Source organism: Paenibacillus sp. AD87 (genome assembly GCF_001659845.1).
GTDB classification, from domain to species: Bacteria; Bacillota; Bacilli; order Paenibacillales; family Paenibacillaceae; genus Paenibacillus; species Paenibacillus marchantiae.
This window is the reverse complement of the sequence record NZ_LXQN01000022.1, coordinates 1-115,343: the sequence shown is the minus strand read 5'-3', so window position 1 is coordinate 115,343 and position 115,343 is coordinate 1. Positions and strand designations below refer to the sequence as shown.

Sequence of the window (115,343 nt, the reverse complement as noted above, 5' to 3'; positions counted from 1 at the left end):
AGTTGTCGGTCTGGCATCTGGAGGCAAGCTTAATCTGTTTGTGCAGATTGGGAAGGCCGTGTTAACGGGAAAAGGGACAGAGACACAGGCGGTGGAGCTGCAACGCTTCAACAATGTTCTGGCCGTATTGTTTCTCACGCTGGCACTTGTCTCATTCGGCCTTGGTTGGCAGGTAGCAGGTTATATTTTCTCGTCGATGCTTCTCTTGGCTGCAAGTGCCGCATTGCTCGGTTACTGTGTGGGCTGCACCGTATATTTTTGGTATAAACAGCTCCGTGCTGGCAGAAAGATTGGCTTATAAACTACATGTAGTGGCAAAACAATCCCCTCCAAGTTCTGTGGTCTACTTGAAGGGGATTTTTATTTTTTTTATCTAAACCAGGCCTTGTTTAAATTGTTCGTAAAATTACTATCGTTCAACGGAACATTGGCACTGCCGAAATCGGTTGTATTCAGCGCATCGCGTGCCGCAGACGTCAGATCATCCCAGCCGATCAAAGGCTGCATTCCACCTACGGTTCCCGTAACACCAAGCTCATGGTTTAGAGGCCAGGTACTGTTGTAACTAATCAAAGGATTAGTACCGTTCAGGTTCGTGTTACTTGGTGCAACATTCGTGAACTGCCCATGTCCTGAATAGGCGATGGAGAGGATTTGAGGATTTTGTGCTGCGGGATTGTCTACCCATACAACGATGCCTTCCCAGTCATGACGATGGCCGAGGCCGGAGGAAGGGGAGTCTTTCGGGAAGTACCATGCGTACATAATAGCCCATACGCCATTATGCCATGCCGAACGGGAGTAGACTTGGCCTGTACTTGAGCTGCAATTTCCATTAGGTGAACCGGAGGTTTGCAAGCCTGCATTAGTATTGCCTTGTTGATCCACGGCGGGGAATGGAACACATCCATGGTAGACTTTTAAGTAGGGTTGGAAACGCTTGGCTGTTATTTGCGTGACTGTGACGGGACTTACTTCCTGAAATCCGACAACCTGATCATGGTTAATGACTGCGGCTTCAACGGCTGTGACAAAGGGAATACAGGCCAAAAGCGAAACCATAAGCAATAATACGAGTTTTTTCATTCGGTGATCTCCTTCATAGGTATGATTTTTGGAATGAGTTGAGGATGCACTAAGACTATATTGGAAAAGGTTTCATTTTATTTGTCATCTCATTCGAGTTTTTGTTAATTTTTTGCAGGATATGGTTGTCCTTATGATTTGAGAGGGGATAAGACTATTTCCGGCCCAAGCGGGCAGAATGGTTATGGATGGTTATAAATGACAGCAAATTGTTAGGATTAGATTCAAGAGGAGTGCCAGAGGTTTATTTTGTAAAGGATAGACAAGTTCGGAAGTGAACAGAGAGCATAAACTCCAATGTATGGCCATTGCTGGAACGAGGTAATTCTCTAGGATTTATCGTTATTGTTATCCAAATGTAAATTTCGCTATAATCGATATGAAAATAATTACTTATGTATCATAGGCTAGGACATCTTCACATTTGATGATATGATAGTACATAAAGGCTTTGGAATGAGACGGAATTCCTTATGCATATATATAAGTAGAGAAAAGTGTTGGGGCAGGATTAACGGACGTGAGTCATTGTGTAAAATGATGCCCGACTAAGGTCACTCTCAAATAGTAAGAATATGAGGTCGTTCAGACTCATGGATAATGTGGAATAGGTGGCGTATGAGATGAAAAAAGCTCGCTTGATATATAATCCGACCTCAGGCCGGGAAGAAATGAAGAAACGTCTGGCAGATATTTTGCAGCGTTTGGATCAAGGTGGTATTGAAGCCTCGTGTCACGCAACAACGGGTGAGGGAGATGCAACCCGGGAAGCGGAGTTAGCGATTGAACGCGGCTATGACATGATTATTGCCGCTGGCGGCGACGGTACATTGTATGAAGTCATTAACGGTATGGCCGAGCGGGAGAATCGCCCTCCGCTAGGTGTATTTCCTTTGGGAACAACGAATGATTTTGCGCGTGCGCTGGGTATTCCGAGACAGTGGGAAGATTACGTGGATCTGGTCATTAACCAGCAGCTTCGTCCGCTCGATCTGGGCAAGGCGAATGATAAATATTTTATCAATATTGCAGGCGGGGGTTCGTTAACCGAACTGACCTATGAGGTGCCAAGCCGACTGAAAACGATGATTGGGCAACTGGCCTACTATATGAAGGGTATTGAGAAAATGGCGAGCCTGTCTCCGCAGGAATTGGTTATCCGTGCCTCGGGTCAGGAAGAAATTCATGATGAATTCATGCTGTTCCTCATTGCCAATACAAACTCTGTCGGGGGCTTCGAGAAGTTGGCTCCAGGTGCCACCATTGATGATGGTCTGTTCGATGTAATCGGTGTGCGCAAATGTAATCTGGCTGATATGATTCGCCTCGTAACTCTTGCGCTGCGTGGTGAACATCTGAATGATAAGAAAGTCGTTCATTTCCAAACGGATTATATGGAAGTAACATCGCCGGGCTATGTTCAGTTGAATTTGGATGGCGAGTTGGGCGGCACATTGCCTGCAACATTCAAGAACCTGCGTCATCACCTGATGTTGTATCGTTAAGCGTAGTATTCTCGGGGAGAAAATGTGATTTCCTGTTGCTGTGTGCAGTGGGATCACGTATAATCTCATGGTGCCTGAAAATGAATGGAATCTCCCTTGAACAAGGGATGAACATATATGAAGAAAGAAGTGAATGTACGTTGTCTAATACGAACCGCAGCGGTCGTGGAAAAAACCGCCGGAATTCGGCTGCCTCTCAGGGGCAAGGGAATGCGTCAGCATCCCGTCAGCCGAGTAAATCATCTCGTCCATCTACACGTCAGCAAGGGAAAGAGGTGCGGCCACAAGGCGCATCTCTTTCTGCCGTTCGTCCGAAGGGACGGGAACGTGAATCTGCACCAATTGAAGGACTTCCTGTCAGCAAAAATGAAGAGACCGTCATCGACATCATTGGCATGAACCATGACGGTGAAGGTGTCGGCCGTGCGAATGGATACACGCTCTTCGTGCAAGGTGCGCTTCCAGGCGAAACCGTACGCGTAAGAGTGATGAAAACCAAAAAGCAGTACGGCTACGCCAAACTGCTGGAGATCGTGAAGGCCAGCCCGGATCGTGTATCCGCGCCCTGCCCGATCTACGATCAATGTGGCGGCTGCCAGATCCAGCACATGAGTTACGCTGGACAGCTAGCATGGAAACGCCAGCTGGTGGTGGATAATTTGCAGCGGATCGGCAAGTTAAATGTGTTGGTGGAGGATGCGGAAGGTGCCGAGCAACAAGGCATTCGTGTACTACCGACAATGGGCATGGACGAGCCATGGCGCTATCGCAACAAGGCACAGGTGCCTATCGGTGCAGCAGAGGGCGGCTTGGTGGGTGGTTTTTACGCTAAAGGAAGTCATCGGATCATCGACATGGACACCTGCCTCATTCAGCATGAGCACAACGATGAAGTGGTCGCCAAGGTCAAGGAGCTAGGCAGCCATCTCGGCATTAGTGCGTACAACGAAGAGACAGGCCGCGGTCTGCTGCGTCATGTGGTTGTGAAGAAGGCGTTCCGTACAGGTGAGATGATGCTCGTACTGGTCACCAATGGCCGAGACATCCCGTACAAGGACGAATGGATTGGCAGTATTCGTGAAGCGATCCCGCATGTGGCGAGCATCTGCCAGAACGTGAACAAAAAGCAGACCAACGTCATCTTCGGCGATGAAAACCGCGTCCTGTGGGGCCGTGATGTAATCTACGATTATATCGGAGATGTGCAGTTTGCCATCTCAGCGCGTTCGTTCTATCAGGTGAATCCGGTGCAGACAGAAGTGCTGTACGGGAAGACGGTTGAGTACGCAGGACTGACTGGCAAAGAGACTGTCATCGATGCCTATTGCGGAATCGGTACGATCTCTCTTTTCCTCGCTCAGCATGCGGATCAGGTATACGGGGTAGAGATTGTACCCGAAGCGATTGAAGATGCTCGCAGCAATGCCATGTTGAACGAGATGAAGAACGTGAAGTTCGAAGTTGGTGCATCTGAGGATGTTATTCCACGCTGGAAAGAACAAGGCATTGAAGCTGATGTCATCGTCGTCGATCCACCGCGTAAGGGATGCGATCCACGTTTGCTGGAAACGATCCTGGAGATGAAGCCGGAGCGCGTGGTGTATGTGAGCTGTAATCCGAGTACGCTGGCACGTGATCTTCGTGTGCTGGAGGATGGCGGGTATCGGACGGTTGAGATAACACCAGTGGATATGTTCCCACACACAGTGCATGTGGAGAGTGTGGCGACGTTGGTGAGAAGCTAAACAAAAACAGAAGGGGTTCGAGAATTTATACATAATTCTCGAACCCCTTTTTGTCTTTGTTTTAATACCCTCCCTTCATTTGTGAGTAATTCTGGAGTGCCGACAAACAGATCATACAGTAGTCTAAAACTCCCCATCATGCCAGCCGGTAATTAATATACGTGCACACCCTTACCAAGCACGGATTTGTTTTGTACGGTATTACCGGATAGATATACCTTTTGCAGATCAGGCAGCTGGCTTAGGGTCTCGATATTGGAAATGGCATTGTTCTCGAGATGAAGCTCTTCTATGGCCTGCCAGTTACTCATAAATTCGAGAGAAGCCAAATTGCTGTCTTGCAGAGTGAAGGAACGTAGAGCGGTCATTTTGGCAAAGTAAGGCATCATCTGGTCAACTTCATTAACAGAGGTATTGTTTATGCTGAAATATGGCTGCTCTAAGGTCAAATGTTCAAACACGCTATTCTCCGCGGCCGCTTTTTGTTCAAAATTCAGCCTACACTCGGAGCACACCAAAGATTTCACCTGCTTCAAACGAAATAAGGCATCGCTTTCCTTGAACAGTGACGAGTCGTAAATGTTTAGGGTCTCTAGGCGGGACAAGCCGTCCAGGGCGCCAAGATGGGTTATTTCACTGATCTCCCAAAGGGAGAGTTGCTCCAGTTTCGGGAATTTCCCCAGCGTAGCCAAGTTTAATTCCCCGCTTCCGCCCCGGAGCGTCAGGCTGGTTGCGGCGGGCGCCTTTAGCCCCGGGAGAAAGGAGCCTGGGATTTCCACCCGCATAACATTTGGCAATGTCAGCGCTTCTGCTTTCTCGTAGTAACCGGACAACGTTAATTCCCGCAGTGAAGACAGACTGTTTATGGCCTTTACAGAGCCAAGCTGACTTAGAGAAGCCAGGCGTAGTGTAGTAATGGAGGCCTTGCCGGCCAAGCGCTCCAAGCTGGAAAAGTTTACATTTTCGATATCTAACGTTTGTAGAGCAGGCATATTTTGCACAAAGTCGATGGACTTTACATTCGATAAATAGGACAACTGAAGCTCCTGAAGCTGGGTCAAGGCGTATAGCGGCTGCAGGTCTGTGGCTTCACTGTGCTGTATGGACAAGGATGACAGCCCGGTCATGGACGACAACCATCCCAGTTCATCGACAAAGGTGAGCGACAGGGACTTGAGCGGCAGTTTATTCAACAGAAAGAAATCCGTCACGGACTCATCCACATAGGTAATGGATAAAGAGCTCAGATTAGGAAATTCCAGCAGTAGGGCCAATTCCTGATTGCTGCGAAGCTGAGTGGAAAGCTCCGTAATTTTAGACTTGTCGCCAAAGTAGCCCGAAAATTTGCTCAAGGATTCGTTAAAAGCGCCTCCATAACTTTTTAATCCGGGCATATGGGCCAAAGTGGTTTGGTCCGTCTGGGAGATTTCATAGGTATTCGTCAGGTCCAATGCCGTCAGTCCTTTAAAAGCTTCAAAATCTCGCTGATCAATTCGCTGGCTATTCAGTTTCTTGTCCTGAGTAATATAAGTGATCTTCTCGGCCTGTTCATCGCTGAAGGGATCGGAGAGGCTATATGTAAACTTCCACTGATCATTCTCCGAATGCGCTACGGTTAAATAGCGAAGACGAGCCAATTCCTCCTCTGTCGGCAAGGCAGACCCTTTATCGAAGATATCTCGCAAAAATGAGAGCAGAACCTCGCTTTCGGGCATCTTTCGCACAGGCAGATTAGCCTCTGTTTTTGAATAGGTGGAGCTGTTGCTATAATAAAAATACGTACCGATGGCGCCAGTTAGGACGAACATTAGTATCAGCAGTAGCTTTAGGGAGACAGCCTGCTTCCGCGGTGCTTTAGGGGGCGTTCCGTGGTAATGATTAATGGTCTGGTCTACGTAATAGACATGATTTTGCTTCAATAAAAGCTCTGTTTCACAATAGGGACACTTTAAAATCTCACCCTCTTTGTATTCAATTCTTCCGTTGCAATTGGGACAGTTTAACGGGATAAACGCCACGAATGTCCCCTCCTTCATTATGATGGTCATAAGATCATGCTGAACGGTCATCTGACTTCATTATACCTTGTGAATTTACGTTTGATGAGAGAAAGAAGTTTCACATAGCGAAGGAGCAGGGAAATCCTGTTCCTTTTGATCTTTTTTAAGTATGGCTGGTGGTAGGCATTATTAAGAGGCGATCTGTTGTGAGTGCTGCGACGAATTTATCTGCCGCGGCCTGGTCAGCGGAACGAAGAGCATGTCCGTACAATTATCAGTCTTGGTATAGTGCTGTAAAAAACTAAGATTCACCTTTAATTTGGGGTAAGATTTCTCTTTTATGAAGTGGTATTATTTGGGGTGAAAGGAGGCTCGCTACAGCAAGTTATGTAAGCGCTTTATAAATTTAATAAAAAATTTGGTGTGGAGGGAATGCTTCGAATGAGGAAATCATTTAAGCAGGTCGTTTCCGGGTTACTCGCAGCGGCTCTGCTTCTTCCGGGCGGCTTGATAGCTCCGGCAGTTAGCGCTGCAGATCTAGTGGCAACTAATTCACAAATTGTGTATCAGGAAACATTCCAGAATGGTCAAGGCAAGGCAAGTCAATCAGGCGGTGCCCAGCTGGACGCTGTAACAGGCAAGCCGTTTGAAGGCAATGATGATGGAGCGGCTCTACAAGTTAGTAACCGTTCTAATAACTGGGATGGCGTGGACCTCGCTTTTGATGACCTTGGTTTGTCAGTTGGCAAAGAGTATTCTGTAACCGCTTCCGTATATGTCGATACTGATGATAACCCACCTGCAGACGGGAAAGCCGTTCTGGAAATTGTAAGCAATAAGGGCGTTGCTGGATCTGAGGCATACACTGGAATTAGCTCTGCTGACTTTAAAGCAGGACAAGACATTACGCTATCCGCCGATCTCTCCGTTAACAGTGTGGAGAATACAGCTCTGCGAATCAAGTCTGATGAAGCAGGTAAGGGTGTCTCTTTCTATATCGGGAATATCACGATCACCCAGACAGTAACACCTGTCGAACCCACGGTAGTCCTTAACCAAAGCTTTGAAGACGGCAGTACCGATGGATGGGGCAAGCTGGGTTGGGGATCGAGCGGGGATACTGCGGTCGTTGATAACTTAGCCTCCGAAGGTACGAAATCTCTGAAGTTCTTCAACCGGGCCGATGAGAAGGCCGTTCCTGCCCTCGTACTTACGGGCAAGATGAAATCCGACCGTAAGTACGATATTTCTCTCAAGGTTAGACTCGGTTCGGGTGAAGGCCAGTTCCATCTGGCTTCCAAAATAAATTCTGAAATATTAGCCGATGATCAGAAGTATCCTTGGATTATAGGCAACAAGCTTGTAACCGCTTCTGACTGGACACTCTTAGAAACCAAAGGCTACGAAATCCCTTCCAAAACGAATGAGGTCATCATCTATGTTGAACCATCAGACAATACGTTAACCTCGGATATTTACATTGATGAAGTCATTATCACCGATGTAACCCCTGATCAAACCGCGCCGGAAAATGTAGATAAAACGGGCATCTCTGCAGACTTTGAGAATGGTCTGGATGGATTCAAAGCACGAAATGGCCGTGAAACGGTAGTCCTTTCCGAAGACGATAATCATACATCTGGCGGCAAGCAAAGCTTGCTTGTGACGACTACGACACAATATGATGCAGCCTTGGTTGATGCTACTGGAAAAATGGCAAAGAATCATGAATACGAGCTCTCCGCTTGGGTGAAAATGGCACCTGGCCAGGCACCTACAACCCTTCGAATTAGTGTTCAATATGCTGACAGCGGCTTTGCGAACGTTTCATCAAATGCAACCGTTACCGATCAGGAGTGGGTTCACTTAACGGGTAAGTATACGCTCATCACTACTCCAAGCGTACTTAATGCTTACATTGAAACAGCAAACAATGACGGCGGCAACCGTACCTTCTTCTTGGATGACTTTACTCTAAAATATGTGGGACCCATAGCTGCTGCACCTCCGATCCAAGAAAATCTACCTAATCTCAAGGATATTTACGAGGATGATTTCCTGATCGGGAACATAGTTAATCCGTCTACCTTTGACGAGACTCGGCTCAAGCTTCTGAAGAAACATCACAATGTCGTTACGTTTGAGAATGACATGAAGCCAGATTATGCATATGACACGAACAGACAATTTGATTTCACCGCAGAAGATGCTCTAGTCCAAAGAGTAAAGGATGCGGGCCTAGATTTGCACGGTCACGTGCTCGTATGGCATGCGCAATCACCTACTTGGCTTTATACGGCAGCAAACGGCGAACCTTTAAGTCGTGAAGAAGCTCTGACGAACCTAAGAACACATGTTAAAACGGTCGTTGAGCATTTTGGTGACCAAGTCATTTCCTGGGATGTTGTCAACGAAGCCATGAACGATAACCCGGCTAATCCGGAAGACTGGAAAAATGCATTGCGTAATTCAGGCTGGCTACAGGCCATCGGCCCTGACTTTCTTGAGGAGGCATTCGTTGCAGCCAAAGAAGTCATTGATGAAAACGGCTGGGATATCAAGCTTTACTACAATGATTACAACGATGACAACCAAAATAAAGCTACAGCCATCTACAGCATGGTGAAAGAGCTCAATGAGAATTACGCCGCAAATCACCCTGGCGAGAAACTGATTGATGGCATCGGCATGCAAGCCCACTACAATTTGGGCACGAGATTGGACAATGTCAAGATGTCGCTCGAACGTTTCATTTCTTTGGGAGTAGAAGTCAGTGTCACCGAGTTGGACATTATGGCAGGTACCAATTCTACAATTACTGAAAAAGAAGCAAAGCAGCAGGCCTATCTGTATGCCCAATTTATGGATCTCTATAAGAAGAACAGCGAGCATATTCCACGTGTCACCTTCTGGGGATTAAATGACAGCACCAGCTGGAGAGCCGAGCAGAATCCTACCTTGTTTGATAAGAATTTTCAAGCAAAAGAGGCGTTCTACGCGGTGGTTGATCCGCAAAAGTACATGACGGAAAATCCGCCTGAAGAGCTTGAATACAAGCGCTCAAGCGCTTATTATGGGACACCAGCTATTGATGGCTCCGTAGACAGCATATGGAGCAAAGCTCCTGAATTGAAACTGGATACAAAGCAAATGGCATGGTCAGGTGCAACAGGAACAGCAAAAGCACTCTGGGATGACGACAATCTCTATGTATTGGTTCAAGTCAGAGATGATCAACTGAACAAGTCCAACCCGAATGTATGGGAGCAGGATTCCGTTGAAGTATTCGTCGATGAAAACAACGGGAAAACAGCTAACTTCCAAGACGATGATGGACAATACAGAGTGAACTTCGAGAACGCAGCTTCCTTTAATCCGGCGGAAATCGCTGCAGGCTTCGAATCCAAAGTCTCTGTTTCCGGTACCAACTACATCGTTGAAATGAAGATTCCGTTCAAAAAGGTTAAGCCTGCGAACAATGCCAAAATTGGCTTTGATGCGCAGATCAATGATGCCAAAGACGGCAACAGAATCAGCGTGAACGCATGGAACGATCCATCCGGTCAAGGTTACCAAGATACGTCCGTATTCGGTGAATTGACGCTCACGGGCAAACCTTCTTCTGGCGGAAACAATGGCGGGGGCAACAACGGTGGCGGCAATAACAGCGAGGGGAACAATGGCGGCAGTGGCGGATCGAACTCCGGGACTACTTCGCAGCCCCAGCCTCAACCACAGCTTCCAAGCGACGACTCGGTAATTGTGCCGGTAATTAAAGTCGAAAATGGAACAGCCACAGCAACCATTTCAAGCGACAGCCTGAATAAAGCGATTGAAAAAGCTTCTCCAGGTGCAAATGGCAAGAAGCAGGTTACCATCGACGTGCCGAAGCAAGCAAATGCACAATCCTATGTTGTGCAACTGCCGACTTCCAGCCTGCAAAGCAACAATAATGTTGAGTTTGTGCTTAAGACGGAGAATGCAACACTTCGAATTCCGTCCAATATGTTTTCTAATATTACGGAGCAAGCCGATCAAGTCTCTATTCAGATTAACAAAGTCTCAGCAGATCTTCTGGGCGCAGATGTTCGCGCTATTGTGGGCAGCCGTCCGGTGATCGATCTAAGCGTAAAAGCTGGTGACCGACTAATTGCCTGGAACAATCCTGCGGCGCCTGTAACGGTATCTGTTCCGTACACGCCTGCTGCACAGGAGCTTGTTAATGCACATCAAATCGTGATTCTTTACATTGACAATCAAGGCAATGCAACAGCCGTGCCAAGCGGACGCTATGATGCTAAAACCGGTTCGATGGTGTTCAAAACAACTCATTTCAGCACTTATGCAGTAGCCTACGTAACCAAGACTTTTGCCGATGTGCAAAATGTCCTGTGGGCAAAACAAGCAGTCGAAGCGATGGCTGCACGCGATATTATTAAAGGAATCTCTGATGACGGCTTCGCTCCTGCAACTTCCATCACGAGGGCCGACTTTATCACCTTGCTTGTCAGAGCACTTGAGTTGAAGGGGTCGGGCACGAACACAGCAGCCTTCAGCGATGTACAGCCAACTGCTCACTATGCACAGGCTGTGGCCATTGCCAAAGAACTTGGAATTGCTTCTGGATTCGAAGACAACACATTCAGACCAGATAGCAGCATTTCCCGTCAAGATATGATGGTTCTTACGGCGAAAGCATTAAAGGCAGCAGGTAAGCAATCTGCCGGCAACGGAAATCTGGCTCCTTATTCCGATGCTGCAAGCATTTCCACGTACGCGATGGATAGTGTAACTTCCCTCGTAGGAAACGGAATCGTCAACGGCAAAGATGGCAAAATTGCGCCAGGCGAACCATTGACCCGTGCTGAAGCAGCGGTGATTCTGTACCGCATCTGGAACACGTAAAGTGTAATTAAACCAGCTAAAAAAAAAGACTACCCCCGTATAATCCACACGGGGGTAGTTCTACTATTTCATATCGAAGTAAAAAAACTCGTACATCACTCTGCAGAAAAATGAACAACTGCACTATATAACATCTTATTGCGAAGCGGGTCGAACGTCACTTGATGCTGAATCTGCTTCACCCGAAGCAGCAATGCCTTGTTCATTCCGATTCGGTCTTCGATTGCCCGTTCCAGTTCATTGAAGTCATAAGCCTGCAAGCATTCGACTTTGTCTTTGATAATATCCAGCGTAATTTCCATGTTTGATTCAGGCCTCCTCCATGTCACGATTTGCAGGTACAAAAGCCTGCCGAACTTTTATTGTAGAGGAGCTTGTCCGGTTCGGCAAGAGCGAACAAAGCGAATCATTAGAACGATGGAGACGGTCTGATCTCTATACTGGGGGCCAAAACGAGAAGATAAAGTTATGCTTCAAATAATCACTAATAAACCCGTGCTGAAAATCAACTAAAGACGTGGTAAAATTGGTGGAGTGATAAATGGAGAAAAGGAAAACTCGAACCCATACGGCCATTAGCAAAGGGGGGCATCGCCCCTCTTTTTTATGCGAGTCTATTGAAGAGTACGCTTCTCTTCGGGGTAGGATCTATTCACCTTGATGTCATTAACAGATACTGATATTTGAACGAAGTTACATTTGCATGGTATAAGTGAAGAAGAAAGCAAGGACATCAAAGTGTATATTGCAACGAATCTGCTAATGTAAATGATACGATTGCAGATGTATGGCTTACGATTTTTACTATTAATGAGGACAAAGGCTGTCCTGGTATATATAGAGGAGTTTCTAATATGAAAGAAAATTTTTGGCATGATTTGCCACGACCTTTTTTTATACTGGCACCGATGGAAGATGTGACAGATGTTGTGTTTCGGCATGTCGTTAGTGAGGCGGGCAGACCGGATGTGTTTTTTACGGAGTTTGCGAATACAGAGAGTTACTGTCACCCGGAGGGGAACAAAAGTGTCCGCGGGCGGTTGACGTTTACCGAAGATGAACAGCCGATTGTGGCACATATTTGGGGAGACAAGCCGGAGTTCTTCCGCGAGATGAGCATCGGGATGGCGAAAGAAGGTTTCAAAGGCATCGATATTAATATGGGCTGTCCTGTCGCCAATGTGGCGGAGAATGGAAAAGGAAGTGGTCTGATCTGCCGTCCTGCACTTGCCGCGGATATCATTCAGGCGGCCAAAGCCGGTGGCTTGCCCGTCAGTGTCAAAACTCGCCTCGGGTTCACCGAGGTGGAAGAATGGCGCGACTGGTTAACTCATATTTTGCAGCAAGATATTGTGAACCTGTCCATTCATCTGCGTACAAGAGAGGAAATGAGTAAGGTCGATGCTCACTGGGAACTGATTCCGGAAATTAAGAAACTTCGGGATGAGATTGCACCTAATACGCTGCTAACCATTAATGGAGATATCCCTGACCGTGCGACCGGACTCAAACTCGCCGAGCAGTACGGTGTGGATGGCATTATGATTGGACGAGGCATTTTCCATAATCCGTTTGCTTTTGAAAAGGAGTCAAGGGAGCATACCACAGAGGAGTTCCTTCATTTGCTGCGGCTGCACCTGGACCTGCATGATCAATATTCAGAGCTCGATTCGCGTTCGTTCAGCCCGCTGGCCCGCTTTTTCAAAATCTACGTCCGTGGATTCCGCGGGGCAAGTGAACTCAGAAACAGCTTGATGAACGCCAAAACAACGACTAGAGTACGGGAATTGCTCGATGAATTCGACAGCATGGAGCATGGTGGGGCAGAGGAAAATGAATAGAATACAGGAGGTCACATGTCCTGGAGTAAATTGAAGCAGCAACTGGAGAGTTTCCTTAGTCCCGCGTTGGTTGGTCGGGTCGAATACCGGGCGACGAGCTACCGCTATTCACCTGATAAATCAGGGAATTGTTACATTACCGTAGATAAAAAGAACGTACTCAATATGAATGACATCACTGGCTTAATCCGATGGTATCAGACGGAGCAGGAGATCAAGAACGACCCGGATGTCCTGATTCCTGTAAGTCATGAAGAGATTGAAGCCGTCAGAAAAGATACCAAAGGGACCGTTCCAGAGGATCGTCTTCAAGTCATAGCAAGAAGCAGAAAAAGTTCAGGACATGCCAAAGAGCTCCTTTCAGCGCAGGCCGTATTAAGTAAATCTAATTTTACCGTTGTAGCTACGACGTTTCTATCTACTTCGATAGAGGATAATCTGGAGAGCAACGATATCTTGTTGAATGTTCTGGCTTTGATAGACAGACGAGTTGGTAAAAAGCGAATCCTAAATATGTCCGAGCAGATAAAGTTAAAGCATCCAGCTGTGCAGTATTTTTATGAATTAAGGCGTAGTACGTTGTAAAAATTTAATGAATCTCAATGACGGAGTACCCTGTGTCAAGGGTGGTCCTACTGAACATTAGCTTAACAAGAGAAGATATGATCAAGTAGACTTCAACCTTCGAAATGTTGGAAAGTCTACTTTTTTTTGTTCGATTTTTTTCTGCTATAGCTTTTAACTATAACTAGTTATGGCATTTAAGTATCTCAGCCAACCTCGTTCTGCATGATATGATAATAGTATACAACGAGGGGGTTTTTGACATGACTGATAAGTTCCAGATCGTAGGTAGTTTGTTGCGTCCTGATGAGCTGCTGACATATAAAACGCAAATTGAACATCGTGATGATATCAAATATCCATTCTATGAGAGTTTTGAAGGTTATGAAAAATGCGAGACTGAGGCTATCAAACAAGTGGTGAAAAAGGAAATCGAGCATGACCTGTCAATCATTACAGATGGAGAGTTCTCCAAATCGATGTGGCATCTGGATTTTGTGTGGGGCTTTGGTGGAGTTGAGCGTTATATTGCAGACCATGGCTATTTTTTCCGTGATGTGGATGGCTCTTCAAAATATGAAACACGTAAAGATATTGGCCTGCGCATAACGGGCGAATTGAGCGGTAAAAATCATCATTTCATTCAACTGTTTAAACAACTGCAAGACACGGCGGGTGACCAGCAAACGAAACTTTGCGTTCCATCGCCATCCCATATTTTTGGTGAACTCTCCTGGTCCGATAATATCGGCGGTACGGACGCTGTTTATCAGAATATTCAGGAGCTCAAAGCGGGTCTTGTGAAGGCGTATAAGGAATTTGTGGAAGAATTCGCTGCGGTGGGCGGCAAAATCCTGCAAATGGATGACTGTTTGTGGGAGCTGTTTGCAGACGACAACCCGAACTCTCCGTTTACAGGGGAGCATATTAATCAAGAGGAAGTACAGGGTCTCGCTACCGAATTTATTGATATTAACAATACAGTGATTGACTTCGGTCATAGCCTGGGCTTGAAAATGTGGACACATAATTGCCGCGGCAACTATGATTCTCGCAACATGGGTGGTGGATCTTACGCGAAAATCGCTAACCTGTTCCTGAAGCAATTGAAATATGATCGTTTCTTCCTGGAGTGGGATGATGATCGTGCGGGTTCTATCGAAGCCCTGGAGGTTTTCAAGGACAGACCTGAAACGGAAATCGTATTAGGGTTGTTGTCATCTAAGACCAATACACTTGATGATGAAGAGCGCGTAATCCGTCTGCTTGATGAAGCTTCCAAGATTATCGATAAGGATCGTCTGTTGCTTTCGCACCAATGCGGCTTTGCATCCTGCGATGGCGGTAACGAGCTAAGCGAAGCCGAACAATGGGCCAAAATCGTTCAAGGACAGAAGATTGCCAAGCAATACTGGGGCAATTAATTCAATATGCAACTCATTTAGATAAAAGGGATGATTCGTAGGGCTACAAATGGTATCAGCCCCTCATGGTAGACAGTGAAAAAGAGTACATTTTACAATGAACTCAAAAACTGGATACCGGAGGGGATTTTTGTTATGTCAGCGAGGACAGAAGCCGTTTGTCTGAGGGTGGAAGAAGGTAGGGCGTACAGTCGGATCATGTAGAAGTTTGGATTAAGAGCTAAAGCCAGATTATCACATGGGTTTGTAAAAGCCAAAACGGAGAGAGTTTTGAGGATTACCGGGGACGCTGGAAGAAGAAACATTTTAGGTATCAACCGACTCCGTCCTTATTTCGGCTACAAACGTATGAGAGCCGCTTTAGCAAAGAAGGCCTTGTAGTGAATCACAGGAAGGAACACCACTTAATGAGAGAACTTCAGATCTGTCTTGTGATTCGCAAGAATATGAAGCCAATTAGAGGAATTTACCTTAATGAATGAAAAGTGATGTTCAAACACTATGATATTTTATAAATTTTTCATATGGGGTGGGCGATAATGTTTGTGCGGGCATCTATTGAGAATTTTTTTATTATAATGTCAGTCTTTTTTGATAGTTTATTACTTCGGTTTAATCAACAACGAAATTTACAACACGTTATAAGATTCTGTGTTCATTTTTTATTTAACGCTATTATTTCATCGGTACTTGGAGTTACAGGTTCGTTTCTTGGATTATGTGTCCTCTCATTATTTATAAAAACAGAGTACTTATTTACTGGAATTACTCTTCTCACACCTTCAATTTTTTTATTTGTCTGTTTTACAGGAGTCGTTTTACTAAACTTCCGAAATGAATCTTTTAGTTTACCTGGAGTTTTATATGTGATGTATGTATCAATTGTTATTTCAAGACCGAGAAGAGAGCTCATTCGTGGGGCCATTTACTTTTTAACTATTTGTATTTCTCTATGCATTATCCTATTTATAGCAATAGCATATATTTTTGCAAAAGGTGGATATGAACTTACCAATCATTCAATTAACAAGCTTAGTATTTATTCGATTTCTGCTTCATTTATTATAACTTCGTTTTTGTTTAGTTACGGAACAGCTAATGAATTAATAAGAACATATCGTCAGTTTGTATTATGGCTTATGATACTTGGGGGAGTTACCGTTTTCAGTGCGTATCAAATAAACCTCACACTGTCCACAGCGTCAACCCCAAACGCTGTGACAGTCGCATCAATTGTTTTTGGTCTTATTTTGACTATGCCGACAGTTGCTGATAAAGGTTTCAGGCTGTTTGAATTATTTTCTCAATATTTTGCTGAACCAATAATGGAACATTGGAATGAGTGTTTTCGAAGATATTCTATTGATTCCTTGTTGAATGCTCTACATAGGAAAAAGAGGGAATTTCTCCTCGAACTAAGTATTATCATATTAGACTGGAGAATAGGAGGGAGATGGCATTACATTAGGGCCATCTGTGGTGGGATCATTTCCTCATTATTCATGTGGTGGTATTTACAAAATATCCATAATAGCAATCAGTTTTTCAAGACCTATATTGATCTTCTTTGGCGGGGATTGGTTGATTTTGTTAACGGCGATAAAAAGGTTGCAGAAGATTTAATAGCGATTGGACTAACTTTTCTCTTGCTTATATATACATTTGTTTCTTTAATAAGGACTTACTCACAATCTACATGGAAACGAAGGTATTATTCAGCCGGTGCTGTGATTATTTTCTTTACAGTTTTTTTGGTTTTATTATCTTCCCATACTCCAATACTTGAAAATGTAATAATGAAATGGGTAGTCTTATTTTTACTACCTAGTTGGATTTTAATTGGTTCTATAGTGGAAAATGTATTTAGAATATATAGATGGATGAGAAACTAGTGATCTTAAATGCCGAATTAATGCAATAGATCATTTCCCGTTTCAGGATGCTGTGAAGCACTTCAACAATATACAGGCATTGTCATAACAGTTTCCACGCCTGCTCATACTGGCTTTTATCCCATACTCGTTGAGTTTGTTGAAGGTATTCCTTGGAAGCGTACTGTGCTCCACGATCCGTGTGGTGAATGTGTCCGATTTCGGGCTTTTTTGCAGCATATGCCTGGTTTAATGCATCCATCACCAGATCCGTAGTCATCCGATCACTAAGTTTCCAGCCCACAATTTGTTTGGTGTACAAATCCAAAATACTGGCCAAGTTACAGTATGCCCTTTATTGACCTTGCCGAAGTGAATAGGCTGTTAGAGCAACACCGGAAAGAAATTGCCGAGCTTGAAGCTAAGATTAATGAGCAGTTGAAATTATTGGGGATTCAAATGTGAGAAAAGACGAAAAAGAGTCAAGAATAATCTTTCTTGATTCTTTTTGTCTTTCTCTCTTCTCAAACGAAAGTTTAATTTTTTCCTGGTCGGATAATATCGGCGGTACTGACGCTGTTTATCAGAATATTCAGGAGCTCAAAGCGGGTCTTGTGAAAGCTTATAAGGAATTTGTGGAAGAATTCGCTGCGGTGGGCGGCAAAATCCTGCAAATGGATGACTGTTTGTGGGAGCTGTTTGCAGACGACAACCCGAACTCTCCGTTTACAGGGGAGCATATTAATCAAGAGGAAGTACAGGGTCTCGCTACCGAATTTATTGATATTAACAATACAGTGATTGACTTCGGTCATAGCCTGGGCTTGAAAATGTGGACACATAATTGCCGCGGCAACTATGATTCTCGCAACATGGGTGGTGGATCTTACGCGAAAATCGCTAACCTGTTCCTGAAGCAATTGAAATATGATCGTTTCTTCCTGGAGTGGGATGATGATCGTGCGGGTTCTATCGAAGCCCTGGAGGTTTTCAAGGACAGACCTGAAACGGAAATCGTATTAGGGTTGTTGTCATCTAAGACCAATACACTTGATGATGAAGAGCGCGTAATTCGTCTGCTTGACGAAGCTTCCAAGATTATCGATAAGGATCGTCTGTTGCTTTCGCACCAATGCGGCTTTGCATCCTGCGATGGCGGTAACGAGCTAAGCGAAGCCGAACAATGGGCCAAAATCGTTCAAGGTCAAAAGATTGCCAAGCAATACTGGGAAAACTAATTTCGAATAGCAACATCTTGAGCTAAAAGGGATGCCTCGTAGGGCCAGAAATGGACCTGCGAGGCATCTCTATTTTTTATATATCTTTTCTCTCCCAAATAACGTAGTTTCTTGCTTAAGGTTGCAGGACTATACTCGAATAGCATAACTAAGTGCAGCCTCACAGGATGTATCTGGACCGCCATTGTATTGCGCGATAAGTGGCTCTTTCTCAGATCGGTGATTAAGACACTGTAGGAGAGAAACGGAGTAGATTACGTTTTATAGAGTAACTCATGTTAGTCGTTCCAAATTTTGATATCATAGGGGTGGACGCTAATCACTCGACATATGTGGAGTTGTTAGCATTATTGGTGAGGTGAGAGGATGGGAAAGATCGAGCTTGTATTAATCAAACCTGGAAAGACGTTTACGAATTATCGACATTTGATCATTACGGAAGCAACAGAAGTATGCATTCTTAATATCATTAAAGGCCGATTATATCCTGATAAGAAGACGATGAATCCGACGTACGAACCCTATCCTACCAAGCAGGAAACCGTTGATCGGCTGAATGAATTGGCTAGTGAACTGAGAACTAAAGGTTTTGTGGAAGCGCAGAGAGAGGTCTTGTTTCAGATCCCGGGAAAAGAAATATATGTGTATGACAAAGCGAAGTGGCATTATGAGGGAGACTTTCCGAAAGAGCTGGACATCGCTCAAGCCTATGTTCCAACAGGGATGTTCATCACTTGGTTAATCAAAAACGATATGATCGGCAAACAAAGCTGTAAAAACGACGCATCGGATATCGAGCTTGTGAAACGAAATGAAATGACGGGTGCTCAGTTCTATCGCAAGAACTGGGATGGTGTGTTGAGCTCAAAGGAAATGTCGGAGGAAGCGGATGTCTTTGCTCGCGAATATCTGGATATCCATAACGACCTATACACGGCTGTTGATTTCACTAACACATTGGCAGCTGGATTGCCAACGGTCTACCATGTGCAAGACTCCAATGAGAACTATCATATCATTGAGCCAATTATTACTGAACGTTATTGGGAATGGAAAAGTCGTCAAAGACTGTAAACCAAGGATAGTAACAAGGAAAATAAATTATCAGTAATGGGCCAATGCTCTTCAGAGTAGTGGTTATTTGTGTACATACCCTATGTTGGAATGGGAGTAAATATAGTGGAATCTGGATGTATAGCGTGACAACAGGCTGTGATACAATGAAAATGAAATTGTTGTACGGATCATCTCGCAAGTGGTATTCCCTCTAAACGATAAATTAGAAATATATATGTCCTATAAAAAAGGAGTTATGCACAATGAATTTGGAAGAGGTTATGCAGGAGCTAGAAGCGCTCGGGAAAGAACGAACAAAGAAAATATATATGTCCAATGGCGCACACGAGCCGCTTTTTGGAGTAGCAACCGGGGCGATGAAACCCATTGCGAAGAAAATAAAAAAGGATCAACCTTTGGCTGAGCTGCTTTACGCTACGGGGAACTATGATGCCATGTACTTTGCTGGCGTGATTGCCAATCCCCAAGCAATGACCGAAGCTGATTTTGACCGTTGGATCGATGCCGCTTATTTTTACATGATCTCTGACTTCATCGTTGCCGTCACGTTGGCGGAGACGGATATTGCTCAAGCGGTTTCGGACAAGTGGATTGCGAGCGGGGATGATTTGAAAATGTCTGCAGGCTGGAGCTGTTATTGCTGGTTACTCGGTAGCCGGAAAGATAGCGAATTCTCCGAAAACAAGCTGAGAGATATGCTTCAACAGGTTGAACAGACCATTCACGAATCTCCGGAACGAACGAAATATTCGATGAACAACTTCCTGTACACCGTCGCGACATCCTATCAACCGCTGCACGATCAGGCAGTGGAGACAGCCCAGGCCGTAGGACCTGTTGAAGTCAACAAGGACAAACCTAAGAGCAATTTCCTGCAAGCTTCCGAAAATATTCAAAAGGCAGTTGAAAAAGGGCGAACTGGATTCAAGCGTAAATATGTAAGGTGCTGATGCTTTCGCCTTATCGTCAGTTTTGGCATAGAGAACGTCCGAATCTGCGAATTGAAATCCACAATCACCATGTTATAATAAGGACAGAAACAGCTTATAATGCAAAGAGAGCCGTGCGCTAACACGACTCTCTGATGCAATAGCCGCTTTTAAGGGCGGTGGGCTTAACAAGCAGGGTACCGACTAAATAGACCGCATCCCTTAGCCAGAGGGCGGTCTATTTGTCTTTATTGGACAGCAGCGCTACAATCAGCAAACCGTTGGCATGATAATTCCCCAGTACAGTGTATCGAAAAGAGCGTTACGGCGGCTAGTATGAAGCATTATTTAGTTGAAAACAAATAAGAGAAAACACGCCATTTATAGGCGTGTTTTTTGTGCTTACTGCTGAATAACAAAAATTAAACAGCATCAAAGTTACGCATTTTATAAGGGCCCGGAGCGTTTACTTTTTAATTACTTCTAACCATTTCTTTGGCTTGCTGCCTGCCCGCCGCGAGAAAGCTGTCGCTTAGTTCAGGATCATTAACAGAGCGTGCAAGAACAAGTGAGCCGACTAATGTACTAAACAGTGCACGACTTGTTGATACATCCATATCTGCCAGGTCGGAGATAAAAGTAACCATCCTGTCCAGTTCATGAGTGAATACCTGCCGAACTTCTTCGGAGGAGCGAGATATTTCGCCGGAAAGGGCAGGGAATATACAGCTCATTTCCGTTTTGTCGCGGTGGTAGGGACTGAGATAATAATCAATGACTGTATTGATTTTTGGATTTTGCTCTTCCTGATCCGCGACTTTCTGAAGAAGTGCGATGGTATCGCTGATGGCATATTCGCAGGCTTCGGCGACCAACTGTTCCTTGTTGTCAAAGTGCGAATAGAACCCTCCATGAGTCAATCCGGCACCCTTCATAATGAACGGTACACTGACGTCCTGGATACCGTTGGTGCGAAAAGCCCGAGCAGCACTCTCAACAATTTTACCTCGTACTTTTATTTTATGGCCTTTGGGATAGGGCATTATCATTCACTCCATAACTTCATCATTCTATAGCAATTGAACTAAAGAATATTTACACCTTGCACTCCGATGACAGAACAACCTTCTGATCGCTGTTATCCCCAGATTTTTTGAATCCCTTTCTCAAAAGGGGGAATCCGGTGATAAAGGCGAACGCTTCGCTTCCTCAGGTAATTTCTGTCCTCTCCGTTCTCGTGTAAATTTGTAGTTCAATTTTTATACTTTTAAAATATTATAGTCATCATAATAAAGCCTGTCAATTTGGCGACTGGATGTCTGTTGATTTACAAAAGGGCCAAATACGGTTGTTGACTGTCTCAAAATATGATGGTTATAATATATTACGATCATCATATTTTAAATCGGCTTCAAATCGGGAGGTATCAGGATATGAGTAAACTTGAATTTGTAGATACGTTAGTTATTGGATCAGGTCCGGGAGGATACGTGGCGGCGCTTCGTTCTTCGCAACTGGGGATGAAGACGGCAATTGTTGAACGTAAACAGCTCGGCGGGGTCTGCACGCATGTGGGTTGCATACCATCCAAAGCATTAATTGCGGAATCACATCGCTATGAATTGTTTAGACCGTTCAATCAAGTTGATGCGGCAGAGACATTTAAGATTACTCAGGATTTTAAACAGAGGGTTGTGAATAAACAGGCAGGTGGCGTCCACTATTTATTGAAGACTGCGGGTGTGACCATTCTCGAAGGAGAGGCCAGTCTGGTGGATGAGCACACAGCGATGATTCAGCAAGCTGGACAGGAGCAAAGCATTTCTTTTAAAAACCTCATACTGGCAACGGGATCTCGTCCAATTGAGCTGCCAGCATTTCCAGTTGGAGGTCGTATCTTATCTTCCACAGAAGCACTGTCTCTGCAGGAGGTTCCGAGTAGTCTGGTTGTGATCGGCGGAGGGTATATTGGTGTGGAACTTGGACAGATGTATGCCAAATTCGGAACAAAGGTAACGATTCTGGAGGGTGGAGCACAAGTATTGCCCGGATTCGAGGCGGAACTTGCAGCACCTGTAGTCAAACAATTGAAGGCGGATGGCATCCACATCGTAACCGGAGCGATTGCTGAAAAGGTGGAGCAGAAGGCTGATTCCATTACACTGCATTATTCGAAAAATCAAGAGCAGCACCAAGTCACGGCGGAATATGTATTGGTCACAATCGGCAGGAAACCCAATACAGACGGCCAGTTAGGACTGGAACGCATAGGTGTGTCCGTAACGAACAAGGGACTGATTGAGACGGATGAACAGTGCAGGACGGTTATTCCGCACATTTATGCCATTGGAGATATTACGGCTGGTCCGGCACTCGCTCACAAGGCCTCCTATGAAGCAAAAGTAGCAGCAGAGGCCATTGCGGGTCTTACCTCCAAAGTGGATTACAAGGTGATCCCGCTTGTTGTCTTTTCGGAACCGGAGCTATCCAGTGTTGGAGTAAGTGAGACGGAAGCCAAAGCACAGGCTATTCCGGTGGTTATCGGAAAATCTTCTTTTGGGATCAACGGAAGAGCATTGGCATTAAGGGAAACCGAAGGATTTGTAAAAATTGTGGCTGACCCAACCTCGGGAATTGTCATTGGTGCGCAAATCGTTGGCGTGGAGGCGTCCACACTGATATCGGAGCTCGCACTTGCAATTGAGATGGGTGCAACCGTAGAGGATCTGGCCATGACGATTCACCCTCATCCCACGTTGGGAGAAGTGATTATGGAGGCTTCCGAGAACACGGTCACCAAAATGAAAAAGCAAAAATAGTCAGCAAATTTAACCATACACGAGGATTGGGAATGGGAGAGATAAAAGAATGAAGATAAAAGCAGGTCTGTATATAGGAATTGCGATGGTGTTTATTGTTGGAGGTTCACTTCTGGCTGTTAAAGGGAAGGATGCTGTAAGTCAGGCCGAGAGCAGGAAACAAGGCATGCTTGAGGCAGAGCAAACGACATTGTTTTATCAGAATAGTCCTGGGGCCATTGTAGAGGCGGGTGCGTCTGCAGGTGGCTCCGTGAAGAAGGGAGAGGTGCTATTCAAAGTGAAGTCAGCTGGGGAAGGAGATGTGGATGTACTCGCACCGTATGATGGTTTGGTTGACCGAGTTGCTGTAAAGCAGGGAGATCAAGTACAAGCAGGAGTGCCGCTGGCGGTTCTGCAAAAGAATAATTACTATACGGACCTCTACATCCAGGAAAGTGAAGTTCAAAAGCTTGAAGTGAATCAAGCCATTGATGTTCATTTTCCGTATTTGGATCAGCCAATACAGGTCAGCGGGGTTGTTAAGTCCATCTCATCTGCCCCGCAATTCGCGAGCTTGCGCATGTCACGGGAAAAGGGGCAAGCCGATCTAAGTATGTTTCTGGTCCGAATATCGATGGATTCGAATGCTGATTTGCTTCCGGGGATGACAGCAGAGGTGAAACTTGATGAAATCACTGATTGACGAATGGAAGTACGTATCGGGAAGCAAGTATGTTCGATTGATTTTTATCGGCCCGCTTATTGCAGCCTTATTCTTTGGTTTAATGTTCTCGCAGAATCAAATTAGCAAATCGCCAGTTGTGGTCATTGATGAGGATCATAGCGAATATTCACGGCAGTTGATCTCCAAAATAAATGCCTCGCAATATATGAGCGTCAAAAGCGTATATGCGAGCCGAATGAGTCCGGAAACATTGCTTGCCAATGAGCAGGCTGTAGCGGTCATTATGCTTCCCAATCAATTGGGCTTACGTCAACAACAAGGGAAATCGACGAATATCGGCATCTTGATGGATAACACAATGCCCTCGGGGCTAACCGGAATCCGGACCGCGATTCAGGAGATCATCCAGACGGAAAATATGACCCTTTCCATGACACGTCTGATCCAGAAAGGGATGGATGCCGAAACAGCTAAAGGAATCGTGTCACCGTTATCCCTTCAGCAACGGATGCTGTTTAATCCAACCTCCAGTTATGTCGGTTTTATGGTGCTAGGATTTGTGAATATCGTAGTATTGATGATTACGACAAGTGCAGCGGGCTCGATTGCACCTCGGCTTCGTCAGGAAGGAAAGCTGTTTGCAAACGGAAGGTCACCTTTCCAGCTATGGGTTAGGAGTGTGCCGTACGCTGTGTTGAGCTCCCTATCGCTGCTTCTATCCTATGGATTATTAAAGCAGGTGGGGGGAATGCGTTTTGAAGCGGAGCCTTATCTTTTTATCATCCCATTGGTTATTTATGCCTTCGCCTTGTCACTTCTGGGTATGTTGATTGGATACACAGCCAAAGACATATCCAAAGTCAACCTACGAACCAGCTTTGTATTGTATCCGTCCTTTCTAGCTACGGGAATTCAACTAACGCCGCTGGCATTTCCAGAACCGTTCCAAATTTTCGCATGGGCACTACCAATGAACTGGCTTAACCGCCTGATTCGTGGAATGGCTTTTCGGGACGGAGCACTTACAGCCTACAGTCAGGAGTTGGGGGCATTGCTAATTATTATTGGCGTTTTGTCCTTGTTCATGGGGTTACTGTTTTTGCGTGAAGGGAGCAAAGTGTCTCCCAGCCGTGAACCACTTTTGAATGCAGCTATGTTGCCGAGCAGCAGTTAATTTAAAAGATAAGCAGTGAATCGAAAAACAGACGCACGGGAATCATTCCTGATGCGTCTTTCTTTTTTATTACTGTAGATGACATATAACGATAAAGGTCCTTCTAGCGAAGGTTTTTTATATCGTTTATACTTGTAAGGCCAATTTACTTGAGGAGTTGTCTAACGAATCATGAATAAAAAAGAAGTCGCGCATATACGTAAACAGTTTAAGATGGATCATGATTTACTGAATATTTACGATATACTCAACGTGTATATTACGAAAGAAACGAACGAGATTTATCATTGGGAGCGCCATCCGTTTGAGCTGGTGGATAGAGAAAAACAGGAACTGTACATGGGCAATTTCAAAAAATTGCTGACGGGTGAGCTGGATCAGAAATTGTTTGAGCTGAAGTTCCAGGAGCAAGCGGAGGAGCCGGCTCAGGTGATGCTTCACCAAGCACTGGTAACAGGAGATCCGGAGGAATGGCAGGACCTGATGCTCCTGTTGGTGGAAAGAATGTTGGCGGATGCCAAGTATGAACGGGATATGGTGATCACGTTCGTTCGTGGACAGTATTACTTGCCTACCAAGGCTCGTAATGATGAAGCGGAAGAAAGCGAGAAAAACGAAGTGTTCGCACATCCATTCATTCTGTGCAGTGTGAATTCCACGGAGAAGCAGCGGAAAACGCTCTTGTTTGATTACGTGGAGAGAGAATTTAAATACAATGTCATTGTAGATCCGGTTGTCAAATTAAGCACACCGGAGCAGGGTTTCCTATACCCGAGCGTGACGGACAATTATTCCGATGTTAATCGCATTCTATACTGCACAGGGAAATCGAATTTCCCGGATTCGCATTTTGTTGAAAATGTATTGAATGGAGAAAGGTCTGTGACAGCGCTGGAAGAACGGGCGATCTTCGAAGATATCGTGAAGGAAGTGGCTGGTGAACAGCTCGACTCAGCCACAATTGCACATGTGTACGAGGAGATCAACCGGGTCATCGAAATTAACGAAGAGTCACATGAGGAAGAACCTCCGAAGCTGGATTATAAAGATCTGGAGCGTGTACTGACTGCAAGCGGTGTAGAGGACCTGACGTCGGAGAAGGTGGAACGTGCATTTGAAACCATCGTCGACAACAAGAATTATGAAATGAAAGCGACGAGTGTTATGCCGAAGTTTACGTCCAAGTCCATTAAGATTGAAACCAAAGTTGCTACGATTTCGGTTAGCCCACAAGACTTGAGATATGTGAAACAAGTGAATTTTCAAGGCAGACGGTGTATCATGATTGAAGTGGACGAAGATGTCGTGATTGAAGGGTTCACGCTTACGACGGAGGTACTGTAGAATTGCCTCACAGTTTTGTTTTTTGAGATAAATAGATGGAAATTAATATGGGCTATTCTTAAAATCTTTTATCAGGATTTTGGATAGCCCATGTTGTAGTTGTAACTTATTTTTCTCTTTTTGGCATGAATGATTTGGTATAGTACATCTTAAGTCTGTATCGTAAAGGTGGGAACGCTATATTATGGAACTGAAAAAATTAAATGAATCTATTTATTATTCTGAAAGTGTCAGAGCAACAGATAGACCTGTTCTAGGGTATGTTTTAGGAGAAAACTTCTCCATTATGATTGATTGTGGCAATTCTAAATCGCATTTCGATGCATTTATCAAGTGCCTGGATGATCAAGATCTGCCACGTCCCCAATATGCTTTGATCACCCACTGGCATTGGGATCATACTTTTGGCATGCATGCGTTTGATGGAGAAACCATAGTCTCATCGGCAACGAATGAAATACTCCAGAGACTAAAAGGATGGGAATGGGATGAAGAATCTGTCTTAAAACGCTTGGAGACAAAAGAAGAAATAGATTTTGCCTATAACTGTATGAAAAAAGAATATGATAACTTTGATGATATTGCGGTTAGCACGGGTTCGATTATGTTCAAGGATTCTTTGACGCTAGATTTGGGTGATACTACTTGCCAGATACTAAAGGTAGGCGGACCTCATGAAGAAGATTCTTGTGTTGTATATTTAAAAGAAGCCGGAATTTTATTTGCAGGTGATGCACATAGTGGAGATTACTATCATGGGGAAGGCAAGATTGATCCTAATAAAATGCTAGCATATGTTGAGTTTTTGAAGGACCTTTCATTTACTACGTATGTTCCAGGACATGATGCACCAATGAGCAAAGACCAAATCATTCAAGTGTTAAGTCGTTTTTGTAATGTGTAGTACAGTGAGTGGTACATTTAGCATGGCAATTAAACTAAACATTTCAGTTCAAAGAAGACGCTCGAGACTCGCTCCCGAAGCGTCTTTAATTTGCCTATAAATTCTATCGCAGATATCCCTTCCCTACACCCATCCCGTAAACTCCAATATGGAGGCTTTCGCAGATTGCACTTCGGACTGTGCGCCTTTGCGCCATTCTTTCGGTGATTTCCCCATAAGTCTGGAGAAGCAGCGATTGAAGCTGGAAATGGACTGAAAACCGACTTGTTCGGAGATCGAAAGAATGGAAGCGTCTGTGCTTTTTAATTGCTTGCAGGCTTCTTCAATTCGGGTGCTGTTCAGGAAATCCAGAGGTGCCGTTCCCATAATGTCATGAAATTTCCTGCGAAAATGGGTGGTGCTTAGGTGGCACAGATCAGCGAGAAAATCGATGGTAATGGGCGACATATAGTTTTTGGTGATATACTCCAGAACCGGAGAAATAACAAAATCACCTTTTAGATTATGCTGCGTTTCTTGGTCTGCAAAGGGTTCATTCCGGGAATGGATTCGCAGGAGTTCGATATAAAGGGATAATAATAAGCCGTAGGCACTTTCCTGATAAAAAGGACTTTTCTGCTTTAATTCCTCTACCACAGATGTCGCAAGGGTATAGATCCTTGGATGTTCCTCTCTATTTAAAATGCAGTTCAATCCCTTAATGGCCCTCAAATTGGGTTCAAAGTTACTGCAGGCACTGTTCTTAAACGACTGTTGAAAGAGGTCCTCGGGCGAGAAAAAGAGATAAGACCATAAGCTAGCTTCATTGGGTGAACTATACGTTGTATGAGGAAGATATCTGGGGATAAAGGTTACATCACCGGCTTTAAAAGGTACCGATTCACCTTTGATCTCCATAATGCCGCTATCCGAATGACAAATACCAATCTCCAGATGGTTGTGGAAATGAAGATGTTCACTTTTGATATCAGAGATTTTCCAACGTTCACCGCTTAACAGCAGAATAGGAAAGTGGATTGGCAAGCTATAGTGGCGGTATTCAATAATAGGCTGCTTTTTTCTGGGCACATTCGATAACTCCCATTCATAAATGATTGAAATTGCGCAGTTTTGTTGCGAATATGCTTAGATTGACACTATTTTACTGCGTACAATGGAATAAGTAAAGCGTTTTCAAACCAAGGACGGACAGCTCTCAAGCGCATTTGGGGGCATGTGCGCCACGAGAGGGGAATCTCCGATGCTTCAAGTGAAATATGACAGGGAAGAAATTTTAAACGTTATTGATAACGTTACGAAAAAAACACTGGCGATGGATTTGACGTGGGATTGGCCTTGCGGTGTGGCGTATTATGGTGTATCCAGAGCTTATCAAACGACAGGCAATCAAGAGTACTTGGACAGGCTTGTCCAATGGGCGGATGAATACATCGAGCTGGGCTTGCCGGACTGGACCGTAAATACATGTGCGATGGGCCATATGCTGATTACTTTATATGAAGAAACAGGGAACCAGAAATACTGGGATATTGTAATGAGCAAGGTGGATTATCTTCAAAATCATGCGCTCAGATTTGGAGATAACGTGCTGCAGCATACTGTATCCATTTCCAATGATTTTCCCGAGCAGGCATGGGCGGATACTTTATTTATGGCGGCATTTTTCCTGCTCCGTGTGGGAAGCAAATTAAAGGATCAGGAAATGATCCAGGATGCTCTGAATCAATATTACTGGCATATCAAATACCTGCAAGATCCGAGCAGCGGTTTCTGGTACCATGGCTACAATAACGTCAACAAGGACCACATGTCCGGATTATATTGGGGTAGAGCGAACGCCTGGGGCGCTTACACCATGTCGCAAGTAAAACCACAGTTGAAGGACTGGTATCTATATCCACAGTGCATGGACGTGGAGTGCTCGCTGCGGGATCAACTGGCAGCTCTGAAGCTCGTGCAGACAGAGAATGGCTTGTGGCGGACAGTTCTGGATGACGAGGATTCGTATGAAGAGGTGTCGGCTTCCGCTGGTATTGCAGCAGCCATGATCAATAACGGTAATCCGCTACATACCAAATACGTGCAAAAAGCATTGGAAGGCATTCTGAACAACATTAGTGAAGATGGACGTGTACTTGGAGTATCTGGTGGTACGGCGGTGATGAAGGATCGGGATGGATATCGCAATATTCCAAAAGACTGGATTCAGGGCTGGGGTCAGGGCCTGGCGCTTGCTTTCCTGTCCGACATGTTGAAATAGGGAGGGAACCAAGTTGTCCAAACCAATCAAAGGCTCCTTTACACTACCCGGCGAATCCGGTTATGAGGCACTGACTTTGGAACTTGCCGAACGGTGGAGTGCCGATGTCATTCGTGACAGTGACGGTACACAATTATCCGCTGAGATTATTAATGCGGGATATGGTATTTATTCGACCATCTGCATCATCCGGGATCATAACGAGTGGGCATCCCGAAATCAAGATAAGCTCCAGCAATGTTTTTTAATTACGAATCCGAAGGTAGCTGTACAAGATTATGTATCGTTCTATCTGATGGAGGATTTTTTTGCTGAACAATTCAAGGTGAATGATTCGAAAGAGGCCTTTAAGTATTGGCAGGTCTTTGACCGGACAACCGGGGAGGAAGTGCCAAGAGGACAGTGGAATTATGAGAGGGAATCCGGCCATGTAGTCATTACCGGCATCGTTCCTTGGCATAAATACACGGTAAGCTTCATGGCCTATCGGATCTGGGAAGAGATCTCGATGTACAATCACACCACAAACCATTGGGACAAGGAGCACTTGATGCAAATTGATCCGATCTATTCGGAAACGCAGACATATCTGCTGGACTGGATGGAGGATTGGTGTCAGCAGCATCAGGAAACAACGGTGGTTCGTTTCACCTCATTGTTTTATAATTTCGCCTGGATCTGGGGCAGCGACGAGCGTAATCGCCATCTCTTCTCGGATTGGGGCTCATATGATTTTACGGTAAGTTCGAGAGCACTTGATCTGTTTGCCAAAAAAGTTGGATATTCGCTCTCTGCTGAGGATTTTGTGAATGGCGGCAAATATCGCGTAAGTCATATCCCGGCGCAGCAGCGCAAGCTGGACTGGATGGCATTTATCAATGGTTTTGTCATCGAATTCGGTAAGAAGTTAATTGATATCGTGCATAACCACGGCAAGCTGGCGTATGTCTTCTATGATGATAGCTGGGTTGGCATGGAGCCTTATAATGACCGCTTTCAGGAGTTTGGATTCGATGGGATGATTAAATGTGTGTTCTCCGGTTATGAGGCAAGAATGTGTTCAGGTGTCAAGGTGGATACCCATGAGATTCGTCTGCATCCCTACTTGTTTCCGGTGGGCTTAGGCGGACTTCCTACCTTTAAGGAGGGCGGAGACCCTACGCTGGATGCCAAAAAGTATTGGATCAATATCAGGCGTGCTTTGCTTAGAGAACCGATTGACCGGATTGGGTTGGGTGGATATCTGCATCTAGTTGAGCCTTACCCGGACTTTTGCGATTATATTGAGAAGATTGCGGACGAGTTCAGGGAAATAAAAGAGCTGCATCATGAAGGCAAGCCTTATCATATTAAGACGAAGGTAGCTGTTCTGCATAGCTGGGGCAAATTAAGATCGTGGACATTGTCCGGCCATTTCCATGAAACGTATATGCATGATTTGATTCATGTAAATGAAGCCTTGTCAGGCTTACCGGTTGAAGTGCATTTCATTGATTTTGAAGATATCCGTCAGGGCGTGCTGCAACATGTAGATGTCGTGATCAATGCCGGCTCTGCCGGTTCAGCCTGGAGCGGCGGAGAACATTGGAATGACCACCAATGTGTGGACCTGCTGACCAAATGGGTGTATGAAGGTGGTACCTTTATTGGCATCAACCAGCCATCGGCGGTAGAAGGGTACGACAGCTTTTTCAGAATGGCACATGTTCTTGGGGTAGATGAGGATACTGGCGCCAGGGTGGTTCATGGAAAATGGACATATGAGACTCGCGATGAGCATGATTTGTTGCCGGAAGGGGCAAGAATAACGCCGAAGAATAACATATACCTTACCGATGGAACAGCTGCTGTGGTGGATGAAACGGATGGTATGATTACATTGTCTTCACATGATTTTGGTAAAGGAAAAGGAATCTACCTGCCTTCATTTGAATTCAGTTGGGAGAACACAAGGCTGCTGCTGAATCTGATTCGCTTTGCAGGTCATGAATTCCATGATTCGAAGTACATCACGGATAACTTATTTACAGAGTGTACTTATTATCCGGAGAGTAAAATATTGGTCGTCATTAACAATAGTGATCAGGTTCAAACGACGACGATCAATACCGAGTATGGAAAACAAACCGTGGAATTAGATCCGTATGACACCCGGATCACCCATATTGGCTTGATAAAATCGGTATAGAAACATAAAAAGCAAGCAATAAGACGTTCGGGACTAATTCCTGAAGCGTCTTATTTTGCATGGTGTAATACACAGCCGATCCCTGAATATGGACCGGCTATGGTTGTAATCAGAATCTAAATGGACTTCTTTTTAACTAATCCTTCAGTCAATCCCGTTATTGCAGCTGCCAGAGGGTTGGTGTTGCCGAAGGGATCCAATCCACTTGAGACGTGTGTGTAAGAAGGCATTTGTAAGTCAAGTTATTGTAGCTCACGATTGTACCCGCTGTGTATTGAGTATTAGCTGCCCATGCAGGTGCAGTAGAAGCAGCGGCTGTTTTACCGCTGACTGTGCTGGAAGCAGATTGGTTACCTGCTGCATCAACAGCATAAACCGAGAAGTTGTAGGTTGTGTTCGCTTCAAGATTGGTTACCGTATAAGACGTTGCCGTCCCGGATGTCGTTGTAACTAAAGTAGAGCCGTTATAAATTTTATACCCTGTCACGCCTACATTATCCGTGGATGCCGTCCACATCAGCTGAATGCTGGAGGAGGTTGGTGCTCCCATCACATGCAGCCCGCCTGGAGATGTAGGTGCAGTAGTGTCGTTTGCAGGAGGCGCAGTCGTGGTAACGCTTACACTATTACTGGCTGCAGATTCATTGCCTGCTGCGTCGACTGCTTTGACAGTAAAGGTATAAGCTGTGCTTGCTGTCAGCCCTGTTACGTTATAGCTTGTAGTTGTGCCGGACACATTGCCTATTAAGGTAGTCCCGTTGTAAATTTTATACCCCGTTACGCCTACATTATCTGATGAAGCCTTCCACGATAAAGATGTACTGGTCGCAGCAGTTGCAGTTGCCACAAGTGAAGCTGGAGGTGTTGGTGCCACATTATCAACCGGGTTCGTCCCGGAGAAGTTTACGTCGATGACATTATAGAAGGCGTTGGGAGTATCCGCAACCTCCCAGACTGCTAGAATGACATGATAACCGCTACGTTCGGGTACGTTGCATGAGTTGGTGTAGCTAAATGGAGGTTGGCTGCCATTATAGGGAACTGAACAGAACGGTGTCAGGTCAAACGAATCACGGGATAGAGGTGCGTTCGGATTCCAGTTCGTTTTCGTAATATAATATTTCCAGCTTGCCGTTGAATGGTTAGCTGTCAGCTTCCAAGTAAACGTATTACTGCCACTAGACATATTCACTTTCGACCAACGTGTGGCGGATTGCTCATCGAGCTTAGGGAAGACGCCGTTAGCGCTTGCAATATGGCCGTCCGTAGGTCCTGCAGTAGGGAAGCCTTTAGGTGCTTCCAGGCTTTGGGGTTCATACACGATACTGCCGCAATCTTGATTGACTCCCGAAGCACACAGTGCAGCTCGGCTCGCCGGCCCTTCTACGTAACCATGTGACAACGCCTTTGGACTGTTGAACAGCATGCTTACCGTTGTAAGCACCAGCAGACAGCAAATCAATACTAGCTTTGAAGACGGTAAAATGAATCTGAACATTCGATAGCCTCCTGTATCATTTTTTTTATATAAACTCAAGTAAGAGCTTATATCGTAATTAAGGAAGTGCTATGCCATATACCATATATGGATATCGTTTGATGAAGAAATCGATATACGGGAATTTCTAAAGTTATTGTAAAGGACCTACATTTGCTGAACAAGGATAAATTTGATAGATAATCCAGTTATTCAAGACTTAGGTAAGCATATAAAAAGGCCTTTGCGGAGAGATCATCTCTCAACAAAAGCCTTTATTTCCGACAGGATTGATAAGTGAAGTGCGTATTATACATCGATTTTACAGAAAAGGCAAGAGGAAAAAGATTGCTTTTAAGTGGGGAATCGTTTATGCTAAAAAAAGGAAGTTTACTATATTTGAAAGGAGGAAGTTGAAATGGAAAATATGTGTATGAACATGATGATGAACATGTGTATGGAAGAAATGATGTGCAAGATGAAATCCATGAAGATGATGATGGAATGCATGGAAGACAAAAGCATGATGGAAGGCATGGACATGAATAAAATGATGTCCTGTATGCAAGAATGCGACGAAATGATGACCACAATGATGGGTATGATGAGCAACATGAAGAAAGCATCCATGTAATTATCAATCATTCATTTTATGTAAAGCTGGCGGGCTTTACATATGTGTGGAACAGTTGACTGTACGCATCAAAAGAATAGTAAGCCTTTAATCAAGGCGGGTTAAGCAGACGAACTGCAGACCGGCTTTTTTTCTTATTTATTCTATTTATATTGAAGAATCTTCCGAGAGACATCAATCCGCATTAGCTTCAATTTGAACCATTGCTCCTGTAAAGACTCAGTCTGGTAACCCTCTGAAGCGACTCTCAGCTTGCTGAAAATGTCTACCAGTTGTTTGTTGATTCGGTCGTAGCTTGTAAGCAGCTCACGAAGCAGTATCGCTTTTCGTTCTTCCTCCAGTAACGCGTCCTTCTGATCTTGAAGCTTCCTGAGAATATCTTCAGCCCATTCCGAGTCTTCTATGGTACGGGCATAATTATATAAGTCCAAATAATCGTTAACCCAAGTTTGTGTCAAAGAATCCATGGCGTTATTCACTCCAGTCAGCTACTCTTTTCTATATACCGAGTATTATACCCGGAATAATACAATTTACAAGTGCTGAATATGATTTTTTCTGGTTTTTTTTCAATAGTAGTCTCATATATGCAATTCATGTGATGCATGCTTAATAATATTAATGATTTTGTGCTCTGCATCCTTGGCTTCAGGAATAGGGTAAAGCACAAAGACATGATTCATTTTGGGATATACAAAGGTATTATGGTCAATGCCCTGGTCGGTAAGCAGTTTGTCGAGCTTCATGTTGTCTGGAAATAAACCTTCATGAGTTCCGATGAAAATGGTAATCTTTCCGAGTCTTTTGAAATCTCCATAGATTGGACTAATCAGTGGATCATCCAGATCTTTATCTGCCGCCCATATTCTCCGAATCACATCATAGCCTTCCACAGCCAGCATCGGATCTCGGGTCTCATAGTCGAATATGACCGGGTTGTCCAGAACCATATCCACACATGGAGATAACAAAATGATATCTTTGGGTTGAGGAAGAAGATTCGTCTTGATGTAATGTGCGAAGCTAAGCGAAATATTTCCGCCCGCTGAATCTCCCATAATGGTAAGTTGTGCAGGACTCTTTATCGATTCAATGATTTCACGGTATAAGTTCAAGAGTCTTGGATATGTATGCTGGTAGTTGAAATGAGGCACTTTGGGATAGATGGGTGCTATAACTTTGGAATTCAACGATTGTGCGATGCGGTCCATGAACTTCCAATGAAAGGTTAGAGGCTGGTGCGTATGAGCGCCGCCATGTATATATAGAATCACTTTTTGATCAGCAGACATCTGGTCATTCAAAGTAAATACCTGCATGTCTTCAAAGGAACGTTCGTTTACTGAAGAAATTAATTTAATTTTACCCAGCTCATAAGGCTTAGTGTTCTCTACACCCATGTGCTCTAGGTGCTTCAGGGTCTTTTCCCGCGTGGATAAATTCTTCTTGCTATCTAAAGTTCCAATGTATTTTTCTAGTAAATAGCTCTTGATAGAGCGTTTTTTGTTATATATATTTACACTCATCTGTGCGCCGCCTCTCATCCATAAAGTATGTTATCCACAGTATAAAGCCTGAAGTATACTTCAAGGTCAAGGCTGTGAAAGTGATTGGTGCGCATAAAAGAGGCGAAATGAGATCAGCTAAGCATTCACCTGATTAAATATATATTCTGGAAAATAATTTAAAAATATACTATGTTATAGGTTGATAGATGAAGGGATTATTTATCTGTAAATATAGTGATGATCATATCAAACTGAAGGAGCATACATATGTTCAATCAACCGACTGCTTTACGTTCAGTGCTCAACCCTAAATATCTGGAGTTTGTATTGAGTGATCAATATGACATCGGATCGTGGGAAGAATGTTTATTTTGGCTGAGAGGGTTAAATGATACCTACCGGGTAACTACATCCACTGGTATGTTTATTCTTCGTGTCTACCGTACTGAAATTACGGAAAACGATGTACGTTACGAACTGTCCCTGTTATCTCAATTAAAGGGCATTTTAGGTTCATCTGTACATACCGATATTGGAGAGTACATCGAGAAGAAAGATCATACTGGATATACTGTGTTGGATGCCGCGGAAGGCAAGCGGGTTGCTGTGATGTTTCGGTATATTGAGGGTATCGAGAACAACCTTGAAGATGAACAGTCATGTTACGCTTTTGGTCAGTCTGCGGCTGAGCTGCATAAAGCGATGGACCAAGTGGTATTGGAGCAGCCGCGATTTGAGTTGGATACGAAGCTTCTCATTGACGAGCCTCTTGAACGAATCATCAACTACATCGGTAAAAAAAATGAAGCAGCATCATTTCTACATACGTTTGCTAGAGAGTTAAAAGAACGCATAGCTTCCGTTTCCAGACAAGGTTTGGACTTTGGATTATGCCATGGCGATATGCATGGGAACAATAACGCTTTTCAACAGGGGAATCAGTTCATCCATTACGACTTCGAGTGGGCGGCTAAAGGCTGGCGTGCCTACGATCTGGCGCAGGTGAAGGCTCGAAAGAGACAGTCTGGTGAGCAAAAAGAAGTGTTATGGAGTACGCTCATAGCGGGATATCGTTCGGTTAGAAGCTTCTCTGCCGAAGATGAACAGGCTGTTGACCTTTTTATTATTGCTCGTCGATTCTGGGTTATGGGTCTGGATGTTGCTTTTATCGAAAGTGATATGGGTGCGCTGGATTATGGTTCGGATTGGTTGGATAGTTTCGTGGAAGAGTTCCGGGATACGGGGATTGTTTAGCGGGTGATAACTAACAGCAATGATGGATTCAAATGAAGAAGGCCTTCTGGATGGTTCCAGAGGGCCCCTTTTATTTTGTAAGATGCATTTCATGACCTTTACTTAGTTCGATGAAGTCGAAGCTACGACGGCAGCCGATGTTGCAGCAGCGGCCATGGCGGCCTGTTGGGCAATGATAATGTTGGTGATGCTAGTGGAGACCGTCGTGGTCAGAACGCCATTTCGAAGATCCTCTACATATTGCACTGCCACCAGCGAGGACGAGAGCAGCAGCAATTCCTGTTTGTTAATTGACCAGGCACCGAAGCCCTTTTGTGTGCGTAACCATTCATACGTTTCCTCAACTTGTTCTACTAGCGTATCTATGTCAGCGGGCAGTAAGGAGAGGATCCCCAGAGCCGGCAGGGTGTACATTTTGTCTAATCGTATTTCACGTCTGCGGAATGCCTCATTTAACGCTATTACATGAGTGCCCGCCTCCGGATTATCATCGCCTAGGACCAGCACCTGCGTTAATGCCTGCACACTATTGCCCGGTGAGAACTCAGGTTTTAACTCAGCATAGAGCTGCTCCATACGGGTCACACCGGATTCTACGTCGAGATCGGAAAGTGACAGCATGGCAGCGAAAATATAGTCGTCCTGTCCGGTAAGAAAGCGGTGTTGGGCTTTCATGTGATCATAAAATGCTTTGGCTCGTTCGACCTTATGCTCGAATTGGTCAGGCGTCGCGTGAGCTGCAATCTGATAGGCGGCAATAACCAGAAAATCGGACGTACGAAATTTCACTTTTTTCAGCAGATCATAGATAAAGAGAGTGTCTTCCAGTTTCTTTTCCTGATCTGTTGTAAGCGAGAGCAAGGTGGCGATGCTGATCGCCGAATTTCCCCTGAAGGCCGAGAAGAGATTGGTGTTTTGCTTAATCAATTCATGACTTTGACGAATAGCTTCGCCATCAGCTTGTTTATTTTCCGCTGCATATAGTAGGGCCGCCAGACGGTGCATCATCACATTTTGCCATTTGAATGATTTCTTGATGATCTGAGTGTTGGTAACGAATAATTCGACTCGTGCAGCATGTTGCTCTTGCATAAGCAGACCTCCCGAGTGATTGGATCTTTTCTCCAGTTTACTATAAATGGGGCCTCACCGTTCACAGAAAAAAAGCACCCCAACAGAAGTTTATGGATTCCTTGGCAGGCTCCAATTTGTACTTCTAAGAGGTGCATTTTTGATTTAACTGAAAGAGTTCATGTATTTAAATCTTCATATAAGAATAGTTACTATGTGTTCGTTGTATTGTTAATTAAAAGAAATAGTATAGGATACGGAAGGGTACAACGTCGTGGACGCGGGTACGCGTTCTACCACAGTGACCAGAGTGCCAGGATTGTAGTAGGCTGAACCGCCGGTGTAATTGTTGTTGTTTACGATGGCTGTCCCCAGATCGATTGTCGTATTATTGTAGCTCCAGTAGTAGTGCAGTTGAAGTGCATTGGCTGCGGAAGCCGTAATTTTTACGCTTGTACCGGTGGTTTTGGCATTAGGGAGAATGTAGGCGTATCCTTGACCAGCAGTGAGCGTAGTGGAATAGCTGCCTCCATAACTTACGATGGCGGGATTAGCTGAAGCGGTCAGACCGAACATAAGGGATATGCCCATAAAAAATACAAATAATGTGCTGCTTAGTTTTTTCATCGATACCTCATCCTTTCAAAATGAAATGTTTTAAAGTGTAACCTCACTAAAACGAAAACCTTTTCGAAAATGGATTGAAGCATCCTCCTTTTTCAGTTTATGTTAGCGTTAACATTCCTGACGGCTATAATATATACCAAAAAAATACAGTTGTAAATAGCGGAAAAGAGTATACAAAAAATGACCGCTTTAGGCGGTCATACGGTTGAGTGGAAGATTTAATGAAATTACAATATTAACGCTAACAAATGGATGGCCCCAATAATCCCCATGGGGTAAATGAATGATCTGGAAAATGAATTCTTAAATTCATTACGAGGGTGCTTTTCGAAAAATAGGTGCAGTACCGCATGAATGATGAAAAATATATCGAGCACCCAGAACGTAACCGTCTGATATGAGCTGAAAAGCAGTGCGAGTATGACGGTGTAGAGTGGTAGGTGAACGAATGTGAAGCATTTATAGGCTTTTTCATCTTCCATATCTTTCAGTACCATAAACAATTTCCACTCAGATCGTCTAATGGCGTCCATTTCGTGCAGTAGAAATAAAGATAAATTAAACAAAAATAAGACTAGTAAAAAGTCAGGCATACCCATTCTCCCTTTCATATTCATCCTTCCCCTATCTTACTAAAGCCAATTGTATTTGGCAAAATATGACTAAAAGGTTCACGCTCCGTTCATACGTTCTTGATATGCTCTCGAAAGAAAGCCGAGGAACAGTGATCAACACAAAATATACGGAGTGGTGGAGGTTTGTTATGTCATCGTCGATAAGGAAAATGGTTTGCAAAATGATGTTACTGGTATTGTTGGGTACTACGCTAGGGGCAACTTGGTTAGGGATGAAAGCCCCCGTATCAGCAGAGGCTTACTCTTCCGGATTGAGTTCTGGTACACAAGAGAAGGGAGTCGCTGTTAACCTGGATAATAAAGAACAGCTAGCAGCATTCATTGATGGGATTATGGATGTTCAAATGGATTCTTTACAGATTCCGGGTGCAGTCATTTCGATTGTGAAGGATGGGAAGATTCTGCTCTCCAAAGGGTACGGACATTCGAACATCGAAGAAAATAAACCCGTTGATCCCGAGACCAGCCTGTTTCGGATTGCGTCGACCACAAAGCTGTTCACATGGACCGCAGTGATGCAGCTGGTTGAGGAGGGAAAGCTTGATCTGGACACTGACGTTAACACCTATCTGAAAACGGTGAAAATACCACCAACCTATGCGGAACCAATTACGTTACGTCATCTCATGACCCATACGGCAGGCTTTGAGGAAGGCGGTGTTGGATATCAGATTACCACTGATCTAGAGAAGCTCCCCGTCTCCATTGAAGAAACAATGGCAAACCATATGCCAGCACGGGTCATGCCTCCAGGCGCGATGCTGGCCTATTCCAACTATGGTGCCTCACTCGCCGGACTTATCGTCGAAGAAGTTAGTGGCATTGCTTATAATGACTATATACAGAAAAATATATTTGATCCGCTGAGCATGAAGTATGCTACGGTGGAGGAGCCTGTTCCGGCATCGTTGAAGCCCTATGCCGTACTTGGATATGCCCGAGCCAATGGCGAGTATGTAACCAAGCGCCCTACGTTTGAAGGTGGCTTCCGACCTGCAGGATCAGGCAGTGTCTCGGCGAATGATATGGCTCATTTCATGATTGCCCATTTACAGGACGGACGATATGAGGATAAGCAAATTCTCAAGCCGGAAACCGCCAGGCTTATGCATTCCCCTGCATTCCAGTTTGACGAACGTTTACCCGCCATGGACTTGGGCTTTTATGAGTTGAATATGAATGGACTGCGTGTGATCTCTCATGGAGGTGCCGACGAGCTATTTAATACAGCGCTCTATCTTGTACCAGACCAACAAGTCGGCATATTTGTTTCCTATAGTGGAGGGGATGGTGGAACGGCAGCAGGAGGATTAGTGGAAGCCTTCTTTGATCGTTACTATCCTGCCCATATGACGAATCAGCCTGCTGCAACCTCTATTGAACTAGGGGAGCCTCTGGAGAAATATGCTGGCTCATATCAATTTACACGTCGTAATCACACGAAGATCGATAAGTTTTTCAGTTTTCTGACTCAGATCAATATTGAGGTTTCGGATAACCGGCTGTCGATTGGAAGTGGTGCAGATCAGCAAGTATACACTCCGATTGGAGTGAATCTATTCCAGGAAGTCGGCGGGAAGCATCAGATGGGATTCCGTACGGATACAGAGGGCAAGGTCACGTATCTGTTTCTGGATATACTCAACCCCATGCCACTGGAGCCTACACCGTTAATCAATCAATCGAAGTTTTGGCTTCCGCTGCTCGGTATCTCGGCCGTTCTGTTCATTACTGTACTACTGGGAGCTATTTATCGCAGACGCAAAATCAAAGCGATGCCAAGGGCGCAGAAATGGGCAGTCCTGCTGTCGGTAGTTACGTCCGTGTGGTCATTGGTGACCTTGGGAGCTACACTTCTGGTGGTGAACATGGATCTGATCGATCGACTCAGTCATATTTCACTATCTCTACGTCTTTATCTGTTCATGCCTCTGATTCTTGTGGGATGGAGTGTGGCCATCGTAACGATGAACGTTCTGGCATGGAAAAACAAATATTGGACGTTACCTAAGCGTGTGTATTATACGTTCGTAACTTTAGCAGCAGTAACCTTATGTTTATTTTTCTATCATTGGAATCTGTTGGGCTGGCATTTTGGTTGAACCCTCCACCCCGGTGGAAGAGGAAAAGAAATATATTGGAGGCATGCATTTGATATGACCCAAATCCTTGTCGTGGACGACGATGTGCACATTCGTGAGCTGATTACTTTGTTTTTGCGGAATGAGGGATTTGAGATCGTGGTGGCTAAAGACGGTGCAGAAGCATTGGATATTGTTGAGAAATCGCAAATTGACCTGGTTATCCTCGATATTATGATGCCCAAATTGGATGGTTGGGAACTATGCCGGGAGATCCGGCGCATGGATCTGAACATGCCGCTCTTGATGGTTACGGTAAAAGGGGAATCGGCTCAGAAAGTGAAGGGATTCCAGCTTGGAACAGATGATTATTTGACGAAGCCCTTCGATCCACTGGAACTTGTGATGAGAGTGAAAGCATTGCTGAAACGGTATCTGATTGTCTCTTCCCAAACAATTCAATTGGGGGGCATTACACTGAACCGCCGCAGCTTTCAAGTGATTCGAGGGGAGGAGACGCTTAATCTGCCTTTAAAGGAGTTCGAATTGCTGTTCATGCTGGCTAATCAGCCTGGGCAGATATTTACCCGGGAACAGCTAATTACGAAAATCTGGGGGAGCGACTATGAAGGGGATGACCGAACGGTTGACGTTCACATTAAGCGATTAAGGGAAAAATTCGCTGGTGATGCCCACCATTTTCAGATTGAAACGGCCCGCAGTCTGGGCTACCGGTTAGTGATCACATGATCAAGACCTTATACGTTCGCATCATTTTCACATTTCTGGTTGTCATTATTTTCAGCCTGCTGTCGTCTTTCCTCATAGGGCTCTTTCTGTTCAAAAAAGAAGTAAACCATCTCGGTCAGAATGACATGATTGCAACAGGTGAGGAAATGATACGTCTCTATGAACAAACACACCCGGAGGACCGGGAGGCATTCATTAAAAGTATGGTGAAGATATCCACCTATCCCATTCATCTATATGATGTTTCCGGCAACGTAACATACTATGATCTGGACAATACGGAGACCGTTCAAATTGCACCAGAGGTGGTTCAAATGGTATTGCAGGGTCAGGTCTATCGTTCTCCGGCTGAGGTGGATCAGACCTTTATCGGTCTTCCTTTCCCATTCCAAGGGGAGCCGCAAGCCGTGTTTATGCAATATTCCCCGCAGAACGAAAATATCATTAATCGGATGGTCCTCCTGATATTATTACTCGCACTGTTTATCGGAAGCCTATGTATTTTTATTGCTGCAAGATACTTGGTGAAACCGATTCAGATATTGACGCGTGCAACCAAACAGCTGGCGAAGGGTGATTTTGACGTGGAAATCCAAACAAAACGTGTGGACGAAATGGGAGCTTTGACACACAGTTTTAATGAGATGGCGAGTGAGCTCAAACAGTTGGAACAGATGAGACAGGATTTTGTTTCCAATGTATCTCATGAGATTCAAACCCCGCTGACCTCTATTTCCGGTTTTGCCATGGCGATGAAAAATAGTAACCTGGTTGCTGAGGATGATCGTAACTATTACCTCGATATCATTATTACGGAGAGTGGACGGCTATCCAGACTTAGCAATAATCTGCTGGAGCTTGCATCTCTGGAATCCGATCATCATCCGTTCGAGGCGGCTACCTTTAATCTTGACGAGCAAATTCGGCAAATTATCGTTACCTGCGAGCCGCAGTGGTCCACCAAAAATATTCAGGTTCATCTGGAGTTGGCAGAACCGATTCAAGTTACAGCAGATCGAGATCAACTTAATCAGGTTTGGATGAATCTGCTGGGGAACAGCATCAAGTTTACTCCAGCAGGTGGGCATATTCATATACGGACGCACCAGGTAGAGAACGAAATTCTCATCACGATAACGGATACGGGCATTGGAATAGCGCCAGAGCAGCTGGATTATGTGTTTGATCGGTTTTATAAAACAGATCTGTCGCGAAACCGCAGCATCAGCGGTAACGGTCTGGGTCTTGCGATCGTCAAGAAAATCGTGATGCTCCATCACGGAACCGTCGAAATGAAAAGCCAGGAGGGTGAGGGTACGACGGTGCTGGTTCATCTGCCTATAGATTCCATTGCATGAGTGGACAGCATCAAGACTGTTAGCGAAGCTAAGGTAACCATTATCATAAGCATAATAATAATCGCTTCAAACGCGCCACGGTTGGCGTGTTTTTTTATTTTCGCTGAATATTTAGATCAAACAACAAAGCAGTCAGCTGGCTCCACCTTCGAAAAAGACAAACTCTTTTACCCACAGTTTATACATCCCGCATAGTAGATTGCTAACGTGATGAAAAGGGGTGATAAGGATGAGAACAACCGAAAGAGCATATCCTGCTGACAACCAGCCTGTACTCACGAGCCATACTCTTGGATGGGATCATCTGCAGGTGTCCCGTTGGCCGAGTCCTCAGCATGCTGCCGGGGGGCTTACCGGAACGAAGCATCAGATTGCCATACATTGTTCGGCTTACTATGAGAACTATTACACCATTCACATCCTGCCTGCTGGAGAACCCGTTCTCTGTTCCTGGGGAAAGGCCTCCCTGTATTTCCTGCAGATCGAAATCCCGCCTTCCTATCTGGAGCACATCGCACGTGAATCGGGACTGCTGAAGGAAGGGTATATTCAGTTGGAACTGAAGTATTATGTCAAGGACCCCAAGTTGCTGCAATTAGGACTCTGGTTGCTTGAAGAGCTGCAGAATGGCGGCAGACAAGGAAAGATATATAGTGATTCACTCTCCAATATGCTCATCCTGCATCTCCTGAACCATTATTCTCAGGTATGCACGAGCAGCACTCCCTCCAGAATGACGGCCAATCAGGAAATTTATCAGTCCATAGAATATATGAAAGAAAATTTGGAGGCGGAGCTCTCCATCCAGGAGCTTGCTGACAAGGCTGCCCTTAGCCTGTCCCATTATATTCGGCTGTTCAAACAGCAGACGGGGCATACACCGCATCATTATCTGATTCGCCTGCGGATTGAACATTCCAAGCTGCTGATCAGCAAGGGAGAGTACGGGCTGAAGGAAATTGCCGACCGTGCCGGTTTTTCCGATCAGGGTCACTTCACAAGAATGTTCAAGCGGATCGCTGGAACGACGCCCAAACAGTATATGAACGAGGTTTCTTCGAACCGGATCATTCTAAAATGATTGTTTTGTTCAATAAAAACCGCATTTTGTCCAACAGACGTGCTTGGCCTGAAAGCTACAATTAGTTTAAGCCGATCGGGCAGTGAATCCCGCTGGCTAAAACGGGGGTCACTGCTTCTATAATGGACGAACCATTATTGGAGCAGACCTACAATTCAGGAGGCGTTAATATCATGAAACTGAGAAAAGTGTCAGGCTGGGTCTGTGCGGGAATGTTAATTGCAGGTTCTCTTACATCAGGAGCATGGGCGGTGCCCGTATCGGCCGAAGCTGCGGAAAATGCGGTATATGCTGCACAGGCCGCCGAATCTTGGCATGAGGTGTCCAAGCAAACCTTTTGGCTAACGGATGCCTTTGAGCGCGGACAAGGCGTCACAACAGATGGAAACTCGTGGATTTTCAATTCACAGCTTGGTTTATTAAAGACGGCACTGGACGGAAAGACGGTTCAGAAACGAAATGCGGTAGCAATCCCGGCTGAGATAGCAGTGAAGGGCGGTGACCACATTGGGGACATTTCCTATTACAACGGGTTGATTTATGCTCCTATTGAAGACAGTAAGAAATACGAACATCCCTACATCGCCGTCTATAATGCCTCCACACTTCAATATACTGGAACCTCCTATGCGCTTCCGCTGAACCTTCATCCCGGTGGTGTGCCATGGGTAGCCGTAGATGCCAATCGCGGTCAGGTCTATACGGCCCAGTGGAACAATGCCCCGGTGCTGAATGTGTTTCGACTCAGTGACATGTCCCTCATCAAAACCGTACCGCTTAGTCAAACGATAGATCGTATTCAAGGCGCCGAGATGTATAATGGTGCGCTGTATGCCTCCTCCGATAATAATTCCAAGAAATCCGTCTACCGGATTGATCCGGATACCGGAGCTGTCACGCTGGCCTTTGACCGGAACCTCGGAAGTAGTAATGAAGCGCAAGGCATCACTGTACTTCCAACAGCCGAAGGTGCTGTCCTGCATATCCTTGATGTAGACTCCAACCGTGTAAGCATGAATTTCAGACATTATGCATTTTAAACAGAGCCAACAGGAACGCTCTGCACATATGAGGGGAGAAAACAAATGCTAAAGCAGGGGAAAATGGCGCTGATTGCGCTGGGGTTAACGTTAATGCTGGTCGGGTGCGGTCAGGGAGGGGGTAATGCAGCTGATACCAAGGCGGGTACAGGTACAACGGCTTCAACAGCTGATGCAAACACCACTTTGGATCAGACTCCCAAGGAGCCGGTTGAAATTTCGTTCTATTACCCGGTTAACGTAGGTGGGCCACTTACAAAGGTTATTGACGGGATGAGCGCATCTTTTATGGAAAAATTTCCGGATATTAAGGTTAAACCGGTCTATACCGGAAACTACGGAGATAATACGATCAAAATTCAGGCAGGTGTACAGGCCAAGCAGCCGCCGGATGTGGCTGTTATGATGTCGACTGAGCTGTACAGCATGATGGACACGGACGCGATTATTCCTCTGGATGATTTTATCGCCAAGGATGCGGACTATAACAAGGATGATTTCTATCCAGCCTTTGTGGAGGATACCCAAGCGGATGGACATACGTACAGTGTACCGTTCCAGCGAAGCACAATTATTTTGTATTACAACAAAGACATGTTCAAAGCTGCTGGTCTGGACCCGAACAAGCCGCCGACAAACTGGGATGAGCTGGTGGAATATGCAGGGAAGCTGAATCGTGATGGACATACAGGGCTGGAGATTCCGGGGAATGATGATTCCTACTGGATGTTCCAGATGCTTGCCCGCCAAAATGCGAGCGACCCCAAGCAGAGCATTATGGGGGACGACGGCAGGAAGGCAAATTTCAATACGCCGGAGAACGTCGAAGCTCTGCAATTCTGGCTTGACTTGTCCCATAAGTACAAAGTAATGCCGGAAGGGGTTATTGATTGGGCGGCTACGCCAACCGATTTTATTGAAGGCAAAACGGCTATGATGATGCACACCAGCGGCAACTTGACGAACGTGAAAACCAACGCCAAATTTGATTTTGGTGTAGCCTTTGCACCAGCTAATAAGCAATATGGATCGCCTACGGGCGGGGGGGATCTGTATATTTTCAAAGATACCACACCGGAGAAACAGGCAGCGGCTTGGGAATTTGCCAAGTATATGACTGCTCCGGAACAGGCTGCACTGTTCAGTTCTTCATCCGGCTATGTCGGGGTTCGCAAATCCACCTACGATACGGAAGCCATGAAGGCGTACACAGATGGATTCCCGCAGGCACTCGTGGCCCGCGACCAGTTGCAGTATGCGTTCCGGGAGTTATCCACGCATAATCACGGCAAGGTGTCCTCCGCACTGACCAACCAGATTCAATCCGCGCTGGCTGGCAAAATCGATGCGGCCGGTGCATTGAAGGCCGCACAAGAAGAAGCGGATCGTGTGCTCGCTCCTTTTAACAAATAAAGCTGCTGAATTAGAACCTTCCTCAGTTATGATCCTGGCGGGAAGCCATTACAGTGCTTCCCGCCGATATTTCTTTTCACGGAGTTGCAGGGATGTAAGGCGCAGATTGTACAAGGAGGAGAATCGGGCATGAATACCCGTTGGAACGAAAAGCTTAGGCGGAACGGGTTTGGGTGGGCACTTGTGTTACCATCCCTTCTGTTTCTTGGTATGTTCACCTATTATCCGATGCTTAAATCGGCATGGCTCAGTCTATTTGAGCAGAATTTGGCCGTTCGCACGCCCGTATTCGTAGGGATGGACAACTATAAGGCATTGCTGCATGATCCTGTTTTTGTTGAAGTGTTCCGAAATAACATCTGGTTTGCGGTTGGTACGGTTCCCGTCTCAATGGCGTTGGCCTTTGTAATGGCGTTGTTCGCAGATAAAGCGATCCGGGGCAAAGGTCTGGTCCGTATTGCTTTTTTCTACCCGAATATGATTCCAATGATCGCCGCTGCGAGCATTTGGCTGTTTCTTTATATGCCTCAGTTTGGTTTGTTTGCCCGGTTTGCTTCCTGGTTCACAGGAAGCGAGGTTAATCTGCTTGGCAATCCGGATACGGTGCTTGGCTCGCTGATTGTGATGACTGTCTGGAAGGAGGCCGGATATTTCATGATCTTTTATCTGGCTGGCCTTCAGCAAATTCCGAAAGATCTTTACGAGTCGGCTTCGGTAGACGGGATTGGCGTGTGGACGCAGCAGCTGCGGATCACCATTCCATTGACGATGCCCACAACGCTGTTTGTCACCGTCGTCGCGATTACGAATGCCTTCAAATGGGTGGATCATCTGTGGATGATGACCAAGGGAGGGCCGGATCATGCCAGTAGCCTGCTTCTATATTATATCTATGAGACGACTTTTAGTTTCAATGACCAGGGGATGGCAGCGGCAATGACCGTGGTGATGATCGTTCTGCTTCTTGTCATATCCTGCTTCCAGTTTGCGGGATGGGAACGCAAAATTCATTATCAGTAGAAGGTGAAAGGTGAAAGGGGATAGGAATCATGAAAAATGCTGCCGAGCTGTCCTTGTCCGCTACATTGCGGCCAGAAAAGGCCAAGCAGTCGCTGAACCGGAAGTTTCGATCCGCAAGGCGCCGCCGGATGGCCGGACAAGCGTTGTGGCATGCAATTATGCTGTTGTTTGCTGCCGCTTGGCTGATTCCGCTATTGTGGATGCTACGCAATGCCTTTCTTCCAAAGGATGCGTCCATTGGCGCAGGTTGGTCCTGGGATTTTACGCTGGATAATTTCAGTCGGGTCTGGCAAGGAGCACCGTTCGGACAATACATGTGGAATACTCTACTTGTAACCTCTGGAATATTTGCAGTTCAAATTGTTACATTAACCCTGGCCGCATATGCGTTTGCCCGCGTTGCTTTTGTTGGGCGCCATATTGTCTTTATGCTCTTTCTCGTCCAGATTATGGTCCCATCGGATGTACTCATTTTCTCCAACTACCAAATCATTAACGAGTTGGGACTGCTGGATACAAAGATCGGTATTATGCTGCCTTATTTTGCTTCTGCGTTTGGCGTTTTCCTGTTAAGGCAGGCCTTTAAGCAGCTTCCTTACGAACTGGATGAGGCTGCGCGTGTAGAGGGCTGCTCTTCACTAGGCATTTTGCTGCGTATTTATATGCCGCTGTCGAGGCCCGTCTATCTTTCGTTTGCGATCGTTTCCATCAGCTTTCACTGGAACGATTTTCTTTGGCCGCTTATTGTGACGAATTCCCCGGAGAATCGTCTGCTGACTGTGGGACTGGCGATGTTTGCCAAATCAACCGAAGCAGGTGCGCAGTGGACGGATGTCAGCGCAGCAACCCTGATTGTAACGGCGCCGATGCTGATTGGCTTTCTGTTGTTCCAACGGCAGTTTATCAGCAGCTTTATGCATTCAGGCATCAAAGGATAAGGGAGATGATGATAATGAGACTGATTGTAATGGGCGATTTGCACTATTCTAGCGAGCTGATAGAGGCGGATGTTCAGATGATTGAGGCCAGGGAGGCTTTCTATACCGGTTATCTGTCAGAGTTTTTGGCATTCTCCGCTGATTATCATCTGTCTATTGGTGATCTGACACATGCCGGGGAACCCTCGGAGTTCGATTTTATTATGAACAAGGTTAAAAGTGAGCTATCGCAAGGCAAATTTTTATATGCGTTGGGCAATCATGACACGCATACCTGTTCCAAGGTCGATCTTCAGGCAAGGACGGGACAGCATCGCTATCTGGCCATTGAAGAAGAGGAGGCAGTGCTGCTAGTACTTGACACTGCGCGTGAGAATCCCAACCATTGGGGCGGTATGATCGATGAAGAGCAACTGAACTGGCTGCGCGAACAGATGAACAGGTACGGACAGAAGCCGCTGCTCGTGTTCGCCCATCATCCGGTATACGCTACAACGGCCAGATCCACGGAGCCGATGATGTCTCTTGATGCAGCACTCGATATCTGGTCGATACTGAATGAACATCAGGGACCGGGCGTTTTCTTTAACGGACATAATCATGTTCAGTCTGTCTTCCAACGTAATCATTGGCATTTCGTACAATTGGCAGCCGTAACGGATATCCCTGCGGTGCTGCTCGTGAACCTACAGGAGCAGCAGTTGAGCATCAATACTATTTTGCTTAAGGGGACACCGTATCAGGAGCTGGGGAACATTTTTGTCAAAGGCATGTATGATTATGAACCGCATCCTGATGCCAAAGGCGACGGCCATTCCGCAGAACTGATTGTGTCACTATCCTCTCAGAAGAAAGGGATGACGCGATGACCCGCAGGCGGGTAAGGCTGGCTATAGTCGGAGGTAACCGTGGGGCAAGCTTTCTGAATGCCTTACATTCTCTGGCTGACCGAATTGATCTTACGGCTACTTGTGATTTGAATGAACTGGTCCTGGAGCAGTGGAAAGGGATTTTTCCGGGGATCAGGACGTATAGCGACTATTCGGAAATGCTGCAGGACGCTTCCATTGATGCCGTCTTTGTAATTAGCCCCATGCATATGCATGCTCGACATTCCATTGATGCACTGAACGCTGGCAAGCATGTGTTAAGTGAGGTGATTGCTGTGCAGTCGCTTGAGGAAGCCTGGGAATTGGTCGAGACGGTGGAGCGCACAGGTTTGAAATATATGATGTCAGAAAACTATTGCTTCTCCAGGTCCAATCTTACGGTTAATTACATGGCGCAACAAGGTTTATTCGGGGAGATTACCCATGTTGAGGGTGGCTATATTCATGATTTACGTCATCTGATTCATCATCCGGACGGCTCACTTACTTGGCGAGGACAGCTCCACCAAAATTATAACGGGGTCAATTATCCGACGCATTCGATTGGGCCTGCCGCGCAGTGGATCGGGCTGAATAAACCGGGAGGAGATCGGCTTAAAAGCATCTCGACGCAAGTCTCCAAACCGAGGGCGTTGCAGAATTATTTTAGCGAGCAGTTTGGCAAGGACCATCCTGCTGCCCGTGAAGGCTACTGGAGTCAAGGGGATTCAGCCGTCGCCGCGTTGGTGACCGAGAATGGCGTTCTGATTACGCTGCGTATCGACTGGGTCTCCGTCCGGCCGCATAATAAAACTCATTATATGCTACAGGGAACTAGGGGAGCTTACTTGTCCGCGCGTCATCCCTATGAGGAAGATCTCGTATGGCTGCAGAACCGCTCTCCGGTAAACGGAGAGGATGGCTCAGAGGTATGGGAGAAAATGTCCTGTTATCAGCCTGAATATGATCATCCCAAATGGAAGCAGTGGGGTCACTTAGCGGCGGGCACGAAGCATGGTGGGGGCGATTTTCTGGTGCTGGAGGAATTCATCTCGGCGATTCAGGAAAACCGCAGCCCGCTGGTTGATGTGTATGATGCCGTGACCTGGAGCGCGGTCTTTTTCCTCTCGATGCAATCCGTGAAGCAGGGCGGGAACACGGTTTCCTTTCCGAACTTTAGAGTAAAGGCAGGCTTTACAGGATGAGGGATGAACGCTCCAAGCTGGTCATGAAAAAGGATACTTTGGCAGATCTGCCGCAGCTGGACATACCGGAAGGCTACAGCTTGAGATCGTTTCAATCCGGTGATGTAACGGAATGGGAGCATGTGATCCGAATTTCTTTTGCCAGGGAGATTGCCTTCGGTGACAAGATCGGATTTCAGCCGCCGTTTTTGCCTGAGAAGATTCTGTTTCTCTGTTATCAGGGGCTTGCCGTTGCCACTGCTGTAGCATGGGAGAAAGAGGACAGGGATATCGACTGTGGATATCTGCATATGGTGGGTGCTCTGCCGGGGCACTCCGGGAAAGGGCTTGGATATACCATTGCACTGGCGGCCTTGCACCGAATGAGAGATGAGGGGAAGCAAGCGGCCCTGCTTGAGACGGATGACTTCAGGCTTCCTGCAATTGCAATCTATCTCCGATTGGGATTTGTTCCATTATTCATGGAGGATGGGCACAGTGGCCGTTGGGAAAAGGTATTCAACGAACTGATGAGTTAACTTGGCATTCAGAAAGGTTTTTGTCATTTACCTATTGCCCTCGGAGTTATTAGGCGGTAGTGTTATTCGCTCAAGCCTTATGCCGGCTAAACCGTTTCACCGTATATCCACTGGTGCTTCGCGGCTGGTGGATTTTTTGTATAGCAGTTACCTGTTGCGAAAACGCTGACCCGCCAAAGACGTGTAACATGATTTTGTGCACTGAATCCGCTTCCTTACATTCCTTGTTGTATTTCTGTGGCACATCTCGTAAAATTTGGTGGAGTAATTCTGCATTGCGTTAATGTGAATATAACAATTTAATCTGACAACAAGAAGCTGTACACAAGAAAAGGGGAGAATCGTTTGGAATCAAAGCAACTATCTAGAGGGCTAAAGCCCCGCCATGTAGAGCTGATTGCACTCGGAGGTACAATCGGGGTCGGATTGTTCATGGGATCGGCAAGTACGATCAAATGGGCAGGTCCTTCGGTGCTGCTGGCCTATTTGCTGGCCGGGATCATTATCTTTTTTGTCATGCGTATTATGGGGGAAATGTTGATTCAGGAGCCTGTCACCGGTTCATTTGCCACATTTGCTCATAAGTATATCAGTCCACTCGCCGGGTTCCTGACTGCCTGGAGTTACTGGTTCCTCTGGGTAACGGTTGGTATGGCAGAAGTCACCGCGATTGGGATTTATGTAGGCTACTGGTTCCCGGATATTCCACAATGGCTGCCTGCTTTGGCTGGGGTGCTTATTATTGCAGCAGCGAATCTGGCAGCGGTAAAGTACTATGGTGAATTCGAATTCTGGTTTGCACTGATCAAGGTGACGGCGATTGTCTTCATGATCGTGATCGGAACCGGACTGATCTTCTTCGGCTGGGGGAATGGAGGACAGCCCATTGGGCTATCGAATCTGGTGAGCCATGGCGGATTTTTCCCAGGAGGGATCAAAGGTTTCCTCTTTGCCCTGTGTATCGTAACGGCTGCTTACCAGGGTGTCGAAATGGTAGGGATTACGGCAGGTGAAGCAGAAAATCCGAAGATCACGCTGCGTAAAGCGATCAAAAACATCGTGTGGCGTATTCTCATTTTTTACGTTGGGGCCATTTTTGTCATCGTGACATTGTATCCTTGGAATGAAGTGGGAGAGACGGGAAGTCCGTTTGTACTGACGTTTGCCAAAGTCGGGATTGTCGCTGCTGCGGGAATTATCAACTTTGTCGTGCTTACCGCCGCGATGTCGGGATGTAACAGTGGGATCTATAGTGCAGGACGTATGCTTTACACGCTTGCGGAGAATGGACAGGCACCGGCCTTTTTCAAAAAGCTGTCCAAAGGCGGGGTTCCCCGCAACAGTATTATCATTACGATTTCCTTGCTGCTGGTGGGTGTGGTACTCAACTATCTGATGCCGGACTCCAAACTGTTCCTGTACATCTACAGCGCAAGTGTTCTTCCGGGGATGGTTCCGTGGTTCGCGCTGGCTTTCAGTCAGTTCCGATTCAGAAAGCGTTGGGGCAATGAGATGGGAGATCACAATTTTAAATCCAAATGGTTCCCAATCAGCAACTATATCATCATCGTATATCTGACGCTCGTCATTATCGGTATGGCATTTAACCCTGATACGCGGTTACCCCTCATTGTTGGGGCTACATTTATGGCGATCGTTGTGATCGGATATTTCGTATTTGGCATAGGGAAAAGACAGCATGTAGATGAAGGCGAAGATCACTAGCCTCATATTATAAAATGTTGATGTTAATATCGTAATATCATACGTGCATTCCTTGAATACATGGGAGAACCTTCGGGAGATCCAGTGTCATACAGGGAGTGCATTTTTTTGTTTTCAGAATTCATGCTTGAATCTCCTGTAACTGGAGGTTTTATGATTGAAAATAGAAGAGCTGCTGCACGATATATTTCAAGATCCATTGTGGCAGAGAAGGGGGCAAGGAATAATGAGAACTCTAGAATGGATTTATCTTATGTTCAATGTAGTAATGCTGGTGTGGTTGATTGGGGGTCGGAACAAACCTCGGAAAATGATTTGGGGAGGATTGGTCATATCGGTTGTATTATTGCTGGTTCATGGGATGATTGAGGGATTGCGTTGGCCCATGATTCCGGCGTATCTGCTCACACTGGTTCCACTGATTGTGTTAATCGCTAAGAGGTTAAAATCAGCCGTTGTGCGGAAATTCGGACGTGTTCAAATCATCGGAACATCGCTGTTGGTATTAGTATACACTGCCGTGACGATGGGGCTGCCACTTCTGTTCCCGGTATTTTTATTTGATAAACCAACAGGACCTTACGGAATCGGTACGGTATCCTACGATTGGACGGATGAGAGCCGGGAGGAATTGCTGACGAGTACTGCCGGAGACAAACGGGAACTGATGGTGCAGATCTGGTATCCAACGGATAAAGACACCAAGGGAACAACGGCTCCTTATGTGAATGATCCGAAAGTGTATGCAACAGCCTTTAATGATGTGCTGAAGCTGCCAAAGCTTTTATTTTCAAGCCTAAGTCAAGTCAAAACCCATGCCATTCAGGAGGCATCATTGTCTGATGCGGAAGCCAAGTATCCAGTTATCCTTTTCTCTCATGGCCTGCATGGTTATGAAAACCAAAATACGTTCCAGGTGGAGCAATTGGTCAGCCAAGGTTATATTGTTGTGGGTATTAATCATACGTACAGCAGTCTAGTCTCGGTGTTCCCGGACGGGCGTGTGGCGCAATTTGAATCGGAGGGCAAGGAAGGCTTCGATCAACTGCAGTTCAGTTATATGGACAAGCTCAACGAGACATGGGTGAAGGATGCGCAATTTGTGCTGGATCAAGTGGAGAAACTGGCTGCTAATGACGCAAACGGGCGTTTTAACGGTCATCTGGATCTGGACAACATCGGCATGTTTGGACATTCATTTGGCGGGGCGACAACCGTACAGATGCTGATGGATGATCCTCGTGTCAAAGCAGGTATGAACATGGATGGCGTATTGTTTGGAGAGAAGCGCATTCCTGCTGAAGGTGTAGGCAAACCGTTTCTCATGATGAGCGCGGACACAACCGTTGCAGGTACAAGTGTCATGAGTGACGACGAGATTGCAGCTATGGGCACCACTCGTCCGGAAGCCGAGAAATACTACGAAGAAGTGTATGCGCGTTATGAACCTGTGACTGCGGGAGGAAACTACTGGATGGAGCTGAGTAATACCAAACATCTAAGCTTCTCGGACCTCTATCTGATATCTCCCATTCTGGAATGGTCACAGGGTGTAGATGCAAGAGGAGCTCACCAAATCGTAAATGATACAACAATCGACTTCTTTAACCACTATCTGAAAGGGCAACCGCTCCAGTTGGACAGTGAAGTGGGAGAACACGCATCCTATTCATTGAAAAAAGGGTGAATGTAACAATGGAAGAGGACTGGAATTCAGTCTTCTTCCATTTGTTTTAACCGCAGTCGCATGCCTTCTTGCAACAGATTAATGCCGTCTACGATCTGGCTCCATTCAGGATTCACGATCTTGCAGAGCTTGTTAAAACGAAGGATGCGCTCTGTTACGGAGTCGAGCATATATCGAGCTTGTTTGCGAAAAAATGCTTCCGGATCTCCAGCATGTTCAATACTGGCGTACATCATCACAAAATCCCATACCATGCTTTGCACTGCGGGGCTATCTAACGGCCAACGTTTGTCCAGAGCTTCGGTGGCACGAATGCGGATGGTCTCCATTTTTTTCACCCAGGCGTCTGCTTCAATCTGTGGATGATTCGCCATGGTGAAGAAGGGAAGTTCGAGGCGGGCCAGATCGGCTATATAGGCCGGATCGTTAATGATATCCTGGATTTCCTTCCATGCCAGTGTTTGCTGGGCAGATAGCTTTGTATCTTTCATCATGTATTTATCGAAAAAATGCAGAAACGAAACTCTCCATTCGTGCGGGATTTCGTCCAGCAGGTGAGATTCTTCCATTTTGGCGGAGATGAATTTTTTCCTTTTTTGAGCATTGACGGTCAGCGAATCCACCAGGCTTGACACATAGGTAAGAGACTGTCCGGAATGAAGCGTATCTTCCACTTCATGCTGTTTGGCTTGTTGCAGAATGGAGAGCATGGAATTCATGGTCCCGATCTGAGTTTCCAAGGCTTCAATCTGTAAATCCAGCGCCTGTGACACGCCAAGTTCACCGGACATCAGCTTGCGAATATCCGATATGCCAAAATTCAAATAGCGTAGCGTTGTGATAAGTTCCAGCCGCCACACGTCTTGCGGTGTATAGAGACGGTGACCACCTTCCGTATGAAAAGAGGGCCGGAGCAACTCGATTTCATCGTAATAACGAATCGTTTTGACGGTTGACCCGATCATTTTGGCTGCTTCACCGATTGAATATGTATCTTTGCTTTGGTTCAATGAAATCACCTCAGGATCTATTATACAACCTCCAGTTACAGGAGATTCAAAGTTGGAAGGTTTGCCATGGAAATGTTCAGAGCCAGTTTAAATTTTACCCATCTCGGTTACAAAGGAAAGAGTGCAACGTTTATGAAAACAACATAATAAATAAAATAAATCCGAGGAGGAATTGTACATGGCTAATCAAGACCAGCACACCATGCAAGATCCGACGACACAATATCCGAAGGCAACATCAGATTGGAAGCAGCAGCAGGAGGAGCCCGGGCTTCAGCGGGAAATGACCCCTGTACCTGATGCAGGTGAGAAAAGCTATAAAGGCAGCGGGCGTCTGACTGGGCGTAAAGCTGTTGTAACCGGAGCCGACAGCGGTATTGGTCGGGCAGCAGCCATTGCTTTTGCTCGTGAAGGCGCGGATGTCGTTCTGGCTTACCTTCCTGAGGAAGAAGCCGATGCGAAGGAAGTGGTCAAGCTGATCGAGGAAGCAGGCCGCAAGGCTGTTGCGATTCCAGGCGACCTCAAGGATGAGAAATACTGCGAAGAACTCATTGAATCTGCTGTAAAAGAGCTCGGTGGGATCGATATCCTCGCCAACGTGGCAGGTAAACAGCAGTTTGTTGAGCAGATCGCCGATCTGACCACGGAACAATTTGATGCGACATTCAAAACCAATGTCTATTCGATGTTCTGGCTCTGCAAAGCAGCTGTGAAACACATGAAACCAGGCAGCTCCATCATTAACACGTCTTCTATTCAGGCATATAAGCCATCGCCAATCTTGCTGGATTATGCGACAACAAAGGCAGCAATCAATACATTCAGCAAAGCGCTGGCCCAGCAAGTCGGCAGCAAAGGCATCCGTGTGAACGTCGTCGCACCAGGTCCGGTATGGACACCGCTTCAGGTGGTTGGTGGACAGCCCGTAGAGAAGCTTGCTGATTTCGGTTCCAATACTCCGCTTGGTCGTGCAGGGCAGCCTGCGGAAATGGCGCCAGCGTTTGTGTTCCTTGCGAGCCAGGAATCGAGCTATGTGAGCGGTGAGACACTGAACGCCAATGGAGGTACAGTTAGTCCGTAATTTTGGATATAAAAAGCCTATGAGTCATAGGTCAGTGATCATAGGCAAGTGAAGCAAAGAACTCCATTCCCGATAAAGGTGAATGGAGTTCTTTGTTGTTATGGAATTTTTCCTGATTATTGCATTACTTCTGATCCGGGTTAGGCTCCAAAATGGCGTAGCTGCCGAGCGTGGCCAATTGCGCCGTATTCAGCAGGGCTTCATCTACCGCAGCGAGGGCTTCACCGGCAGCTGTCATCAGCTCATCAGAGTCCACAGGTGAGGCAAAACGGAGAATCACCCGATTTTCTCCATTTTTCAGTTCACTCTCAGCCTTCGTTTTGTATTCACTAATCGAAGCGACTTCGAGATCGTTCTGTATATAATAATCGTTCGCATCACTTTCGCCATTAAACAGGGCGAGTTCGGAATCAAGCCAGTAATCCTTATCGGCTATCGTTTTCTGACTTGCAGCCGTCTCATCATTTGCATTGTACAGGAAGTAAGGAATACCGGAATTGGTCAGATTGTTGGTGGCATCCACATGGAACCATTCATTCCCGATTTTGACCTTATTCCATGCATGAGGAACACCGCTAGATGCTCCCGTTACGACGATGCTTTCCAGTCCAGACAGATCGGAGAGCAGTTTGTAGACGGAAGCATAGCTGGCACATACGCCAACGCCTTTGACAAGGATACCGTAAGTGGTAAACGAATCATTGAACTGTGCATCGACATTTTTAAAGTTGTTCTGTTCCGCATTTTCCAATGCTGCATCATCATACTTCGCGTTATCGTTCAGATAATCGTAGATGGCTTTGCGTTTCTCATCATCCTTCATGCCATCCTTGATGATGGAAGCAACAACTTCGTTTGCTTTGGCAATAATCTCGCTCTGCTTCTTCTGGATGACATCTGCCGATTCATTGTAATGGATCGAAAGGGTAAGTGTACCGTAGTTGTATTCAAAACCTTCCACACCCAGAATCAATGGATTCTGGTACATCACTTTTAGGACAACATCGGAGAGTGTTGTGAAATTTTGGGCCTCTGGAAAAGCTTTTAATGAGATCTTGTCTTGGGCAGCAACCATGTTTTTAGCCAAAACTTCTTCCAATGCAGAATCTGCATTGATCATTGCATCGCCTGTAGCCGGCTCAGGAACCGTTTCCTGATTTCCTTGCTCCACATTCTGCTGTGTATTGGATTTCTGCTCATCTACCAGGTTGTCCTCTTCAGTTTCAGAAGCTGAATCAGGTGATTCACTCGAAATTTCATCAGAAACTTTATCGGAAGACTTATCGGAAGTATCATCGGAAGCCTCGTTGGATGCAGAATCAGTTTTATCTTCTGACGTTCCAGTATTGGTAGTGGACTCCGTAGATGGAGTTTCTTCCACCGTCGGTTCTGTGTCTGCTTCTGTTTCCGTTGCCGGCTCATTCGCAGGTGCATCATGATTGTTGATGATCGTTGGCACATCAGGTGCAGGGACGAATGGTGTGTCATTTTTCGGTTCTACCAGTCCGTTACTGGACTCGGCAACCGTTTGATGATTCAATTTGTCCAGATCTTCTTGAGTGATATTCTCTACGCGTACGTAACTTTTCAGAGTTGTTCCTTTGATGTGAAACGGAATATTCGTTTCGTTGAACTCCGAGATTTCTACCCCAGTGGTGTCATAAACAATCGTTCCTTGGGAAAACGAACCATCGATGTACTCAATACTTGTTGTTTTAGGCAATTCATTCATGTTCTTCAATTTCTTCATATACAGTTGTTCTTTTAAAGCCATCGGCAACTGATTAGAGAGGGGGGCAGTGGCAACACCGTTGCTGAAATTGGATTCCTTATCTCCGCTGACCGCGGTGACGTAATATTCACCCTTCATACCATGGTTCTGATAGGAAGTCATCTGCTCATTAATGGTGCCGAGACCGCCTTTTCCATCTTCCATAAAGTCATTAAAGGATGTTTCCGTTGTTGTGGTTAAAACCAATGGATTGCTTCCATTGAAGGCTTTCTCCGCTCCTTGCAAGGGTACGTTATTTGTTTCAAAAATAACCGTTCGATCTGCACGATTATAAATTTTATATTCGGTTGCACCTTCGACCTTGTCCCAAGTCAGTTTAAAGCGCTTATCCTTGTCGATTTCATATTTGAGATTGGGAACAGGCAGTTCGGATTTCACTGTGAAAGGAATGATCATTGGTTGATCCAGTAGCGTGAGCTTCTCGGTATCCAGATCATAATTAATACGAATGTAATAAATGGGGGCACCGCCCCAAGTGCTTTGCTCCTGTGTCCGTAACTTATCTGAGGTTAAAACACCCCATCCAAGAGGCTTAATGGAGACACTATTGTCATTGATTTCTGGTATGGCGTAAACTTTGCTGGATTCAAGGGCCTTAATATCGGTATGTACACTAATAATGTCACTAGCTGACAAGCTACTTTTTCTTAAATCTGCTTTAAACTTAAACTTAAATTCTTCATCTTGAGCTACGTTATACATCGGCATAATCGCTTTATTCGATTCAGAGCCGTACTTCTGCTTCAAACTTAATACGCTAGAGCCTTCTAATATTTCTGTGGGGTTATTCTCGGACGGGCTACTCTCCTTGTCATTGCTCTGGCATCCAGCCAATAACAGGGTGAGCGTAAACATAATCAAAAATAAACGTTTCATGGTACACCACTTTCTCGTTTTTCTAAGTTGTTGCAAAGGCTAATTTCTAAAATAATTTCTAAACATCGAACATTATCATTTCTGGTTAAAACTCATTTTCGAACCTCTTATCAGCAAAACCTCCTATTAATTCCCTAATGTCTTTTGCTAGTCTATGGTCATATAGACTTATTGTCAAGATATGTAATGGTATATTATGACTATATACAATAGAGTGAGAATCCTGTATAAGAGCAAGTTAAATTGATCTTTGCGAGAGAGTGAGAATTGTCGAGACTTCTGGTACAATGCATGATAAAACGAAAAATGGAGTGGATCGGATGACGCCAGAACAGATTGTCAGAACTTTTTTTGAAGAAGTGCGCTCGGGTCGCAATCTTGATTATGCCAATACACTGATGGCCGAGCAGGTACTGGCTCACCAGGTGATCTCGGAAGAGGAAGTGACAGTCACAAGAACACCTTCCGTCTATGTGGATCATGTGAGGGAAATGATTGAGGCGTACGGAGATTTTTCGCTGCAGATTCAGGAGTTGCTTGCACAGGGAGATAAAGTATATGTACGCTGGAGACAAGCGGGTACTCATGTTGGAGAAGTGGATGGATATGCACCGACCAACCTGCCCGTGATTGAAATGGCGAGTGCGGTATATCGAGTGGAGAATGAGAGAATTGCAGAATACTGGATTCAGATCGACAGGCTGGGGATCGAAAAACAATTGGAGCGCAATCAGAGCTGATAACCAGCTCTTTTTTGTTGTTTAAATTGCTCGAAGCCAAAATCTGATCTAGATCAGATTTTGGCTTTCTTGACCCTATACCAGTATGTATAGATTTCCGAGAATCCAAGTTTGGCATACAGTTTTAATGCGGGAGCATTATTAGCAACTACTTGCAGGTAACTGGAGGTAGCGCCATTCTCTTTTCCCCAATGCAATAGATGAAGGATCATTTGTTCAGCCAATCCCCGATTCCGAAAGTTAGCGTCCGTAATGATGTCATACAGTCCAATATAGCCTCGTTCCACCACACCGAATCCACAAGCAACGACTTGTCTGTCGATGAACAGCGAGATGAAACCTGTGCGCGTACGGATGTTGGTCAACATTTGTTCCATCGTTCCCCGATGCAGATCACATACCTGATTCAGTCTGCAAAAGTGATCCAGCCACTCTCCGGATAACTGTTCGTCCATTTTCACAGCAGAGTGCTCAGGTTCCTTAATGGTTTCCAAGCTCCGGGTCTGGACCCGGCTCAGATCCACTACATCATACCCCTTTTCATGCAAAAGCTGGTCGAGATGATCCGGCTGGATAAACGGCGTAATCTTGAATATGGTACTTAACTGATTGGAAGCGTAAATTTGCTCGCATTGCTCGATCTTTTCATGCACATCCATGGTCGAGTAGTGAAGAGGTTGAATGGAGTTAGCGCGCTTCGTATACCCCTGTGCAAAATGCAGTACCCATCCGTCAAAAAGCAAGGTGGATAAGGGCTGCCAATGGTTGAGTGATAGTTCCTCAATCGTTTTGTATTCCGAATTCGATGTAGGGATCATATCTATCCTCCTATCTCATAATTTTATAATAATACATATTAATGAATAAAAATTCAATATAAGATATGTAATGGCGCTGAACATTATGCATAGAGTCACAGAATGGGTTACAATTTGAATGAATAAATCCAAGTTTTGAAATTGAAATATCGAAAGAAGTGGAGCAAGTTATGCTAACTATTGAAATAAACAATCACATCATTAACTGTCATATCGAATATGGGAAACGGAAGAAAGCTTCCATTACGATGGATTTACCCTATATGGTCACAATTAAGGCTCCCAATGGTACCAGCGAAGACATGATCCGGCAACTTGTTGCGCAGCATGGGGAAGTAATTTTGACGAAATCTGCTCTGATGCAGCAGGCGTTGGACGGTCCGCAAGAGAAAGAATATGAAGAGGAAGGCAAAGGGAAGTTTCTGCTCTTTGGTAAAGAACATGCACTGCATGAGTTAATTGACGTAGAGGGATGTTCGGAAGAGGATTTGCGTGCGAATCTGAAGAAGTTTTATTTTGCCGAGTGTAAAAGAATGATCGGTGAGCGCATCGGCCGTTACCAGCAGGAGTTGAAGGTGAAGCCGAAGTCTGTGGATATCGTGGAATCGGCAACCAAGTGGGGAAGCTGCAGTTGGGATAAAAAGCTGACGTTTAACTACCGCTTGGCGATGGCTCCACTAGAGGTGATTGATTACGTGATCATTCATGAGTTATGCCATATCCATCATATGAATCATGATCGTTCGTTCTGGCGCCGTGTGGGCAGTATTATGCCCGACTACAAAGCCAAGGAGGATTATTTGATGCGAAATGGCCGAGCCATGACGTTGTAAAAATATGCGTACCACGAATGGACGTGGTGGAAGGAGTTCAAGATGTCAGAGAGTACCTCTTTTGATGTGCTGGTAGATGAATATATCTCGCAATTTCCTTCAGATGTACAGATCAAATTACAATCATTAAGACAGATTATTCGCGATTCCGCTCCCAATGCCGTGGAGAAGATCAGTTACAAGATGCCAACGTATGCAGAGCACGGGAACTTGGTTCATTTTGCAGCGTACTCCAAGCATATCGGATTTTACCCGGGTGCCAGTGGGATTGAAGCGTTTAAGGAAGAACTCTCACGGTATAAAGGAGCCAAAGGGTCAGTTCAGTTTCCACTGGATCAACCATTGCCAGAAGAATTGATCCGCCGGATCGTGGAATTTCGGGTGCAAGCAAATGTGGAAAAGGCTCGGGAAAAGAAGCGAAAGAAGTAGTGGGTGGTACCGTAAATATATGCGCGAGTATAAGAAGTTGTATGAGGATTAACACTGTTTATATGTGACTTCACAGATTTGAGAATGGTATAATTAGAGCAGATTAGACGTAAAATGCAAAGAGAGCCGTGCTGGTAACACGACTCCTCTGAGCAATAGCCGCTTTTAAGGGCGGTGGGCTTCGCTTAGAAAGATGATCATAAATAGACCGCATCCTTTTGCGAGGGGGGCGGTCTATTTGCGTTTATTGGACAGAATGGCAACGATGAGCGTACCGAAGGTAAGCATCAGCATGATTGCTTCAAACACTGTCACAGGGCATCCCTCCCTTCATGGCGAGGTAGCCGACCGACCCTTTAAGCCTATTCTATTGCTTTGTTGATTATAGCTTCTTTTGTAAGAAGCTATGGCGTCAGAATCTTTGTATATGTAACTCGCTCATTAGTTGCAGGGCATCCCGAAACCCTTGTAAATAAATCTCTCTTTCCAGAAGTGTTTGCATAGAAAGTTGAGTATCTTCATATAAAAAAATGGTCTGATTCAGATGTTCAGGTATAGCTTGACGGATGGTATGAAAATAATGATCAGATTCTTCAGATAGTTGGGTATAATCAGGCTGCGTGTGAGACAAATTGTTGTATAATAACTCTAAGCGCGTTCGGATTAACGGTTCTGCCAAAGATTCCAGAGATTCTATCATGCATTCTCCTACTTTCTATGAATTGAACTATAGAGAATTAATAACTCATAGAGTTATGATAACTTAATTAGTTATTAACGTCAAGAGTTACTATATTTTATGTTAAGGGATGTTTTCATATGATCAAATTCACTCTCGAACAAGTTCTAAAGGATAAGGGTATGTCTATGTATGCTTTGGCTAAAAAAACAGGAGTTCGTCCGAATACCATTGGACAATGGGTAACGGATAGCGGTTTTGAAGTCAAATCGATTACAATCGAAACCCTTGAGAAAATTTGTGTAGCACTGGAATGTCAGCCAGGCGACTTAATTAAGTATATTGACGAGAAGTGATGTTTAACAGGCAATATTAGGATGAGGTGCACTTTTACAATCATGGGGTTATACCTGTTTGTTTGGAGGAGGACACGTATGATTAAGATTCATTTATCTCGCATTATGGGAGAGAAAAGAATTAACATTGCCGATTTATCCAGACTAACCGGACTACATAGAAATGGAATTGCCAAATTTATATAATGAGGAAACAGATGGCGTGAAGTTCGATACGCTGAATCGAATATGCGAAGCTTTGAATTGTGAGATCCAGGAGATTATTGAGTTTATTAAGGATGAGAAGTGATCTTCAACGATTAGCTTAAAGCCCACACACTCTTTTAAAAAAATAGAAATACGGACCGTTACCTTATCCAAGGGACGGTCTTTTTTGTGCTGTAAATCATCCCCCAATGAGCATTCTTAAGCACGAATCTGAATTCAGCCTTTTTTCAGGTAGAGGCATTATACTATTCCCGAATCCTGTACTGGAAAAGGAGTTTTGGCATGTCTAAGGTGATCCATAAGTCGCTTTATCTCATTCTGCTTGTTTTTGTCGGCGTGTTTATCGTGTCGTCCCTGTTTGTCCGGGCGCAGTACAACTACACCTTGTATGGGGATAATCCGATTCTGGGCACGCAGCAGTGGAGTATTTTTATCCCGGTGATTGCTTTACTTCTGGTTTCGGGTATCGGATTATACCGCCTTTGCCTGAAGCTGAACAAATACAGTCCAAAGGTTGTCATTCCGGTGGTACTGCTATGTTCACTGGCAATTCAAATCATCATTATCTTCGTGTTTCCACGAGTGCCTACGGATGATTCACAGACCGTGCTTTCACTCGCGATGAACATGCTCTACGATCAGGATTATTCTTCGTTCGAAACGGGCGGATATCTGCACATGTTCCCGTTCAACTTTTCTACCGTCTTGTATCTAAAGACATTGCTGTACCTGTTCCCGGATAATTATCTGGTGATCAAGCTGTTCAATATTTTGTTTGCAACGGTAACGACATTAATGATTTATCTCATTTATAAACAGTTAAATCATAAGTCCGCGGAACGTGATTACGGGGTTCTGATCTTTGCAGCCACGTATCTACCATCCCTGTTTCTGAACAACCTGATCTATAACGATGTAATTGCTACGGCATTTCTGACGTCTTGTTTATACTTTTTGATTCGGTTTATACGTGAAAAGTCTTGGCAGACGATTGTCATTGCCGCCATTCTGCTCGCGATTGGCAACTACTTCCGAAGCATTGGTGTGATAGTGCTGATTGCTGCTATATTAACTATCCTACTAAATATGCGAAGTATTGGATTCAAGAAAGTGATTGCCTCCATATTCGTGCTGGCTATTTTGTTCAACGTCCCAGGGTGGACTCAGAATGCGGTCTTGAAATCTTCAGGTGCTGTAAGTGAACCTGTTGGGGAAAATTCGGCACCAGTCTATATGTGGTTGAACATGGGTATTAATCTGGAACGATTTGGCTTCTGGGACAACATGGAGAGCTACCAGATCTATCAAAGAGAATCCAATTATAATAAAGCTGAAAGTACAGAACTGTACAAGCAGGAGATTGAACGCAAGCTGTCGGAAGCCAGCTTAAGTGACTTGGCGCAGATGTATTACAAAAAGATCATTTGGACCTGGACCGAAGGTACCTACCAAATGGATCGATATGGCATCGGCAACGAAAGCTCCTCGGGTATGGGAGGAGGAAGAGGTGGCGGAATTGCCGGCTCCTACAGTTACACCAATGCGTTAACAGACTTATTCAAGGGAGATTCCGTCTACCGGACGGGGGTGCTTTGGATCGTTTATGTGATGAATTTCATGATGTACTGTTTTATTTTCATTCGCTTGGTCGGTGGGATTCGTGGAAAGCGGTATGACGAAGTCTCTTTGATTCTGGTTATTCTCGGATTTATCGGGTTCTACATTCTGTGGGAGATTAAATCGAGGTATATCTACCCCGTATACCCGCTGCTGGTTGTATTGTCGTACATGGGATTTAAAGATGTGTATAACTTCATGTTTCATAGAAAACTTGGCTGGGAACGTTCTTCCCTGAGAAAAGGGTGATCCATATGCGAAAAAATGGTTATCTCACATCGGCTATACTCTTGCTGCTGACCTGCTCAGTTTTGCTCTCTGCTTGTGATGTTATTACCGCCCAGAACATTACGAATACCGGTTCTGCACAAGGTATGAACGGTGGCGGAATGATGAATGGCGGTGGCCCGGGCATGAATGGAGGAACACAGAGGGGTGGAGGGCAAGGGATGATGAATGCCGATCTTACAGGCAGAGTGATCTCTGCCACAGGGAGTACCGTCACGATCTCGTTGCTTGAGGTGCAGGACAACTCATCCACAGGCTCGACTAATGGAAATGGAAGACAACCAGGCGCCTCCAGAGGCGGAAGCATGGATATGAAAGATACGGGTATTGAAATGAAATTGGACATCAGTGAGGATGTGGATATCACGGAAGGCATGGGCATGGGTGCCCCAGGCAACAACCAAAATGCTAATTCATCCATTCAGGTGTCTGATCTGAAAGAGGGAGATGTCGTTATGGTTTGGTATAAGGAGAACACCGAGACCGTAGAGCGAATGGTTGTTACACAGTCTTGATATTCGTTGCCTATGATCACTTGATGGAGTATTATGGAAATAACTTGATTTTCAGAAGGAGTGAGCGTCATGAAACGACGGGCTAAGATGATGCAAAGCGTTACTACAACAATTAAGGTGATTACGAACTGAATAGATCCGGCAGAGCAACGAACACATGGCGAAGCATTCGGAGTCTGCTAATGTGACGATCTGAAATCTGCCGACATATAGGGATATAACTGCTCAGTTTTCCTGGTATGCACGAGGTTTGTTTGCTTATGCAAGTAAACCCCGTGTATCCAGAATTTTTAAAGCCGCAGGCATAGCCTGCGGCTTTTTGCGCGCAAAAATAGGATTCGGAACTCTAAAAGCGTTCTATATTAAATGACCACTAAGGAGATATGCTCATGTTAAAACTTAAATATTTATTCCATAATAACGATCTCGCCGAGATGATTTTGAAAAACTGGGGTTATGATCCGGAGTCACTGGACATGTTCCAGTATTATCGTATATCCTCCAATGCCGTGTATCCGTTCAGGGATCAGGGAGAGGTTTACTTGCTTCGTTTTGCCCCTGTAGATGAGAAAAATCAAACCAATCTTGCAGCGGAGTTGGAGTTCCTGTCCTATCTTAAACTAAATCAATATGGCGCCATGGAAGCAGTACCTTCCCATGCAGGAAAAGAGCTGGTAGTGGCTCATACGCCTTGGGGAATGTATTATGCCTCTGTATTCAAACGAGTTCCTGGTAACCAGATGGGGAGTATCGATATAAATGACCAGATCGTGCACAGCTTGGGTGAGGCATTGGGTAAGCTGCATCGTTTATCTTGTGAATACACACCCAAACAGGCAAAACGCTGGACATATATCGATGTACTGGATTGGATGAAGGACGTTCTGGGGGAGTTCCCTGGCGAGAATGCGGCGCTCAATGAGGTAGAAGTTCTCCGGAATTATTTTGCAAATTGGCCCGTTACACAGCAGAACTTCGGGTTAATTCATTATGATTTTGAACTGGATAATGTCTTCTATGACGAGGAGAGTCATTCCTGTTACGCCATTGACTTCGATGACGCCATGTACCACTGGTACGCAATGGATGTGGAGCAGAGTCTGGATAGTTTACGGGATGAAATTCAGCCGGATGAATGGGAACAGAAGAAGCAAATATTCTTGCAAGGGTATTGGAAAGAAGCAGGAGACGCCTATGATATGGAGTCGATGTTCCCAGCATGTCGTCGCTTTGCCAATCTGTACGGTTATGTACGTGTGCTTCGATCTGGGGCAGAACAATGGGCGCATGAGCCGGAATGGATGAGTGGATTAAGAGCAAGGCTGGATAAATCGATGGCAGTAAAAGCAAAACAGTTTGGTCAGCAGCAGCCCCTCCAACTACCGACCAATTGATTCTCATTACTTTTCCAGCAAAGATGATTAAGGTTAAATCAGGCCTCTGCATAAGTGCAACGAAATAATGATTGATTTTTTATTCATCTCCATTGTAACATTAGATTAAGCGCTATACCTTTTATTAAAACATCAATGTTGGATTACATGGTCAAGTGGAAACCGGCAATTCGTTTCACCAATTGAATGAAGAGGACGGTCATAACGAACATGGACGACAAAAAGTTAATTATCTTTTTTGACAGCGGCGATACCATTGTTGATGAATCGACCGAGATTCGGGACGAAGAGGGAATTGTTCTGAGTGCGGATCTGATTCCGGGTGCGGATATTACGATTCAGAAGCTTCATGAAAGAGGGTACACGCTGGCCCTGGTTGCTGACGGCGATGCACAATCCTTCAAGAACGTATTTAAGCAGCATGGACTTCATGATTATTTTACCGCAATGATTATTTCGGAAAATATTAAAGCCAGCAAGCCAAGCCCGCGGATGTTTAAGGCAGCAATTGGTGCCCTTGATTTGTCCGAAGGGGATTTTTCAAGAACAGTGATGATTGGCAATAACCTGAGTCGTGATATGAAGGGAGCCAACGCACTTGGCATCACCAGCATCTTTCAGAGCTGGACGCCACGTTATCCCCATGAGCCGGTGGATGAGACAGAACGTCCGACTCACACAGTTGGTGAACCGCTGGAGCTGCTTGAACTTATTGAACGGCTAAATGCCGAAGTTAAATAAATAAATGTTTGCTTGCATGCCCTTGAGCAGAAGGATTGAATGTCATTCTACCTTCTGCTCAAGGGCTATTTTTACTTTTTTAAATGAGAAAATGATAGAATGATCGTAAAAACCGGAACTGGGGTAGGTGTTCATATGGAAGAACCACATCGGAAACCGTTGTTGTACTTGCAAACTGCCGATTTGGTGATGGAAGAAATCCGTAACCGGAAATTGCAGCCACATGATCCCGTGCCATCGGAAGGCGAGCTCGCGAAACTGTATTCTGTCAGTCGTATGACAGCCAAGCTTGCGCTGCAAATTTTGGAGAAACAAGGTATTGTCTATCGGTTGGCGCGGCGGGGTACATTTGTGTCGGGTGATTATTTGGGCGGCCCGGTTAAGGAGTCAATGCCGGGGAATTTAAGTACAGACAAGAAGCTTATGAAGCGAAAAATTGCCCTGTTGTTCCCCAATATGGATGATTACGTAGCCAGAATTATAGCATCCGTTGAGCAGGAAGCACGTAAATCAGGTTGCCAGTTGCTCATTCGAATTACTATGGATAAAGAGGATGAGAGCTTCTGCCTACAAGAGTTATACGAGGAAGGAATCGATGGAATTATTCTGTTTCCAAGGGGACGAACACGCTGCAGTGAAAAGGTGCTCGAGCTTAATCTGCTAAATTATCCATTGGTGATCATCGATCGAATCTTCCGTGAGGTCAATATTGATTGTGTGTACCATGACCATTATCAGGGAGCCTACAACTTGACGGAATATTTGATTGATAGAGGACATCGGGAAATTGGGTATATCTCTATGCCGTTTGATGGAGTGACGAGCCGGGAGGACCGCTATAAGGGTTATGTGCAGGCCATGCTGGACTATTCACTTCCCGTCAACGGTCGCAATATTTGCCTGGATTGTGCTGAGGATTACATGCTCAACCTGAATGGAGCGAATCTCCAACTCAAGGATTTCATTCAAAGTAATCCCGCAATGACAGCCGTTGTTTGTGCGGATGATTATATCGCGACTTCTTGTCTGTACACGGCCTTATCCATCCACAAGCAGGTACCTGAGGAACTTTCCATCATAGGTTTTTCCGACATCCAGTTGGCGAGTCTGCTGCCCGTGCCACTGACTACGGCAAGACAAACCACAGAGAAGCTTGGACAGGCAGCAGTGAATTTGCTGTGCAAACGTATGGAGAATTCCCGAGAAGGGGCTTTATCCATCAAGGTAAACACAACCATCATCGAACGAAGCTCCGTACGTAATCTTAATCAATGAGTGTTGATGCGGTTCCGCCATTTAAACCTTCCTTATCTCGTTTTAATGATAAGGAAGATTTTTTATATGTCAGTGACATATATGTATTTGCTATCTTATTCAAACTCAACAATGCAAAATTTGTTATGTTTGTTACCTTTTTATGCAAAAATAATGTAAATAATAGTAGTTATATGAAGTTTATTTGGAGAAAAATTTACATTTATATCATTGTATATGTCAATGACATATATTAGTGTGAAGATATGCCACTTATCTTTCAAGGATGAAGGGAGGATATTCTGGAAAGCGCTACCATACATCCTGGGAAATGACCTGCAGAGCCAAAAGAAATGTAACGTACGAACGTTGGCAATAATCGAAATCATTATTCGAAGAGGAGCCCGAATATGACAATCAAATCCTTGCTTGCAGCTTCGTTCTTGGCATTATCTCTTTTCTTTCCACTGGCGCAGCCCGCGCAGGCGGAAGAGGACAACGCCGTAACGGTTTACCAGGATGGAGATTTTGGAGGCAGCTCCCAACCGTTTGGGATTGGCCAGTTCAATGTGAATCAGCTTAACGTGGTTGGTAACGACAAAATATCTTCGGTAAAGGTAGCTCCGGGATATCGATTGACCCTGTATCGTGACAAGGATTTCTCCGGTGACACCAAAACGCTGACCGGCGATGCGGGATGGCTTGATGATTTTAACGACGCGACCTCCAGTCTGAAAGTAGAGAAGATCGGAGGCCCCAATAAACCAGTTATCGCATATTCCAATTCGCCTTATGGAGGTTTTGAGCAGCAGTTTGATATCGGCAGCTATAATGTGGATGAACTGAAGGCTGGAGTAGGCAATGATGCCATCTCTGCACTCCGGGTAGCCCCAGGGTATAAGGTCACATTGTACAAAGACTACAATTTCGCTGGATATTCCAAGGTTCTGACCGCAGATGCGATCTATGTTGGCGGAGATATCAATGATTCGGTATCGAGCCTGAAGGTTGAAGCCATCTCGCCGCTCGATGCCACCTCGGTTGCCGTTCCGGGTAACGATTACAGTGACACAGCCAAGCGTGAAATATTGCAAACCTTTGCTCCTAAAATCTGGTTTGCCCAAGGCGAAGTTTATTTCCCGTCCTCGGTAGAACATACCCTGCCGCATGTGGATCGCTATGTGAATCCAGGTTCAGGTTTGTATGAATTTAAGACCAAAACGGAATTGAATCCATATACCCTGAAACTACCTTATTTTACGGGCGATCTGGCTAATGCGCCGATCTATGCGTTTTGGGTGGAGAAGGAGTATAACAACGTCGATCTGGTATATTTCCAGTTCAGTCCCTATGATCTTGGGAAAACGGTGTTTGGCACGGAAGTGGGAGATCATGTCGGAGACTGGGAGCGGGTCACGGTCAGATTGGCCAAGTTCACTGATCAGAACAGTAACTATGTGAAGCCGGTTCAAGTTTACTATGGCGCGCATTCTTTCGGTACAACCTACTCCTGGGGTGAAGTGGACAAAGTAAACAATACACATCCTGTTGCGTATTCCGCGTTTGGTTCCCATGGGATGTGGAAAGATCCTGGCAATCATGTCTATCAGGAACTCGTCGTGACCCAGTTGATTGATGTGACGAATCAGGGGACGGCATGGGATACCTGGAACAATATCCAGGCTTTCCAGTATTATCCGAATACCCGAACAGGCAACGGTCTGGGTAATGCTTGGCCATCATGGCTGGACAGGGATTACAGCAATCCGAACAGCTTGTCTGTCTATAGATTCGGAAATCCGTCCCAAGGCTCCTTCTTTGGTCAGCCTCTACTTGCAGGGGGACCAACAGGACCGCAGGAAAAAGGCGCATTAACGAATGATGTTATTTTAGATTAGACGATAATTAACGAGGGGACTCGCTTTCACATGAAGCGGGTCTTCCATGCTTATTGTTCAAATAAACAGTATTAACTGTGAATCTAACAACGGAGGCTCAGACAACCATGACTAACCGTAAAAAAGTACATGTTGTTTTTAAAACTCACCTGGATATCGGATTTACGCACTTGGCGGAAAACGTCGTAAAGCAGTACATGGAAGAGTATGTACCCAAAGCTATCGCTTTGTCCGCGCAGTTGGAAGCAGAGGGAGGACGAGAGCAGTTCATATGGACCACGGGTTCCTGGCTGATCCGTCATTATCTGAATCATGCGTCCGAAGAGGGTAAACAGGCCATGGAACAAGCGATCCGCAAAGGTCATATTGTATGGCATGGATTACCGTTCACGACGCATACCGAACTGATGGACCCCTCATTATTTCGCTACGGATTGTCCATTGGACTGGAGCTGGATAAACAATTTGGCAAAACGACCATTGCAGCAAAAATGACGGATGTACCCGGTCATACCCTGTCTATGGTGCCTTTGATGAATGAAGTGGGTATCCGGTATATGCATCTTGGGGTTAATCCAGCTTCCATGCGCCCGGATGTGCCTAAACTGTTCAGATGGCAGGCAGCGGATGGCAGTGAGATCATTGTCAATTATGCGGACACCTATGGTGAGGCAGTCGAAATAGAAGGTATCGATGATATCTTGTTGTTTGCCCATACGGGCGACAATTGCGGACCGCCAAGCGCAGAAGAGATTCGTGAACAATTCCAGCATATCCAGGAACGATACCCCGATGCAGAGATTATGGCGTCGTCTCTTGATGCATTTGCAGTACACCTTGATCAGGTTCGGGACCAATTACCTGTTGTATGTGAAGAGCTCGGGGATACTTGGATTCACGGAGGAGGTACCGACCCGCTTAAAATAGCCCGATTCCGCCAGTTGCAGCGGTTAAGAGACAAGTGGCTGACCGAAGGCCGGATCGATCCGGCAAGCGCTGAATATAAAGGTATGAGTGATGCCATGCTGCTGGTTGTGGAGCATACGTGGGGGCTTGATGTGAAGAAATGGCTTCCGGATTTCCGGAATTATGCCAAGCCTGACTTCAACCGCGCACGGGAAATGAACGACGTCGATGTGGAGGATATTCCTGCAAAATTTCAATATATCGGTGCCTTCGCCATGGACGAGTTCGACAGTCATTCTAGCGGACTATTCTCTTCGGAGACGAGTCGCCGTACCTATTCCATGATAGAGAGCTCTTGGGCGGAACAGCGGGAATATTTGGACACGGCTGTGGCGTGCCTGAGTGATGACAAGCAGAAGGAAGCGCGACAAGCTTTTGAACAACTAAACCCGGTTAAAAGTGCGTTTTCCGACATCGTATCTGCGGCAAGTCATCAAGTTTATAGCAGTGGCGGATACCAGCTGGCCTTCAATAACAATGGTGCACTGATTCAGCTGACGGACGAGAAGGGAAAGAATTGGGTGGACGCGAAGCATCCGTTCGGAGCCTATGCCTATGAAACCTTCGGGACGCAGGATTACGACAGGTATTTCCGTACCTATATGCAGAACCTGCCTGTGACACATCCTTGGGCGGATGCCGACTTCAACAAGCCTGGATTTGAATTTGTGCGCCCACTGCCAAGCCATCAGGTGTACTTGCCAATCGTGACCGATATGCACAAGTCAGGCAATGCTAATGGTGATACGTATGGGTTCCGGTTGTCCATGCCAACAGAAAGTCATGAATTGTACGGAGCACCCAAGGAACTGGAACTGGTATATACGTTTTCACAGGCAGGAGTGGTAGAGGTTAGCTTGCAATGGTTTGGAAAAGAAGCGAATCGTCTTCCGGAGGCCAGTTGGTTTGGATGCGGACTTAAGGTGGATAACCCCAATCTGTGGATGATGGACAAGCTTGGAGGACGAATCTCTCCGTTGAATGTTGTAAAAGACGGCAACCGCAATCTGCATGCTGTAGACAAGGGAGTATTCTATGATGGCACAGATGGCCAGGCCTCTATTGAAGCTTTGGATTCCGCTTTGGTCGCACCTGGACAGAGAAGACTGCTGCAATTCGACAACTCGTTTGTCTCGCTTGAATCCGGTTGGCAGTTTAATCTGCATAACAATATCTGGGGTACCAATTTCCCAATGTGGTACGGGGAGGATGCCAAATTCCGCTTTCGACTAAATACAGCTGCAAACCGCAAATAAGAGAAGTTGATGTAGAATTTTACCAAAAATTGATGATCGGATAATAATCCTAGTACAATTGGAACCTATACTTGGATTTGTGAGTGAGGGTGCTGTTTGAGCAGACTTGAATTGTTCGGAACTGTTCCTGAAATGAATTTAAAAAAACAGAATTTTTTTGTAAAATCCCTATTGCTTGAACGTAGTCATCCATGTATTATATACAAATAAAGCGTTTACATTTTCTTATATGTCAATTAAACCGGTTTAATTCTACGAGATGTTTTCCCGATTGAGCACCTCTGTTGCATAAAAATTAAACCGGTTTAATTGTATCTACATATGTACATAAAGGGTTTATTTCGTTAGGGAGGTGAGCGCCAACCAGAGCATATTCAGGCAAGTTAATAGCAAATCCAAACGTGGAGGGGTTTAGCTTGAAAAGGAAAAGCAACTTGTTAATTGTTCTTGTCCTAATCACGACAATACTGGGGGGATGCTCTGCATCTTCGTCTAACAATGAAAATGAGGAATCGACAGTGAAAGAACCTGTTGTTACGGACAACAGTGCCAAAGAAGCCCCGATGCTGACAAAGCTTGTCGATGAAGGTAAATTGCCTGCCCTGGCTGAGCGCCTGCCAGCTTCCAAAGACATTATGGTTGAAGAGGTCGTCGAGGAAATCGGGCAATATGGTGGAGATTGGAACATGCCTTGGACTGGTGTTCCTGATAAGTGGGGAATAGGCCAACCGACAGAGGAAGCGCTGTTTCGTTTCAACAAGGAAGGAAACAAAGTTGAACCAAACGTAGCCAAGAGCTATGAAGTGAATGATGATTCCACCGTGTTCACCATCCATTTGCGAGAAGGTATGAAATGGTCCGACGGTGTTCCTTTCACAGCGGATGATGTTCTCTTTTATTGGGAGCATATGTTGACCAAAGAGACCTTTGGCAAAAAGATCTATGATGCTTATTACTCCGTTGACCCTGTTACCGGGGATAGAGCGTTGGCTGAAGTGAAGAAGGTGGATGACTACACGTTTACCGTAACTCACAAGTATCCAAGTGTGCTCTTCCTGGAACGTGTGGCCATTGATAACAAGTGGTTCTTCGCTCCTGCACACTTTCACAAAACCATCCTTCCTGAGTTCGTAGGGGATGCCAAAACATTGGAGATTACGAAGCAGTGGGGCTATGAAGATCCCAAAGTATTCTTGATGGAAACCGGGTATACGGATTGGCTGCATTACCAGATTCCTACACTCCGAGCATGGGTGCCAACCAATGATCCTAATGGCGATCAGTTTGTCATGGAGCGCAACCCGTACTACTGGAAAACAGATAAAGAAGGCAAACAGCTTCCGTATATTGACCGGATTGTAGCGACTAAGATTCAAGATCCGAGCCAAAAGGTACTTGGAACGCTTGCCGGTGATTACAACCTGGTGATCTTTGATTCCAAAGACTTCACGGTACTGAAAGAGAATGAGAAAAAAGGTGACTACCGGATTATCCCTTGGACACAACCAGCTTGGTCCAGCGCGGGAGTACAGTTAAACCAGACTACGGAAGATCCGAATCTCCGCAAACTTTTCCAGGACATTAAGTTCAGGGAAGCACTTTCCATTGGGGTAGATCGTAACCAGGTGTCTGAGATTGTCACCAGTGGACTGGGAGAACCGATTCAAGCTTCCGTACCCGAAGGCGTAATGGGCTATCAGGAAGGGTGGTCCCAACAGTGGGCGGAATACGATCCTGAACGCGCAAACCAAATTCTTGACGAGTTAGGCTTGAACAAGCGGGATAAAGACAACTTCCGTCTGAACCCTGATGGTTCCGAGTTGACGCTCACGGTGATTGAGAGCACGACCGATACAGCACCATTCCTTGAATTGCTTAAGAAATACTACGAGGATATGGGGCTGCGAACGAACCTGAAAGTGGTTGACGGAGGCACACATTTTGATATGAAATATGCCAACAAAATTCCGATGACTACCGAGAATATTTCTGTCGTCAACGTAGCCTTCCGACCGGATACAATGGTTCCGCTCCGTGTTATAACACCATGGTTCGGCCATTACGGCTTATACAGCCAATCTGGCGGCAAGGAAGGTGTCAAGCCTGAAGGGGATGTCGCTAAAATCCTTGAGTATTGGGAAAAAGTGAAAGCAAGCAAGACACTGGATGAAATCAATCAGTATAGCAATGAGATCGTGAAACTGCACCAGAAGAATCAGTGGGTAATCGGATATGCGGGACCAACTCCGGTTCTGATTACAGCCTCGAATAAAATTCATAACATCCCTACGGATCTTATCTGGTCCGATGAGTATCGCTCGCTGGGTCAAGGCCATCCGGCACAATTTTTCATCAAGCAATAGCTGGTGAAGCATTCAGGTAAACAATAGTGAGGAGGGGCTTATCCTTGCTATTGTTTCCTTTTGTATCATTCACGCGGTGCAGAGGAGAGGAATAGATGTTTGAATACATTTTAAAACGAATCCTGTTGGCCATTCCTGTTGTTGTTGTGATCTCCTTTATCGTCTTCTACATTATTCAATTGCCACCTGGCGATTACGTATCCTCCTACTCGGCCAAGATGTCCGCTTCCGGCGATATCATGACCCAGGCTGAGATGGATGATATGCGGGCGAATCTGGGGCTCGATCGGCCAATCTATGAACAATATTTTGTTTGGGTAAAGAAAATCATTTTGCATGGCGACTTTGGTTTCTCGTTCAACTACAACAAACCGGTGATGGCGGTGATCCAGCAGTATATGGGACTGACTCTGGTCGTCTCGCTGGTGACAATGGCCTTCCATTATATAATCGCGATTCCGGTTGGGATCTACACGGCGGTAAAGCAGTATTCTGCTGGCGATTATTTCTTCTCCGGCCTGAGCTTTATCGGAATGGCAACGCCCAACTTTTTGTTAGCCATTATTCTCATGTTCTTTTCCTATAAGTGGTTCGGTAATCCATTGCTCGGCTTATTCTCCAACGAATACGTGAATGCGCCGTGGTCCATGGACAAGGTAAAAGACTTAATGCAGCATATGGTGATTCCGGTTATTGTTATCGGGCTTTCGGGAACTGCAGATCTGATTCGGATCATGCGCGGACAAATGCTCGATGAGTTGAACAAACCGAATGTCATTACAGCCCGTGCCAAAGGCTTATCAGAGATGCAAATCCTGTTCAAGTATCCGACACGTGCAGCCTTGAATCCTATTGTGAGTACCTTTGGCTGGTCACTGTCCTCCATCTTTACCGGCGCTACCATTACAGCAATCGTATTGAACCTGCCGATTCAAGGGCCAGTTATGCATAATGCATTGCTCGGTCAAGACATGTATCTTGCTGGAACCTTTTTATTGATCATGGCTTTGCTGACGGTTCTCGGAACACTGATTTCCGATATTTTGCTGGCTTGGCTTGATCCCAAAATACGTACAGAGTTCAGAGGATCCTAATGATGAGACCACTACCGTTATTTAAAGGTCAAAGGCCGGCAGTCCCAGTTACAGCAGCACCAAAAGAAACTGTATACAGCTCGCAGTGGCGGCTGATATATCAGAAATTCAAGAAACACAAGTTGGCCCGGATCAGCATGTACATTCTGGGCGCATTTTACATCATCGCACTGTTCGCACAGTTTATCGCGCCGTATGGGCTGCAAAGCTATGACAGCAAATATGTGAATGCCCCGCCAATGGGACTTCGATTCGTTGATGCGGACGGCAAGTTTCACATCAAGCCGTTTGTATATGAATTGAAGAGCGAGCGTGACCCCGAAACATTGCGTAAAATGTTTGTCCCGGATACCGAAAAAAAGCATTTCTTCAAGTTCTTTGTAAAGGGAGAAGAATATAAGTTTCTTGGTCTGATCCCCATGTCGACGCATTTGTTCGCTGTAGATGAGCCAGGGCGGATATTCCTGCTGGGTACGGACGGAATGGGGCGTGACCTGTTCTCCCGGATCGTGCTGGGCAGTCAAATCTCACTAAGCATCCCGCTGGTCGGCGTAGGCATTAGCTTTATTCTGGGTTTGATTATTGGAGGCATCTCCGGTTATTTTGGCGGCTGGATTGATTCCATGATACAGCGCATCATCGAAATCATACGTTCCTTTCCGACGCTGCCGTTGTGGATGGCACTATCCGCTGCAATTCCGCCACGTATTCCGGTCGTGACCATGTATTTATACATCGTTATCATCTTCGCATTTATTGGCTGGACGGATCTGGCACGGGTGGTCAGAGGCAAGTTCATTTCGTTGAAGAATGAAGATTATGTAATCGCTGCAAAGATCGCTGGTGTAGGAGACGCAAAGATTATTGTCAAACATCTGCTGCCAGGCTTCATGAGTTATTTAGTCGTGGCGACAACCCTGGCGATTCCGAGCATGATTCTGGGTGAGACGGCTATGAGCTTTCTCGGTCTGGGCGTTCGTTCGCCGGCAACCAGTTGGGGTGTGCTGCTTCAGGAGGCGCAAAAAATTGAAAATGTGGCCCTGTATCCATGGAAGCTCATTCCACTCGCTTTTGTCATTCTGACTGTATTGACCTATAACTTCATCGGCGATGGTTTGCGCGACGCGGCTGATCCGTACAAAAAATAATTGTCCAAATACTAGGCAAGCGAGGGGATAGCATGGCAACTCAAGCTGTTGAGAAGGAGCAACCTTTACTGTCCGTTCAAGACCTGAAGATTCGGATTCAGATGGAAAATGGCGTCATGAATGCCGTGGATGGAGTCGACTTCAATATATACAAAGGCAAAACCCTTGGGCTTGTGGGGGAATCGGGCTGCGGCAAAAGCCTGACAAGTCGATCGATCATCAGCATCAATCCCAAGGAATGTGAAACGAGTGGAACAATCACTTACAATTCCGACTCGGAATCGACTCTCCATGGTCTGAATCTTTTGTCTCTTAAGCCGACGGGCAAGCAGATTCGCTCCATCCGTGGCCGCAAAATCTCGATGATCTTTCAGGAGCCGATGACGGCCTTCTCACCGATGTATACCATCGGGAATCAAATCATGGAAGCGATCCGAATTCATCAGACGAGGAATAAGAAAGAGGCCAAAAGAATCGCGTTAGAGATGCTTAGCAAAGTCGGGATTTCCGATCAAGCCAAGCGTTTCGATCAATATCCACATGAATTCTCGGGAGGGATGCGTCAGCGGGCGATGATCTCCATGGCATTGTCCTGTAACCCCGAAATTCTGATTGCGGATGAGCCTACGACAGCGCTTGATGTGACTATTCAGGCTCAGGTACTCGAACTTATGAAAAGCCTGCAGGCGGAGTTTGGCATGGCCATTCTGCTGGTGACCCATGATCTGGGTATTATCGCCGAGATGTGTGATGAGGTTGCGGTGATGTACCTCGGGAGAATTGTTGAGCAGGCTCCAATGAGGGAAATCTTCAACAATCCGAAGCATCCCTACACGAAAGGGTTACTTAAATCGATGCCCAGACTGGGAGGGAATAAAAGCAAACGGCTGGATTCCATCGAAGGTTCCGTTCCGATGCCGGTCAACATGCCTCCGATGTGCGGATTCTATGATCGCTGCAAGGACAGGATTGAAGGTGTATGTAATCAACAAGCTGTACCGAAAACCGCGATTTCCGACCAGCATATGGTCAGATGTTTCTTGTACGCGGACCAGAGAGAAGGAGAAGCATAATGACCAAACCCATTCTTGAAGTCCTCAACCTGAACAAAAGCTTTCAGGTCAAATCCAAAAAAGCCCTGTTCAAAAAGCCAAAACCCATTCATATTCTGAACGAAATTTCATTTGAACTCCTAGAAGGGGAGACGCTCAGTATTGTCGGGGAATCCGGATGTGGAAAAACGACGCTTGGACGCTGTATCGTTAGAGGTGTGGATGCTTCTTCAGGCAGTGTAGTCTATCATGCGGATGATGGAAAAGAAGTGAATTACCTAAACTTGAAGGGCAAAGAGATCAAAGCATATCGCAAGGATATCCAGATGATTTTTCAAGACCCGTATTCCTCACTCAGCCCCCGAATGAGCGTATTCGATATTATCGCCGAACCGCTGATTGCGAACTTTAAGCTGAGCAGGGCTGAGGTAGAAGCGAAAGTGATGGAGATTGCCGAGAAAACAGGTCTGAATGTAGGTTACCTGAAACGTTACCCACATGCATTTTCGGGAGGACAGCGGCAGCGGATAGCCATTGCGCGTGCGCTGATTACACAACCCAGACTGATTGTCTGTGATGAAGCGGTCTCTGCGCTGGATGTATCGATTCAGGCTCAGATTATCAACCTGCTCAAAGATTTGCAGGAGCAATTCAAGATCACATATATCTTCATCTCGCATGATCTTTCCATCGTACAGAACATTTCCGACCGGGTAGCAGTTATGCATCTGGGCAGAATTGTGGAACTGGCGACAACGGAATCATTGTTCTCGAATCCTCAGCATCCCTATACGGAGGCGCTAATGTCAGCTGTGCCCCAACCGAATCCGGATTTTAAAAAAGAACGAATTATACTGGAGGGGGAAGTACCGAATCCGGCCAATCCGCCAAGTGGCTGTCATTTTCATCCCAGATGCTCGTATAAGACGGATAAATGCATCCAGCACGTTCCTGAACTCCGTGAAGTAGGATATAATCATTTTGCTGCCTGTCATTATGCAGAGCAGCTTCAGCTTCGCGGCGTTCCAATCGAGACTGAGGATGAAGTGCAGTCCAGGACATCCTAACCAGCGACATGAACCTGACGATACCATCAGTCATCTTTGAACTCGCGAGGACGAAATCGAACTAGTGTTGAGGAGAGGTTGTTCCTAATGGCAAAGATTGATGATGTAGCCCGTCTGGCGGGTGTATCCAAGGGAACGGTATCCAACGTATTCAGCCAGAAAAGGCCAACGAGCAAAAAGGTAACCGAGAAAGTGCTGCAAATCTCGAAGGAATTGAATTACGTGCCGAATCATATTGCGAGAAGCTTGGTCACCAAGAAAACAATGGCGATCGGGCTTACGATTCCGCACGGCAAATTCTTTTTCAGCGTGTTCCATAATCAGTTTATCAATGGTGTCATTCTGGAAGCTTCCAATTACGGATATCGGGTGCTTCTGGACATGATTGCTGCCGAAGAGGTGAAGACACCTTCACTTGCGAGCTATCCTATTGACGGGGCCATTGTGCTGGGACCTACAGAAGAGGATGACCGGATCAATCTGCTGTATCAGCATGACATTCCGTTTGTCACGATCGGCAAAATCATTAACAAGGGACTTCAGGGTGTTTCTACCGTCAATAACGATAATAAACAGGTTATGCGCGATATTTGCGATTATCTGCTTGGACTGGGTCATCGGAACATTATGTTCCTGAACGCCGGGGAGCAGATGACGGTTTCCATTGAACGGTCGGAAGAGTTCGTCCAGGTGCTGCAGGAGCATGGTGTGATGATCCAGCCCGGAATGATTCATTATAAACCGGGTATTCATTCAGACCAGTATATTAAATACGGCTATGATGAGACACTTCATAATGTGAAGAATCCCATGGGGAGGGTTACGGCCATTATCGCAGACGACGATCGTACTGCATTTAGCGCCCTTAATGCCATCAACGACGCGGGTCTGCGTGTGCCGGAAGATATCTCTTTGTTTGTCATCTGCGGTGATCAGTCCATGATGCACCAGGTAAGACCCTCTTTGACGGGAATGGATCTGCAACCATCTGAGCTGGGTGTTCAGTCGGTAAGGCTGCTCATGCATAAGCTGGGTATTCTGGAGGGAACGTACGAGAATAACAAGATCGTGCCTAGCAAAATCATAGAAAGAAACTCTTGTTCCTCGATCAAGAATTAGCAAGAATGAGTTTCGGATGTCGTGAGGTTAAATATGATAACGTTTACATCCTGGATGGGCAATTCTGTACCTTTTGAATATTATGTTCGAATTCTGATCAGTGCTGTGCTTGGGCTGTTAATCGGATTCGATCGGACCCATAAGAACAAACCGGCAGGCGTAAAGACATATACATTTGTCACGGTCGCTTCTGCACTCATTACAATCGTATCCATTGAGAGTGTTGAAGTGTACGGACAGCTGCATAACCGAACGATGATGGACCCAATGCGTCTGGCGGCTCAAATCGTCTCGGGCCTTGGCTTTCTCGGAGCAGGGCTCATTATGAAGGCAGGATTTGAAGTGAAAGGTCTGACATCTGCAGCAATGATCCTATTTGCAGGTGGGGTCGGTATTGGTACAGGCGCCGGTTTCTACGGAATTGTGACCTTTTCGATGGCGGTGGCTTTCTTTTTCATCCGGGTTGGGGGTTGGATTGAGAAGTGGGAGCACAAGAAGCTGGTGGCAAAGGAAGAAAAGAAAGACTTGAGTGCTTAAATGGTTGAGTATTTTCTGCAAACGAATAAGCGTATTCGATGGAAAGTTTTGAATACGCTTATTTTATTCAAATAACGAAGAATGCATAGTTATCCCAATCCTTATCTAGAACACTAATTTATAAATTACATAACCTATCACCAATAATATAATGAGGATTCCAGTGCCTTTCCATCCCAAACCGCCAACTAAATCTGCGAAGCTTCCAAATTGAGCACGATTTATGCCATCACCAAACGTACCCATGGGGTTTCCCTTTAATTCTTCTTGTCTCAAACGTTCTCTCTTTTCTTCAGGTGTTTCTTCTCGAAAATCCATGTAACCACCCCTGAGATTTGATTTTTTTTGGTAGATAGGACCTATAATCAAAAAAAGCACAGGTGATCCGGATAAGTCAGGAACGCTTTGTGCTCTTTGCTGTATTCAAATGATGTAGAAGTTATGCTTCGATGCTTAGATCGAAATCAGGCTCACACATATAGTCGATCGGGTAGAGATCATCCCGCGCGGAGATTATTGCACGAAGGTGCAAGTAACGATTATGGGGTTGCACCACAACACCACCGACAGAATAGGGGACAAGTTCAGTTACGACGAAAACATCCTCTGCATTATTACATTTGAAAATTACGTTGTTCGGATTACACACTTCCTCCATATAACTGTAGGTCATGACATGGAAGGAACGACCTTTCCAATTCGTCTTAATCACTTTATAGGACTGTGTCCGGACAAGATCAAGGTAACGATCCAGTGCAAAGGTATGCTCGAACTGAGTGATATACCCCTTTTTATCCACATCAATCGTAAATTCCACATCATAGCTTACGTGAAACTCTTCCTGGTACGTTCCCTTCATCATGTTCATCGCATCAAAGTAAGAACCGAATTCAGGATCATCCACATAGGGAATGGCAATGAGTTTAGGGTCAACATGATGAGAAATCTCGCTGTTGCTGGATACACCCGTATTAAACTTGGTGGGTTGAAGATCAATTGACCCAATCATGCTCCCGGGGAAACCGGGACTGCAACTTATTCGCATAGTCATCTCCTTCGTTGTTAGTCAATCATTAGACGAAAGAATGAAGGTAAAGTTGCTCCAGAATAAGGGAATTGAGGCTGGTTATGCATGAACCCATTTCCAATCGTCTTGCTCTTTTGATACAGTATTTATAGTAAAACCCGGGAGGATATATTGTATATGGAACAATCGCTTCAGGAACTGCTGCGCAATGCGCGTGCGGAGGAGAATACCTTTTTGTACATGTTGCACGAGGAAGCGCGCATCGACCAGTTGTTATTCTGGAAGTATGTGAACAGTATTATGGAATTGACCCGTCTTACCGCGGACCAGCCGTTGGATCGGGAAATGGCGAGCGCCGTTAGCTTCACGTATTCCAAAATCATGGAGCATCTGCAATGGCATCATTCGGATCGGGATGTGTACGAGATCCAACAGTTTCCCTATGAATATGCAAATCTCATGGTGGATCGTCTGGGCAGAGTGGTTGATGGTTTCTTTAAGGGCATCGTGCTGGAAGAAGAGAGATTTGACGAGGAGTTTCCTAATCCGGCCTCCACAGGGGAAATGGCAGAAGAGCAACCAGCCGTTTTGCAGCTGGGATATTATAAACAAAATACGAATGTGCACGCGATCGGTTTCCGAGAGGAAGATGGGACGTACCGAATTGTTTTGAATGAAGAAGAGGATCGGGAGCTTTTTGATTCCAAGCTGAGCCGCCGAGAGGTGGAAGGAACGTATCTCTTCATGGCTCCGGATGCCAGCAGCGCTCACCAATTATTTCATGAATGGGTGATGGGCAACCACACTCCATATCGTTCTGCACTTAATCTGAAAGGAGCCTATCCCATGAATGTGAAAGATAATTTGATTGAACAGCAGTCCCTAACTTTCGTAGGCATTAAAAGAACGTTCTCTTGTGTGGATGGCGAGAATTTGAGAGAGATTCCAAAGATGTGGCAGGAAGCTTTGGCGGACGGAATAGAAGATCGTTTAAACGAGTTTAATAACGGGGCCGTCTCCGGTTTGGTCGGCATTTGTATAGATCAGAGGGAATTACACAGCGATCAAATGGAATATTGGATCGCAACCTCACACTCCGGGGAAGTGCCTGAGGGTTTGTTTTCAATAGAGATTCCCGCGTCCCACTGGATGGTGTTCGAAGCCGATGAATTGGCGCCAGAAGCGATACAGCGGTTGTGGAAGTATATTATGAGCGAATGGTACGGAGCGACCCCTTACAAGCACTCGGGAATTCCGGAACTTGAGGTATACCGAGGTCAGGGTCTTCCTCCTCAAGTATGGATACCTGTTAAACCTTTGTCGTGATTTAACGAATAACAGGCCAGGTTATATCGTTATATAGATAAATATAAACTAGTACCAGAGGGTTTACTTATCATGGCTGCAGCATGTTCGATTCATTAGGAGGCTTAATATGTTATCCAATAAAGTGATTGATTATTGTAAAAATCAGGGCTGGTGGCATGAAGATGTGCCAGCAGAGTATGAAGAAGCTTTACGTAAACTGGGTATTGATCTTGAATCTGAGTTTGCACATTTTTATTTGCATGCTGATGATGGTCCGACCTTTTACAGCAGACATCAGGAAATCTATCAGATCTGCTGGGTGATGGAAAACACCGTATATGTGGAGGACATGACGGTGGCTCAACTCACGTTGGGATTGCCAGAAGCCTACATCCCACTGGACAGCTTTGAGGGCGAGGGTGGATTCTTTTATAACCGTCAAACGGGAGATGTGGCTCTGGTGGAGCTTGGTGAGTCGATCGAACGTTTCCTGAGCGGTGAAAGTACACCGCAGTGGGCGAGCTTCAATAACTTTCTGGAATGGTATTTCGAGCTGGAGGAGGAGGTTACGGAGTGAAGGATCTGACACCGGAGCATCCCGAACTGGAGAGACAAATTATCGAAACAGTAGAAGCAGGCAATGTTCTCGATGAAACGCAGCAGCATGAGCAAGCCCTGATCTATTATGATCAGGCTTGGGGGATGTTGCCCGAGCCGAAAACCGACTGGGAAATGGCAAGCTGGATCGCTTCCTGTCACGTGAATGCACATATGGACTTGGAGCAGTACGCACTGGCGAAGCCGTGGGCTGAATTAGCACTGCAAACCCGAGGTTCGGATATTAATACCGGGCCGTGGATTGAGCTGGGTGTAGTCTGCATGAGGCTAGAGCGGCATGATGAGGCTTTTGCAAATTTGGATCTGGCGTATGCATATGGCAAGGAAAGAGCGTTTCAAGGCAGCCCTCGTGACGTTTTGCAATATTATAAGGAACAGAAGGCGAAGCGTGAACGAAACTGATTCTATCTCTTTTGGATTACAAAAAGAAAAAGGTACCCTGTCTGCCAGATCATTGGCTGTGGGGTACCATTTCTTGTGTTTGACTACAAGATCATACCGGAACGGAGGGGCAGAAAGAATCTGGAGAAGCGAAGCGTTCACCTTAAAGCTTTCTGAAAGAAAGCTTACATCGGAAGCATATGCTATCACCGGATTTCTCCCTAATAAAAAGGGATAAAAGAAATCTGGGGATAACAGTGATCGGAAGATTGTTCTGCCACTGTAGTGGTAAAGTATGATCCTTCACCAAGTTAATCTTTCGATCCGTAAGGGAAAAATTCATCTACGAGATCCTGCGGCGATATGGACACAAAGACGTGATCCAGGTCGGTTTTGCTAGCGAAATCCATGATGTCTCCCGTATAATACCGTGGATCAATCAGATAAATCTCAGACACGACAGTCGACAGGAAGGAGATCATCGGCACTGCGAGAGAGTCCTTGATGAACAGTACCTTGAGTCCGTTCGGTTTGTCTTTGTTCACCACATGAACGATTCCCTGATTTCCGTACAGGTACGTAAAGTACTTGTCAGCGGTTAGATCATAGGTAGCTCCTTGTACATTCAGCGGATAGGTCGTAAGCAGAGCATCCTCAAAGCGGCCGTTCAATGTGGCTTCCGTCTCGCCGGTTTTGAAGTAAAAGGAATAGTCCGTTTTGAACTTCGGATAAATCAGGTCAAAGTCATCGTCACCAGCAAAGTATTTCCCGGCTTTTCGACCCTGTGATCCAATGAAAATGTCCTGATACGGAACCACATTATAGTTATTTAAGTCCGTGAAATAATGATCCGGGTCCAGCGGCTTGTCGTACATGCCGTCCAGATGATTCACGAGCTGGCCGAAGCCCCAGAACGCGGTTTTAATTTTCCAGTGGTGATCCGTGGTGAAAAAGAGATCCTTTGCCGGAATGCCACTTTCCAACAGCCCTTCCCGCAGATCCACCGTATCAATGCCATCCTGCTTGAGATTGGCCAGAAAGCCATCGGCGGTTTCGTTGTTATAATTGTAAGGAATGCCTTCCGGGAACTGGGTATACCCACGTACGTATTTGTCTGGTGTCATCACATAGGTCAGCTTAGTTTTGGGGTCCAAATGTGCTCCCAGCGCAGCAACCCGATCCGACAGATCTTTTGTATCCGTCGGCCCTGTAGCGAAGTAGGTATAGTGCAGCTTGCCCTCCATATCTTTTACGACCTCGAAGTTGTTCTCCTCGTTCTTCCACATGAGTGACTGCATATATCCATACGCTTCCACGAAGCCGAATTTATCGAAGACATGTTCATTAATATCGTCATCCAGTTCGTGAATCAGTTCTTTGGCTTCAGAATAATGGAAGTCCGCTGAAGCCAGTGTCTTTTGGATCGGCCCGAAGGATTGAATAATATTTAGGACAGAGAATGTCACGAGCACGAGAATGAAGAGGAAAGCCGTGATTCTCTTTTTGGCAAAAAAGTTGTGCATGCTTGTGCCTTCTCTCAGAAATTGAAATAAATAAACGGATTGTATGTACCTTTGACCAGATACGATACACAGACCAGGAATAAAACGATGATCGTGATCGGGTACACCAGTTCCAATGGTTTGCTGAAACGTGCGCCGTCAACCATCAGTTTGTTCATTCGCGTGGCAATCGGCATGCAGAACAGAATACCCAGGATGAAGAAGAGCGCGTATTCCTTCAGGAACATCCAGGTTGTTTCGCTCCAGAACCCATTACCGTACAGTCCAAACATATTGCCCAGATAGTTGCCAGCTTGTATTAGATCCGGTGAACGGAAGATCACCCACCCGATGACCACAATAAACATGGCATAGAGATGCCGCAGCGGGTTGAAGCGTGTACCTTTATCAAAGTTAGAGATTTTCTCCAGCGCAATGAATGCGAAGTTAATCAATCCCCAGACTACAAATGTCCACTCCGCACCATGCCACACGCCAGTCAATCCCCAGACGATGAGCAGATTGCGAATCATTTTATCCTTGTTGGTGACACGTGATCCCCCGAGTGGGAAATAAACATATTCCTTGAACCAGGTGCCAAGCGAGATATGCCAGCGGCGCCAAAATTCAGTGATGGACCGGGAGATATACGGATATCTGAAGTTCTCTTCGAACTTGAACCCGAACATGAGGGCGAGACCAATCGCCATATCGGAGTATCCTGAGAAATCAAAATAAATCTGCAACGTATAGGCGATGGCTCCAAGCCATGCCAGACTTGCTGGAATATCTGAGGTCCCACCCATGCTAAAGATGTGATCAGCGACAATCGCCATGCTGTTGGATAGCAGCACCTTTTTACCCAGACCGACAATGAAGCGGCAGCAGCCCAGTGCGAACTTGTCCCAACTTTCCTTTCGGTTAACCATCTGATCGGCAATCGTGTTATAGCGCAGAATCGGTCCGGCAACGAGCTGAGGGAAGAAGGAGATATACAGCGCCACATAAAAGAGATTTTTTTGCACAGCACCATGTCCGCGATACACATCGATGACGTAGGAAATTCCGTGGAAGGTGAAGAACGAGATCCCTAGCGGTAACGCAATATTCGGGATATTTAGGCCAAAGCTTGTATTCTCATTCACAATACGCAGTGCAAAAGCCATGTATTTAAAGACGAACAGCATACCCAGATTGACGATAAGCATCAACGTAATGATGGTGTAAGCGGCATTCCGTTTTTCTCTGAACTTGTCCACAAGCAGGGCGAAGATATAGTTGAAACAGATGGAGGCCAGCATGATGAGGACAAACCACGGTTCACCCCATGCATAGAAGAACAGGCTGGCAACCAGCAGCAGCATGTTTTTGGCCGTAATCGAGAATCTCAGTATGTAATACAGCCCCAGCACAAGCGGCAGAAAATAAAATAGAAAGATTACACTGGAAAAGAGCACTGCCTTTCCTCCTTGAGGATCATATAAGGGAGCACGTTGTATCTATTGTGATGCAACATGCTCAAGTAAAACAGACAGACACCCGCATCTCAGGATGCGAGTTGGTCTGCAAGGGTCGTTTACATGCGAAAAGGTCGCCGTGCTTGTCGATCATCCCGGGAACGTCGTTTTCTGGCGCCCTGGGTATTCCGTTGTCTTCTCCACATCCAGTAGAGGACGAGTCCATGGATTCCGGCAGCTGTTAACAAGAGTCGAATAAACCATCCCACCGATGTTTTCATCAGTGGGTCCGCAGGGCTGAGTACCTTGGTAACTTCAGATGGGTCAGGAATAGAACGTGGCGTTCCGTCTTTCTCCTGAACATTCATGGCCGAAGAGCGATCCAGCATGACGGTCGTTGTCAGATTCCATTTGTCATTCACAAGTGCACGTATAGTGGCTTGCTCAGCATCGACATCGGTATGAAGCGTTAGCAGTCCATCCGGTGTAATGGATACTCCCTGCACGGGGGTGTCGAGCTGGAATTTTACATTGGGCTTTTCTTCTGAGGAGGATTCAACACCGTATTGGGCAATGGATTCCCCGGCTACAGGCTTCACCACACGTTCGTCACCAGTCATTTGCAAGGTGGTGAGCCCATTCTCCACCACAGCTTGCTTCTTGGACAACGGCTTGATGTTGCCGATGCGGAAGCTCAGCTTGGCGTTTTCGGGAGTTGTGGTTGTAATGCCCCAGCCAATGACTTTACCCAAGTTCACCTGACCTGCCGTGCTGCCCTTGTCCTGGACCATTAGGCTGGAAAAGGGGATGCGAATCTGTCCGACAAATCCCGGTTCCAATGCAATCAGGCCGGATACCGGGCGAACCAGTTCAGCCTGTCCGGTTAATTTCTCGACTACGATGACGTTTCGATCATCAGACACAGTAAGGGAAGTTTTATCCGCTCGGGTCAGTACGATATTAAGAGGCAGCTTTCGGTCCGATTCATTGCGGATGGAGAAGGTCAAAGCCCCATAGCTTGACCAGTCTCGATTCAGCAGCTCATAGACGTAGGCCGAATAGTATCCTTTTTTGAGCCCCAGCGTGGAGGTCTTAATCTGGATACTGCCTTTGTTATCAACGCTGGCGTCTACCTTAGCTCCGTTGTTCCATTCATGGAGTGTATTCCCACTCACCTTAAGCTGCTCTGCCTGAACAGCCTGAATGGGATATACGTTCCACAACACAACAAGACTGGCGACAAGTGTAAGTTGTTTCCACTTCTTGATCATGCTTTCTTGCCTCCCCTCTATAGATAAGCCATCTCGTTCAGTTCGTCTGGAGAGATGTTGTTCTTGCCCTGGGATGCAGGGCCTGTTTTATCCAACTGGATATGTTCCTTATTCCACTGTTTCAGCAGAGCTTCCAAGGTTGGCATCTGATGGTTGCGAGCAATATCTCGAATATTGGTCACGCGGTACAAATTGCCTCGTTTGTTACGCAGGGACTGCACCCACACGCATTCCAGTGAGATGTCTTCGCTAAGCGGAAGTTGGATCTCATTGACCAAATCATGAGGCTCCATCTCCACCAAGACGAATTCATAGTTGAAATCCATCAATGTCACGGTTCCATGATCTGCCGTTGGCAATTCGCGATTTAGCGCAATTCGTGCCAGCTTCCGGTTGGACATGAACTCACTCTGACCCCGACGTACAAAATTCAGACGAATATCTTCAAATGTACTAATATCCTTGTCCAGTTTCTGAGGCAGCGTAGGTTCGCGATCATAGATGATGTGCAGCAGCTGGCGCTGCTCTTGTTCCGTGATATCCTTAACGGTAAAAGCATATTTCCAACGGTTTCCGATCGAAGCGACATGTGCCACCTTGCCTGTAAACTCGCTTGAATACCGGTCATTTACCAGTTTAATGCCAATCTCCATATCACTTGGAATGTACTTCGGTGTATCCAGCATGACGGAAATGCCGCCTTCCGAGAGATCATGAGTGATGCAGGAGATGATCTCCCCTTCCGTTGTGAGCGTGCAATCCACAGCAGCCATTGAGCGCTCGTGATTGCGGAACACTTTGCGTCCAGCCAGAAAGAAGATCGACATCATGATGTTGTAGAAATTAATCAATAACCAATACAGTACAACGAGGAAACCAATTGTTCCCTGGCTAAATGTCCAGTGGATGCAATTCACGATTCCGATAATGGATAGTACTGCCAGAATCAGATGAGGAATCATCTGTTTAATCTGATAGTTCCGATCATCATTTTGCGCACCGTCTTTGCGGGTAACGACGAATTTGTTCATCGTGATGCCCAGAGTTTCCAGAATGACGGCGGGCAGAAGGGAAGGGAACAGAATGGTCTCATATACATTGGTCCATTTGGTGGTTCGAATATTGCCGGATAACATTCGCAGGCAGGTGTTGGTCAACAGATACATCGGCAACCAGAACACGAGAATCTCCAGAATGGTACATTTCACAACCAGAACGCCGAACACGGCAAACAGTATGGGTGACATGATGTACAGCAGTCGTTTTAACCCGGAGTACCAGTAGGTAATGGAAGAAATGTAGTTCAGTTTTTGCGCAAAACTAAGTCCTTTTTTGAAGAGAAGGTTCATTTTTTTACCTGTCTGGATACAACCGCGCGCCCAGCGCTGACGCTGTTTGATCAGACTTTTCAGATCACCGGGAGCAAGTCCGGAGGCCAGTACTTTATTGGTAGCGAAGCAGCGATACCCTTTGCTCTGCATTTCAATACCAGTGGCAAAATCCTCTGTAATGGAACCGGTATAGAAACCGCCGACGTCTTCCAGTGCCTGTCTGGAGAGTACGGTGTTTGTTCCGCCATAGATGACGGAATTGGATTTGTTGCGTCCCACTTGTACGTCCCGATAGAAATAGTCCTGTTCATTCGGTATCCGGTTCTCGGAGTACAGATTGTACTGGAACTGATCGGGATTATAGAAACTCTGTGGTGTTTGCACAAAACCAATTTTTTCTCCGGTCAGAAAATAGGGAACGCACGACGTCAGAAAATCATGTTTTGGAATCATGTCTGCATCAAAGGTGACGATTAGTGGGGAAGACGTATGCTTCATGGCATTGTTCAGGTTACCCGCCTTGGCATGTACATGCTCTGTTCGCGTAAGGTAGTTAATGCCCAGATGAGCAGCCAGTTCCCGCATCTCGGGGCGGTTGGAGTCATCACACAGATGGATATGTACTTTGGAGCGATCAGGATAATCCATGTTCAGACAGCCATTAATCGTCTTGAACAGAAGCGATGTGGGTTCATTATAAGTTGCTATAAATACATCCACATCCGGATATAAGGCTGCGTCAACAACGGGAAGTTCGGGATATTCGAGCCGGGTCATATTGTAAAAATGGACGGCCAGTTCGAACATACCTATAAGTTCGACAATGAGGAGGGCAAGACCTGCGGTTACGGCGAGAGGGCCATGTCCGAAAGGAATGGTGAAAAATGTACGCCAAATGACGTAAATACAAGACATAATCACAGTAGCTGTGACAAGTATCTTGTTGCGTGTACTTAAGTAGTTCAACTGAATACCTCTTCCTGATTTTTCTGAGTAGTGCCGCCTATCGGAATAAAAAGAATGTGATCATTGTACTAAACGATTCTGAACAAATTCTGAAAAAAGAGATAGGACCTCGTTAAATATAGAGCAATTGGTTCAATTTTTGATGGTTAATTTTGTCGTATCACAATAATTATTGTAGTTATTTGTCGAAATTTGCGCAATATGTTTATTTATTTTTTTCGCAAAGATGAAAGTGGGGCTTGGATGTTATGTGAAAACACAAAAATGACGAGCCCAATGTGCAATGTCATTAAGTCAAGTGACTTAATGATATTGCCCCAAGGACTCGTCATTTCTGTTGCAGTCTTTTGCCCTTACGATCAGCAAAAGGCATATATTCATTTCAAATTTAGTCGGAGATGTTGCGCGTATAATACTCAATAATATCCTTGCGACGGATAATACCGAGGAACACACGGTCCACATCCACCACAGGCACAAAGTTTTGATCTGCTGCCAGCGTCAGCATATCCTCCATTTCTGCCTTAATAAAGACACATTCATTATATACACGGTTGTCGATCTCATGCACCTGGACCTGATCCATCGTCTCAAATGTCAGTCCGGGAGTGCTCCGCATTTTCCATAACAAATCGCCTTCGGACAGGGTGGCAACATATTTTCCATCCTGGTCAATCACGGGAATGGCGGTATAATGCTGCAATTCAAGCTGCTCGATCGCATCTTTCATCGAAGCGGAAGACTTGATATAGGCCACGTCGGCTTTGGGGAGTAAAAAATAGCTGATTTCCATCATCGGGCTCCTTTACTGTAATCTCACTCTCCTTATTTAAACATATTATGTGAGCTTTCGGCTATTTTTAATGATAAATTCGTCAGATTTGTTCCATTGTTTAAATGAGGCTGGAAACCTATAGTGTATATTAGAGGTGATATGATCATGAAATCAAAACGTAAAATTATTTATGGACTGCTTCCCATCTTATTTGCCGGTGGAATCGGAATGTACTTATACATGCAGAATAGCAAAACAGAGGAAGTAAAGCCTGAGGTAACCGTTAATCAGTACATAGAGCATTTGCAAAAGAAAGAATTTGATCAACTGTATACCTTGATGACGCCTGCTTCATTGACAGAGTCCGGCATGAACCGTGAACAATTTGTGGAAAAATACAATGCAATCTATTCGGGTATGGAGGTTTCTGCAATTAAGGCAGAATTGAAACCGAAAGTAAAAGAAGAGACAACGGACGGCATGGGTAATGAAAATAAAAACCAAAATCAAAATCCGGATGCCTACGAAGTGGACTACAGTCTGCAGTTAACGACCTTCCTCGGGGAAGTGGACGAGACGCATACACTGAAACTGGTGCGTGAAGAGCTTGAGGAGGGTGGCAAAGTCTGGCGGATCAACTGGAAGCCATCCATGATTCTGACTGACATGGTCAAGGGAAGCAAAGTTCGGGTGAAAACCCTTTTCCCGGAACGGGGAGACATTGTTGATCGTGAAGGGCTGCCCCTCGCAACAAAGGGAAATATATATGAATGGGGCATCATACCTGAGAAGCTGGGAGAAAATCCGGAGCCGATGATCGCCCTGATCGCGGAGCATTACAAAGTAACAGAAGCTATGATTAACACCGCACTTGCACAGAAATGGGTGAAGCCGGAATATTTTGTCCCGATTGCTTCAACAGAGGACTCCCGGGTGCCTACAGCACTGGCTGGTGTGCAAGTTCAATCCAAGGAAATACGATATTATCCTCTTGGTGAGGCTGCTGCTCATTTAATCGGTTATGTGCGCAAGGCCACCAAGGAGGATTTGGAGAAAGATACGGAAGGCTACTATCGTGCGGAAGATTGGATTGGCAAAGCCGGACTGGAGCAATCCCTGGAGAAACAGCTTCGCGGCGAACGAGGTGGCCTGATCGAGATCACCGATGAATCTGGAAATACTCGCTCTGAGCTTATTCGCAAGGATGCAGTGGATGGAGAGAATATTCAACTGACGATAAGCTCTGAGCAACAGCGCAAGTTGTATAAGACATTATCGAGTGGTGGTGACGCCGGAGCAATGGTGCTGATGAACCCAACGAATGGCAATCTGCTGGCACTGGCAAGTGCGCCTGCCTATAATCCGAACAAGATGGTTACGGGACTGACACAGGCAGAGTGGGATGCCTATTCAGCAGATGAGAAGCTTCCTTTTATCAATCGATTTACGAACCGTTATGCACCAGGTTCAACCTTCAAAGCCATTACGGCAGCAGCAGGTCTGATGGAGAAGGTTACCACAGCGGACAAATCGCATGATATCTCTGGTCTGCAATGGCGCAAGGATGAGAGCTGGGGCGGTTACTATGTGAAACGTGTGAAAAGTGTATCCCCGGTGAACATGGTTGATGCGCTGGTCTACTCGGACAATATTTATTTTGCGAAGGAAGCTGTTGAGATGGGCAGCGCCAAGTTCATAGATGGCATTCAGAAGTTTGGTTTTGGAGACAACTTTGGACTGGATGAACTGTATTTGAAACCAAGTCAGTATGCAAACGAGGCACATCTCGATTTGTCATCCGAGGTGTTGCTCGCTGACACATCCTATGGACAGGGAGAAATGTTGATGTCGCCGATCCATCTGGCATCCTCCTTCACCCCTTTTATTAATGAAGGAAAAATGGTGAAGCCTGTACTGATAGAGGAAAAGGAAAACGCCGAACCGGAAGTTGTGATTACACCTGAAGTCGCAAATACGGTGAAGGATGCCTTGGGCGAGGTCGTGACCCGATCGGGAGGAACGGCTCATTCCTTGAACTCACTCCCTGAAGGACTGGCGGCTAAGACAGGGACTGCCGAGCTTAAGGCTAAGAAGGGGGAAAAAGGACAGGAGAACGGTTTTGTTGTGGTGTTTGATACCGAATCACCATCCTTCCTTATAGCCGCAGTCATTGAACAAGTGAACGGAAGAGGCGGCAGTCATTATGTTTTGGACAAATTAAAGCCTTTCCTGGAGAAAAAGGGAGTAAGGCAGTAAATTGATTTGCGATTTACGATGTATCTTTAGTATTTGAAGAGCCCATCCACCATTCATGTTACTAAAATGGTGGATGGGCTTTATTTTGCCTTTATGTTATAAGATTTATTTCCGAGCAGTCAGCATAAAACGTGCCGAGTTTGTTCGTATACCTTTATCGAAGCGATTATGCTCAACAAACTGTTGGAAATGCTCTAAGTCGGATTCCTTCTCTCCAAAACCGGGAATGATCGGTGCATGGGTCAGCAGGAAAAGCAGATCATCAGGCGTGGCGTAATATTCTGTCGCATTATATTCGTGTGCCTCAATGTCTCGAAAACCCGCTTCGCGAAGTTCACGTTTGTATCGTTCCATTAATGTGCCAGGTTGAACGCCTAGCGATTGTTCACGGTCAAAAGCCTCTGAGAGATTATATTTATCATTTTCACTGACTTGCTGGGTAAGGAATACACCGCCATCGGCCAATACCCTGAATACTTCTGTAGCGCAGAAGTCGCAGTGTCTGGAAGACACCACATTAAAGAATTGATCCGGAAATGTCAGTTGCTCTGCATTCATATGCACAAAACGGACATTCGACCTGGAACCAGATGTCTTTAGATTACGCTGGGCAGTCTCAATCATTCCCCTGGAAAGGTCGATTCCAACCAATAACAGTGCAGCATGCGCGATGGAAAGAACAGCTTCCCCACCACCTGTGCCAATATCAAGCAACAGATCAGACGGTTTGGTGCAACGTATAACTTCCTCGTAAAAGTCCCATCCAATGCCCTCTGAAGTCACTTTCAGGGAGCTGAAGTCCCAGCCATTCAATGGCCCAATATGTTCGTAAAAAGTAATATAGTCCATCTTTTTCTTCATTATATGATTCCTCCAATGTGAGTTCTTGATTCTAGACAGATGTTGTGTCAAATCGTTACGATTAAATACCGAACAGGCTCAAAAGGGCAGACGTATCCCATGTTAGCTGGTACGCGTTTTGACCCAGCCCGACGACTAATTACTTCGAACGATTCGGAATAACATCCGTTTCACCTCACAATTTGGAATATCGTTATTATAATGAATTGACAGCGTATACGCGAGATGTTATTTTGAGGTGAAATCCATTCTATTAGATTGAGGTGATCGATGGTGGCTGTTCGCGCTAAGCAGATTTTTGTTAATTTGCCCGTTAAGGATTTGAAGAGGTCCGTTGATTTTTTTACCAAAGTAGGGTTTGAGTTCAATGTGAATTTTACAGACGAGTCTGCAACTTGCATGATCATTGGAGACAACATCTATGCGATGCTGCTGGTGGAGGATCGTTTTCAATCTTTTATTCCCAAAAAAATATCCAATGCAGCGGACACGGCAGAAGTCATCGTAGCCTTGTCGGTGGAGAGTCGTGAACAGGTCGATCTGATTGTACAAGCTGCCCTAGATGCTGGCGCCAAGCCGTATAACGATCCTCAAGATCATGGGTTTATGTATGGGTGGAGTTTTCAGGACCCGGATGATCATCTGTGGGAAGTTTCGTATATGGATCTAAGTAGCTTTCCTACGCAAGAATAGAATACATTAGTTAATCAGTGCCTTCTATTAACAGGGAGGCACTTTTTGCGTTCATTTATCCCAGTAACATATGGTGTAATTTACCTTTTTACTATATGATAAGTGTCGATTCATGTAAAAATTGCATAGTATACATACGTTCTTTTTGATGGAGGGATCAGGGTGTATTGTCACGTATGTGGGACCAAAAGCAATCCAGGGGACAGCACATGTAGGAAGTGTAGAACGAAATTAAAAGATTCAAGCTCTACCGATGAACAGATTTGGGCAGAAACAGCAGTTGGTCTGGAAAGTGGAACGGGCAAAGCATTAGATCAGTTATCCAGACAGCATCAGTCTGCACCGAAGCAGAGCAACACGGCACAAGGCCGAGCATTTAGCTGGATTATTCCACTGCTTCTAGCAGCGGTGATGGGGGCCTTGTTGACTTATTATTACAAGCAGGAGATGGGTATCAATGCGGAGGTAAAATCACTGCATCAACAGGCGGAGCAGGCGGGCTTGGACGGAAAATATCAAGAGGCGCTTCAACTTCTAGATTCGGCTCTTGCGAAACGGCCGAATGTTGATGGACTTGTGCAGGATCGCCAAATTACAGCCAAAGCCTTCAATCTAATGAATCAGCTGAACGAGGCTGCGACAAGTTTGAAAACTGGGAAACTTACTGCAGGTGACAAGACACTTCAGGCTGTAGCGAAAGTGTTGAAAGAGCGAGAAGAACCGGTATTTGCCAAGGTACGTACGACCCTAAACAACAACAAGGTGACACTGGCTGTCCTGAAGGTAAAGAAAGAAATCGATAGTTTGACAACCGTACAGGCACTTGCTGAGAAATTGGACACGGTATCGAAATTGAAAGGCAAGGAAGCAGAGGCGGTTCAGAAACAAATCATCGACAAGCTGGCTGGCCTTAGCTATAAGCAAGCTGAACAGCAAGTGAAGAAAAAGGATTTTACGGCTGCATTGCAAACCGTTGATCTGGGACTGTCCTACGCGCCCGAGGATGACAAACTGACAGCATATCGCGAACGGGTGCTGAGTGAGAAAAAGGCTTTTGAAAAAGCAGAAGCCGATCGAATTCAACTTGCTGAGCAACAAGCGGCAGAAGAAGACCTGAAAAACCGCACAGCAGCGGTGAGCATTGTAGAAGTAGAAGCAACGCTTGATATGTATGGCGATCTGTATATAAGCGGCTCAATCGTGAATAATGCCACTCGGCCTATCTCTTCCGTAACGGTTATGCTGGACATCTACAGCTCAGACGGGGCATATCTCGGTCAAACCTATGCGGATGTGTATCCAAGCTGGCTTGATGTAGGGGATCAAGGATTTTTTGAAACGTATTATTACGGTGTGTACGAGGAAGCAGAAGTTTCTGTAGTGAACGCAACGTGGTATCTGGAATAGGAGGACAGGTTGGAATGGCCAAACGAACATGGAGTACGATTATCTCCAGTGCAATCATTATTGGAGCGGGAGCAGGAGGGGTGTTCTGGATTCATCAGTATTCAGCAGATCAACTGCAGGATGGACCAAGACTGGCTGTTGTCACTACGAAGGAAACGGCAACCACAGCGTCTAAACCGTCCTCCCAGACAGCCGTGAAGAAAACACGTAAACAGATTATTGAAGAGAGTCAGAAGAAAGTGGTTACGATTGAGAGCAGCAGCGGACTGGGTTCCGGTTTTCTCTACAATGATCAGGGGGATGTGGTAACTAATGCTCACGTGGTGGAGGGGTCGAAAGAAGTAACGATTCGAACCCTGAATCATGAGGAGTATAAGGGAACCGTTATCGGGATTGGAGAAGAGACGGATGTTGCTGTCGTCAGGGTGCCTGATCTGAAAAAAGTTAAACCGCTACCTATCGCCAAATCCAAAGCGGAGACGGGTGATGAGATTCTCGCTCTGGGTAGTCCGCTGGGTCTGGAGAACACCGTAACTACAGGCATTATCAGCGGAGTTGGCCGCAGCTTCGAAATTGCCCCGTATATCTATAGTAATCTGTATCAAATCTCGGCGCCTATTACACACGGCAACAGCGGTGGCCCACTGATCAGTGCAGAAACCGGTGAAGTATTGGGCATTAATTCAGCCGTTGTGGAGCAGGAAGGTGGAATTGGGTTCAGCATTCCTATCACCAGTGTATTGAAGCAGGTCCAGGCCTGGTCTGAGAAACCATCATCGTCTAAAACGGCGGTTCAGACGAGTGGCAGTCAGGGAGCGGGAGCAGACTCAGCTTCTTTGGAAGCGGAGGGTCTGGTGACCGAATTTTATATGAACCTGAATCTGAATGACTATGTTACCGCCTATGCCTTGCTTGGCAGTGAGTGGCAGAGCGGTATAAGTTATGCCAAGTTCCGTGAAGGTTACATCAACACCAGTTATGTTACCATTGCCGAAGTTTCGTCCTCAGACAAGTCAAATGATGAAATAGAGGTCACTGCGGTTATTACAGCGGATGAACGAAAAGACAGTGAATTGGTCACCACGAAATATAAAGTTACGTATCAAGTCGGTTATGAAAATGGACAACTGAAAATACTTCATGGTCAAGGGAAAAAAGTGAAATAAAAGTTGTGGAGGGAGAATGGGCGCCAAAGCCGATTCTCCTTTTTGATTGCTTAAGTTTGATGGTTCTGTTAAAATACAGAACGAACGTTCAGTATGCAAGAGGCGGAGTGAAATGGATGAGTATGAATAAAAAGCAAATTCAAACCGAGCAGACCAAGAAGAAACTTGCGGATGCCTCAAGAGCTCTTTTTGTGCAAAAAGGGTATAAAGCAACTTCCATTGAAGATATTGTGGCTGCGACAGGCAGCAGCAAAGGCAATATCTATTACCATTTTAAAAGTAAGGAAGGCCTCTTTCTGTATTTGATTGATGAGTGGGATCGGGAATGGGAAGAGAATTGGGCGGCCAAGGAGCATCTGTATCATACTTCTACCGAGAAGATCTACGGCTTGGCAGAACAATTAATCCTCGACGATATGAATCACCCGCTAACGAAGGCGGCAGATGAGTTCTTTACGGGGGAAAAGAAAGAAAATGATATTGAAGAACGAATAGCTTTGATGTTTGAGCGGCATATTCAATTTAACAAACAATTGGTGGAACACGGGATAGAGAGCGGAGAGTTCAAGGCAGACAACGCAGACAATCTTGCGCTCATTCTGGAAAGCACCATTATTGGACTTAGTCAGCTGTCGCGCGGAATGGAGCCAGAACAGGCTCTTGCCTTATACCGCCAGGCGGCTAGCGTATTCTTGTATGGAATAGCAAAAGATAAAGCTTAAGGCAACATTTTGACAACTACGGAGGATGGAATCATGGCATTACTTACACGGAACAGGGGCGCTTTGCTGCTGTTAATGTTTAATATTTTTCTCGTTTTTACAGGTATAGGTCTTGTTGTACCTATTATGCCTGCGTACATGGATCTACTGCATATCACTGGGTTCACGGTTGGTTTGCTGGTAGCAGCATTCTCCTTCACGCAGTTTCTGTTTTCTCCAGTTGCGGGCCGTTGGTCTGACATCTTGGGACGTAAAAAAATTATTGTTGGCGGCATGTTAATTTTTGCTGTATCGGAGTTTATGTTTGGTGCTGTGAATGCACCATCGCTGCTCTTCGCTGCCCGGATGCTTGGCGGAATCGGTGCAGCAATGATCTTCCCGGCAGTTATGGCGTATACCGCAGATATTACGACAGATGAAGAACGCGGTAGAGGCATGGGATTAATCAATGCGGCAATTACTACAGGATTTATTATTGGTCCGGGGATCGGCGGATATATCGCGGACTTTGGCATTCGAATTCCTTTCTATGCCGCAGGTATTGCAGGTTTGCTGGCATCCATCATTACATTGATTATTTTGCCGGAATCGACCAGAATTACCGGAGAGCAAACCAAACCTGTTGCGGGTGCAGCGAAGGTCAAAAGCCCGGGCATGGTTTCCCAGTTGCTGCATTCGTACCGGGAGCCTTACTTTTTCAGTTTGATTATCGTATTTGTCATGGCTTTTGGTCTGGCTAACTATGAGACGGTCTTTTCTTTGTTTGTGGATCACAAATTTGGCTTCACCACCAAGGATATTGCATTCATTATTACGTTTGGTTCCATTGCGGGAGCTGTAGTGCAGGTCTCCATGATTGGCTGGCTGTTAAACCGTTTTGGTGAGAAAAAAGTCATTTCTGTCTGCTTGCTTTTTGTAGCCGTATTTGTACTGTTGACCTTGTTTGTGAACACCTACTGGATGATTCTTGTCGTAACGTTTATCGTCTTCCTTGGTATGGATATATTGCGTCCGGCAATCAGTACGCAGATGTCCAAACTGGCGGAAGAACAGCAAGGCTTTGTGGCCGGATTGAACTCAGCCTACACAAGTTTGGGGAATATCGCAGGTCCAATTGTAGCGGGAGCACTGTTTGATGTGAATATCAACTATCCTTACGTTTCAGCAGCTGTTGTTCTGGCAATCTGTTTCCTGTTATCTCTGCGGGTGTTAAGAGGAGTTAACTCCACAGGCAACGCCAAAGCAGAGATGTAATCCTGAATTGAATATGAATGAGTGAGTGAACCAACATAAGAAGCCAGTCGGCTACACATGAACGATGTGCAAACGACTGGCTTTTTATTTTACAGTATTAACGGACTTCTCCATTGGTTTCAATCAGTTTTTGATACCAGTGGAAGCTCTGTTTGCGGATACGTCTTAATTCCTTGATATCGAATTCTTCCCGATCCACGTAGATGAATCCATAACGTTTGCTTGATCCTTGATGTGTACTGACCAGATCAATCGCAGACCAAGGGCAGAAGCCGAATACATCTACACCGTCTGTAATAGCCAATTGAATCTGCTCGATATGTTTATTGAAAAACTCGATGCGGTAAGGGTCGTTGATCACGTCGCCTTCCTCTAGTTTATCAAATGCACCCAGACCATTCTCGGTAACGATCAATGGCAGATGATAACGGGAATAGATCTGGCGCAGCGTTGAGCGGAAACCAACGGGATCAATTTCCCAACCAAATTCAGTCTTTTGCAGATTTGGATTTACAGATCCTCTGTAAGCTCCTGGCTCCCCGACGATTTCATGCTGGTCTCCTGTATGGGAGAAGTCATTGCCATCATTCAGGCTTTCACCAACGGTCTGTGATGTATAGTAGTTAAAAGCGATAAAATCAGGGTTTCCTTGAGCCAGGATATCCATGTCTCCATCTTCAATGACAGGGGTATATCCTTTTTCTTCGAGATAACTCCAGGCAATATGATTGTAGCGTCCATATACCGCCATATCGAGATAGAGCCAGTTGCGAATGGCAGCATAGTTATCAGCAGCGAGCGTATCTTCCGGTTTGGAGCTCGCAGGATAGATAACACCGATATTGGGAGCTGGGCCGATTTTGGCTTCAGGCAGCATCTGATGACACAGGACCATGGCTTTGGCTTGAGCGACCAGCATGTGGTGATTTTGCTGATACAGTGTTTTTTGTGGATCAACAAGCGTTGTATCCAGTGTACCCAGCGAGCCGGGGTGAAGGATCAACATATTTTGTTCATTAATGGTCAGCCAATATTTGACCCGGTCACCGTAGTTTTCATAAAGTGTTTTGGCATATTGTTCAAAGGCATCTATCGTTGCACGGTTGGACCAGCCCCCTTTTTCTTCAAGCGCATAAGGAAGATCAAAGTGATACATGGTCACAATGGGCTCAATACCGTATTTAATTAACTCATCAATCAAGGAATCATAAAATGCCAGTCCCTTTGGATTTACTTCACCTGCACCTTGCGGATAGATGCGAGTCCAGGCGATGGAGAAACGGTAGGCTTTGAAGCCCATTTCGGCCATCAGGGCCACATCTTCTTTGTACATATGATAGTGATCACTTGTTACCTTGAAGTCGGTTACGCCTTCCACATGGTTGCCCATGTCGATGACAGAAGGGCCTTTGCCATCTTCATTCCAGGCTCCCTCAATTTGATAGGCGGAGGTTGAACCTCCCCAGAAGAAATTTTTAGGAAATGGTTTAAGTTGAGTGTGCTTCATTGTTAGTTCCTCCTAAATTGAATACATATAATATAAGTTGAGTTAGACAACCAAAGTCAGCAGGACATCGTTTTTCTGTACATGCTCTTGAGTCGTTTCGAATACATCGACTTCCTGCTGCGTAAGAGTAACAATGACAGGGGTCACGGTTTCGTATCCGGCCTCTTTAATTTTATCGATTTCAAATTGGATCAACAGATCGCCTTGTCTAACGATATCGCCTTCCTGAACGACAGGATTGAAATGTTTTCCCTTCAGCGCCACCGTGTTAATACCAATGTGAATCAAAATCTCGGTACCTGCGTTGGTCGTTAATCCAATGGCATGTCCAGTTGGGAAGATTGAAGTTACAACGCCATCCACAGGAGCGACGACTTCACCAATCTCAGGAACAATGGCCAATCCTTTGCCCATGGCACCTGTTGAGAAAGCAGGATCGTTAATGGTGCTTAAGGCTACAGCTTTACCTGTAAGAGGACTATAAATTTGTTCTTTTTTGATTTCAGTTGTTTTTGCCTCAGGTACGACAGGAAGTTCTTCCGGTGTACTTTCAGTCAATGTATTGGAAACAGATTCATTTTTTTCGGAAGAAGCTGTGTCTTTGGTTTTGCTTTCATATCCGAACATCACGGTCAATATCGCTGCTACAGCAAAGGAGCAGCCAATCGCAATCACGTAGACAACCGTTGGTGTATAGACAGGAATGGCAAATATATTGTGGAACACATAAGCAGTCATTTTAACGCCAAAGTGACCATTAATAGCACCGCCGATCGCACCTGCAATGACAACGATAGGGATCACTCGTTTATAACGCAAGATCAGACCGTATACGATCGGTTCAGTTACACCTGCAAGTAAACCGGTAAGGCTGGTGGAGCCTGCAAGGGTTCGCAGGGTTTTGTTCTTTTTGGCTTTCAGGAAAATACCAAATGCTACACCGATTTGTGCAAACACAGCTGCAGCTGCCATGGCTTCAATCGGATCGCCGCCAACCCCGATATTCTGAATCGTGATTGGTGTGAAACCCCAGTGGAGTCCGAAGACAACCATGAAGGTCATGAATCCACCCAGTACAACTCCTGACAAAATGCCGCTGACGCCAATAAGCCAAGTTACGCCGGAGGAGATCCAGTCACCTACCGTGGTGCCGAAAGGGCCGAAGGCCATTGCGGACAAAGGAACCATAATCATCAGAGCAATCATCGGTACCAGGAACAATTGCAGATCTTTCAAAATGATTTTCTTCAGTAGTTTGTCGAGTACAGCGTAGATGCTGATCGATATGAAGATCGGGAACACGCTGGCTGAATAATTCATCATGACAACGGGTATGCCGAGGAACGATACATCCGAGCCTTTATCCATCAGTCCGGTAAAGTTCGGCTCCATCAGAGCGGCACCAATTACACCGGCTACATAAGGATTGGCTTTCAGTTTCATACCAAGTGTGATACCGAGGAAGATAGGCAAGAAATAAAAGACTGCGTTCCCGGCAGCAGATAGAATCAGGTACGTGTCACTTGTATCAGACATCCATCCAAGCATGGTCAGGACAGTCAACAAAGCTTTTAACATACCTGATCCTGCCATGGCCGGGATTAACGGTGAGAAACTTCCGGATATAATTTCAAAAACTTTGGATAATACCGAGGTTTTTTCTCCTGTGGACTCAGCAGATGAGGAAGAATCCCCTCCAAAATCTCTGTTTTTCATGATCTCTGCATATACATGAGCCACATTGCTGCCAATGACGACCTGGAACTGTCCGCCGCTTTCGACAACGGTAATGATACCATCGTGTTTCTCGAGCGTTTCGCGTTCAGCCTTTTTCGAATCCTTCAGATCGAATCTCAGCCGGGTTGCACAGTGGACAAGACCATTGATATTGGCTTCTCCGCCGACGAGACGAACGATGTCATCCCCCATTTTTTTATGATCCATGTTCATTCTCCTTTGTTGTTAAGATTGCCTGAAAACAAAAAAATACCTAAACGAATGGCTATGATCATCGGAAAGATGACTCGTTGCCAATCATTTAGGTATCGCCTGCTTTACCAGTAACAATCCTTGTCGTTAAGTTGTGAGACCTACTATAAATGACGCCGAAATCGTTTGCAAGCTTTTTTTTATTCAGCGTCCAGCATTTCGTTACGGGAAGTGACACGGTGAATATGGATCGTCAAGTACACTTTTTCATCAATGGACATGGCGCTTTCAAACTTCTCTTCAAGGTATTGATTAATCAGTTGTGTACACTGAAAAGCCTTGGCATATTTGTCTTTAACCTGCTCATACAGGAAGTTATCACCCGATGCAAATTGCTCCTGTTCATTACTCAGCATTCTCTGAACAAAGTATTGCAGATGGGTAATAAACCGGGAATAATTAAATGAATTTTCATCCAGGGCGATGTGGTAATGATTGGTGACAATGTTGAAAATATCATCAATAACCTCGGTAATTTCAACCGTTTGTTTCATACCCTGACCATCTTGGCGGGCATTGACAAAATGCATGGCAATAAAACTGGCCTCATGCTCATCCATTTGGATGCCGAATTGTTCCTGAATCAGATCCACGGCATTCATGCCAATCCCAAATTCCTTTTTGTAAAATTTCTTGATTTGCCACAAAAGGGAATTCTTCAGTCCGACGGATTTGCGGTACCTCGTAATGGCGAATTGAATATGATCAATCAATGAAATATAGATATTATCACTAAAAATATCACCCATTTCCTTTTTGGCGTAGCCTACAATTTCGTCAGCCAATTTTAAATATTCAACCGATGTTTCACCGATCAGGTCAATCAATTTTTGCGGTATTTTATCCGATTTCAGCACAAAGGTTTTCTCGATTTTATCCTCATCCACGGGCTGTCCATTTTTCTTCTTGAAACCTAGACCGTTGCCGATGACAACAAACTCTTGGCCTACCTGATTCTCGGCGCGAATGACGTTGTTGTTGAAAATCTGTCGGATGATCATGTATGTGTTCACCTCAATAGCTCGTAATAATAACAAAAAACCCAAACAAAGGCTTATTAGACAGCCTTTTGTTTGGGTATCGCCTGCTTACCAGTAACAATCCCGAAGAAGACGCAGCTTCCTCTTTCAATTATGTCCACTATACCGCTTTCATAACAGAATAACAATACAATGATTTATGGAAATGAACGTAAAGACGTCAATTTTTGTTATAATAAGAAAGCTGGAAGTGAATTAGATGGGCTGGGTTGCATAATAAGTTACCGAGGACGGTCATTTTTAAGCATATACAGGATTATTGGAGTGATAACATGAGCAAAGCAAAAGGAAAAGGCGGTACCGGCCGTGGTACTGGCAAAAAAGGTTGGAACCGTTGGCAAGCCGCTGCTAACCGGGCGAAAAGTGCTCCGAAGCCTTATAAAAGTAAAGGCACAAAGAATAAAACCGATGCCGAAACGCCAAGTGACAAGTCCGTGTAAATGGGCACGAGATAAGTTGGAGAAGAGATCTGACCTGAAACAGGGCAGATCTCTTTTTTTGGTTTGATGCGTTTAAAAAATTATGCTCAACACAGCCTAATAAGTGATATCCAAATTGCCGATATAAATGGTAAATTACCCCTATGTTGTGTCGACATACTACCTAGAACAAAGGAGATTTGTCATTGTCCAATAAAAGAATGATACACACAATTAATTTGTTTATGGTTGGTGTTACGCTTACTGCGTGCAGCTCTTCGTCAGGTGTTCCCAATACTCCTGCGGTCTCCAAATTTATTTCTTAGAAAAAAACGGTGAATGAAATACCTGTAACAATATTCTCTAAGAACAAGGAAGTGGAAATAACCCTCTCTTCGGATTGGAAGGTTTCAACAGAACTTATTAATCCATCACTATTGAAGTTATCGCCAGTGGATCGAACAAAGTCCATCCGAATCGACCGAGTGAACCGGGCAGACTACTTATCGGATACGTCATTGACCGATTGCATGGCAATCCACAAGAAAAATATTGAATCTACACAAGGCCCAAAGAGAAAGAAAGATGAGATCATCAGAACCAGCAATCTAACTATTGATAAAAAGGAGGCTTACGTAAAAGAAGGAAGAACCAGTTATGAGAGGAATCAATTCGGGTACATTACAGCATACCTAGAAAGTAACTACCATTTTTATATCATTACATATACATCGATGTATGAATTTACGTTAGCAGACCGGGAATTTTTCGAAAAAATGTCTCAACAATTTCGGATATTGAATGATGAACCATCAGACCTTGTCCTTTCATCGACCGATCTTACATCGCATCAGGGAAAATATTCTTAATTCCAGATCCGTACTCCATCTAATTGGGAAGTTCAAGATTTTGAATTACGGGGTTCAGATCTGGATATCTCTCTGCAGGCAAACAATGATTACATGTCGATATATCTCGAACCAAAGGAAGAATCTGATTCCGATCTAACGTTAGAGGAGTATGGACGTTATGTCGCTGAAATGTATGCTGATCCAGAGAACTCCATTCTCGTTCCAGAACGCACGTCTGTTGAAATCAATGGTTTGAAGGGGATTCAGATGGAAGGGTACCAAGTAGTAAATAAACGTAAGATTGTCCAGCTACACACCATTTTAGAAGCACAGGATCATTTTGTAGAGATCGTGTTCTATACGGGTGAGGGTCGATATGATCGGGTAAAGAATGAGTATCAGAGATATACAAGTACCTACAAGGAAAATAAAAGGTGAAGTTATAAAGGTATAAGAGATCTGCCCACCCGATATCTGGATAAGATCTCTTAAATCTGTAATACAGTCTATTATATAGCAGCTTGAATGAAAGAAGATGGCTCCGAAACTTCCAGTGACAAGTCCGTTTCAATGGGCACGAGATAGAGTAGAGAAGGGAACTGACCTGAATACAGGGATGGTCTCTTTTTTATTTCGTCGCAAGCGCATCATATTAAACGAATAGAAAAAAACCAAGACGCAGGAATTACCCTCAAGCATCTTGGTTTTTTGTTGTTATTAACGTTCTTATTGTTTACTTGGTATTCAGCTCTATTTAGCTCTTACTTTGAAGAAGGAGATCAGTTCTTGCAATTGGCCCGATACAGCCGAAAGTTCATCAGAGGCAGCAACAATGGAGGCCATGGATGATTCCTGTTCGGCAATGGATTGCTCAATCTGTTTGCTGCTATGTGCTGCTTTGCTGACGCTCGCAGACAACTCATCTGCAGTAGCGGACATTTCCTGTGTGCTGGCGGATATTTCTTCGGTAGAGCTGGAGATATCCTGAATTTGGTTAGCGACTTTGTTCGTAGCTGTCAGAATATCTTCAAAGAATTGGCCCGTCTCCATAGTGACTTGAGATCCCTTCTCCACTTCTTGGGAGCCAAGCTGCATGGCTTCGGCAGATTGAAGGATATCGCGCTGAATGCCGTCAATTAAGGTACGGATCTGTTTGGCAGAATCCTGGGACTGTTCAGCGAGTTTGCGGACTTCCCCTGCGACAACCGCGAACCCTTTTCCTTCCTCACCGACACGAGCCGCCTCAATGGAAGCATTCAGGGCGAGCAAATTAGTCTGATCTGCAATCTGTGTAATCATATTTACGATGCTGCTAATTTCGTTGGAGCGGCTTTCCAAAGACTGTATCGATTCCGACGTGTGTTTCACCGCACCAGAGATGAGTCTCATCTGCTCAACCACTTGTTGCATAATCTCATGACCTGTATTGGAACGTTGTTCCATGCTTAATGCCTCATCCGCTACATCTGCAGAACTGCTGGCAATCGTCTGCACAACGGTAGACATTTCTGTCATTGCTCGGGCACTTTCCACGCTCGCCTGATCCTGGGAGCGAAGGCCGTGAGAGATGTCCCGAATATTGCTGCTGATCATCTGGATATTATCATTATTCTTCTCGGAAATATCTAGTAATTTCTTGGATGAGTCAGAGAGGTGATAAGATGTCGTTTGGACTTTGAACATCGTGTCATTGAATCGCTGAATCATCGTATTGAATTTTTCATTGATAATTCCCAGATCATCCCGTCCGGTTTGGATGGTTACATCCAGATTGCCTGCGCTTGCAGTCTCAATACCCTTCATAAGGTCACGGATTGGCTTAAGTGTTTTCTTCAATAGAATATACTGCAATACCATAAACAGGACCAGGAAACCGATAAGGAAAATACTACTGTATGTAATCAGCTTATGAAGTCCTTTTGGAACTGCGTTTGCATCAACGTCGAAGTAAAGTGCGGCGTACATTTTTCCTTCGGCATTTTTAATAGGGTACATAATCGTAGTCCAAGTACCGTATTCGTCCGTATAAAAACTGCTTAATGCGGGCTCCTCGTCGTTTTTCATACCTTCAAGAGCTATAACATTTTTCTGTGGTAATGGATACATTGAACCTGCTGCCATATTGCTTTCTTCAAAAGGCCCCAACAAATTAGTAGGAATCGCAATGATGGATGTCTGATTTCCTTCCTTCAGTTCAGTGCCGAAGATATAGGCTTGTGCAATATTGGGATATAGCTCGTGGATGGAATCCAGGTATTCTCTTAATTCTTTCTGAACAGGTCCAGAATAACTTTTCTCTTTTACTGCTTCAATTACTTTGTCTGTATCCAGATCATCAAACCATTTCTGTGTTGTAACTTCAGCCTGCTCGTACAATTGTTGACTCAGAATATTCTTTTGCAGTTGATATCCCGCAGCAATGAGGATAACCCCAATCAACATAATGCTGCCGAATGAAATAACGAGATTTTTAGCAAAGAAGGGAAGAGTACTCCACCTTATCTTATCTAACAACATAGTTCACTCCTTTTTCTAATTGTGACCATCTGGATGCGTGTTCGCTCTACGTATGGTGCTTCGTATCCATGTGATATATCGTAATAGGGTTAGACTAATGTTAGTTTTTGAATGAAAATGATGCTTTAGTACCAAGGTTTTCAGAATTTCCCTCATTTCTTTCATTATTGTGTTCATTATTAAAAAATGCGCAAATCTATAAAGACAATTTCTTTGAAGATTGGGGAAATTAAATGCTAAAAGGAATAAGGTCCCTTCATTTTAAAAAGTGAATTGTGCCTAACATGTATATACATCAAGGGGAGAGGGATTTATGTTGAAATAAAGATATGCGCATATATGAAATACATTAATACGCAAAAATGACTCTAAACGAGACTTGGTGAATACGAAAAGATCAATGAACGATATCCTATCACTGTAATGAAAGACAACAGTATAGATGAAGCTAACTTAATAAGTAGTGACTTTAATGAAGAAAAGTTTTCATGGCCCTACAAGACAAACTGTTCATTAGAGCTTAGGGGTTAGGATTACAACCAATATAGGCTGTCCCATAGAACTCAAAGAACGGTTCCGTAGATTCCTGTAGCTAACAACTACTGGAGTGCATTTATAATAGGAGAGTAGATCAACCCAATGTAGTGAATAAAATTAATTTATAATATGGGTTGTAATTAGTATTAGAACATGGTATATTATTAATCCGGCCAAGAAAACACGAGAAACACGGTGCGGCAAGCGAATGAATAAGCTTCGAAAGAAACTTAAAAAAAAGTGCTTGCAAAGTTGGTTCGGACGTGATAATATATAAGAGTTGCTGAAGAGAACAACGACGGCAACGAAAACAAGTTTGATCTTTGAAAACTGAACAACGAGTGAGTAACGATCTTGCTTGCAAGATCGACGCTGAGAAATCGGTACACGTCTTCGGACTGTATGATTTTGAAGCAAAATAAATGAGATTTTTAATCTCGTCAGTTTCAAAATGAGCTTATCGCTCTTTTCAATACTTTATTGGAGAGTTTGATCCTGGCTCAGGACGAACGCTGGCGGCATGCCTAATACATGCAAGTCGAGCGGACTTGAAGAGAAGCTTGCTTCTCGGATGGTTAGCGGCGGACGGGTGAGTAACACGTAGGCAACCTGCCCTCAAGTTTGGGACAACTACCGGAAACGGTAGCTAATACCGAATAGTTGTTTTCTTCTCCTGAAGGAAACTGGAAAGACGGAGCAATCTGTCACTTGGGGATGGGCCTGCGGCGCATTAGCTAGTTGGTGGGGTAACGGCTCACCAAGGCGACGATGCGTAGCCGACCTGAGAGGGTGATCGGCCACACTGGGACTGAGACACGGCCCAGACTCCTACGGGAGGCAGCAGTAGGGAATCTTCCGCAATGGGCGAAAGCCTGACGGAGCAATGCCGCGTGAGTGATGAAGGTTTTCGGATCGTAAAGCTCTGTTGCCAGGGAAGAACGCTTGGGAGAGTAACTGCTCTCAAGGTGACGGTACCTGAGAAGAAAGCCCCGGCTAACTACGTGCCAGCAGCCGCGGTAATACGTAGGGGGCAAGCGTTGTCCGGAATTATTGGGCGTAAAGCGCGCGCAGGCGGTCATTTAAGTCTGGTGTTTAATCCCGGGGCTCAACCCCGGATCGCACTGGAAACTGGGTGACTTGAGTGCAGAAGAGGAGAGTGGAATTCCACGTGTAGCGGTGAAATGCGTAGATATGTGGAGGAACACCAGTGGCGAAGGCGACTCTCTGGGCTGTAACTGACGCTGAGGCGCGAAAGCGTGGGGAGCAAACAGGATTAGATACCCTGGTAGTCCACGCCGTAAACGATGAGTGCTAGGTGTTAGGGGTTTCGATACCCTTGGTGCCGAAGTTAACACATTAAGCACTCCGCCTGGGGAGTACGGTCGCAAGACTGAAACTCAAAGGAATTGACGGGACCCGCACAAGCAGTGGAGTATGTGGTTTAATTCGAAGCAACGCGAAGAACCTTACCAGGTCTTGACATCCCTCTGATCGGTACAGAGATGTATCTTTCCTTCGGGACAGAGGAGACAGGTGGTGCATGGTTGTCGTCAGCTCGTGTCGTGAGATGTTGGGTTAAGTCCCGCAACGAGCGCAACCCTTATATTTAGTTGCCAGCACTTCGGGTGGGCACTCTAGATAGACTGCCGGTGACAAACCGGAGGAAGGTGGGGATGACGTCAAATCATCATGCCCCTTATGACCTGGGCTACACACGTACTACAATGGCCGGTACAACGGGCTGCGAAATCGCGAGATGGAGCCAATCCCAACAAAGCCGGTCTCAGTTCGGATTGCAGGCTGCAACTCGCCTGCATGAAGTCGGAATTGCTAGTAATCGCGGATCAGCATGCCGCGGTGAATACGTTCCCGGGTCTTGTACACACCGCCCGTCACACCACGAGAGTTTATAACACCCGAAGTCGGTGGGGTAACCGCAAGGAGCCAGCCGCCGAAGGTGGGATAGATGATTGGGGTGAAGTCGTAACAAGGTAGCCGTATCGGAAGGTGCGGCTGGATCACCTCCTTTCTATGGAGAATCGTTTCCCGAGTGGAAACATTCAAATACGCAGACTAGATCTGCAAATACTACTCACTCGTTGCTCAGTTTTGAGAGCTCAAACTCTCAAACAGCTTGCTTTTGCATGGAGCTTGTTCTTTGAAAACTAGATATCGAAACGAAATTTTGCGATTTAGAACATTCCTTTTTAAGCTGAACTTGTGTAAACAAGTTTCAATAAATAGTGAAAACTGCATTGCGATGGTATCGAATGAGAGCGACTTTTGGCTTTGCGTAAGCAAAACAAGGGAAGCGAACAGTCGAAACCGGAGCAAATATGGTTAAGCTACTAAGAGCACACGGAGGATGCCTAGGCGCTAGGAGCCGATGAAGGACGTGGCGAACAACGAAACTGCCTCGGGGAGCTGTAAGCAAGCTTTGATCCGGGGGTGTCCGAATGGGGAAACCCAGCTGGGGTAATTTCCAGTTACTCATAACTGAATACATAGGTTATGTAGAGGCATACCAAGGGAACTGAAACATCTAAGTACCTTGAGGAAGAGAAAACAATAGTGATTCCGTCAGTAGCGGCGAGCGAACGCGGAGAAGCCCAAACCAGAGAGCTTGCTCTTTGGGGTTGTGGGACATCTCACATGGAGTTACAAAGGAACCGGTTAAATGAAGAGGTCTGGAAAGGCCCGCCAAAGAAGGTAAAAGCCCTGTATTTGAAAGTTGGTTCTCTCCGAGATGTATCCCGAGTAGTGCGGGGCACGTGAAACCCCGTATGAATCCGGCAGGACCATCTGCCAAGGCTAAATACTTCCTAGCGACCGATAGTGAAGCAGTACCGTGAGGGAAAGGTGAAAAGCACCCCGGAAGGGGAGTGAAATAGAACCTGAAACCGTGTGCTTACAAAAAGTCAGAGCCCGTTTTAGGGGTGATGGCGTGCCTTTTGTAGAATGAACCGGCGAGTTACGTTCCCGTGCAAGGTTAAGGTGAAGAGCCGGAGCCGCAGCGAAAGCGAGTCTGAATAGGGCGACTTAGTACGTGGACGTAGACCCGAAACCGGGTGATCTACCCCTGTCCAGGGTGAAGGTGCGGTAACACGCACTGGAGGCCCGAACCCACGCATGTTGAAAAATGCGGGGATGAGGTGGGGGTAGCGGAGAAATTCCAATCGAACTCGGAGATAGCTGGTTCTCCCCGAAATAGCTTTAGGGCTAGCCTCGGAAAACAGAGTCGTGGAGGTAGAGCACTGATTGGGTGCGGGGCCCGCAAGGGTTACCAAGCTCAGTCAAACTCCGAATGCCATAGACTTACTTCCGGGAGTCAGACAGTGAGTGCTAAGATCCATTGTCAAAAGGGAAACAGCCCAGACCATCAGCTAAGGTCCCCAAGTGTGTGTTAAGTGGGAAAGGATGTGGAGTTGCACAGACAACCAGGATGTTGGCTTAGAAGCAGCCACCATTGAAAGAGTGCGTAATAGCTCACTGGTCGAGTGACTCTGCGCCGAAAATGTAACGGGGCTAAACACACCACCGAAGCTATGGCTTGATGCTTTGCATCAGGGGTAGGGGAGCGTTGTATAAGGGTTGAAGGTGTACCGTAAGGAGCGCTGGACATTATACAAGTGAGAATGCCGGTATGAGTAACGAAAGATCAGTGAGAATCTGATCCGCCGAAAGCCTAAGGGTTCCTGAGGAAGGCTCGTCCGCTCAGGGTAAGTCGGGACCTAAGGCGAGGCCGAAAGGCGTAGTCGAAGGACAACAGGTCGAAATTCCTGTACCACCGTAAGCCGTTATGAGCAATGGGGGGACGCAGCAGGGTAGTGACGCGGACTGATGGATGTCCGTCTAAGCAGTGAGGCTGATGTGTAGGCAAATCCGCACATCATTAAGGCTGGGCTGTGATGGGGAGCGAAAATTATAGTAGCGAAGGTCATGATCTCACACTGCCAAGAAAAGCCTCTAGCCAGGTGATGGTGCCCGTACCGCAAACCGACACAGGTAGGCGAGAAGAGAATTCTAAGGCGCGCGGAAGAACTCTCGTTAAGGAACTCGGCAAAATGACCCCGTAACTTCGGGAGAAGGGGTGCCCCGGTAGTGTGAATAGCACGAGGGGGCCGCAGTGAAAAGGCCCAAGCGACTGTTTAGCAAAAACACAGGTCTGTGCGAAGCCGTAAGGCGAAGTATACGGGCTGACGCCTGCCCGGTGCTGGAAGGTTAAGGGGAGCGGTTAGGAGCAATCCGAAGCTGTGAACCGAAGCCCCAGTAAACGGCGGCCGTAACTATAACGGTCCTAAGGTAGCGAAATTCCTTGTCAGGTAAATTCTGACCCGCACGAATGGCGTAACGACTTGGGCGCTGTCTCAACGAGAGATCCGGTGAAATTTTAATACCTGTGAAGATGCAGGTTACCCGCGACAAGACGGAAAGACCCCATGGAGCTTTACTGCAGCTTGATATTGAATTTGGGTACGATCTGTACAGGATAGGTGGGAGCCTTTGAAGCAGGAGCGCAAGCTTCTGTGGAGGCACCGTTGGGATACCACCCTGATCGTATCTAGGTTCTAACCTGGTACCGTAATCCGGTGCGGGGACAGTGTCAGGTGGGCAGTTTGACTGGGCGGTCGCCTCCTAAAGAGTAACGGAGGCGCCCAAAGGTTCCCTCAGAATGGTTGGAAATCATTCGAAGAGTGCAAAGGCATAAGGGAGCTTGACTGCGAGACCTACAAGTCGAGCAGGGACGAAAGTCGGGCTTAGTGATCCGGTGGTACCGCATGGAAGGCCATCGCTCAACGGATAAAAGCTACCCTGGGGATAACAGGCTTATCTCCCCCAAGAGTCCACATCGACGGGGAGGTTTGGCACCTCGATGTCGGCTCATCGCATCCTGGGGCTGAAGTAGGTCCCAAGGGTTGGGCTGTTCGCCCATTAAAGCGGTACGCGAGCTGGGTTCAGAACGTCGTGAGACAGTTCGGTCCCTATCTGTCGTGGGCGTAGGAAATTGAGAGGAGCTGTCCTTAGTACGAGAGGACCGGGATGGACGTACCGCTGGTGTACCAGTTGTTCCGCCAGGAGCACCGCTGGGTAGCTATGTACGGAAGGGATAAGCGCTGAAAGCATCTAAGCGTGAAGCCCCCCTCAAGATGAGATTCCCAGTATGTAAGACCCCTTGAAGACGACGAGGTAGATAGGCTGGGGGTGGAAGTGCAGCAATGCATGGAGCTGACCAGTACTAATCGGTCGAGGGCTTATCCAAATATGCAAGTTGTAAATCGCACATTTCGTTTCGGATCTAGTTTTCAGAGAATAAACTCTGAATGTAAGCTAAGCTATGCGTTTGGTGGCGATGGCGGAGGGGTTCCACACGTACCCATCCCGAACACGACCGTTAAGCCTCTAGCGCCGATGGTACTTGGACCGCAGGGTCCTGGGAGAGTAGGACGCCGCCAAGCAATCAAAAGACACGATCGTAGATAAGCGATCGTGTCTTTTTCTGTTATTATGATCATGGGAATGAATATAACTTCTGTAGGCTGTTTTATATATCTTCGTCTTAGAGATAAAACTCATTCTATACATAAAATACTGGCCTTCCCATCATCCAAGCTGTGATACAATAGGTGGGGTCTATATAGAAACGGAAACACGCATGAGTACGAGGAGGAACTGAATCACGATGAAATCAGCCCCGTTTATTGCCGTGGAGGGTCCGATTGGTGCGGGAAAACAACGTTAGCACGATGCTTTCTCAGGAATTGAACCTTCCGCTGGTCAAGGAAATTGTAGAAGAGAATCCCTTTTTGGCTTCCTTCTATCAGGATATAGATGAGTGGAGCTTCCAGCTTGAAATGTTTTTTCTGTGTAACCGGTTTAAGCAACTGGAAGACACAGGCGTGCACTACATTAAGAAGAATACACCCGTCAT

Annotated in this window: 92 protein-coding genes, 3 rRNA genes and 3 pseudogenes (1 of these 98 running past the window's edge); 69 read left to right on the top strand and 29 right to left on the bottom strand. The window is 45.6% G+C overall.

The window, feature by feature from the left end; genetic code table 11:
• Nucleotides 1-301, top strand: the 3' portion of a protein-coding gene (locus tag gpAD87_RS28730) for a DUF4395 domain-containing protein (protein WP_064642250.1). It extends 116 nt beyond the left edge of the window; the window shows 301 of its 417 coding nt (coding positions 117-417); its start codon lies off the left edge, out of view; it ends in the stop codon at nucleotides 299-301.
• Between the two features lie 68 nt (nucleotides 302-369).
• On the opposite strand, the gene gpAD87_RS28725 is transcribed toward gpAD87_RS28730, so the two are convergent.
• Nucleotides 370-1,086, bottom strand: a complete 717-nt coding sequence (locus gpAD87_RS28725) for an NPP1 family protein (RefSeq protein ID WP_064642248.1) — start codon at nucleotides 1,084-1,086, stop codon at nucleotides 370-372.
• Between the two features lie 623 nt (nucleotides 1,087-1,709).
• Between gpAD87_RS28725 and gpAD87_RS28720 the strand changes: the two genes are divergently transcribed.
• Nucleotides 1,710-2,591 carry a diacylglycerol kinase gene (locus tag gpAD87_RS28720; RefSeq protein ID WP_064642246.1) on the top strand — a complete coding sequence of 294 codons (882 nt, stop codon included), beginning with the start codon at nucleotides 1,710-1,712 and terminating at the stop codon, nucleotides 2,589-2,591.
• 107 nt (nucleotides 2,592-2,698) lie between these two features.
• Nucleotides 2,699-4,336: a 23S rRNA (uracil(1939)-C(5))-methyltransferase RlmD gene (rlmD, locus tag gpAD87_RS28715; RefSeq protein WP_064642906.1), complete on the top strand. Its 1,638-nt coding sequence runs from the start codon at nucleotides 2,699-2,701 to the stop codon at nucleotides 4,334-4,336.
• Between the two features lie 152 nt (nucleotides 4,337-4,488).
• On the opposite strand, the gene gpAD87_RS28710 is transcribed toward rlmD, so the two are convergent.
• Nucleotides 4,489-6,144 carry a leucine-rich repeat domain-containing protein gene (locus gpAD87_RS28710; RefSeq protein ID WP_231952927.1) on the bottom strand — a complete coding sequence of 552 codons (1,656 nt, stop codon included), beginning with the start codon at nucleotides 6,142-6,144 and terminating at the stop codon, nucleotides 4,489-4,491.
• Between the two features lie 633 nt (nucleotides 6,145-6,777).
• Here gpAD87_RS28710 and gpAD87_RS28705 point away from each other — a divergent pair.
• Nucleotides 6,778-11,241 (top strand): endo-1,4-beta-xylanase, encoded by a 4,464-nt coding sequence (locus tag gpAD87_RS28705; RefSeq protein ID WP_064642242.1) that lies wholly within the window; start codon nucleotides 6,778-6,780, stop codon nucleotides 11,239-11,241.
• A 95-nt stretch (nucleotides 11,242-11,336) separates the two neighbouring features.
• On the opposite strand, the gene gpAD87_RS28700 is transcribed toward gpAD87_RS28705, so the two are convergent.
• Nucleotides 11,337-11,543, bottom strand: a complete 207-nt coding sequence (locus gpAD87_RS28700; RefSeq protein ID WP_064642240.1) for a DUF2536 family protein — start codon at nucleotides 11,541-11,543, stop codon at nucleotides 11,337-11,339.
• A gap of 552 nt (nucleotides 11,544-12,095) precedes the next feature.
• On the opposite strand from gpAD87_RS28700, the gene gpAD87_RS28695 reads away from it, so the two are divergent.
• From gpAD87_RS28695 to gpAD87_RS28680, 4 genes are all read left to right on the top strand, one after another.
• Nucleotides 12,096-13,082 (top strand): tRNA dihydrouridine synthase, encoded by a 987-nt coding sequence (locus gpAD87_RS28695; RefSeq protein WP_064642238.1) that lies wholly within the window; start codon nucleotides 12,096-12,098, stop codon nucleotides 13,080-13,082.
• Between the two features lie 15 nt (nucleotides 13,083-13,097).
• A complete protein-coding gene (locus gpAD87_RS28690) occupies nucleotides 13,098-13,667 on the top strand; it encodes an SF0329 family protein (protein ID WP_064642236.1) in 570 nt (189 codons plus the stop codon).
• A gap of 242 nt (nucleotides 13,668-13,909) precedes the next feature.
• A complete protein-coding gene (locus tag gpAD87_RS28685) occupies nucleotides 13,910-15,070 on the top strand; it encodes a cobalamin-independent methionine synthase II family protein (protein ID WP_064642233.1) in 1,161 nt (386 codons plus the stop codon).
• A 539-nt stretch (nucleotides 15,071-15,609) separates the two neighbouring features.
• Nucleotides 15,610-16,962 carry a hypothetical protein gene (locus gpAD87_RS28680; RefSeq protein ID WP_157258599.1) on the top strand — a complete coding sequence of 451 codons (1,353 nt, stop codon included), beginning with the start codon at nucleotides 15,610-15,612 and terminating at the stop codon, nucleotides 16,960-16,962.
• A gap of 82 nt (nucleotides 16,963-17,044) precedes the next feature.
• Here the strand turns inward: gpAD87_RS28680 and gpAD87_RS28675 are convergent, their stop codons facing one another.
• Complete coding sequence (locus gpAD87_RS28675) at nucleotides 17,045-17,281, bottom strand: DDE-type integrase/transposase/recombinase (protein ID WP_064642230.1); 237 nt, start codon at nucleotides 17,279-17,281, stop codon at nucleotides 17,045-17,047.
• Between the two features lie 205 nt (nucleotides 17,282-17,486).
• Between gpAD87_RS28675 and gpAD87_RS28670 the strand changes: the two are divergent.
• From gpAD87_RS28670 to gpAD87_RS28660, 3 genes and pseudogenes are all read left to right on the top strand, one after another.
• A pseudogene (locus tag gpAD87_RS28670) lies at nucleotides 17,487-18,179 on the top strand (5-methyltetrahydropteroyltriglutamate--homocysteine methyltransferase); the annotation flags it as partial.
• Nucleotides 18,180-18,545: 366 nt separating this feature from the next.
• Entirely contained in the window at nucleotides 18,546-19,253 is a 708-nt protein-coding gene (locus tag gpAD87_RS28665) for a DUF7832 domain-containing protein (protein WP_064642228.1), read from the top strand.
• Nucleotides 19,254-19,498: 245 nt separating this feature from the next.
• Nucleotides 19,499-20,206, top strand: coding sequence for a DNA alkylation repair protein (locus tag gpAD87_RS28660; protein ID WP_064642226.1), 708 nt, complete (start codon nucleotides 19,499-19,501; stop codon nucleotides 20,204-20,206).
• 452 nt (nucleotides 20,207-20,658) lie between these two features.
• Here gpAD87_RS28660 and gpAD87_RS28655 read toward each other — a convergent pair whose 3' ends face one another.
• A complete protein-coding gene (locus gpAD87_RS28655) occupies nucleotides 20,659-21,228 on the bottom strand; it encodes a TetR/AcrR family transcriptional regulator (RefSeq protein WP_064642224.1) in 570 nt (189 codons plus the stop codon).
• 390 nt (nucleotides 21,229-21,618) lie between these two features.
• Between gpAD87_RS28655 and lpdA the strand changes: the two genes are divergently transcribed.
• The 5 genes from lpdA (at nucleotide 21,619) to gpAD87_RS28630 (ending at nucleotide 27,090) form a co-directional block, all read left to right on the top strand.
• Complete coding sequence (lpdA, locus tag gpAD87_RS28650; RefSeq protein WP_064642222.1) at nucleotides 21,619-23,004, top strand: dihydrolipoyl dehydrogenase; 1,386 nt, start codon at nucleotides 21,619-21,621, stop codon at nucleotides 23,002-23,004.
• Nucleotides 23,005-23,053: 49 nt separating this feature from the next.
• Nucleotides 23,054-23,686, top strand: coding sequence for an HlyD family efflux transporter periplasmic adaptor subunit (locus gpAD87_RS28645; protein WP_064642220.1), 633 nt, complete (start codon nucleotides 23,054-23,056; stop codon nucleotides 23,684-23,686).
• Nucleotides 23,670-24,842: an ABC transporter permease gene (locus gpAD87_RS28640; RefSeq protein WP_064642218.1), complete on the top strand. Its 1,173-nt coding sequence runs from the start codon at nucleotides 23,670-23,672 to the stop codon at nucleotides 24,840-24,842. The genes gpAD87_RS28645 and gpAD87_RS28640 overlap by 17 nt, the downstream gene beginning before the upstream one ends.
• A 171-nt stretch (nucleotides 24,843-25,013) precedes the next feature.
• Nucleotides 25,014-26,186: a DUF4317 domain-containing protein gene (locus tag gpAD87_RS28635; protein ID WP_064642217.1), complete on the top strand. Its 1,173-nt coding sequence runs from the start codon at nucleotides 25,014-25,016 to the stop codon at nucleotides 26,184-26,186.
• A 184-nt stretch (nucleotides 26,187-26,370) separates the two neighbouring features.
• Nucleotides 26,371-27,090: an MBL fold metallo-hydrolase gene (locus gpAD87_RS28630; protein WP_064642215.1), complete on the top strand. Its 720-nt coding sequence runs from the start codon at nucleotides 26,371-26,373 to the stop codon at nucleotides 27,088-27,090.
• A 123-nt stretch (nucleotides 27,091-27,213) separates the two neighbouring features.
• Here the strand turns inward: gpAD87_RS28630 and gpAD87_RS28625 are convergent, their stop codons facing one another.
• Entirely contained in the window at nucleotides 27,214-28,158 is a 945-nt protein-coding gene (locus tag gpAD87_RS28625; protein WP_064642213.1) for an AraC family transcriptional regulator, read from the bottom strand.
• Nucleotides 28,159-28,330: 172 nt separating this feature from the next.
• Here gpAD87_RS28625 and gpAD87_RS28620 point away from each other — a divergent pair, with 172 nt between their 5' ends.
• Entirely contained in the window at nucleotides 28,331-29,350 is a 1,020-nt protein-coding gene (locus tag gpAD87_RS28620; protein ID WP_064642211.1) for a glycoside hydrolase family 88/105 protein, read from the top strand.
• A gap of 13 nt (nucleotides 29,351-29,363) precedes the next feature.
• Nucleotides 29,364-31,538, top strand: a complete 2,175-nt coding sequence (gene gnpA, locus gpAD87_RS28615) for a 1,3-beta-galactosyl-N-acetylhexosamine phosphorylase (protein ID WP_064642209.1) — start codon at nucleotides 29,364-29,366, stop codon at nucleotides 31,536-31,538.
• A 157-nt stretch (nucleotides 31,539-31,695) separates the two neighbouring features.
• On the opposite strand, the gene gpAD87_RS28610 is transcribed toward gnpA, so the two are convergent.
• Nucleotides 31,696-33,036, bottom strand: a complete 1,341-nt coding sequence (locus tag gpAD87_RS28610; RefSeq protein ID WP_064642208.1) for a lytic polysaccharide monooxygenase — start codon at nucleotides 33,034-33,036, stop codon at nucleotides 31,696-31,698.
• 397 nt (nucleotides 33,037-33,433) lie between these two features.
• On the opposite strand from gpAD87_RS28610, the gene gpAD87_RS28605 reads away from it, so the two are divergent.
• On the top strand, nucleotides 33,434-33,649 hold the full coding sequence (locus tag gpAD87_RS28605) for a hypothetical protein (RefSeq protein WP_063567124.1): 216 nt from the start codon (nucleotides 33,434-33,436) through the stop codon (nucleotides 33,647-33,649).
• A 143-nt stretch (nucleotides 33,650-33,792) separates the two neighbouring features.
• On the opposite strand, the gene gpAD87_RS28600 is transcribed toward gpAD87_RS28605, so the two are convergent.
• Nucleotides 33,793-34,116, bottom strand: a complete 324-nt coding sequence (locus tag gpAD87_RS28600) for a hypothetical protein (protein ID WP_064642206.1) — start codon at nucleotides 34,114-34,116, stop codon at nucleotides 33,793-33,795.
• A gap of 114 nt (nucleotides 34,117-34,230) precedes the next feature.
• On the bottom strand, nucleotides 34,231-35,175 hold the full coding sequence (locus tag gpAD87_RS28595; RefSeq protein ID WP_064642204.1) for an alpha/beta hydrolase fold domain-containing protein: 945 nt from the start codon (nucleotides 35,173-35,175) through the stop codon (nucleotides 34,231-34,233).
• Between the two features lie 249 nt (nucleotides 35,176-35,424).
• Here gpAD87_RS28595 and gpAD87_RS28590 point away from each other — a divergent pair, with 249 nt between their 5' ends.
• Nucleotides 35,425-36,411, top strand: coding sequence for a phosphotransferase (locus gpAD87_RS28590; protein ID WP_064641166.1), 987 nt, complete (start codon nucleotides 35,425-35,427; stop codon nucleotides 36,409-36,411).
• Between the two features lie 102 nt (nucleotides 36,412-36,513).
• Here the strand turns inward: gpAD87_RS28590 and gpAD87_RS28585 are convergent, their stop codons facing one another.
• From gpAD87_RS28585 to gpAD87_RS32935, 3 genes are all read right to left on the bottom strand, one after another.
• Nucleotides 36,514-37,503, bottom strand: coding sequence for a DUF4003 family protein (locus gpAD87_RS28585; RefSeq protein ID WP_064642202.1), 990 nt, complete (start codon nucleotides 37,501-37,503; stop codon nucleotides 36,514-36,516).
• A 210-nt stretch (nucleotides 37,504-37,713) separates the two neighbouring features.
• On the bottom strand, nucleotides 37,714-38,109 hold the full coding sequence (locus tag gpAD87_RS28580) for a hypothetical protein (RefSeq protein WP_064642200.1): 396 nt from the start codon (nucleotides 38,107-38,109) through the stop codon (nucleotides 37,714-37,716).
• Nucleotides 38,110-38,336: 227 nt separating this feature from the next.
• Nucleotides 38,337-38,702: a DUF6713 family protein gene (locus tag gpAD87_RS32935; RefSeq protein WP_064642900.1), complete on the bottom strand. Its 366-nt coding sequence runs from the start codon at nucleotides 38,700-38,702 to the stop codon at nucleotides 38,337-38,339.
• 203 nt (nucleotides 38,703-38,905) lie between these two features.
• Here gpAD87_RS32935 and gpAD87_RS28570 point away from each other — a divergent pair, with 203 nt between their 5' ends.
• The 13 genes from gpAD87_RS28570 (at nucleotide 38,906) to gpAD87_RS28510 (ending at nucleotide 54,429) form a co-directional block, all read left to right on the top strand.
• Nucleotides 38,906-40,846, top strand: coding sequence for a serine hydrolase domain-containing protein (locus gpAD87_RS28570; protein WP_231952925.1), 1,941 nt, complete (start codon nucleotides 38,906-38,908; stop codon nucleotides 40,844-40,846).
• Between the two features lie 54 nt (nucleotides 40,847-40,900).
• Nucleotides 40,901-41,575, top strand: a complete 675-nt coding sequence (locus gpAD87_RS28565; RefSeq protein WP_064642197.1) for a response regulator transcription factor — start codon at nucleotides 40,901-40,903, stop codon at nucleotides 41,573-41,575.
• Nucleotides 41,572-42,933, top strand: coding sequence for a sensor histidine kinase (locus tag gpAD87_RS28560; RefSeq protein WP_064642195.1), 1,362 nt, complete (start codon nucleotides 41,572-41,574; stop codon nucleotides 42,931-42,933). Before gpAD87_RS28565 ends, gpAD87_RS28560 begins: the two co-directional genes overlap by 4 nt.
• A 229-nt stretch (nucleotides 42,934-43,162) precedes the next feature.
• Entirely contained in the window at nucleotides 43,163-44,014 is an 852-nt protein-coding gene (locus gpAD87_RS28555; protein WP_082935387.1) for a helix-turn-helix domain-containing protein, read from the top strand.
• 173 nt (nucleotides 44,015-44,187) lie between these two features.
• Nucleotides 44,188-45,054, top strand: coding sequence for a DUF6923 family protein (locus gpAD87_RS28550; RefSeq protein WP_064642193.1), 867 nt, complete (start codon nucleotides 44,188-44,190; stop codon nucleotides 45,052-45,054).
• A 45-nt stretch (nucleotides 45,055-45,099) separates the two neighbouring features.
• Nucleotides 45,100-46,467 (top strand): ABC transporter substrate-binding protein, encoded by a 1,368-nt coding sequence (locus gpAD87_RS28545; protein ID WP_064642191.1) that lies wholly within the window; start codon nucleotides 45,100-45,102, stop codon nucleotides 46,465-46,467.
• 129 nt (nucleotides 46,468-46,596) lie between these two features.
• Entirely contained in the window at nucleotides 46,597-47,487 is an 891-nt protein-coding gene (locus tag gpAD87_RS28540) for a carbohydrate ABC transporter permease (RefSeq protein WP_064642189.1), read from the top strand.
• Nucleotides 47,488-47,516: 29 nt separating this feature from the next.
• Nucleotides 47,517-48,425 (top strand): carbohydrate ABC transporter permease, encoded by a 909-nt coding sequence (locus gpAD87_RS28535; protein ID WP_082935386.1) that lies wholly within the window; start codon nucleotides 47,517-47,519, stop codon nucleotides 48,423-48,425.
• A 14-nt stretch (nucleotides 48,426-48,439) separates the two neighbouring features.
• Nucleotides 48,440-49,294: a metallophosphoesterase family protein gene (locus tag gpAD87_RS28530; RefSeq protein ID WP_064642187.1), complete on the top strand. Its 855-nt coding sequence runs from the start codon at nucleotides 48,440-48,442 to the stop codon at nucleotides 49,292-49,294.
• Nucleotides 49,291-50,499 carry a Gfo/Idh/MocA family oxidoreductase gene (locus tag gpAD87_RS28525; RefSeq protein ID WP_064642185.1) on the top strand — a complete coding sequence of 403 codons (1,209 nt, stop codon included), beginning with the start codon at nucleotides 49,291-49,293 and terminating at the stop codon, nucleotides 50,497-50,499. Before gpAD87_RS28530 ends, gpAD87_RS28525 begins: the two co-directional genes overlap by 4 nt.
• The gene (locus gpAD87_RS28520) at nucleotides 50,496-51,017 is read left to right on the top strand and encodes a GNAT family N-acetyltransferase (RefSeq protein ID WP_064642183.1); all 522 of its coding nucleotides are present in this window, start codon (nucleotides 50,496-50,498) and stop codon (nucleotides 51,015-51,017) included. Before gpAD87_RS28525 ends, gpAD87_RS28520 begins: the two co-directional genes overlap by 4 nt.
• Before the next feature lie 345 nt (nucleotides 51,018-51,362).
• Entirely contained in the window at nucleotides 51,363-52,742 is a 1,380-nt protein-coding gene (locus gpAD87_RS28515) for an amino acid permease (RefSeq protein WP_064642180.1), read from the top strand.
• Nucleotides 52,743-52,968: 226 nt separating this feature from the next.
• Nucleotides 52,969-54,429 carry an alpha/beta hydrolase family protein gene (locus gpAD87_RS28510; RefSeq protein WP_064642178.1) on the top strand — a complete coding sequence of 487 codons (1,461 nt, stop codon included), beginning with the start codon at nucleotides 52,969-52,971 and terminating at the stop codon, nucleotides 54,427-54,429.
• Nucleotides 54,430-54,455: 26 nt separating this feature from the next.
• Here gpAD87_RS28510 and gpAD87_RS28505 read toward each other — a convergent pair whose 3' ends face one another.
• Nucleotides 54,456-55,439, bottom strand: a complete 984-nt coding sequence (locus gpAD87_RS28505; protein ID WP_442950748.1) for a MerR family transcriptional regulator — start codon at nucleotides 55,437-55,439, stop codon at nucleotides 54,456-54,458.
• 178 nt (nucleotides 55,440-55,617) lie between these two features.
• Here gpAD87_RS28505 and gpAD87_RS28500 point away from each other — a divergent pair, with 178 nt between their 5' ends.
• A complete protein-coding gene (locus tag gpAD87_RS28500; protein WP_024631293.1) occupies nucleotides 55,618-56,520 on the top strand; it encodes an SDR family oxidoreductase in 903 nt (300 codons plus the stop codon).
• A 124-nt stretch (nucleotides 56,521-56,644) separates the two neighbouring features.
• Here the strand turns inward: gpAD87_RS28500 and gpAD87_RS28495 are convergent, their stop codons facing one another.
• Entirely contained in the window at nucleotides 56,645-59,188 is a 2,544-nt protein-coding gene (locus tag gpAD87_RS28495; protein ID WP_064642174.1) for a transglutaminase domain-containing protein, read from the bottom strand.
• Nucleotides 59,189-59,508: 320 nt separating this feature from the next.
• Between gpAD87_RS28495 and gpAD87_RS28490 the strand changes: the two genes are divergently transcribed.
• Nucleotides 59,509-59,928 (top strand): ester cyclase, encoded by a 420-nt coding sequence (locus gpAD87_RS28490; protein ID WP_064642172.1) that lies wholly within the window; start codon nucleotides 59,509-59,511, stop codon nucleotides 59,926-59,928.
• A 53-nt stretch (nucleotides 59,929-59,981) separates the two neighbouring features.
• On the opposite strand, the gene gpAD87_RS28485 is transcribed toward gpAD87_RS28490, so the two are convergent.
• Entirely contained in the window at nucleotides 59,982-60,746 is a 765-nt protein-coding gene (locus gpAD87_RS28485) for a GNAT family N-acetyltransferase (RefSeq protein ID WP_064642170.1), read from the bottom strand.
• A 170-nt stretch (nucleotides 60,747-60,916) separates the two neighbouring features.
• Here gpAD87_RS28485 and gpAD87_RS28480 point away from each other — a divergent pair, with 170 nt between their 5' ends.
• Both gpAD87_RS28480 and gpAD87_RS28475 read left to right on the top strand, forming a co-directional pair.
• Nucleotides 60,917-61,579 carry a M48 family metallopeptidase gene (locus gpAD87_RS28480; RefSeq protein WP_064642168.1) on the top strand — a complete coding sequence of 221 codons (663 nt, stop codon included), beginning with the start codon at nucleotides 60,917-60,919 and terminating at the stop codon, nucleotides 61,577-61,579.
• Nucleotides 61,580-61,621: 42 nt separating this feature from the next.
• Nucleotides 61,622-62,008 (top strand): iron chaperone, encoded by a 387-nt coding sequence (locus tag gpAD87_RS28475; RefSeq protein WP_064642166.1) that lies wholly within the window; start codon nucleotides 61,622-61,624, stop codon nucleotides 62,006-62,008.
• Between the two features lie 234 nt (nucleotides 62,009-62,242).
• Here gpAD87_RS28475 and gpAD87_RS33040 read toward each other — a convergent pair whose 3' ends face one another.
• Together gpAD87_RS33040 and gpAD87_RS28470 are read right to left on the bottom strand one after the other, a co-directional pair.
• Nucleotides 62,243-62,317 (bottom strand): putative holin-like toxin, encoded by a 75-nt coding sequence (locus tag gpAD87_RS33040; protein WP_442950750.1) that lies wholly within the window; start codon nucleotides 62,315-62,317, stop codon nucleotides 62,243-62,245.
• A 103-nt stretch (nucleotides 62,318-62,420) separates the two neighbouring features.
• Entirely contained in the window at nucleotides 62,421-62,708 is a 288-nt protein-coding gene (locus tag gpAD87_RS28470) for a hypothetical protein (RefSeq protein ID WP_064642164.1), read from the bottom strand.
• 119 nt (nucleotides 62,709-62,827) lie between these two features.
• On the opposite strand from gpAD87_RS28470, the gene gpAD87_RS28465 reads away from it, so the two are divergent.
• The 16 genes and pseudogenes from gpAD87_RS28465 to gpAD87_RS28390 all read left to right on the top strand — a co-directional run bounded on the left by gpAD87_RS28465 (nucleotide 62,828) and on the right by gpAD87_RS28390 (nucleotide 81,559).
• A complete protein-coding gene (locus gpAD87_RS28465; protein ID WP_064642162.1) occupies nucleotides 62,828-63,043 on the top strand; it encodes a helix-turn-helix domain-containing protein in 216 nt (71 codons plus the stop codon).
• A gap of 78 nt (nucleotides 63,044-63,121) precedes the next feature.
• A pseudogene (locus gpAD87_RS28460) lies at nucleotides 63,122-63,332 on the top strand (helix-turn-helix domain-containing protein).
• Between the two features lie 200 nt (nucleotides 63,333-63,532).
• Complete coding sequence (locus tag gpAD87_RS28455) at nucleotides 63,533-65,116, top strand: glycosyltransferase family 39 protein (RefSeq protein ID WP_064642160.1); 1,584 nt, start codon at nucleotides 63,533-63,535, stop codon at nucleotides 65,114-65,116.
• A gap of 5 nt (nucleotides 65,117-65,121) precedes the next feature.
• Nucleotides 65,122-65,670 (top strand): hypothetical protein, encoded by a 549-nt coding sequence (locus tag gpAD87_RS28450; RefSeq protein ID WP_064642158.1) that lies wholly within the window; start codon nucleotides 65,122-65,124, stop codon nucleotides 65,668-65,670.
• A gap of 389 nt (nucleotides 65,671-66,059) precedes the next feature.
• The gene (locus gpAD87_RS28445) at nucleotides 66,060-67,064 is read left to right on the top strand and encodes a phosphotransferase enzyme family protein (protein ID WP_064642156.1); all 1,005 of its coding nucleotides are present in this window, start codon (nucleotides 66,060-66,062) and stop codon (nucleotides 67,062-67,064) included.
• A gap of 210 nt (nucleotides 67,065-67,274) precedes the next feature.
• On the top strand, nucleotides 67,275-67,805 hold the full coding sequence (locus gpAD87_RS28440) for an HAD family hydrolase (RefSeq protein ID WP_064642154.1): 531 nt from the start codon (nucleotides 67,275-67,277) through the stop codon (nucleotides 67,803-67,805).
• 99 nt (nucleotides 67,806-67,904) lie between these two features.
• Nucleotides 67,905-69,080, top strand: a complete 1,176-nt coding sequence (locus tag gpAD87_RS28435; RefSeq protein WP_231952916.1) for a GntR family transcriptional regulator — start codon at nucleotides 67,905-67,907, stop codon at nucleotides 69,078-69,080.
• A 389-nt stretch (nucleotides 69,081-69,469) separates the two neighbouring features.
• Nucleotides 69,470-70,957, top strand: a complete 1,488-nt coding sequence (locus gpAD87_RS28430) for a Vps62-related protein (RefSeq protein ID WP_064642152.1) — start codon at nucleotides 69,470-69,472, stop codon at nucleotides 70,955-70,957.
• A 107-nt stretch (nucleotides 70,958-71,064) separates the two neighbouring features.
• Nucleotides 71,065-73,179: a DUF5054 domain-containing protein gene (locus tag gpAD87_RS28425; RefSeq protein WP_064642150.1), complete on the top strand. Its 2,115-nt coding sequence runs from the start codon at nucleotides 71,065-71,067 to the stop codon at nucleotides 73,177-73,179.
• A gap of 416 nt (nucleotides 73,180-73,595) precedes the next feature.
• Nucleotides 73,596-75,542: an ABC transporter substrate-binding protein gene (locus gpAD87_RS28420; RefSeq protein WP_064642148.1), complete on the top strand. Its 1,947-nt coding sequence runs from the start codon at nucleotides 73,596-73,598 to the stop codon at nucleotides 75,540-75,542.
• A 95-nt stretch (nucleotides 75,543-75,637) separates the two neighbouring features.
• The gene (locus tag gpAD87_RS28415) at nucleotides 75,638-76,636 is read left to right on the top strand and encodes an ABC transporter permease (RefSeq protein ID WP_024631276.1); all 999 of its coding nucleotides are present in this window, start codon (nucleotides 75,638-75,640) and stop codon (nucleotides 76,634-76,636) included.
• Nucleotides 76,636-77,784: an ABC transporter permease gene (locus gpAD87_RS28410; RefSeq protein WP_231952914.1), complete on the top strand. Its 1,149-nt coding sequence runs from the start codon at nucleotides 76,636-76,638 to the stop codon at nucleotides 77,782-77,784. Before gpAD87_RS28415 ends, gpAD87_RS28410 begins: the two co-directional genes overlap by 1 nt.
• Before the next feature lie 32 nt (nucleotides 77,785-77,816).
• A complete protein-coding gene (locus gpAD87_RS28405; RefSeq protein ID WP_064642144.1) occupies nucleotides 77,817-78,857 on the top strand; it encodes an ABC transporter ATP-binding protein in 1,041 nt (346 codons plus the stop codon).
• Complete coding sequence (locus tag gpAD87_RS28400; RefSeq protein WP_064642142.1) at nucleotides 78,857-79,903, top strand: ABC transporter ATP-binding protein; 1,047 nt, start codon at nucleotides 78,857-78,859, stop codon at nucleotides 79,901-79,903. The genes gpAD87_RS28405 and gpAD87_RS28400 overlap by 1 nt, the downstream gene beginning before the upstream one ends.
• Nucleotides 79,904-79,990: 87 nt before the next feature.
• Nucleotides 79,991-81,022, top strand: coding sequence for a LacI family DNA-binding transcriptional regulator (locus tag gpAD87_RS28395; RefSeq protein WP_064642140.1), 1,032 nt, complete (start codon nucleotides 79,991-79,993; stop codon nucleotides 81,020-81,022).
• Nucleotides 81,023-81,055: 33 nt separating this feature from the next.
• On the top strand, nucleotides 81,056-81,559 hold the full coding sequence (locus tag gpAD87_RS28390) for an MgtC/SapB family protein (protein ID WP_079697238.1): 504 nt from the start codon (nucleotides 81,056-81,058) through the stop codon (nucleotides 81,557-81,559).
• Nucleotides 81,560-81,664: 105 nt separating this feature from the next.
• Here gpAD87_RS28390 and gpAD87_RS28385 read toward each other — a convergent pair whose 3' ends face one another.
• Both gpAD87_RS28385 and gpAD87_RS28380 read right to left on the bottom strand, forming a co-directional pair.
• The gene (locus gpAD87_RS28385; protein ID WP_064642138.1) at nucleotides 81,665-81,877 is read right to left on the bottom strand and encodes a DUF6366 family protein; all 213 of its coding nucleotides are present in this window, start codon (nucleotides 81,875-81,877) and stop codon (nucleotides 81,665-81,667) included.
• 121 nt (nucleotides 81,878-81,998) lie between these two features.
• Nucleotides 81,999-82,568, bottom strand: coding sequence for a hypothetical protein (locus gpAD87_RS28380; protein ID WP_157258597.1), 570 nt, complete (start codon nucleotides 82,566-82,568; stop codon nucleotides 81,999-82,001).
• A gap of 195 nt (nucleotides 82,569-82,763) precedes the next feature.
• Here gpAD87_RS28380 and gpAD87_RS31640 point away from each other — a divergent pair, with 195 nt between their 5' ends.
• From gpAD87_RS31640 to gpAD87_RS28365, 3 genes are all read left to right on the top strand, one after another.
• The gene (locus tag gpAD87_RS31640; RefSeq protein WP_082935384.1) at nucleotides 82,764-83,912 is read left to right on the top strand and encodes an effector binding domain-containing protein; all 1,149 of its coding nucleotides are present in this window, start codon (nucleotides 82,764-82,766) and stop codon (nucleotides 83,910-83,912) included.
• A gap of 109 nt (nucleotides 83,913-84,021) precedes the next feature.
• A complete protein-coding gene (locus gpAD87_RS28370; RefSeq protein ID WP_064642133.1) occupies nucleotides 84,022-84,471 on the top strand; it encodes a hypothetical protein in 450 nt (149 codons plus the stop codon).
• Nucleotides 84,468-84,914, top strand: coding sequence for a hypothetical protein (locus gpAD87_RS28365; RefSeq protein WP_064642131.1), 447 nt, complete (start codon nucleotides 84,468-84,470; stop codon nucleotides 84,912-84,914). The genes gpAD87_RS28370 and gpAD87_RS28365 overlap by 4 nt, the downstream gene beginning before the upstream one ends.
• A 290-nt stretch (nucleotides 84,915-85,204) precedes the next feature.
• On the opposite strand, the gene gpAD87_RS28360 is transcribed toward gpAD87_RS28365, so the two are convergent.
• The 5 genes from gpAD87_RS28360 to gpAD87_RS28340 form a co-directional block, all read right to left on the bottom strand.
• The gene (locus tag gpAD87_RS28360; protein ID WP_064642129.1) at nucleotides 85,205-86,416 is read right to left on the bottom strand and encodes an alginate O-acetyltransferase AlgX-related protein; all 1,212 of its coding nucleotides are present in this window, start codon (nucleotides 86,414-86,416) and stop codon (nucleotides 85,205-85,207) included.
• A gap of 14 nt (nucleotides 86,417-86,430) precedes the next feature.
• Nucleotides 86,431-87,852: an MBOAT family O-acyltransferase gene (locus gpAD87_RS28355; protein ID WP_064642127.1), complete on the bottom strand. Its 1,422-nt coding sequence runs from the start codon at nucleotides 87,850-87,852 to the stop codon at nucleotides 86,431-86,433.
• Nucleotides 87,853-87,971: 119 nt separating this feature from the next.
• Nucleotides 87,972-89,123, bottom strand: coding sequence for a hypothetical protein (locus gpAD87_RS28350; RefSeq protein WP_064642125.1), 1,152 nt, complete (start codon nucleotides 89,121-89,123; stop codon nucleotides 87,972-87,974).
• A gap of 17 nt (nucleotides 89,124-89,140) precedes the next feature.
• On the bottom strand, nucleotides 89,141-91,420 hold the full coding sequence (locus gpAD87_RS28345; RefSeq protein WP_157258595.1) for a glycosyltransferase: 2,280 nt from the start codon (nucleotides 91,418-91,420) through the stop codon (nucleotides 89,141-89,143).
• A gap of 388 nt (nucleotides 91,421-91,808) precedes the next feature.
• Entirely contained in the window at nucleotides 91,809-92,213 is a 405-nt protein-coding gene (locus gpAD87_RS28340; RefSeq protein WP_063567168.1) for a CBS domain-containing protein, read from the bottom strand.
• A gap of 147 nt (nucleotides 92,214-92,360) precedes the next feature.
• Between gpAD87_RS28340 and pbp4 the strand changes: the two genes are divergently transcribed.
• A complete protein-coding gene (gene pbp4 / locus gpAD87_RS28335; protein ID WP_064642121.1) occupies nucleotides 92,361-94,451 on the top strand; it encodes a penicillin-binding protein PBP4(5) in 2,091 nt (696 codons plus the stop codon).
• Nucleotides 94,452-94,556: 105 nt separating this feature from the next.
• Here pbp4 and gpAD87_RS28330 read toward each other — a convergent pair whose 3' ends face one another.
• Nucleotides 94,557-95,312: a class I SAM-dependent methyltransferase gene (locus gpAD87_RS28330; RefSeq protein ID WP_064642119.1), complete on the bottom strand. Its 756-nt coding sequence runs from the start codon at nucleotides 95,310-95,312 to the stop codon at nucleotides 94,557-94,559.
• Nucleotides 95,313-95,585: 273 nt separating this feature from the next.
• Here gpAD87_RS28330 and gpAD87_RS28325 point away from each other — a divergent pair, with 273 nt between their 5' ends.
• The 5 genes from gpAD87_RS28325 (at nucleotide 95,586) to gpAD87_RS28305 (ending at nucleotide 100,554) form a co-directional block, all read left to right on the top strand.
• Nucleotides 95,586-96,005: a VOC family protein gene (locus gpAD87_RS28325; protein ID WP_064642890.1), complete on the top strand. Its 420-nt coding sequence runs from the start codon at nucleotides 95,586-95,588 to the stop codon at nucleotides 96,003-96,005.
• A 162-nt stretch (nucleotides 96,006-96,167) separates the two neighbouring features.
• Nucleotides 96,168-97,412 carry an FxLYD domain-containing protein gene (locus gpAD87_RS28320; RefSeq protein WP_064642117.1) on the top strand — a complete coding sequence of 415 codons (1,245 nt, stop codon included), beginning with the start codon at nucleotides 96,168-96,170 and terminating at the stop codon, nucleotides 97,410-97,412.
• 14 nt (nucleotides 97,413-97,426) lie between these two features.
• Nucleotides 97,427-98,578, top strand: a complete 1,152-nt coding sequence (locus tag gpAD87_RS28315; protein WP_064642115.1) for a S1C family serine protease — start codon at nucleotides 97,427-97,429, stop codon at nucleotides 98,576-98,578.
• Nucleotides 98,579-98,700: 122 nt separating this feature from the next.
• Complete coding sequence (locus tag gpAD87_RS28310; protein ID WP_064642889.1) at nucleotides 98,701-99,300, top strand: TetR/AcrR family transcriptional regulator; 600 nt, start codon at nucleotides 98,701-98,703, stop codon at nucleotides 99,298-99,300.
• A 33-nt stretch (nucleotides 99,301-99,333) separates the two neighbouring features.
• Entirely contained in the window at nucleotides 99,334-100,554 is a 1,221-nt protein-coding gene (locus gpAD87_RS28305; RefSeq protein WP_063567173.1) for an MFS transporter, read from the top strand.
• Between the two features lie 97 nt (nucleotides 100,555-100,651).
• On the opposite strand, the gene gpAD87_RS28300 is transcribed toward gpAD87_RS28305, so the two are convergent.
• The 3 genes from gpAD87_RS28300 to licT form a co-directional block, all read right to left on the bottom strand.
• Complete coding sequence (locus gpAD87_RS28300) at nucleotides 100,652-102,061, bottom strand: glycoside hydrolase family 1 protein (protein WP_064642113.1); 1,410 nt, start codon at nucleotides 102,059-102,061, stop codon at nucleotides 100,652-100,654.
• 42 nt (nucleotides 102,062-102,103) lie between these two features.
• A complete protein-coding gene (locus gpAD87_RS28295) occupies nucleotides 102,104-104,005 on the bottom strand; it encodes a beta-glucoside-specific PTS transporter subunit IIABC (RefSeq protein WP_064642111.1) in 1,902 nt (633 codons plus the stop codon).
• A 185-nt stretch (nucleotides 104,006-104,190) separates the two neighbouring features.
• Nucleotides 104,191-105,051: a BglG family transcription antiterminator LicT gene (licT, locus tag gpAD87_RS28290; RefSeq protein ID WP_063568380.1), complete on the bottom strand. Its 861-nt coding sequence runs from the start codon at nucleotides 105,049-105,051 to the stop codon at nucleotides 104,191-104,193.
• Nucleotides 105,052-105,362: 311 nt separating this feature from the next.
• Between licT and gpAD87_RS28285 the strand changes: the two genes are divergently transcribed.
• From gpAD87_RS28285 to gpAD87_RS28275, 3 genes are all read left to right on the top strand, one after another.
• The gene (locus tag gpAD87_RS28285) at nucleotides 105,363-105,530 is read left to right on the top strand and encodes a DUF3934 family protein (RefSeq protein ID WP_064642109.1); all 168 of its coding nucleotides are present in this window, start codon (nucleotides 105,363-105,365) and stop codon (nucleotides 105,528-105,530) included.
• A gap of 314 nt (nucleotides 105,531-105,844) precedes the next feature.
• Entirely contained in the window at nucleotides 105,845-106,378 is a 534-nt protein-coding gene (locus gpAD87_RS32730) for a hypothetical protein (protein ID WP_064642107.1), read from the top strand.
• Nucleotides 106,379-106,471: 93 nt separating this feature from the next.
• Nucleotides 106,472-106,798 carry a hypothetical protein gene (locus gpAD87_RS28275; RefSeq protein WP_064642105.1) on the top strand — a complete coding sequence of 109 codons (327 nt, stop codon included), beginning with the start codon at nucleotides 106,472-106,474 and terminating at the stop codon, nucleotides 106,796-106,798.
• A 312-nt stretch (nucleotides 106,799-107,110) separates the two neighbouring features.
• Here the strand turns inward: gpAD87_RS28275 and gpAD87_RS28270 are convergent, their stop codons facing one another.
• Nucleotides 107,111-108,877: a methyl-accepting chemotaxis protein gene (locus gpAD87_RS28270; protein ID WP_064642103.1), complete on the bottom strand. Its 1,767-nt coding sequence runs from the start codon at nucleotides 108,875-108,877 to the stop codon at nucleotides 107,111-107,113.
• A gap of 1,014 nt (nucleotides 108,878-109,891) precedes the next feature.
• Between gpAD87_RS28270 and gpAD87_RS28265 the strand changes: the two genes are divergently transcribed.
• The 4 genes and pseudogenes from gpAD87_RS28265 to gpAD87_RS28250 all read left to right on the top strand — a co-directional run.
• Nucleotides 109,892-111,443 (top strand): 16S ribosomal RNA (locus tag gpAD87_RS28265).
• A 309-nt stretch (nucleotides 111,444-111,752) separates the two neighbouring features.
• Nucleotides 111,753-114,674: ribosomal RNA gene (locus gpAD87_RS28260) — 23S ribosomal RNA — on the top strand.
• A gap of 80 nt (nucleotides 114,675-114,754) precedes the next feature.
• Nucleotides 114,755-114,870, top strand: a 5S ribosomal RNA gene (gene rrf / locus gpAD87_RS28255).
• Together the 16S, 23S and 5S rRNA genes form the textbook arrangement of a ribosomal RNA operon.
• Nucleotides 114,871-115,094: 224 nt before the next feature.
• A pseudogene (locus gpAD87_RS28250) lies at nucleotides 115,095-115,343 on the top strand (deoxynucleoside kinase); the annotation flags it as partial.

Bases quoted from the DNA above. Each gene is read 5' to 3' on its own strand.
- gpAD87_RS28725 (WP_064642248.1), bottom strand. From the start codon at position 1,086: ATGAAAAAACTCGTATTATTGCTTATGGTTTCGCTTTTGGCCTGTATT.
- gpAD87_RS28720 (WP_064642246.1), top strand. From the start codon at position 1,710: ATGAAAAAAGCTCGCTTGATATATAATCCGACCTCAGGCCGGGAAGAA.
- rlmD (WP_064642906.1), top strand. From the start codon at position 2,699: ATGAACATATATGAAGAAAGAAGTGAATGTACGTTGTCTAATACGAAC.
- gpAD87_RS28710 (WP_231952927.1), bottom strand. From the start codon at position 6,144: ATGTTCGTCCTAACTGGCGCCATCGGTACGTATTTTTATTATAGCAAC.
- gpAD87_RS28705 (WP_064642242.1), top strand. From the start codon at position 6,778: ATGAGGAAATCATTTAAGCAGGTCGTTTCCGGGTTACTCGCAGCGGCT.
- gpAD87_RS28700 (WP_064642240.1), bottom strand. From the start codon at position 11,543: ATGGAAATTACGCTGGATATTATCAAAGACAAAGTCGAATGCTTGCAG.
- gpAD87_RS28695 (WP_064642238.1), top strand. From the start codon at position 12,096: ATGAAAGAAAATTTTTGGCATGATTTGCCACGACCTTTTTTTATACTG.
- gpAD87_RS28690 (WP_064642236.1), top strand. From the start codon at position 13,098: ATGTCCTGGAGTAAATTGAAGCAGCAACTGGAGAGTTTCCTTAGTCCC.
- gpAD87_RS28685 (WP_064642233.1), top strand. From the start codon at position 13,910: ATGACTGATAAGTTCCAGATCGTAGGTAGTTTGTTGCGTCCTGATGAG.
- gpAD87_RS28680 (WP_157258599.1), top strand. From the start codon at position 15,610: ATGTTTGTGCGGGCATCTATTGAGAATTTTTTTATTATAATGTCAGTC.
- gpAD87_RS28665 (WP_064642228.1), top strand. From the start codon at position 18,546: ATGGGAAAGATCGAGCTTGTATTAATCAAACCTGGAAAGACGTTTACG.
- gpAD87_RS28660 (WP_064642226.1), top strand. From the start codon at position 19,499: ATGAATTTGGAAGAGGTTATGCAGGAGCTAGAAGCGCTCGGGAAAGAA.
- gpAD87_RS28655 (WP_064642224.1), bottom strand. From the start codon at position 21,228: ATGCCCTATCCCAAAGGCCATAAAATAAAAGTACGAGGTAAAATTGTT.
- lpdA (WP_064642222.1), top strand. From the start codon at position 21,619: ATGAGTAAACTTGAATTTGTAGATACGTTAGTTATTGGATCAGGTCCG.
- gpAD87_RS28645 (WP_064642220.1), top strand. From the start codon at position 23,054: ATGAAGATAAAAGCAGGTCTGTATATAGGAATTGCGATGGTGTTTATT.
- gpAD87_RS28640 (WP_064642218.1), top strand. From the start codon at position 23,670: ATGAAATCACTGATTGACGAATGGAAGTACGTATCGGGAAGCAAGTAT.
- gpAD87_RS28635 (WP_064642217.1), top strand. From the start codon at position 25,014: ATGAATAAAAAAGAAGTCGCGCATATACGTAAACAGTTTAAGATGGAT.
- gpAD87_RS28630 (WP_064642215.1), top strand. From the start codon at position 26,371: ATGGAACTGAAAAAATTAAATGAATCTATTTATTATTCTGAAAGTGTC.
- gpAD87_RS28620 (WP_064642211.1), top strand. From the start codon at position 28,331: ATGCTTCAAGTGAAATATGACAGGGAAGAAATTTTAAACGTTATTGAT.
- gpAD87_RS28610 (WP_064642208.1), bottom strand. From the start codon at position 33,036: ATGTTCAGATTCATTTTACCGTCTTCAAAGCTAGTATTGATTTGCTGT.
- gpAD87_RS28605 (WP_063567124.1), top strand. From the start codon at position 33,434: ATGGAAAATATGTGTATGAACATGATGATGAACATGTGTATGGAAGAA.
- gpAD87_RS28600 (WP_064642206.1), bottom strand. From the start codon at position 34,116: ATGGATTCTTTGACACAAACTTGGGTTAACGATTATTTGGACTTATAT.
- gpAD87_RS28595 (WP_064642204.1), bottom strand. From the start codon at position 35,175: ATGAGTGTAAATATATATAACAAAAAACGCTCTATCAAGAGCTATTTA.
- gpAD87_RS28590 (WP_064641166.1), top strand. From the start codon at position 35,425: ATGTTCAATCAACCGACTGCTTTACGTTCAGTGCTCAACCCTAAATAT.
- gpAD87_RS28585 (WP_064642202.1), bottom strand. From the start codon at position 37,503: ATGCAAGAGCAACATGCTGCACGAGTCGAATTATTCGTTACCAACACT.
- gpAD87_RS28580 (WP_064642200.1), bottom strand. From the start codon at position 38,109: ATGAAAAAACTAAGCAGCACATTATTTGTATTTTTTATGGGCATATCC.
- gpAD87_RS32935 (WP_064642900.1), bottom strand. From the start codon at position 38,702: ATGCCTGACTTTTTACTAGTCTTATTTTTGTTTAATTTATCTTTATTT.
- gpAD87_RS28570 (WP_231952925.1), top strand. From the start codon at position 38,906: ATGATGTTACTGGTATTGTTGGGTACTACGCTAGGGGCAACTTGGTTA.
- gpAD87_RS28565 (WP_064642197.1), top strand. From the start codon at position 40,901: ATGACCCAAATCCTTGTCGTGGACGACGATGTGCACATTCGTGAGCTG.
- gpAD87_RS28560 (WP_064642195.1), top strand. From the start codon at position 41,572: ATGATCAAGACCTTATACGTTCGCATCATTTTCACATTTCTGGTTGTC.
- gpAD87_RS28555 (WP_082935387.1), top strand. From the start codon at position 43,163: ATGAGAACAACCGAAAGAGCATATCCTGCTGACAACCAGCCTGTACTC.
- gpAD87_RS28550 (WP_064642193.1), top strand. From the start codon at position 44,188: ATGAAACTGAGAAAAGTGTCAGGCTGGGTCTGTGCGGGAATGTTAATT.
- gpAD87_RS28545 (WP_064642191.1), top strand. From the start codon at position 45,100: ATGCTAAAGCAGGGGAAAATGGCGCTGATTGCGCTGGGGTTAACGTTA.
- gpAD87_RS28540 (WP_064642189.1), top strand. From the start codon at position 46,597: ATGAATACCCGTTGGAACGAAAAGCTTAGGCGGAACGGGTTTGGGTGG.
- gpAD87_RS28535 (WP_082935386.1), top strand. From the start codon at position 47,517: ATGAAAAATGCTGCCGAGCTGTCCTTGTCCGCTACATTGCGGCCAGAA.
- gpAD87_RS28530 (WP_064642187.1), top strand. From the start codon at position 48,440: ATGAGACTGATTGTAATGGGCGATTTGCACTATTCTAGCGAGCTGATA.
- gpAD87_RS28525 (WP_064642185.1), top strand. From the start codon at position 49,291: ATGACCCGCAGGCGGGTAAGGCTGGCTATAGTCGGAGGTAACCGTGGG.
- gpAD87_RS28520 (WP_064642183.1), top strand. From the start codon at position 50,496: ATGAGGGATGAACGCTCCAAGCTGGTCATGAAAAAGGATACTTTGGCA.
- gpAD87_RS28510 (WP_064642178.1), top strand. From the start codon at position 52,969: ATGAGAACTCTAGAATGGATTTATCTTATGTTCAATGTAGTAATGCTG.
- gpAD87_RS28500 (WP_024631293.1), top strand. From the start codon at position 55,618: ATGGCTAATCAAGACCAGCACACCATGCAAGATCCGACGACACAATAT.
- gpAD87_RS28495 (WP_064642174.1), bottom strand. From the start codon at position 59,188: ATGAAACGTTTATTTTTGATTATGTTTACGCTCACCCTGTTATTGGCT.
- gpAD87_RS28490 (WP_064642172.1), top strand. From the start codon at position 59,509: ATGACGCCAGAACAGATTGTCAGAACTTTTTTTGAAGAAGTGCGCTCG.
- gpAD87_RS28485 (WP_064642170.1), bottom strand. From the start codon at position 60,746: ATGATCCCTACATCGAATTCGGAATACAAAACGATTGAGGAACTATCA.
- gpAD87_RS28480 (WP_064642168.1), top strand. From the start codon at position 60,917: ATGCTAACTATTGAAATAAACAATCACATCATTAACTGTCATATCGAA.
- gpAD87_RS28475 (WP_064642166.1), top strand. From the start codon at position 61,622: ATGTCAGAGAGTACCTCTTTTGATGTGCTGGTAGATGAATATATCTCG.
- gpAD87_RS28470 (WP_064642164.1), bottom strand. From the start codon at position 62,708: ATGATAGAATCTCTGGAATCTTTGGCAGAACCGTTAATCCGAACGCGC.
- gpAD87_RS28465 (WP_064642162.1), top strand. From the start codon at position 62,828: ATGATCAAATTCACTCTCGAACAAGTTCTAAAGGATAAGGGTATGTCT.
- gpAD87_RS28455 (WP_064642160.1), top strand. From the start codon at position 63,533: ATGTCTAAGGTGATCCATAAGTCGCTTTATCTCATTCTGCTTGTTTTT.
- gpAD87_RS28450 (WP_064642158.1), top strand. From the start codon at position 65,122: ATGCGAAAAAATGGTTATCTCACATCGGCTATACTCTTGCTGCTGACC.
- gpAD87_RS28445 (WP_064642156.1), top strand. From the start codon at position 66,060: ATGTTAAAACTTAAATATTTATTCCATAATAACGATCTCGCCGAGATG.
- gpAD87_RS28440 (WP_064642154.1), top strand. From the start codon at position 67,275: ATGGACGACAAAAAGTTAATTATCTTTTTTGACAGCGGCGATACCATT.
- gpAD87_RS28435 (WP_231952916.1), top strand. From the start codon at position 67,905: ATGATCGTAAAAACCGGAACTGGGGTAGGTGTTCATATGGAAGAACCA.
- gpAD87_RS28430 (WP_064642152.1), top strand. From the start codon at position 69,470: ATGACAATCAAATCCTTGCTTGCAGCTTCGTTCTTGGCATTATCTCTT.
- gpAD87_RS28425 (WP_064642150.1), top strand. From the start codon at position 71,065: ATGACTAACCGTAAAAAAGTACATGTTGTTTTTAAAACTCACCTGGAT.
- gpAD87_RS28415 (WP_024631276.1), top strand. From the start codon at position 75,638: ATGTTTGAATACATTTTAAAACGAATCCTGTTGGCCATTCCTGTTGTT.
- gpAD87_RS28410 (WP_231952914.1), top strand. From the start codon at position 76,636: ATGATGAGACCACTACCGTTATTTAAAGGTCAAAGGCCGGCAGTCCCA.
- gpAD87_RS28405 (WP_064642144.1), top strand. From the start codon at position 77,817: ATGGCAACTCAAGCTGTTGAGAAGGAGCAACCTTTACTGTCCGTTCAA.
- gpAD87_RS28400 (WP_064642142.1), top strand. From the start codon at position 78,857: ATGACCAAACCCATTCTTGAAGTCCTCAACCTGAACAAAAGCTTTCAG.
- gpAD87_RS28395 (WP_064642140.1), top strand. From the start codon at position 79,991: ATGGCAAAGATTGATGATGTAGCCCGTCTGGCGGGTGTATCCAAGGGA.
- gpAD87_RS28390 (WP_079697238.1), top strand. From the start codon at position 81,056: ATGATAACGTTTACATCCTGGATGGGCAATTCTGTACCTTTTGAATAT.
- gpAD87_RS28385 (WP_064642138.1), bottom strand. From the start codon at position 81,877: ATGGATTTTCGAGAAGAAACACCTGAAGAAAAGAGAGAACGTTTGAGA.
- gpAD87_RS28380 (WP_157258597.1), bottom strand. From the start codon at position 82,568: ATGATTGGGTCAATTGATCTTCAACCCACCAAGTTTAATACGGGTGTA.
- gpAD87_RS31640 (WP_082935384.1), top strand. From the start codon at position 82,764: ATGGAACAATCGCTTCAGGAACTGCTGCGCAATGCGCGTGCGGAGGAG.
- gpAD87_RS28370 (WP_064642133.1), top strand. From the start codon at position 84,022: ATGTTATCCAATAAAGTGATTGATTATTGTAAAAATCAGGGCTGGTGG.
- gpAD87_RS28360 (WP_064642129.1), bottom strand. From the start codon at position 86,416: ATGCACAACTTTTTTGCCAAAAAGAGAATCACGGCTTTCCTCTTCATT.
- gpAD87_RS28350 (WP_064642125.1), bottom strand. From the start codon at position 89,123: ATGATCAAGAAGTGGAAACAACTTACACTTGTCGCCAGTCTTGTTGTG.
- gpAD87_RS28340 (WP_063567168.1), bottom strand. From the start codon at position 92,213: ATGGAAATCAGCTATTTTTTACTCCCCAAAGCCGACGTGGCCTATATC.
- pbp4 (WP_064642121.1), top strand. From the start codon at position 92,361: ATGAAATCAAAACGTAAAATTATTTATGGACTGCTTCCCATCTTATTT.
- gpAD87_RS28330 (WP_064642119.1), bottom strand. From the start codon at position 95,312: ATGAAGAAAAAGATGGACTATATTACTTTTTACGAACATATTGGGCCA.
- gpAD87_RS28315 (WP_064642115.1), top strand. From the start codon at position 97,427: ATGGCCAAACGAACATGGAGTACGATTATCTCCAGTGCAATCATTATT.
- gpAD87_RS28310 (WP_064642889.1), top strand. From the start codon at position 98,701: ATGAATAAAAAGCAAATTCAAACCGAGCAGACCAAGAAGAAACTTGCG.
- gpAD87_RS28305 (WP_063567173.1), top strand. From the start codon at position 99,334: ATGGCATTACTTACACGGAACAGGGGCGCTTTGCTGCTGTTAATGTTT.
- gpAD87_RS28300 (WP_064642113.1), bottom strand. From the start codon at position 102,061: ATGAAGCACACTCAACTTAAACCATTTCCTAAAAATTTCTTCTGGGGA.
- gpAD87_RS28295 (WP_064642111.1), bottom strand. From the start codon at position 104,005: ATGGATCATAAAAAAATGGGGGATGACATCGTTCGTCTCGTCGGCGGA.
- licT (WP_063568380.1), bottom strand. From the start codon at position 105,051: ATGATCATCCGACAGATTTTCAACAACAACGTCATTCGCGCCGAGAAT.
- gpAD87_RS28285 (WP_064642109.1), top strand. From the start codon at position 105,363: ATGAGCAAAGCAAAAGGAAAAGGCGGTACCGGCCGTGGTACTGGCAAA.
- gpAD87_RS28275 (WP_064642105.1), top strand. From the start codon at position 106,472: ATGTCGATATATCTCGAACCAAAGGAAGAATCTGATTCCGATCTAACG.
- gpAD87_RS28270 (WP_064642103.1), bottom strand. From the start codon at position 108,877: ATGTTGTTAGATAAGATAAGGTGGAGTACTCTTCCCTTCTTTGCTAAA.